Source organism: Arthrobacter sp. NPDC057009 (assembly GCF_042673905.1).
Lineage (GTDB): Bacteria > Actinomycetota > Actinomycetes > Actinomycetales > Micrococcaceae > Arthrobacter.
On the sequence record NZ_JBHUSB010000001.1, the window covers coordinates 350,646 to 463,591 of the forward strand.

104 protein-coding genes, 2 tRNA genes and 1 riboswitch (2 of these 107 cut by a window edge) are annotated in these 112,946 nt (G+C 67.7%); of the genes, 47 read left to right on the forward strand and 59 right to left on the reverse strand.

Going from position 1 to position 112,946, the window contains the following annotated elements; translation table 11 throughout:
* The 6 genes in view from ACFTR6_RS01620 to ACFTR6_RS01645 are tightly spaced (at most 56 nt apart) and all read left to right on the forward strand, a layout consistent with a single transcriptional unit that may run on beyond the window.
* On the forward strand, positions 1 to 424 hold the 3' portion of the coding sequence (locus tag ACFTR6_RS01620; RefSeq protein WP_377956643.1) for a hypothetical protein. It extends 614 nt beyond the left edge of the window; the window shows 424 of its 1,038 coding nt (coding positions 615–1,038); the start codon falls outside the window, past its left edge; its stop codon occupies positions 422 to 424.
* Complete coding sequence (locus ACFTR6_RS01625; protein ID WP_377956644.1) at positions 421 to 1,128, forward strand: DUF4129 domain-containing protein; 708 nt, start codon at positions 421 to 423, stop codon at positions 1,126 to 1,128. The genes ACFTR6_RS01620 and ACFTR6_RS01625 overlap by 4 nt, the downstream gene beginning before the upstream one ends.
* Positions 1,125 to 2,297, forward strand: coding sequence for a DUF4350 domain-containing protein (locus ACFTR6_RS01630; RefSeq protein ID WP_377956645.1), 1,173 nt, complete (start codon positions 1,125 to 1,127; stop codon positions 2,295 to 2,297). The genes ACFTR6_RS01625 and ACFTR6_RS01630 overlap by 4 nt, the downstream gene beginning before the upstream one ends.
* A 56-nt stretch (positions 2,298 to 2,353) precedes the next feature.
* Positions 2,354 to 3,334 carry an AAA family ATPase gene (locus ACFTR6_RS01635; protein ID WP_377956843.1) on the forward strand — a complete coding sequence of 327 codons (981 nt, stop codon included), beginning with the start codon at positions 2,354 to 2,356 and terminating at the stop codon, positions 3,332 to 3,334.
* A gap of 4 nt (positions 3,335 to 3,338) precedes the next feature.
* The gene (locus ACFTR6_RS01640) at positions 3,339 to 4,631 is read left to right on the forward strand and encodes a DUF58 domain-containing protein (protein WP_377956646.1); all 1,293 of its coding nucleotides are present in this window, start codon (positions 3,339 to 3,341) and stop codon (positions 4,629 to 4,631) included.
* On the forward strand, positions 4,631 to 5,350 hold the full coding sequence (locus ACFTR6_RS01645; RefSeq protein ID WP_377956647.1) for a DUF4166 domain-containing protein: 720 nt from the start codon (positions 4,631 to 4,633) through the stop codon (positions 5,348 to 5,350). Before ACFTR6_RS01640 ends, ACFTR6_RS01645 begins: the two co-directional genes overlap by 1 nt.
* 10 nt (positions 5,351 to 5,360) lie before the next feature.
* Here the strand turns inward: ACFTR6_RS01645 and ACFTR6_RS01650 are convergent, their stop codons facing one another.
* Positions 5,361 to 6,398, reverse strand: a complete 1,038-nt coding sequence (locus tag ACFTR6_RS01650; RefSeq protein ID WP_377956648.1) for a hypothetical protein — start codon at positions 6,396 to 6,398, stop codon at positions 5,361 to 5,363.
* A 3-nt stretch (positions 6,399 to 6,401) separates the two neighbouring features.
* Complete coding sequence (locus tag ACFTR6_RS01655; RefSeq protein WP_076801702.1) at positions 6,402 to 6,812, reverse strand: chorismate mutase; 411 nt, start codon at positions 6,810 to 6,812, stop codon at positions 6,402 to 6,404.
* Between the two features lie 96 nt (positions 6,813 to 6,908).
* Here ACFTR6_RS01655 and ACFTR6_RS01660 point away from each other — a divergent pair, with 96 nt between their 5' ends.
* Entirely contained in the window at positions 6,909 to 7,565 is a 657-nt protein-coding gene (locus ACFTR6_RS01660; RefSeq protein ID WP_076803801.1) for an NADPH-dependent F420 reductase, read from the forward strand.
* A gap of 52 nt (positions 7,566 to 7,617) precedes the next feature.
* Here the strand turns inward: ACFTR6_RS01660 and ACFTR6_RS01665 are convergent, their stop codons facing one another.
* The 5 genes from ACFTR6_RS01665 to mnmA form a co-directional block, all read right to left on the reverse strand.
* On the reverse strand, positions 7,618 to 9,333 hold the full coding sequence (locus ACFTR6_RS01665; protein WP_377956649.1) for an ABC transporter ATP-binding protein: 1,716 nt from the start codon (positions 9,331 to 9,333) through the stop codon (positions 7,618 to 7,620).
* Positions 9,330 to 10,352: an ABC transporter permease gene (locus ACFTR6_RS01670; RefSeq protein ID WP_377956650.1), complete on the reverse strand. Its 1,023-nt coding sequence runs from the start codon at positions 10,350 to 10,352 to the stop codon at positions 9,330 to 9,332. The genes ACFTR6_RS01665 and ACFTR6_RS01670 overlap by 4 nt, the downstream gene beginning before the upstream one ends.
* A gap of 1 nt (position 10,353) precedes the next feature.
* On the reverse strand, positions 10,354 to 11,445 hold the full coding sequence (locus tag ACFTR6_RS01675) for an ABC transporter permease (protein ID WP_076801694.1): 1,092 nt from the start codon (positions 11,443 to 11,445) through the stop codon (positions 10,354 to 10,356).
* Between the two features lie 112 nt (positions 11,446 to 11,557).
* Complete coding sequence (locus tag ACFTR6_RS01680; protein WP_076801691.1) at positions 11,558 to 13,189, reverse strand: ABC transporter substrate-binding protein; 1,632 nt, start codon at positions 13,187 to 13,189, stop codon at positions 11,558 to 11,560.
* 267 nt (positions 13,190 to 13,456) lie between these two features.
* A complete protein-coding gene (gene mnmA, locus ACFTR6_RS01685; protein WP_076801689.1) occupies positions 13,457 to 14,596 on the reverse strand; it encodes a tRNA 2-thiouridine(34) synthase MnmA in 1,140 nt (379 codons plus the stop codon).
* Between the two features lie 156 nt (positions 14,597 to 14,752).
* On the opposite strand from mnmA, the gene ACFTR6_RS01690 reads away from it, so the two are divergent.
* Positions 14,753 to 16,009 (forward strand): NAD(P)/FAD-dependent oxidoreductase, encoded by a 1,257-nt coding sequence (locus tag ACFTR6_RS01690; RefSeq protein WP_377956651.1) that lies wholly within the window; start codon positions 14,753 to 14,755, stop codon positions 16,007 to 16,009.
* Positions 16,010 to 16,035: 26 nt separating this feature from the next.
* Here the strand turns inward: ACFTR6_RS01690 and ACFTR6_RS01695 are convergent, their stop codons facing one another.
* Both ACFTR6_RS01695 and ACFTR6_RS01700 read right to left on the reverse strand, forming a co-directional pair.
* A complete protein-coding gene (locus ACFTR6_RS01695) occupies positions 16,036 to 17,265 on the reverse strand; it encodes a cysteine desulfurase family protein (protein ID WP_377956652.1) in 1,230 nt (409 codons plus the stop codon).
* A gap of 70 nt (positions 17,266 to 17,335) precedes the next feature.
* The gene (locus ACFTR6_RS01700; protein ID WP_377956653.1) at positions 17,336 to 18,025 is read right to left on the reverse strand and encodes a helix-turn-helix transcriptional regulator; all 690 of its coding nucleotides are present in this window, start codon (positions 18,023 to 18,025) and stop codon (positions 17,336 to 17,338) included.
* A 91-nt stretch (positions 18,026 to 18,116) separates the two neighbouring features.
* Between ACFTR6_RS01700 and ACFTR6_RS01705 the strand changes: the two genes are divergently transcribed.
* A complete protein-coding gene (locus ACFTR6_RS01705; RefSeq protein ID WP_377956654.1) occupies positions 18,117 to 18,563 on the forward strand; it encodes a hypothetical protein in 447 nt (148 codons plus the stop codon).
* Here the strand turns inward: ACFTR6_RS01705 and ACFTR6_RS01710 are convergent.
* Positions 18,533 to 19,228, reverse strand: a complete 696-nt coding sequence (locus tag ACFTR6_RS01710; protein ID WP_377956655.1) for a hypothetical protein — start codon at positions 19,226 to 19,228, stop codon at positions 18,533 to 18,535. The genes ACFTR6_RS01705 and ACFTR6_RS01710 overlap by 31 nt on opposite strands.
* A 149-nt stretch (positions 19,229 to 19,377) precedes the next feature.
* Here ACFTR6_RS01710 and ACFTR6_RS01715 point away from each other — a divergent pair, with 149 nt between their 5' ends.
* The 5 genes from ACFTR6_RS01715 (at position 19,378) to ACFTR6_RS01735 (ending at position 23,386) form a co-directional block, all read left to right on the forward strand.
* On the forward strand, positions 19,378 to 20,322 hold the full coding sequence (locus ACFTR6_RS01715; RefSeq protein ID WP_377956656.1) for a J domain-containing protein: 945 nt from the start codon (positions 19,378 to 19,380) through the stop codon (positions 20,320 to 20,322).
* Between the two features lie 69 nt (positions 20,323 to 20,391).
* Positions 20,392 to 20,859, forward strand: coding sequence for a tRNA (cytidine(34)-2'-O)-methyltransferase (locus tag ACFTR6_RS01720; RefSeq protein ID WP_076801676.1), 468 nt, complete (start codon positions 20,392 to 20,394; stop codon positions 20,857 to 20,859).
* A 216-nt stretch (positions 20,860 to 21,075) separates the two neighbouring features.
* On the forward strand, positions 21,076 to 21,681 hold the full coding sequence (locus ACFTR6_RS01725) for a sigma-70 family RNA polymerase sigma factor (RefSeq protein ID WP_076801674.1): 606 nt from the start codon (positions 21,076 to 21,078) through the stop codon (positions 21,679 to 21,681).
* Positions 21,682 to 21,683: 2 nt separating this feature from the next.
* Positions 21,684 to 22,526, forward strand: a complete 843-nt coding sequence (locus tag ACFTR6_RS01730) for an anti-sigma factor domain-containing protein (protein ID WP_377956657.1) — start codon at positions 21,684 to 21,686, stop codon at positions 22,524 to 22,526.
* Positions 22,527 to 22,612: 86 nt separating this feature from the next.
* On the forward strand, positions 22,613 to 23,386 hold the full coding sequence (locus ACFTR6_RS01735; protein WP_087874323.1) for a MerR family transcriptional regulator: 774 nt from the start codon (positions 22,613 to 22,615) through the stop codon (positions 23,384 to 23,386).
* 9 nt (positions 23,387 to 23,395) lie between these two features.
* Here ACFTR6_RS01735 and ACFTR6_RS01740 read toward each other — a convergent pair whose 3' ends face one another.
* From ACFTR6_RS01740 to ACFTR6_RS01755, 4 genes are all read right to left on the reverse strand, one after another.
* Positions 23,396 to 24,175 carry a PIG-L deacetylase family protein gene (locus tag ACFTR6_RS01740; protein WP_076801667.1) on the reverse strand — a complete coding sequence of 260 codons (780 nt, stop codon included), beginning with the start codon at positions 24,173 to 24,175 and terminating at the stop codon, positions 23,396 to 23,398.
* 4 nt (positions 24,176 to 24,179) lie between these two features.
* Complete coding sequence (locus tag ACFTR6_RS01745) at positions 24,180 to 25,133, reverse strand: electron transfer flavoprotein subunit alpha/FixB family protein (protein WP_087874324.1); 954 nt, start codon at positions 25,131 to 25,133, stop codon at positions 24,180 to 24,182.
* 15 nt (positions 25,134 to 25,148) lie between these two features.
* Positions 25,149 to 25,949, reverse strand: a complete 801-nt coding sequence (locus tag ACFTR6_RS01750) for an electron transfer flavoprotein subunit beta/FixA family protein (RefSeq protein WP_377956845.1) — start codon at positions 25,947 to 25,949, stop codon at positions 25,149 to 25,151.
* A 247-nt stretch (positions 25,950 to 26,196) separates the two neighbouring features.
* Entirely contained in the window at positions 26,197 to 27,819 is a 1,623-nt protein-coding gene (locus ACFTR6_RS01755; RefSeq protein ID WP_377956658.1) for a S1C family serine protease, read from the reverse strand.
* A 307-nt stretch (positions 27,820 to 28,126) separates the two neighbouring features.
* On the opposite strand from ACFTR6_RS01755, the gene ACFTR6_RS01760 reads away from it, so the two are divergent.
* From ACFTR6_RS01760 to ACFTR6_RS01770, 3 genes are all read left to right on the forward strand, one after another.
* Entirely contained in the window at positions 28,127 to 30,175 is a 2,049-nt protein-coding gene (locus ACFTR6_RS01760) for a TPM domain-containing protein (RefSeq protein ID WP_377956659.1), read from the forward strand.
* A 109-nt stretch (positions 30,176 to 30,284) separates the two neighbouring features.
* Positions 30,285 to 31,079, forward strand: coding sequence for a PspA/IM30 family protein (locus ACFTR6_RS01765; protein WP_076801654.1), 795 nt, complete (start codon positions 30,285 to 30,287; stop codon positions 31,077 to 31,079).
* Positions 31,080 to 31,195: 116 nt separating this feature from the next.
* Positions 31,196 to 32,620: a cryptochrome/photolyase family protein gene (locus ACFTR6_RS01770; protein WP_377956660.1), complete on the forward strand. Its 1,425-nt coding sequence runs from the start codon at positions 31,196 to 31,198 to the stop codon at positions 32,618 to 32,620.
* A gap of 28 nt (positions 32,621 to 32,648) precedes the next feature.
* On the opposite strand, the gene ACFTR6_RS01775 is transcribed toward ACFTR6_RS01770, so the two are convergent.
* Entirely contained in the window at positions 32,649 to 33,584 is a 936-nt protein-coding gene (locus ACFTR6_RS01775; RefSeq protein WP_377956661.1) for a cytochrome b/b6 domain-containing protein, read from the reverse strand.
* A gap of 165 nt (positions 33,585 to 33,749) precedes the next feature.
* Positions 33,750 to 33,826, reverse strand: a tRNA-Met gene (locus tag ACFTR6_RS01780).
* A gap of 247 nt (positions 33,827 to 34,073) precedes the next feature.
* Here ACFTR6_RS01780 and ACFTR6_RS01785 point away from each other — a divergent pair.
* A complete protein-coding gene (locus ACFTR6_RS01785; RefSeq protein ID WP_377956662.1) occupies positions 34,074 to 34,661 on the forward strand; it encodes a transposase in 588 nt (195 codons plus the stop codon).
* Positions 34,662 to 34,770: 109 nt separating this feature from the next.
* Here ACFTR6_RS01785 and ACFTR6_RS01790 read toward each other — a convergent pair.
* The 3 genes from ACFTR6_RS01790 to ACFTR6_RS01800 form a co-directional block, all read right to left on the reverse strand.
* A tRNA-Met gene (locus tag ACFTR6_RS01790) sits at positions 34,771 to 34,844 on the reverse strand.
* 180 nt (positions 34,845 to 35,024) lie between these two features.
* Positions 35,025 to 38,015: a UPF0182 family protein gene (locus ACFTR6_RS01795; RefSeq protein WP_076801648.1), complete on the reverse strand. Its 2,991-nt coding sequence runs from the start codon at positions 38,013 to 38,015 to the stop codon at positions 35,025 to 35,027.
* 133 nt (positions 38,016 to 38,148) lie between these two features.
* On the reverse strand, positions 38,149 to 39,306 hold the full coding sequence (locus ACFTR6_RS01800; RefSeq protein WP_087874331.1) for a PDZ domain-containing protein: 1,158 nt from the start codon (positions 39,304 to 39,306) through the stop codon (positions 38,149 to 38,151).
* Between the two features lie 221 nt (positions 39,307 to 39,527).
* Here ACFTR6_RS01800 and ACFTR6_RS01805 point away from each other — a divergent pair, with 221 nt between their 5' ends.
* Entirely contained in the window at positions 39,528 to 40,973 is a 1,446-nt protein-coding gene (locus tag ACFTR6_RS01805) for a zinc-dependent metalloprotease (RefSeq protein ID WP_377956663.1), read from the forward strand.
* A gap of 68 nt (positions 40,974 to 41,041) precedes the next feature.
* On the opposite strand, the gene ACFTR6_RS01810 is transcribed toward ACFTR6_RS01805, so the two are convergent.
* The 3 genes from ACFTR6_RS01810 to nudC form a co-directional block, all read right to left on the reverse strand.
* Entirely contained in the window at positions 41,042 to 41,644 is a 603-nt protein-coding gene (locus ACFTR6_RS01810; protein ID WP_377956664.1) for a M48 family metallopeptidase, read from the reverse strand.
* Positions 41,644 to 43,776 carry an ATP-dependent helicase gene (locus tag ACFTR6_RS01815; RefSeq protein ID WP_076801637.1) on the reverse strand — a complete coding sequence of 711 codons (2,133 nt, stop codon included), beginning with the start codon at positions 43,774 to 43,776 and terminating at the stop codon, positions 41,644 to 41,646. The genes ACFTR6_RS01810 and ACFTR6_RS01815 overlap by 1 nt, the downstream gene beginning before the upstream one ends.
* 85 nt (positions 43,777 to 43,861) lie before the next feature.
* Entirely contained in the window at positions 43,862 to 44,914 is a 1,053-nt protein-coding gene (nudC, locus tag ACFTR6_RS01820) for an NAD(+) diphosphatase (protein ID WP_377956665.1), read from the reverse strand.
* A 165-nt stretch (positions 44,915 to 45,079) separates the two neighbouring features.
* Here nudC and ACFTR6_RS01825 point away from each other — a divergent pair, with 165 nt between their 5' ends.
* A complete protein-coding gene (locus tag ACFTR6_RS01825) occupies positions 45,080 to 46,405 on the forward strand; it encodes a phosphotransferase (RefSeq protein ID WP_377956666.1) in 1,326 nt (441 codons plus the stop codon).
* A gap of 38 nt (positions 46,406 to 46,443) precedes the next feature.
* On the opposite strand, the gene ACFTR6_RS01830 is transcribed toward ACFTR6_RS01825, so the two are convergent.
* From ACFTR6_RS01830 to ACFTR6_RS01840, 3 genes are all read right to left on the reverse strand, one after another.
* The gene (locus ACFTR6_RS01830) at positions 46,444 to 49,911 is read right to left on the reverse strand and encodes an ATP-dependent helicase (RefSeq protein ID WP_377956667.1); all 3,468 of its coding nucleotides are present in this window, start codon (positions 49,909 to 49,911) and stop codon (positions 46,444 to 46,446) included.
* Positions 49,908 to 53,189, reverse strand: a complete 3,282-nt coding sequence (locus tag ACFTR6_RS01835; protein WP_377956846.1) for an ATP-dependent helicase — start codon at positions 53,187 to 53,189, stop codon at positions 49,908 to 49,910. Before ACFTR6_RS01835 ends, ACFTR6_RS01830 begins: the two co-directional genes overlap by 4 nt.
* A gap of 101 nt (positions 53,190 to 53,290) precedes the next feature.
* Positions 53,291 to 53,707: an MGMT family protein gene (locus ACFTR6_RS01840; RefSeq protein ID WP_377956668.1), complete on the reverse strand. Its 417-nt coding sequence runs from the start codon at positions 53,705 to 53,707 to the stop codon at positions 53,291 to 53,293.
* Between the two features lie 130 nt (positions 53,708 to 53,837).
* On the opposite strand from ACFTR6_RS01840, the gene ACFTR6_RS01845 reads away from it, so the two are divergent.
* The 4 genes from ACFTR6_RS01845 (at position 53,838) to ACFTR6_RS01860 (ending at position 57,525) form a co-directional block, all read left to right on the forward strand.
* Positions 53,838 to 54,548, forward strand: a complete 711-nt coding sequence (locus ACFTR6_RS01845) for a 3'-5' exonuclease (RefSeq protein ID WP_087874336.1) — start codon at positions 53,838 to 53,840, stop codon at positions 54,546 to 54,548.
* 296 nt (positions 54,549 to 54,844) lie between these two features.
* Positions 54,845 to 55,915 carry a methionine ABC transporter ATP-binding protein gene (locus ACFTR6_RS01850; RefSeq protein WP_076801621.1) on the forward strand — a complete coding sequence of 357 codons (1,071 nt, stop codon included), beginning with the start codon at positions 54,845 to 54,847 and terminating at the stop codon, positions 55,913 to 55,915.
* Positions 55,912 to 56,583 carry a methionine ABC transporter permease gene (locus ACFTR6_RS01855; protein WP_076801619.1) on the forward strand — a complete coding sequence of 224 codons (672 nt, stop codon included), beginning with the start codon at positions 55,912 to 55,914 and terminating at the stop codon, positions 56,581 to 56,583. The genes ACFTR6_RS01850 and ACFTR6_RS01855 overlap by 4 nt, the downstream gene beginning before the upstream one ends.
* Before the next feature lie 96 nt (positions 56,584 to 56,679).
* Entirely contained in the window at positions 56,680 to 57,525 is an 846-nt protein-coding gene (locus ACFTR6_RS01860; RefSeq protein ID WP_377956669.1) for a MetQ/NlpA family ABC transporter substrate-binding protein, read from the forward strand.
* A gap of 87 nt (positions 57,526 to 57,612) precedes the next feature.
* Here the strand turns inward: ACFTR6_RS01860 and hemL are convergent, their stop codons facing one another.
* The 10 genes from hemL to hemE form a co-directional block, all read right to left on the reverse strand.
* Positions 57,613 to 58,944, reverse strand: a complete 1,332-nt coding sequence (gene hemL, locus ACFTR6_RS01865) for a glutamate-1-semialdehyde 2,1-aminomutase (protein WP_076801614.1) — start codon at positions 58,942 to 58,944, stop codon at positions 57,613 to 57,615.
* A 13-nt stretch (positions 58,945 to 58,957) separates the two neighbouring features.
* Entirely contained in the window at positions 58,958 to 60,064 is a 1,107-nt protein-coding gene (locus tag ACFTR6_RS01870; protein ID WP_377956670.1) for an LLM class flavin-dependent oxidoreductase, read from the reverse strand.
* A complete protein-coding gene (gene hemB, locus ACFTR6_RS01875) occupies positions 60,064 to 61,044 on the reverse strand; it encodes a porphobilinogen synthase (RefSeq protein ID WP_377956671.1) in 981 nt (326 codons plus the stop codon). The genes ACFTR6_RS01870 and hemB overlap by 1 nt, the downstream gene beginning before the upstream one ends.
* 89 nt (positions 61,045 to 61,133) lie before the next feature.
* On the reverse strand, positions 61,134 to 61,949 hold the full coding sequence (locus tag ACFTR6_RS01880) for a uroporphyrinogen-III synthase (RefSeq protein ID WP_377956672.1): 816 nt from the start codon (positions 61,947 to 61,949) through the stop codon (positions 61,134 to 61,136).
* A gap of 80 nt (positions 61,950 to 62,029) precedes the next feature.
* Positions 62,030 to 63,028: a hydroxymethylbilane synthase gene (gene hemC, locus ACFTR6_RS01885; protein WP_076801602.1), complete on the reverse strand. Its 999-nt coding sequence runs from the start codon at positions 63,026 to 63,028 to the stop codon at positions 62,030 to 62,032.
* Positions 63,025 to 64,257: a ferrochelatase gene (locus tag ACFTR6_RS01890; RefSeq protein ID WP_377956673.1), complete on the reverse strand. Its 1,233-nt coding sequence runs from the start codon at positions 64,255 to 64,257 to the stop codon at positions 63,025 to 63,027. Before ACFTR6_RS01890 ends, hemC begins: the two co-directional genes overlap by 4 nt.
* A complete protein-coding gene (hemQ, locus tag ACFTR6_RS01895; RefSeq protein ID WP_076801597.1) occupies positions 64,254 to 64,955 on the reverse strand; it encodes a hydrogen peroxide-dependent heme synthase in 702 nt (233 codons plus the stop codon). Before hemQ ends, ACFTR6_RS01890 begins: the two co-directional genes overlap by 4 nt.
* 74 nt (positions 64,956 to 65,029) lie before the next feature.
* A complete protein-coding gene (locus ACFTR6_RS01900) occupies positions 65,030 to 66,232 on the reverse strand; it encodes a hypothetical protein (RefSeq protein ID WP_377956674.1) in 1,203 nt (400 codons plus the stop codon).
* 140 nt (positions 66,233 to 66,372) lie between these two features.
* The gene (hemG, locus tag ACFTR6_RS01905) at positions 66,373 to 67,878 is read right to left on the reverse strand and encodes a protoporphyrinogen oxidase (protein ID WP_377956676.1); all 1,506 of its coding nucleotides are present in this window, start codon (positions 67,876 to 67,878) and stop codon (positions 66,373 to 66,375) included.
* 5 nt (positions 67,879 to 67,883) lie between these two features.
* Positions 67,884 to 68,978 (reverse strand): uroporphyrinogen decarboxylase, encoded by a 1,095-nt coding sequence (gene hemE / locus ACFTR6_RS01910; RefSeq protein WP_076801587.1) that lies wholly within the window; start codon positions 68,976 to 68,978, stop codon positions 67,884 to 67,886.
* Positions 68,979 to 69,137: 159 nt separating this feature from the next.
* On the opposite strand from hemE, the gene ACFTR6_RS01915 reads away from it, so the two are divergent.
* Positions 69,138 to 70,493, forward strand: coding sequence for a glutamyl-tRNA reductase (locus ACFTR6_RS01915; RefSeq protein WP_236782994.1), 1,356 nt, complete (start codon positions 69,138 to 69,140; stop codon positions 70,491 to 70,493).
* Between the two features lie 110 nt (positions 70,494 to 70,603).
* On the forward strand, positions 70,604 to 71,287 hold the full coding sequence (locus ACFTR6_RS01920; protein WP_377956677.1) for a hypothetical protein: 684 nt from the start codon (positions 70,604 to 70,606) through the stop codon (positions 71,285 to 71,287).
* Positions 71,288 to 71,310: 23 nt separating this feature from the next.
* Here ACFTR6_RS01920 and moeB read toward each other — a convergent pair whose 3' ends face one another.
* On the reverse strand, positions 71,311 to 72,510 hold the full coding sequence (gene moeB / locus ACFTR6_RS01925) for a molybdopterin-synthase adenylyltransferase MoeB (protein ID WP_377956678.1): 1,200 nt from the start codon (positions 72,508 to 72,510) through the stop codon (positions 71,311 to 71,313).
* Between the two features lie 84 nt (positions 72,511 to 72,594).
* Here moeB and ACFTR6_RS01930 point away from each other — a divergent pair, with 84 nt between their 5' ends.
* From ACFTR6_RS01930 to ACFTR6_RS01940, 3 genes are read left to right on the forward strand one after another with little or no spacing between them, the layout of a single operon-like run.
* A complete protein-coding gene (locus ACFTR6_RS01930) occupies positions 72,595 to 73,263 on the forward strand; it encodes a TetR/AcrR family transcriptional regulator (RefSeq protein ID WP_377956679.1) in 669 nt (222 codons plus the stop codon).
* A 56-nt stretch (positions 73,264 to 73,319) separates the two neighbouring features.
* Positions 73,320 to 73,544 carry a DUF3107 domain-containing protein gene (locus ACFTR6_RS01935; protein ID WP_076801574.1) on the forward strand — a complete coding sequence of 75 codons (225 nt, stop codon included), beginning with the start codon at positions 73,320 to 73,322 and terminating at the stop codon, positions 73,542 to 73,544.
* Between the two features lie 8 nt (positions 73,545 to 73,552).
* Positions 73,553 to 73,855 (forward strand): hypothetical protein, encoded by a 303-nt coding sequence (locus ACFTR6_RS01940; RefSeq protein WP_377956680.1) that lies wholly within the window; start codon positions 73,553 to 73,555, stop codon positions 73,853 to 73,855.
* Here the strand turns inward: ACFTR6_RS01940 and ACFTR6_RS01945 are convergent.
* The 4 genes from ACFTR6_RS01945 to thiO all read right to left on the reverse strand — a co-directional run bounded on the left by ACFTR6_RS01945 (position 73,852) and on the right by thiO (position 76,992).
* The gene (locus ACFTR6_RS01945; RefSeq protein ID WP_377956681.1) at positions 73,852 to 74,553 is read right to left on the reverse strand and encodes a 4a-hydroxytetrahydrobiopterin dehydratase; all 702 of its coding nucleotides are present in this window, start codon (positions 74,551 to 74,553) and stop codon (positions 73,852 to 73,854) included. The two genes, ACFTR6_RS01940 and ACFTR6_RS01945, sit on opposite strands and share 4 nt — an antisense overlap.
* Before the next feature lie 63 nt (positions 74,554 to 74,616).
* Positions 74,617 to 75,414 (reverse strand): thiazole synthase, encoded by a 798-nt coding sequence (locus tag ACFTR6_RS01950; protein WP_377956682.1) that lies wholly within the window; start codon positions 75,412 to 75,414, stop codon positions 74,617 to 74,619.
* A gap of 5 nt (positions 75,415 to 75,419) precedes the next feature.
* The gene (thiS, locus tag ACFTR6_RS01955; RefSeq protein WP_087874351.1) at positions 75,420 to 75,656 is read right to left on the reverse strand and encodes a sulfur carrier protein ThiS; all 237 of its coding nucleotides are present in this window, start codon (positions 75,654 to 75,656) and stop codon (positions 75,420 to 75,422) included.
* Between the two features lie 34 nt (positions 75,657 to 75,690).
* Positions 75,691 to 76,992, reverse strand: a complete 1,302-nt coding sequence (thiO, locus tag ACFTR6_RS01960; protein ID WP_377956683.1) for a glycine oxidase ThiO — start codon at positions 76,990 to 76,992, stop codon at positions 75,691 to 75,693.
* Positions 76,983 to 77,104: riboswitch (TPP riboswitch) on the reverse strand. (Overlaps the previous gene by 10 nt.)
* 27 nt (positions 77,105 to 77,131) lie before the next feature.
* Between thiO and thiE the strand changes: the two genes are divergently transcribed.
* Positions 77,132 to 77,833: a thiamine phosphate synthase gene (gene thiE / locus ACFTR6_RS01965; protein ID WP_377956684.1), complete on the forward strand. Its 702-nt coding sequence runs from the start codon at positions 77,132 to 77,134 to the stop codon at positions 77,831 to 77,833.
* 15 nt (positions 77,834 to 77,848) lie between these two features.
* Here thiE and ACFTR6_RS01970 read toward each other — a convergent pair whose 3' ends face one another.
* Positions 77,849 to 78,535 (reverse strand): ferritin-like fold-containing protein, encoded by a 687-nt coding sequence (locus ACFTR6_RS01970; protein ID WP_076801563.1) that lies wholly within the window; start codon positions 78,533 to 78,535, stop codon positions 77,849 to 77,851.
* A 41-nt stretch (positions 78,536 to 78,576) separates the two neighbouring features.
* Between ACFTR6_RS01970 and ACFTR6_RS01975 the strand changes: the two genes are divergently transcribed.
* The 3 genes from ACFTR6_RS01975 (at position 78,577) to ACFTR6_RS01985 (ending at position 82,975) form a co-directional block, all read left to right on the forward strand.
* Positions 78,577 to 80,103 carry an RNB domain-containing ribonuclease gene (locus ACFTR6_RS01975; RefSeq protein ID WP_377956685.1) on the forward strand — a complete coding sequence of 509 codons (1,527 nt, stop codon included), beginning with the start codon at positions 78,577 to 78,579 and terminating at the stop codon, positions 80,101 to 80,103.
* A 314-nt stretch (positions 80,104 to 80,417) separates the two neighbouring features.
* Complete coding sequence (locus ACFTR6_RS01980) at positions 80,418 to 82,097, forward strand: DEAD/DEAH box helicase (RefSeq protein WP_076801558.1); 1,680 nt, start codon at positions 80,418 to 80,420, stop codon at positions 82,095 to 82,097.
* A 5-nt stretch (positions 82,098 to 82,102) separates the two neighbouring features.
* Complete coding sequence (locus ACFTR6_RS01985; RefSeq protein WP_377956686.1) at positions 82,103 to 82,975, forward strand: DNA-methyltransferase; 873 nt, start codon at positions 82,103 to 82,105, stop codon at positions 82,973 to 82,975.
* 89 nt (positions 82,976 to 83,064) lie between these two features.
* On the opposite strand, the gene ACFTR6_RS01990 is transcribed toward ACFTR6_RS01985, so the two are convergent.
* Entirely contained in the window at positions 83,065 to 83,910 is an 846-nt protein-coding gene (locus ACFTR6_RS01990; RefSeq protein WP_076801554.1) for a PHP domain-containing protein, read from the reverse strand.
* Positions 83,911 to 83,959: 49 nt separating this feature from the next.
* On the opposite strand from ACFTR6_RS01990, the gene ACFTR6_RS01995 reads away from it, so the two are divergent.
* Entirely contained in the window at positions 83,960 to 85,549 is a 1,590-nt protein-coding gene (locus ACFTR6_RS01995) for an aminopeptidase P family protein (RefSeq protein ID WP_377956687.1), read from the forward strand.
* 94 nt (positions 85,550 to 85,643) lie between these two features.
* Here ACFTR6_RS01995 and ACFTR6_RS02000 read toward each other — a convergent pair whose 3' ends face one another.
* Positions 85,644 to 86,666 carry a general stress protein gene (locus ACFTR6_RS02000; protein ID WP_377956688.1) on the reverse strand — a complete coding sequence of 341 codons (1,023 nt, stop codon included), beginning with the start codon at positions 86,664 to 86,666 and terminating at the stop codon, positions 85,644 to 85,646.
* A 77-nt stretch (positions 86,667 to 86,743) separates the two neighbouring features.
* On the opposite strand from ACFTR6_RS02000, the gene ACFTR6_RS02005 reads away from it, so the two are divergent.
* Genes ACFTR6_RS02005 through ACFTR6_RS02015 form a run of 3 tightly spaced genes read left to right on the forward strand, consistent with a single transcriptional unit; the run spans position 86,744 to position 89,868 of the window.
* The gene (locus ACFTR6_RS02005) at positions 86,744 to 88,027 is read left to right on the forward strand and encodes a magnesium transporter MgtE N-terminal domain-containing protein (protein WP_003805129.1); all 1,284 of its coding nucleotides are present in this window, start codon (positions 86,744 to 86,746) and stop codon (positions 88,025 to 88,027) included.
* A complete protein-coding gene (locus ACFTR6_RS02010) occupies positions 88,008 to 88,730 on the forward strand; it encodes a DUF1003 domain-containing protein (protein WP_377956689.1) in 723 nt (240 codons plus the stop codon). The genes ACFTR6_RS02005 and ACFTR6_RS02010 overlap by 20 nt, the downstream gene beginning before the upstream one ends.
* A gap of 10 nt (positions 88,731 to 88,740) precedes the next feature.
* On the forward strand, positions 88,741 to 89,868 hold the full coding sequence (locus ACFTR6_RS02015; protein WP_377956690.1) for an Mrp/NBP35 family ATP-binding protein: 1,128 nt from the start codon (positions 88,741 to 88,743) through the stop codon (positions 89,866 to 89,868).
* A 181-nt stretch (positions 89,869 to 90,049) separates the two neighbouring features.
* Here ACFTR6_RS02015 and ACFTR6_RS02020 read toward each other — a convergent pair whose 3' ends face one another.
* The 3 genes from ACFTR6_RS02020 to sigE form a co-directional block, all read right to left on the reverse strand.
* Positions 90,050 to 90,448 (reverse strand): Sec-independent protein translocase TatB, encoded by a 399-nt coding sequence (locus ACFTR6_RS02020; RefSeq protein ID WP_087874357.1) that lies wholly within the window; start codon positions 90,446 to 90,448, stop codon positions 90,050 to 90,052.
* A gap of 90 nt (positions 90,449 to 90,538) precedes the next feature.
* Complete coding sequence (locus tag ACFTR6_RS02025; protein ID WP_083706352.1) at positions 90,539 to 91,432, reverse strand: hypothetical protein; 894 nt, start codon at positions 91,430 to 91,432, stop codon at positions 90,539 to 90,541.
* Between the two features lie 56 nt (positions 91,433 to 91,488).
* On the reverse strand, positions 91,489 to 92,106 hold the full coding sequence (gene sigE / locus ACFTR6_RS02030) for an RNA polymerase sigma factor SigE (protein ID WP_076801540.1): 618 nt from the start codon (positions 92,104 to 92,106) through the stop codon (positions 91,489 to 91,491).
* A 317-nt stretch (positions 92,107 to 92,423) separates the two neighbouring features.
* On the opposite strand from sigE, the gene ACFTR6_RS02035 reads away from it, so the two are divergent.
* Complete coding sequence (locus tag ACFTR6_RS02035; RefSeq protein ID WP_076801538.1) at positions 92,424 to 93,056, forward strand: O-methyltransferase; 633 nt, start codon at positions 92,424 to 92,426, stop codon at positions 93,054 to 93,056.
* Positions 93,057 to 93,146: 90 nt separating this feature from the next.
* On the opposite strand, the gene ACFTR6_RS02040 is transcribed toward ACFTR6_RS02035, so the two are convergent.
* From ACFTR6_RS02040 to ACFTR6_RS02055, 4 genes are all read right to left on the reverse strand, one after another.
* Complete coding sequence (locus ACFTR6_RS02040; protein WP_009357720.1) at positions 93,147 to 93,314, reverse strand: DUF3117 domain-containing protein; 168 nt, start codon at positions 93,312 to 93,314, stop codon at positions 93,147 to 93,149.
* A 246-nt stretch (positions 93,315 to 93,560) separates the two neighbouring features.
* Complete coding sequence (locus ACFTR6_RS02045; protein WP_377956691.1) at positions 93,561 to 94,895, reverse strand: hypothetical protein; 1,335 nt, start codon at positions 94,893 to 94,895, stop codon at positions 93,561 to 93,563.
* Complete coding sequence (locus ACFTR6_RS02050; RefSeq protein WP_083706351.1) at positions 94,892 to 95,332, reverse strand: DivIVA domain-containing protein; 441 nt, start codon at positions 95,330 to 95,332, stop codon at positions 94,892 to 94,894. The genes ACFTR6_RS02045 and ACFTR6_RS02050 overlap by 4 nt, the downstream gene beginning before the upstream one ends.
* Before the next feature lie 57 nt (positions 95,333 to 95,389).
* Entirely contained in the window at positions 95,390 to 96,175 is a 786-nt protein-coding gene (locus tag ACFTR6_RS02055) for a TIGR00730 family Rossman fold protein (protein ID WP_076801535.1), read from the reverse strand.
* A gap of 105 nt (positions 96,176 to 96,280) precedes the next feature.
* Here ACFTR6_RS02055 and ACFTR6_RS02060 point away from each other — a divergent pair, with 105 nt between their 5' ends.
* The 4 genes from ACFTR6_RS02060 to ACFTR6_RS02075 all read left to right on the forward strand — a co-directional run bounded on the left by ACFTR6_RS02060 (position 96,281) and on the right by ACFTR6_RS02075 (position 99,595).
* The gene (locus tag ACFTR6_RS02060) at positions 96,281 to 97,036 is read left to right on the forward strand and encodes an amino acid ABC transporter ATP-binding protein (protein ID WP_076801533.1); all 756 of its coding nucleotides are present in this window, start codon (positions 96,281 to 96,283) and stop codon (positions 97,034 to 97,036) included.
* 85 nt (positions 97,037 to 97,121) lie between these two features.
* Complete coding sequence (locus tag ACFTR6_RS02065) at positions 97,122 to 98,009, forward strand: glutamate ABC transporter substrate-binding protein (protein WP_076801530.1); 888 nt, start codon at positions 97,122 to 97,124, stop codon at positions 98,007 to 98,009.
* A gap of 99 nt (positions 98,010 to 98,108) precedes the next feature.
* Positions 98,109 to 98,759 carry an amino acid ABC transporter permease gene (locus tag ACFTR6_RS02070; protein ID WP_076801528.1) on the forward strand — a complete coding sequence of 217 codons (651 nt, stop codon included), beginning with the start codon at positions 98,109 to 98,111 and terminating at the stop codon, positions 98,757 to 98,759.
* Complete coding sequence (locus ACFTR6_RS02075) at positions 98,756 to 99,595, forward strand: amino acid ABC transporter permease (RefSeq protein ID WP_377956692.1); 840 nt, start codon at positions 98,756 to 98,758, stop codon at positions 99,593 to 99,595. Before ACFTR6_RS02070 ends, ACFTR6_RS02075 begins: the two co-directional genes overlap by 4 nt.
* Positions 99,596 to 99,689: 94 nt before the next feature.
* Here ACFTR6_RS02075 and dapE read toward each other — a convergent pair whose 3' ends face one another.
* Positions 99,690 to 100,814, reverse strand: a complete 1,125-nt coding sequence (dapE, locus tag ACFTR6_RS02080) for a succinyl-diaminopimelate desuccinylase (protein ID WP_087874359.1) — start codon at positions 100,812 to 100,814, stop codon at positions 99,690 to 99,692.
* 139 nt (positions 100,815 to 100,953) lie between these two features.
* Here dapE and dapD point away from each other — a divergent pair, with 139 nt between their 5' ends.
* Both dapD and ACFTR6_RS02090 read left to right on the forward strand, forming a co-directional pair.
* Positions 100,954 to 101,982 carry a 2,3,4,5-tetrahydropyridine-2,6-dicarboxylate N-succinyltransferase gene (dapD, locus tag ACFTR6_RS02085; protein ID WP_076801524.1) on the forward strand — a complete coding sequence of 343 codons (1,029 nt, stop codon included), beginning with the start codon at positions 100,954 to 100,956 and terminating at the stop codon, positions 101,980 to 101,982.
* 86 nt (positions 101,983 to 102,068) lie between these two features.
* Entirely contained in the window at positions 102,069 to 102,920 is an 852-nt protein-coding gene (locus ACFTR6_RS02090) for a hypothetical protein (RefSeq protein ID WP_377956693.1), read from the forward strand.
* Positions 102,921 to 102,972: 52 nt separating this feature from the next.
* Here ACFTR6_RS02090 and ACFTR6_RS02095 read toward each other — a convergent pair whose 3' ends face one another.
* The 5 genes from ACFTR6_RS02095 to fdxA form a co-directional block, all read right to left on the reverse strand.
* Positions 102,973 to 103,584, reverse strand: a complete 612-nt coding sequence (locus tag ACFTR6_RS02095; RefSeq protein ID WP_076803792.1) for a hypothetical protein — start codon at positions 103,582 to 103,584, stop codon at positions 102,973 to 102,975.
* Between the two features lie 89 nt (positions 103,585 to 103,673).
* Complete coding sequence (locus ACFTR6_RS02100) at positions 103,674 to 104,309, reverse strand: TetR/AcrR family transcriptional regulator (RefSeq protein WP_377956694.1); 636 nt, start codon at positions 104,307 to 104,309, stop codon at positions 103,674 to 103,676.
* Between the two features lie 121 nt (positions 104,310 to 104,430).
* On the reverse strand, positions 104,431 to 105,732 hold the full coding sequence (locus ACFTR6_RS02105) for a citrate synthase (RefSeq protein ID WP_076801517.1): 1,302 nt from the start codon (positions 105,730 to 105,732) through the stop codon (positions 104,431 to 104,433).
* A gap of 308 nt (positions 105,733 to 106,040) precedes the next feature.
* On the reverse strand, positions 106,041 to 107,180 hold the full coding sequence (gene dapC, locus ACFTR6_RS02110) for a succinyldiaminopimelate transaminase (RefSeq protein ID WP_377956695.1): 1,140 nt from the start codon (positions 107,178 to 107,180) through the stop codon (positions 106,041 to 106,043).
* A gap of 12 nt (positions 107,181 to 107,192) precedes the next feature.
* Positions 107,193 to 107,519 carry a ferredoxin gene (gene fdxA, locus ACFTR6_RS02115; protein WP_026265673.1) on the reverse strand — a complete coding sequence of 109 codons (327 nt, stop codon included), beginning with the start codon at positions 107,517 to 107,519 and terminating at the stop codon, positions 107,193 to 107,195.
* Between the two features lie 152 nt (positions 107,520 to 107,671).
* Between fdxA and ACFTR6_RS02120 the strand changes: the two genes are divergently transcribed.
* Entirely contained in the window at positions 107,672 to 107,929 is a 258-nt protein-coding gene (locus ACFTR6_RS02120; protein ID WP_377956696.1) for a hypothetical protein, read from the forward strand.
* Between the two features lie 12 nt (positions 107,930 to 107,941).
* Here ACFTR6_RS02120 and ACFTR6_RS02125 read toward each other — a convergent pair whose 3' ends face one another.
* Positions 107,942 to 109,303: an MFS transporter gene (locus ACFTR6_RS02125; protein ID WP_377956697.1), complete on the reverse strand. Its 1,362-nt coding sequence runs from the start codon at positions 109,301 to 109,303 to the stop codon at positions 107,942 to 107,944.
* 63 nt (positions 109,304 to 109,366) lie between these two features.
* Between ACFTR6_RS02125 and ACFTR6_RS02130 the strand changes: the two genes are divergently transcribed.
* The gene (locus ACFTR6_RS02130; RefSeq protein WP_076801512.1) at positions 109,367 to 109,876 is read left to right on the forward strand and encodes a helix-turn-helix domain-containing protein; all 510 of its coding nucleotides are present in this window, start codon (positions 109,367 to 109,369) and stop codon (positions 109,874 to 109,876) included.
* A gap of 48 nt (positions 109,877 to 109,924) precedes the next feature.
* Here ACFTR6_RS02130 and ACFTR6_RS02135 read toward each other — a convergent pair whose 3' ends face one another.
* Both ACFTR6_RS02135 and typA read right to left on the reverse strand, forming a co-directional pair.
* Positions 109,925 to 110,293, reverse strand: a complete 369-nt coding sequence (locus ACFTR6_RS02135) for a hypothetical protein (protein ID WP_377956698.1) — start codon at positions 110,291 to 110,293, stop codon at positions 109,925 to 109,927.
* Positions 110,294 to 110,321: 28 nt separating this feature from the next.
* Positions 110,322 to 112,250: a translational GTPase TypA gene (typA, locus tag ACFTR6_RS02140; RefSeq protein ID WP_076801508.1), complete on the reverse strand. Its 1,929-nt coding sequence runs from the start codon at positions 112,248 to 112,250 to the stop codon at positions 110,322 to 110,324.
* A gap of 272 nt (positions 112,251 to 112,522) precedes the next feature.
* Here typA and ACFTR6_RS02145 point away from each other — a divergent pair, with 272 nt between their 5' ends.
* A protein-coding gene (locus ACFTR6_RS02145) for an SGNH/GDSL hydrolase family protein (protein ID WP_377956699.1) crosses the window boundary here: on the forward strand, positions 112,523 to 112,946 show its beginning. It continues 428 nt past the right edge of the window; the window shows 424 of its 852 coding nt (coding positions 1–424); the start codon lies at positions 112,523 to 112,525; its stop codon lies off the right edge, out of view.

Genomic DNA, 112,946 nt, shown 5'->3' on the forward strand with positions numbered 1-112,946 from the left:
TATCCGGCGTTCCTGGGCCGTTACGCGCGGCAACTGGTGGCGCGTCCTCGGCATCGTCCTCGCGGTGTCGCTTCTCATAGGCATCATTAGCCAGATCGTCCTCATCCCCGTCACCCTGCTCGCGGCGCTGCTCACCGCAGTCGCCAGCCCCCAGGACCTGGCGAGCCAGTCAACAGCCCTGCAGGTGGTGGGTGTTGTTGTCATGGCGGTGGTCTCCGCCGCCGTTGGCGCGGTGGCGTTCGCCTTCCAGACGTCGGTCATGGCATTGCTTTATATGGATTTGCGGATGCGCAACGAGGGACTGGACATCGCGCTGCTCCGGCTGCTGGAATCCGGAAACGACGACGGCGGGATCCCGGGCCGGGGCGTGCCGGTCTACGGCCCTGGCCGCTACAGCGCCGGCCCGCCCACGATGCCGGGATGAGCGCCGTCGGCTTCCTGCCGGCCCTGCAGCATGCCGCCGTGCTGCTGCAAAGCCCGTTGGAACCGCCGGTGCAGCCTGACCGGGAAGAAGCGCGCCGCTGGGCGGCGGAGGAACTCTCCAAACGCGAGTACCGGGAAGCGGCGCCCGGGTGGCTGGAAACGCTCTGGCGGCAGTTCCTGGACTGGCTGCAGTCCGTGACCGACGGCCAGTCCCTCGCCGGCGGACCTCCGGTGGCGCCCCTCATCGGCCTGGGCATCGCCCTCCTCGTGGCCGTGGCCATCATCCTCGCCCGGCCGCGGCTGAACGCCCGCCGCCGCGCATCGAAGGAGATCTTCGACGCCGAAGCAGCCACCACGGCAGCGGACTACCGGGCGCGCGCAAGTGCCGCCGCCGCGCGCGGCGACTGGGCGGCCGCCGTCGTCGAACAGTTCCGCGCAGTGGTGAGTTCCGCCGAGGACCGGGCGGTCCTGGACCCCCAGCCCGGCCGGACGGCCGACGAGGCCGCCGTCCAACTCACGCGGGCGTTCCCGGCAGCCGGCCACAAACTGGGCGCCGCGGCCCGCATGTTCGATGCCGTCCGCTACGGCCACGGGAGCGCGCAGGCATCCGACCATGCCGCGATGGTTGAGCTGGACTCGACCCTGGAACGGCTCACGCCGTCTTATGCAGAAGCTGCGCCTCGCGGACTGGCGGTGCCCAGATGACACACGTCTTTGTGGCGGCCCGGCGCAGGAAAACCGGCTGGGTCCGCAGGCACCGGGCGGGAATCCTCTTCGGCGTCGCCATGGCCGCTGCCCTTGCGGTGGTCCTCATACTGCAGTCCACGCAGCGGTCCGACAGCCAGGAGCTGTCCATCCACAACCCCGGCCCGTCGGGCGCCAGGGCGGCGGCCCAGATCCTGGCCGGACAGGGCGTCAGTGTTAACCAGACGGAGTCGTTCCAGGAAACCTTGGCCGCGGCGCGGGAGGCCGGCCGCAATGGGTCCGGCTCAACGGTCCTGGTCTATGACGAACGGGGGTTCCTTCCCCCCGAAAAGCTCCCCGCGCTTCTTGCCGGAACGGACCGGCTGGTGGTGGTTTCGCCGCGCCTGGCCACATTGACCGGCCTGGGCGGCACCATCCGCCAGGCCGGGGTGGTCCCCGGCTCGGAGCAGACCCTGCAGCCCGGATGCGCCGTCACCGACGGCGAGGCCGCCGGTGACATCAGCGCGGACGGGGGCTTCCTCTACACCGGCGGCACTGTGTGCTACGGCTCCGGCGCCACAGGACGGGGCCTGTACGCCTCGGCAGAGAACGGAAAACTCGTCGTGCTCGGCAGCACCGCCGTGCTCAGTAACCAGTTCCTGGCCGACCACGGCAACGCCGCCCTCACGCTCCGGACCCTGGGCAGTCAGGACCACCTCATCTGGTACCTGCCGGGTCCCGGGGACCTCGGCGCCAGCCCCGCACCCAAGACCCTCGCCGAGCTTGCACCGGCATGGTCGGCGTTCGTGGCCCCGTGGCTCATTGTGGTGGCGCTGTTCGCCGTGCTGTGGCGCGGACGCCGCCTCGGCCCGCTGGTCTTCGAACCCCTGCCGGTGGTGGTGAAGTCCGCCGAAACCGCAGAGGGCAGGGCACGGCTGTACCACGAGGCCCACGACATTGCCCGGGCAACAGACACGCTGCGGGCCGGCACCGTCGTGCGGCTTGCCGCCGACCTCCGGGTGGGGGCCGGGGCCGACACCGTGGACGTGGCGGCCGCGGCCGCCCGGCACCTGGACAGCACCCTCCCGGACATGCTCCGGATCCTGCAACACCGTCCCGGAACAGAGGCCGAGCTTGTCCGCTGGGCCCAGGACCTTGTCCGACTAGAGAAAGAGGTACAGGCCAGATGAGCCAGCAGCCAAACGGCCAGCAGCAGGGCACCTACGGTGAGGCGCCGGTGGGCACCATGGCCGCCCCGCGCAGCGCAGGCCATTCCCCGGACCCCGTCCGGCAGGCACTGCTTGACGTCCGGCATGAGGTGGCAAAGGCAGTTGTGGGCCAGGATTCCACCGTCACCGGCATGCTGATCGCGCTGCTGTCGCGCGGACACGTGCTGCTCGAAGGCGTGCCCGGCGTGGCCAAGACCCTTCTGGTCCGTGCCCTGTCCGCGGCCCTGAGCCTTGACACCAAGCGCGTCCAGTTCACCCCGGACCTGATGCCCGGCGACGTCACGGGGTCCCTCGTCTACGATGCCGCCAATTCCGAATTCAGCTTCCGTGAAGGCCCTGTCTTCACCAACATCCTCCTGGCTGACGAAATCAACAGGACGCCGCCCAAGACCCAGGCCTCGCTGCTGGAAGCCATGGAGGAACGCCAGGTGTCCGTGGACGGGGTATCGCGCCGGCTGCCGGTGCCTTTCATCGTGGCGGCCACGCAGAACCCCATCGAGTACGAGGGCACCTACCCGCTGCCCGAGGCCCAACTGGACCGTTTCCTCCTCAAACTGACCATGCCCCTTCCTGACCGTGCCGCAGAAATCGAGGTGGTCCGCAGGCACGCTGCCGGCTTCGATCCCCGCGACCTCGCCGGGGCCGGCGTCCGCCCGGTGGCGGGCGCCGACGAACTGGAGCGGGCGCGGCAGGCCGTGGCCGCCGTCGACGTGGCGCCCGAGGTGCAGGGCTACATCGTGGACCTGGTCCGGGCCACGCGTGCTGCCCCGTCCTTCCAGCTTGGCGTCTCGCCGCGTGGCGCCACCGCGCTGCTGAACACCTCCCGGGCCTGGGCGTGGCTGTCCGGCCGAAGCTTTGTCACCCCGGATGACGTCAAGGCACTGGCCCAGCCGTGCCTGCGGCACCGCGTGGCGCTCCGTCCGGAAGCCCTGATGGACGGTGTCCAGGTGGACGACGTGCTCGGCAGCATCCTCGCCTCCGTGCCGGTCCCCCGCTGATCCCGTGGCCATTTCCGGGCGTTTGGTTCTCCTCGCGGCAGCGGGGCTGGTTCCTGTGCTCCTCTTTCCCGGCTGGCTGACCGTGCTTGGCGTGCTCCTGGTCCTGGGCGCGCTGGCCGTGCTGGACGTGCTGCTGGCTGCGGCACTGCAGCAGGTTTCCGTGGAAAGGTCGGCGCCGGCCAACGTCACGCTCGGGGGCGTGGCGGACGCCGTGCTGACGGTTCGCAACAGCGGTCCGCGTCGGCTCCGTGCTGTGGTGCGTGATGCGTGGCAGCCCTCCGCCGGGGCGGAAAACCCGGTGCAGGAGGCAGAGGTTCCGGCGGGTGAAAGACGCCGCCTGAATGTCAGGCTCAGGCCGGTCCGGCGGGGTGACCTCAGTGCGCCCCACATTACCGTCCGCTCCTTTGGCCCGCTCCGGCTGGCCGCCCGGCAGAAAACGGTCCACGCCGCCGGATCACTGCGGGTAATGCCGCCTTTCAACTCCCGGCGGCACCTGCCGTCAAAACTGCGCCGGCTGCGGGACCTCGACGGCAAGGCCGCGGTGCAGATCCGCGGCGCCGGAACCGAGTTCGATTCGCTGCGCGATTATGTCCGGGGCGATGACGTGCGCTCCATCGACTGGCGCGCAACGGCGAGACGGTCCGCCGTCGTGGTGCGCACCTGGCGGCCGGAACGGGACCGGCGGGTGGTGATCATGCTGGACACCTCGCGCACCGCCGCCGCGCGCGTGAACGACGAACCCCGGCTGGACACCGGGATCGAGGCCGCACTGCTGCTGGGTGTCCTCGCCGAGCGCGGCGGTGACCGCGTGGACTTCTTCGCGTTCGACCGGAGGATGCGCGCCCGGGCGGGCACCACGGCGGGCGGCAACCTGCTGGGACAGCTTGTTCAGGCCGCGGCGCCCCTGCAGGCAGAACTCATCGAGCTGGACTGGGCACAGGTGCCCGCGCAGGTCCGTGCGGTGTCGGCGCACCGCTCGCTGGTGGTCCTGCTGACCTCGCTGGACAGCGGCGCACCCGAGGAAGGGCTCATTCCGCTGGCGGCGCGCCTGGCCCAGCAGCACGTGGTGGTGGTGGCGTCGGTCCGCGACCCCCTCCTTGGGGAGATGCTCCAGGACAGGACGACGGCGGCCAAGGTGTTCCGTGCGGCAGCCGCGGAGCGCGCCCTGCTCGAGCGGGAAGCCGTGACTGCCCAGCTGCGCCAGTTCGGCGTCGAGGTGGTGGACGCGGAACCGCACCAGCTGCCCCCGGCGTTGGCCGATGCCTATATACGGCTGAAGGCGGCAGGACGGCTGTGATGGATACCCCTATCTACCGGCAGGCCCTGGGCGCTGACTTCCGCCGGCTGCAGCCCGAACTGCAGGAGTACTTTTCGCTGGCCCCGGGGTCCGGCAGCTTTGGCGTCGGCGAAGGCGTTTTCGAGGTGGTGGGGTGCCGGCAGCGGTGGCTGCGGCCCGTACTTCGGCTGACCGCCGGAGAGCAAGCCTTCTTTCCGGAATACGGCGAGGGCGTGCCGTTCCGGATCGAAAACCACGCACACCTCGATCCCTTCGGCCGTTCCAGCCTGACCGCCCGGCGGGAGATTTTCTTCCCCGCCAGGACCAGGATCTTCCAGGACACCACGAGTGTTGAGGCCGGTGGCGCCGGCGGCCGCTCACGCCTTGTGGACTACGTGGGCCGGTACCGCCGGCTGGTCACCGACCTGAACCTTGGCGTGACCGCTGAGGGCCGGCTGCGCGGGGTCTCAGAAGTCTCGCGGCTGTTCCTGGGCCCGCTCCGGCTGCCGCTGCCGGCGGCCCTGGACGCCAAGGCCTATGCGGAGCAGTGGTGGGACCCGGCCGTGGGGGAAGCAGGACGGCACAGGATCCAGGTGAAGGTGATCCAGCCGCAGCTCGGCCTTGTCCTGGTCTATGCGGGCCACTTCGACTACCGGCTGGAACCCTATCCACCGGGTACTTCCTCTGCGGGGTTCCTTCCGGCGTACGCCAGGCCGGACCGCTGGGAGCGGCGAAGCTGAGTGAACCGGGCTAGCCCAGCGCCAGCTGGTTGAGGCCGTCGGCAACCTGGGTGAGGCGGGTCAGGACCTCCGTCGCGGCGGCCGGCGACTGCCTTTCCAGGCCGCCCGACGGCGTGACCCGCACCGTGCCGAGCGCCGCCAGCGGCAGTCCCAGCTGCTGCCACGGACGCCGGACAGCCTCAACAACTTCGGACGCCTTCGGCACGCCCGGCCCGTCGGACTGCAGGGCCCCTGCCCAGAGCCGCTTGCCGGCTTCGACCGCCCCCGCGAGCTGCTCCCATTGCCGGGTGGTCAGGGCCCGCAGCGGAACGGCGATGGCATCCGCCCCGGCAGTCATAATCCTGTCGAACGGCGCTTCGATTTCCGGCACCGCCACGGCCACCTCCGCCGCGCCTGCCTCCCGGAGGGCCTCGATTACCACGCGCCAGAGCTCCGTCACCTCTTGCCCCGGGACGGAGCGCAGCGTGCGGTAGCCGCTGGAGGTGCGAATGGTGCCGGCGAGCACCGGGGCGATGTCCGGCTCATCGAGCTGCACCACGAGCCTGGCCCCGGGAACCGCGGCGGACACCTTGGCCAGGTGTGCACCGACGCCCGCGGCGAGGGAGGCGGCGATGTCGCGGCGGGCGCCGTAGTCGATCAGCGCGCGCTCGCCGTTGTGCAGATGCAGTCCGGCGGCCAGGCTCAGGGGGCCGCGCAGCTGGATCTTCAGTTCGTCAGCGGTAGTGTCCTCTTCGCCGGCGATGTCGGCCAGGACGTTGATGTCGGTGGACAGGGCTGACCTGGCCCGCACCAGGTCCCGCCCGGGCCGGTCAACGATCCGCCAGCCGTGCGGCTGGATATCCACTGCCAGGTCCACCAGGAGCGATGCGGTGCGGCCAATGGCGTCAGCGCCGACGCCGCGGTCGGGCAGTTCGGCCAAAAAAGGCAGGTGCGGGCTGCCGAGCTCGCCCCGGATGATGCGGGTGGCTTCCACCGGGTCCTGGCCCGGCCACGGTCCCAGTGCGGTGGCAGTTGCCTGGGCGGGCCGCTGGAGGTCTGCGTCCGGCACGGCTTAGGCGGTAAGGGGTGCGGACGGGCTGGCCGTTCCGCCGGTGGCGTTGTGGTCCTCGGCGATCGCCTCGTGGTGGCGGATCACTTCGCCGATGATGAAGTTCAGGAACTTCTCCGCGAACGCGGGGTCCAGCTGGGCATCCTCGGCGAGCCGGCGCAGGCGTGCAATCTGCGCCGTTTCGCGGCCGGGGTCCCCCGCCGGAAGACGGTGGGCAGCCTTGAGGAAGCCCACCTTCTGGGTCGCCTTGAACCGCTCGGCCAGGAGGTAGACCAGGGTCGCATCGATGTTGTCGATGCTCGACCGGATTGACAGCAGTTCCGCCATCACCGCAGGATCCACATGCCCGGCCAGCGAGCTGGCGGCAGGGTCGTAGGAGTCGGTGTCAGGCAGATCATGGTTTAGCTCGGTCATGCTTCCAGTCTATGGGCACCGCCGGAGTCTCTGCCCGTGTTAAGGATGCGGGCAGAGAATGGAAGTGATCGCAGATACCGATGAGGGAGGATGCACGTGAAGATCGCAGTTCTTGGTACCGGCGTGGTGGGCAGGACCCTGGCGGGGAAACTCGTGGAGTCCGGGCACGACGTCGTTATGGGGTCACGGAGCGCCACCAACGAGGCGGCCGTGGGCTGGGCAGCGGGAGCAGGGCCGCGGGCCAGGGCCGGGACCTTCTTCGATGCCGCCGCGGAGGGCGAGGTGGTCATCAACGCAACTCCCGGCACTGTTTCGCTGGAGGTGCTGGCTGCTGCCAGCACGAAAAACCTCGCCGGCAAGGTGCTGATCGATGTGGCCAACCCGCTGGACCATACCGCCGGCTTCCCGCCGTCGCTCGCCATCTCGAACACCGACAGCCTCGCCGAGACCATCCAGCGGGCATTTCCCACCGCCCGGGTGGTGAAGGCCCTGAACACCATGCGCGCCGATGTCATGGTGGCACCGGACCGGTTAGCGGGCGGGGACCACGACGTGTTCATCGCCGGGGACGACGCCGAAGCAAAGGACGTGGTGGCCGGCCTCCTGCGTGAATTCGGCTGGCGGCCCGAACACATCCGGGATCTGGGCGGGCTCGACGCGGCGCGCGGGATGGAGATGTGGCTGCCGCTGTGGCTGCGGATTTTCCTGCAGCAGGGTGACCGCCTGTTCAACATTAAGGTTGTCTCCGGCTAGGACTGCGGACAGACAGTCGTCCCCGCCCTCAGGGAGGACGGGGACGCAAGTGCTAGATGCCCAGCAGGGCGCGGTGGTCCGCCCGGCGCTTGGCCTGTTCGGCAGGATCCGGCACAGGCAGCGAGGCGATCAGGCGCTTCGTGTAGTCGTGCTGCGGAGCACCCATGACCTGATGGCCGATCCCCTGCTCAACGAGCCGGCCCTTGTACAGCACGCCCACCCAGTGCGACAGCATGTCCACCACCGCAAGGTCGTGGCTGATGAAGAGCGCCGCAAAACCGAACTCCTGCTGGATTTCCCGGAAGAGCTCCAGGACCTTCGCCTGCACCGAAACATCCAGCGCCGACGTCGGCTCATCGGCGATGAGCAGCTTCGGGTTCAGGATCAGTGCGCGTGCCAGGGACGCCCGCTGGCGCTGCCCGCCGCTGAGCTCATGCGGAAAGCGGTCAGCGTACGACGCCGGCAACTGGACTGATTCCAGCAGCTCACCAACGCGCTTGCGCGCCTGGGCCGGTGAAGGGTTGGTGTGGATGACCAGCGGCTCGGCGATGCACTCACCGATGGTCAGCTGCGGGTTGAAGGACGCCGCCGGGTCCTGGAAGACGAACCCGATCTCCTTCCGGAGCGGCTTGAAACTCCGCTCCCTGAAGTTCAGCATCTCGTAGCCCAGCACGTTCAGGCTTCCGCCGGTGGTCCGGTTCAGGCCGGCGATGGCCCGGCCGATGGTCGTCTTCCCCGAGCCCGATTCACCGACGAGTCCGAACACCTCGCCCTCGGACACCGTGAAGCTGACGCCGTCCACTGCCTTGAAGGCGGGGCTGCCCAGCCTGCCGGGATATTCGATGGTGAGGCCCTTCGCCTCCACCAGCACCCTGCCGTCCTGGTGCGCCCGCTCGGTCATCCCTTTCGACGCCGAATGCCGGCCAAGGTGCGGCACGGCGGCCAGCAGCTTCCGGGTGTAGTCCTGCCGCGGCTCGGCGAAGAGGGACTGCGCCGCGGCCTCCTCGACGACGTCGCCCTGGTACATCACCACGACGCGGTCGGCGAGGTCGGCCACCACACCCATGTTGTGCGTGATCAGCACAATGGACGTCCCGTATTTGTCCCTCAGGTCCCGCAGGAGCTCCAAGATCTCCGCCTGCACGGTGACGTCCAGGGCGGTGGTGGGTTCGTCCGCCACGATCAGCCCGGGGTTCAGGGCGAGTGCGGCGGCGATGACCACGCGCTGCTTCTGGCCCCCGGAGAACTGATGGGGGTAGTAGTTGACCCGGGTTTCCGGGTCCGGGATGCCTACCTTGCGCAGGGCTTCGATGGCCCGGGCTTTGGCCTCCTTCGCGGTGACCCGCTTGCCGCCGCCCCGGCCCGCGTGGGCGAGGATCCCTTCGGCGATCTGCCAGCCGACGGTGAACACGGGATTCAGTGCCGTGGACGGCTCCTGGAAGACCATGGCCACGTCCCGTCCCCGGATCTGGCGGAGCCTGCCCGGGGTGACGCTGATGACGTTGCTGCCGTTGATTACCACCGCGCCGGAGCTGATGGCGGTTTCCGGCAGCAGTCCCAGGATGGTCTTGGCAGTCACCGTCTTGCCGGAGCCGGACTCGCCAACGATGGCGAGCACCTCCCCGGCCTTGACCTCAAGGCTCACATCCTTGACGGCGTGGACGTCCCCGGCATCAGTGGCGAACGTGACCTTGAGATGGTCGATGTCCAGCACCGGTCCGGTGCCGGCGGCGTGCCGGTCGGAAACGGATCCGATGTTGATGGTCATGAGCTTTTCCCATCTGCTGAAATGGCTGCCGCGGCCACCGCGGTTGAGGCCGGTCCGCCCCTCTTGCCGGCACGCTTCCGGCCGCGGAGGCGCGGGTCATTGAGGTCGTTGATGCTTTCCCCCACCAGCGTGAGGCCGAGGACTGTCCAGACGATGGCGAGGCCCGGGAACACGCCGGTCCACCAGATGCCTGACGTGGTGTCCGCCAGCGCCTTGTTGAGGTCGAAGCCCCATTCGGCGGCGGACGAGGGCTCGATGCCGAATCCCAGGAAGCCCAGGCCCGCGAGGGTGAGGATTGCCTCGGACGCGTTCAGGGTGAAGATCAGGGGCAGGGTGCGGGTGGCGTTCCGGTAGATGTGCCTGCCCATGATGCGGATGCTGGAGGCACCCACCACCTTCGCCGATTCGACGAAGGGTTCCGCTTTCAGCCTGATGGTCTCGGCCCTGATGACCCTGAAGTACTGCGGAATGAACACCACGGTGATGGAGATCGCCGCGGCAAGCACGCCGCCAAAAAGGCTGGACTCGCCGCCGCTGATCACGATGGCCATGACGATGGCCACCAGCAGTGACGGGAAGGCGTAAACAGCGTCAGCAACCACAACGAGCACGCGGTCGAGCCAGCCGCCGAGGTACCCGCTCACCAGGCCGAGGATGACGCCGGCGAAGATGGACAGCACCACGGCCACCAGGATCACGAGGATGGCGGTCTGGGAGCCCCAGATGACCCGGGACAGGACATCGTAGCCGCCCACCGTGGTGCCCAGCAGGTGCTTTCCGCCGGGCGGCTGCTGGGTGGGGAAGCTGCCGTCGGCGTCGGAAAGCTGCGCGTATCCGTAGGGGGCCAGGAGCGGCGCGAAAATGGCCGTCAGGAGGAAGGTGCCGGTCAGGAGGAGGCCCACAACGAGCATGCCCCGCTGGAGTCCGACGCTCTTATTGAAGTGGGAGATCACGGGCAGCCGCTTGAACAGCGGGGCCCTGCGGTCCACGGTGGCTTCCACCGGAGTTGCAGTGCTCATGTCAGTACCTCACGCGGGGATCGATCAGCGCGGCCACGATGTCCACGATGAAGTTGGTGACGGCCACAATCACGGCCAGGAGCACCACGATGCCCTGGACCGCCACAAAGTCACGGGCCGTCAGGTAGCTGGCCAGCTGGAAGCCCAGCCCTTTCCACTCGAAGGTGGTCTCGGTGAGCACGGCGCCGCCGAGCAGCACGGCGATCTGCAGGCCCATGACGGTGATGATGGGGATCAGGGCCGGCTTGTAGGCGTGTTTGGTGACCAGCCGGAATTCACTGACACCCCGCGAGCGCCCCGCCTCGATGTAGTCGCGGCCCAGGGTGCCGATGACGTTGGTGCGCACGAGCCGGAGGAAGATGCCGGCGGTCAGCAGCCCCAGGGCGACGGCGGGCAGGACGGCATGGGCCATCACGTCGCCGAAGGCGGCCATGTTGCCGCTTCTGAGCGCGTCGAGCCAATAGATTCCGGTAGGCGCCTGGAGTCCTGTGAGGGCCAGTTCGGTGGAGGTTTTGGCCCTGCCGGCGACGGGGAGCCAGCCAAGCCAGACGGAGAAAGTCAGCTTCAGCAGGAGCCCGGCAAAGAATACGGGGGTGGCGTAGCAGAGGATGGCGAAGACGCGGAGCACGGCGTCGGGGAGGTGGTCACGCCGGTGCGCGGCGATCATCCCGAACGGAATGCCCACCAGCAGCGCGACGATCAGCGCGTTGATGGTCAGTTCCAGCGTTGCTGAGCCGTAAGTCACCAGCATCTCGGTGACTTTGCGGTTGTCGGACAGCGTGGTTCCGAAATTGCCGGTGACCAGCTGGCCCAGATATTCGAAGTACTGCACGGGAAGCGGACGGTCATAGCCGGCCGCATGGATCCGTTCCTGCAGCTGGTCCGGGGGCAGCCGGCCGCCCAGCGCGGCCGTGATGGGATCGCCGGTGATCCTCATGAGGAAGAACACCATGGTCACCAGGATGAAGATCGTCGGAAAGATCAGGAGGAACCTGATCAGGAGGTATTGGCCCAGTCCCCCGCCGGACTTCTTTTTCTTGGTCGGCAAGAGGCCGTCGGCGTCGCTTGGCGGCGCCTCGATGAGAGTTGTCATTGCTGCCTGATTCTGTGTTTCCGGATCCCGCGGGGACCTGGAATCGGCTGTTCACTGGCCAGCAGGAAGGCGTCCCGCCTCCGTGGCTGGTCAGGACCGGATGGGGTGGAGCCTACTTCGAGATCACTCCGAGGCGAGTCTTGAACGAAGCGTCGAGGGTCTGCTCCACGCCCTTTACCTCTGCCCCGGCAACCATGAGCTGCGCGCCCTGCAGCAGCGGCAGGGTGGAGAGGTCCTTGGCGACCGCGGTCTGGGCCTCACCCAGCAGCTTCTCGCGTTCTGCCTTGTCCACCGTGGTGAGCTGCTTGTTCACCAGCTCTGTGACGGCGGGGTTCTCGTAGTGGTTCTTCAGGAAGTTGCCGGGGATGAAGAACGGCGTGAGGTAGTTGTCGGCGTCGGAGTAGTCCGGGAACCAGCCGAGCTGGTAGACCGGGTAGGCATCGGCCGTCCGGGCCTTCGAGTAGGTCACCCATTCGGTGGACTGGAGGTCCACCTTGAACAGGCCCGACTTCTCCAGCTGTTCCTTGACCATGGCGTACTCGTCACCCGAGGACTTGCCGTAGTGGTCGGGGTTGTACTGCAGCTTGATGTTGACGGTGCCGGTGACGCCGGCGTCAGCCAAAGCCTTCTTTGCCTTGTCCAGGCTGGGCTTGCCGTTGCCGTCGCCGTACATCTCCTTGAGCGGCTGGATGGCGCCGTTGAAGCCGTCCGGAACCACGGAGTAAGCGGGCAGGTAGGTGCCCTTGTAGACCTGGTTGGCGATCGCCTCGCGGTCCACGATGTTTGCGATGGCCTGGCGTACGGCGAGCGCCTTCTTGGCATCGGCGTCGGCGGTCTTCGCTCCGAACGGCATGGTGTCGAAGTTGAAGACGATGTAACGGAGTTCGCCGCCGGGGCCCTTGTGCACCTTGACCTTCGAGTCCTTTTCCAGGTCGGCTGCGTCCGTGGCCGTCAGGCTACGGCCGGCGACATCGATGTTGCCCTGCTGGACATCCAGCTTCAGGTTGTTGGAGTCTGCGTAGTACTTGATGTTGGCGCCGTCGTTGGCCGGCTTGCCCAGGAGCCCCTGGTAATCCGGGTTGGCCTTGAGGCTGACGAGCTCATTCTTCTTGTAGCTCTCAATCGTGTACGGACCGGCGAACGGCTTGCCCTTGACGATCTCGTCGTCGCTCAGCACCTTGTCCGCCGGGAAGACCTCTTCGTCGACAACCGGCCCGGAGTTGGCGGCCAGAACGCCGGGGAAGACCTGGTCATTGCCGGCCTTGAGGGTGAAGACCACGGTTGAGTCATCCCTGGCCTCCACGGACTTCAGGTTCGACAGCAGGGCGGCCGGACCGTTGGGATCGGCGATCTTGACCACACGGTCGATCGAGAACTTGACGTCGGAGGAGGTCAGCGCGTGGCCGTTGGCGAACTTGAGTCCCGGCTTGAGCTTCACTGTGTACTCAGTGGGGCTGGTAAAGGACGCGGACTCCGCAATGTCCGGAACAGCATCGGCGCTGCCGGGCTTGGAGTTCAGAAGGAACGGATAGACCTGGTTCATCACCATGAATGAGCCGGCGTCGTAGGAACCGGCGGGGTCCAGGGTGACAACCTTGTCCGTGGTCCCGTAGGTGATGGTGCCTCCGCCGGCGTCCCCGGTGGAAGTACCGCCTCCGGACGGACCGGTGCAGGCTGTGAGTGCGAAAGCGGAAACGCCTGCCAGCGCGATAGCGCTCCGCAAGGCCCTCTTATTCTGTGCCATCTATGAACTTTCTGTTCGGTGAGTACGCGCGGGGTGCCCGATCTGACTCGTGTGCGGGCAGCCCGCTGATGCCTCTGATTCAACCAGAAGGTTGCCCAGTGAAACATTGCATCGCGTGAGTTGAGACACAAAATTTATCAGAAGGGCTTGCGCACTGCTGACCGAACGGTCGGAAACCTCGAAAAAGGCAAGAAAAACGGCCGGCGGAACAAGTCCGCCGGCCGTTGTTGCTCCGCAAACCGGAGCACGACTGGAAAGTAGCGCCGCTTACAGTTCCGCCCGCTGCAGGGACCGCGCAGCATCGATGGTCGCCTGCCCAAGGACCCTGCTTCCCTGGTAGAGCACCACGGTCTGTCCGGGTGCGACGCCGCGCAGCGGATCCTTCAAAGTCACCACGAGGCTGTCCCGCTCGATCCCGGCGTCATCAGCAACCCGTTCGATGCGGGCAGTGGCGGGCACGGGGTCGCCGTGCGCTCGGACCTGCGCGTGGCAGTCAAAGTCGGCACCGGAGCCAACCTCGTCAATGGGCAGGCCGGCCCAGGAAACCTTGATGCCGCGGATTTCGTCGATGGCCAGCAGCGCTTCGGGCCCCACCACCACCTTGTTTTCCTTCGGCCGGATCTCCAGCACGAACCGCGGCTTGCCGTCCGCTGCCGGCCGGCCGAGCTTCAGTCCGCGCCGCTGGCCGACGGTGAATGCGTTGGCTCCGCCGTGTTCGCCCACCTTGGTGCCGGTCTCATCCACGATGTCGCCCGTGGCCATGTCGATCTTTTCCGCCAGCCAGCCGGCGGTGTCGCCGTCGGGAATGAAGCAGATGTCGTGGCTGTCCGGCTTGTTGGCCACGGACAGCCCGCGCCGTTCGGCTTCCGCACGCACCTCGGCCTTGGACGGGGTGTCCGCGAGCGGGAACATGGAATGCTTCAGCTGTTCATGGGTGAGCACGCCCAGGACGTAGCTCTGGTCCTTGGCCCAGTCGGCGGCGCGGTGCAGTTCGCGGTTTCCGTCCGCGTCCTCGATGACCTTGGCGTAGTGGCCGGTGCATACAGCATCGAAACCGAGGGCGATGGCCTTTTCGAGGAGCGCCGCAAACTTGATCCGCTCGTTGCAGCGCATGCAGGGATTGGGAGTGCGGCCTGCAGCGTACTCGTCGATGAAGTCCTGGACCACGTCCTCCTTGAACCGCTCGGAGAAGTCCCACACGTAGTAGGGAATCCCCAGGACGTCGCAGGCCCGCCAGGCATCGCGCGAATCTTCGATGGTGCAGCAGCCCCTGCTGCCGGTGCGCAGGGTGCCGGGCATCCTGGACAGCGCAAGGTGAACGCCGACGACGTCGTGCCCCGCCTCGACGGCGCGGGCGGCTGCAACGGCGGAGTCAACCCCGCCGCTCATGGCTGCTAGAACTCGCATTGTGGCTTTCTGTTGACAAGGGTTGCCGAACTATTCTACTGCCCGCCGGAATCACGGCCTAAATTCCCTTGACTGCTCCTGCCCGCGCTTCTAACGTCAAGAGTATCGTTTTTAGAAATGCGGGCTGCAGGCCTGCCGGGCGAATCGAGTAACGCCATGACCCCTGAAAACATCCTCATTGCCGGTGCCGGGCTGGCCGGCGCGACGGCGGCCCGCACCCTTCGCGCCGAAGGGTACGCCGGGAGCATCACCATCGCTGGAAGAGAGGCGCACCCTCCCTATCTCCGGCCGCCACTGTCCAAGGAATACCTGCTCGGCAAAGCCGGCGAGGACGCCGTGGAGGTGGCGCCTGAGGCCTGGTATGCGGAGAACAACGTCACCCTCCGGCTCAGCACCCCGGTGGTATCAGTTGATCCGGCAACCCGCACTGTCCGTTTCGCTGACGGCACGGTCCAGGACTACGGGGCGCTGCTGCTGGCACCGGGGGCAACGCCCCGGACGCTTCCCATCGACGGGATGGGGCTGGACGGCGTCACCAGTTTCCGCACCCTTGATGACAGCCGCCGGCTGCGGCAGCGGCTGGCTTCCGGTGGCCGGAAGGTTGTGCTCATCGGCTCCGGCTGGATCGGCATGGAGCTGGCCGCGGCGGCAAGCACCTACGGCAACCAGGTCACACTGCTCGGGCTTGAGGACATTCCGCTCGCTGCGGCCATCGGCCCGGAGCTTGGCAGTTTCTTCCGCACACTGCACGAGGACAACGGGGTCCGGTTCCGGCTTCCCGCCGCCGCCAAGGAGATCACCGGGGAAAACGGGAAGGTGACGGGTGTGGTGACCGACGCCGGCGAGCACCTTCCGGCGGATATTGTGGTCATCGCCGTGGGAGTGGTTCCGGAAACAGCGCTTGCCACCGCGGCCGGCCTGGAGGTCCGCAACGGTATCCTCACGGACGCCTCGCTGCGCACCAGCGACCCGGATATTTTCGCCGCCGGCGACGCCGCCAATGCCCTGCATCCGTTCACGGGCGAGCACCACCGGAGCGAGCACTGGCACAACGCACTCAACGGCGGCAAGGTTGCGGCCAAGGCGATGCTCGGCCACGATGCCGCCCTGGACATGGTTCCCTACTTTTATACGGACCAGTTCGACGTCAGCATGGAGTACTCGGGCTTCCCCTCCCTGGCGGCAAAGTCGGTTCCGGTCGTCCGCGGCTCGCTGGAGGGCAAGGAGTTCGTGGCTTTCTGGCAGCAGGCCGGGCGGGTGGTGGCCGGCATGAGCGTGAACTGGCCGCGTGCCGTCAAGCCAAGTGCCCAGAAGACCATCAAGGCGCTCATTTCCGCCCGGAGGGAGGTGCCTGCCGAGAAGCTCGCTGACGGGACCGTGCCCCTCGACAAGCTGGTGGCGGAGGCCAGCTGATACTGCAGGCCAACTGATGCCGGAGGTCAGCTAATGCCAGACCCCTGGCGGGCAACCGTGGCGGCCGTCTGGATGGAGGATTCGTGCCCGGCCATCCCCGCTTGCCGCGCCCGGGCATAAGCGCCGGGCAAGGCCGCGAGGAGTGCGTCCACGTCCGCCTCCGTCGACGGGTGTCCCAGGGTAAAGCGCTGCGCACCACGGGCCGTCTCCTCGTCCAGGCCCATGGCAAGGAGGACGTGCGACGGGCGGGGAACGCCTGCGGTGCAGGCCGAACCGGTTGACGATTCGACGCCCGCGAGGTCGAGGAGGAAAAGCAGGGAGTCGCCCTCGCACCCGGGGAACGTGAAGTGGGCGTTGCCGGGCAACCGCCCCTCCCCTTCCGGCCCGCGCAGCACCGCCGCCGGAACTGCGTTCCGGACCCCCGCGATGAGCCGGTCGCGCAGCGCTGAAATCCGCCCAGCCTCACTCGCAAGGTTCCTGGCGGCGGATTCAGCTGCGGCAGCGAAGGCCGCTATGGATGCCGTGTCGAGCGTCCCCGAACGGACGTCACGTTCCTGGCCGCCGCCATGCTGCACCGGCGTGAGCTTTACCGACCGCCCCAGAATGAGTGCGCCAACGCCGACAGGCCCTCCGATCTTGTGGCCCGAGATGGACATGGCATCCAGCCCGGAGGCCCGGAAATCCACGGCGACGGAGCCAAACGCCTGCACCGCGTCGGAATGCACCGGCACGCCGGCGGCGTGCGCTAGCTCCACAATCCGGTGGACGGGCTGGATGCTCCCCACCTCGTTGTTGGCCCACATGACCGTCACGAGGGCAATGGAGTCGGGATCGCGAGCCAGTTCCGCCTGCAGTGCGCCGAGATCCAGCACGCCGTCATGATCGACCGGCAGCCAAGAAACTTCCGCCCCCTCGTGGCGTTCCAGCCACTCCACCGTGTCCAGCACCGCGTGGTGCTCGACGGCGGAGCACAGGATCCGCCGTCGGCGCGGGTCTTCGGCCTGCCGGGACCAGTACATGCCCTTGACGGCCAGGTTGTCCGCTTCAGTGCCGCCCGAAGTGAAGATGACCTCCGAGGGATGGGCGCCCGCTGCGGCGGCAAGGGTTTCCCGCGCATCCTCCACGGAGCGCCTCGCCCGGCGTCCGGCACCGTGAAGGGACGAGGGGTTTCCGGTCCGGGACAGCTCGCGTGTCAGTGCAGCCAGGGCTTCCGCGGCGATGGGCGTGGTGGCGGCATGGTCCAGGTAAACAGGCACGCTTAAATTCTAGGCCCCATTAAATTGCAGACGCCGCTCGATTCCGGAGGCCGCCGGACTTCCGGAACCGTCAGGGCCTGATCCTGGCGCAGCAGCGCCCGGCCGTCCGGTCCCCCTCCACTTTCCCCTCCGGCACCCCACAGGCAGCGGCGGCACCGCTGAGAAATGCCCCGTTCATGGCACAGACCACCTCCCTGTGGCCGTCAGCCAGCCGGTGGAAGGGACAGTTCATGAGGATGATTCCACCCTCGCCGTCCCGCTCCGGCATGTACCCGACCCCGGCGAGCACCTCGGCCAGGGATGCGCCGTCACTGCCCAGTGCGCGGCCCCGTGAGTATGACGCTTCGGCCAGCGCCTTGTCGACCCCTCCCCCGCCGGTCATGGAGGTTTGAATCGCCGTGGCCATCAACTCCCCGGCCAGATCGTAGCTGCGGTCCGGAACCGACGCACCCACTTCCTCCAGCGCCGGCCGGTACAGCTTCGCCGGCCGGCCCGACCCCGGGCCGGCCTTTCCGCCGAGCTTGCGGAACTCGACGGCGAGCAACCCGTCCCGGACAAGCCTGTCCAAGTGAAAGGACGCCGTGGACCGGGGCATGTCCAGCGCAGCCGCCGCATCATCCCGACCCACCGCTGTCGGCTGCCCGGCGACGTACTCAAAAAGGCGGCGCCTTCCGGCGTCCCCCAGCGACGCCAGCGCGGCCAGGCGGCCGGTCCAGGAAAGAGCGGTCCCTGGTTCGCGGTCTTCAGCTATGCGGGTCATAAATCCAGCGTAACTCTAAAATCAAGATCCGTTGCTAAAGAAGGACCGGCAGTTCTAAAATCAAGGTATCCACTTTTAGAAGGAGGCGGTCATGAAGGCCACAACAATGAAGGAGTCCGCAAACGCCCAGGCGCTCACCTCGGATCCGGCGCGGCAGGCGTTCCTGCTCCTGCGCACCGTATTCACCGTGGCGCCCGTCCTGTTCGGCCTGGACAAGTTCACCAATCTGCTGACGGACTGGACCGGCTATCTCGCACCGATGGTTCCGGACACATTGCACCTGCCGGCCCAGACAGTGATGTATGCCGTCGGCGTCGTGGAAATAGTCGCCGGAATCCTGGTAGCCCTGCGGCCGCGGATCGGTTCGCTCGTGGTGGCTGCCTGGCTTTTGGGGATCATCGTGAACCTGATCATCCTCGGCGCCTTCTACGACGTCGCCCTGCGTGACTTTGGACTGTTCGTGGGTGCGCTGGCGCTCAACCGGCTGGCGGCCTCGGCCGCGGCCCATCAGCCGGGCGGAACCACCGTGAGCCACTGAGCGATGTCTGCCCTGGCGGCGGCGAGCGCCGCCGCCGTCGGGCAGGACACCGAAACGTAGACGGACGAGCCGGCCTTGCCGAATACCCGGGCCATCGCTGCGGTGGCCCGGCCGGCTTTTTGGCCGGCAGGCTTGGCAACCCGTTCCAGCGCCAGCACCTCAACCGCCGGCCCTGGTTTGCCCCGCTCACCGCCCCAGCGCAGTGACGCCGGCTTCAGGTAGGCGGGAAGGATCGTGGGGTCGAGGTAGGCAAACAGCCCGGCCGTCGATTCCCTGTCATCGGCCGCCACGAGGGGCCACTGGTTCTGGCGCACCTCGGCCGAAACCTGGCAGCCGTCGGATTTCTGGTAGCGGCTGGTGCCACTGGCCCCCCTGACCACCTGTTTCCAGTGCGGCGCTTCGGCCAGGTCCTCCGACAGCCCGACCGGCACACCATCTGCCAGGGCGGGCCCTGCCGAAAACGGCATGTCGCGCGCGGCCACCGCATCGGCGTCGTGGCCGGGGGTAATGGTGGGCGTGGCCGGCCCGCCGCTGACGGGCGGGCTGCTTGGGACGGCCGGATCCGGGACACCGACGCTGCAGCCGCCGAGAAGCGCAGCGGCTGTAACGGCTGCCGCCACCGCAAATGTACGGCGGGCACCACCGCGGTCTGTCCGGACTCCCATTCCGGAAAGTCTAGCCGTCCTGCGTTTGCCGCGCCGGGAACCGGCAACCCTGCTGCAGTCGTTGTTCCAGAAGACCGCCAAGACCGGCTTATATGCTTGGCACACCGGGCCGCGCAGGCAGGCCGGCAACAACGACCTAAGGACCGTGCTTGACCAAGGGCAGCAGTTCCCACTACGAAGTGCTCCGGGTGGCGGTGACCGCAACGGAGAGGGAGATCAAGGTGGCCTACCGCAAGGCTGCCCGTGCTTCGCATCCCGACCATGGAGGCGACGCCGCCATGTTCCGCCAGGTGACCCTTGCGTATGAGACGCTCATCGATCCCCAGCGGCGGGCCGCCTATGACCGCTCCTATGCGGCCGGCCCGCGCCGGAGCCGGCAGGACAACGGTGAAGCGCACTTCGACGCTCCGGCTGCCGGAAGCCACGCCTCCGCGACGATCCACAAGCCGGGCACGCCCCGCAACACGGCCGGCGACGCGCCTGTGTACGTGCCGCCCTTCGATACGCCCGGCGCTGTTCCGCTCGTCCCGCTGGAGCTGGCGAGCCAGCAGGTGCACGGCATGCCCAGGAAGCGGGGCATCTTCGGGGCTGAAGCCCGGATCCAGCGGGAGCTGCGCACGGTCCAGCTGATCAGCAGGCAGGTCCTTCCCGCGATTCCGGCGGCGCGCCTGATCAACGGGCTGCAGTCCCCGGCGGACAACAGCCACATTGACCACGCGCTGCTCTCGGGCTATCGCCTTGCGCTCGTCGGCTCGATGCTGCTGCCCAAGGGGGCCTACGCCTGGGACGGAAACACGCTGAACCACGGCGGCCGGTCGATCGCCCCGCCGCAGCTGGCCCAGGTTGTCAGGCGGATGCAGGACATATTTCCCGAGCTCAACGTGACGGGGTGGACCGTGATCCACAGCCCCGACGGCAACCTCCACGAACCCGTCATCGACCGCCACCGCCGCTCCCGCGGCGGCTCCGACATCGTCCAGGTGGTCAATGCCGCCGGCCTGGCCCGCGGGCTTAAGGATTTCCTCTCCTCCGGCCCCGCGCCGAACACCGTCAATGTTCCGGTGCTCGCACGGCTGCTGCGCGGCATGCACTGAGGTACCGTCCGAAGGCATGCCCAGCGCCTGCGCGGATGGCACCGGCAACGCCAGCGCTAGGATGGAAGCGTGTTCCGCATCCTCTTCCACACGCCTGAAATTCCCGGAAATACGGGCAACGCCATCCGCCTCGCCGCCATCACCGGCGCCGAACTCCACCTCGTAGAGCCTTTGGGCTTCGACTTCTCAGATGCGAAGCTCCGCCGCGCCGGCCTGGACTACCACGACCTGGCAGTGGTCACTGTCCATCCCAACATCGAGGCCGCCTGGCAGGCCCTGCAGCCGGAGCGTGTCTTCGCCTTCACCTCCGACGGCGAAGTTTCCTACACGGACATTGCCTACCGGCCGGGTGATGTCCTCATGTTCGGCCCCGAATCCGTGGGCCTGCCGGACCACCTGAAGCGCGATCCCCACGTCACGTCGCGGGTCCGGCTGCCCATGCTGCCGTCGCTCCGGTCACTGAACCTGGCAAATGCGGCATCCATCGCGGTCTACGAGGCGTGGCGGCAGCAGGGATTCACCGGCGCACAGCTCTGAGTGCAGCACATCCGCACGGCCACCCATCCACGGGGTGCACGGCACCGAATCCCTTCTGAGCACGTCGGGGGAACGTGCACTTCCATAGGGTGTAAGGAGCGGCAGGTGACAACACTAAGGCCGGGCAACACCGCGTTCCGTTTTACCCGGCACGATGCCGCCGTGGCAGGACACGGAGTGCCGCGCCCGCCAGCAGGCAACCTATGCTTGAGAGTGATGGAAACTCCCAACGCGCCAAACTATGACGCCGCAGCGCCGCCTGGCACCGCCGTCGACCTTAACCAGCAGCTGGCACGGCTGCTGCAGCGGACCGCCCAAGGCGATCAGGCGTCCTTCGCCGAGTTCTACCGGCTCACGTCGCGGCGGGTTTTCGGCATGGCGCGCCGGGTGCTGATCGATCCGGAGCTCAGCGAGGACACCACCCAGGAGGTCTTCCTGCAGGTCTGGCAAAATGCCGCCAGCTTCGACCCGGCAAGCGGAAGTCCCCTGGCCTGGCTCATGACCATCTCGCACCGGAGGGCCGTGGACAAGGTCCGCTCATCCCAGTCCGCGAGTGAGCGCGAAGCCCGGTACGGCGCCAACAGCCAGGACATCGACCATGACTCGGTGTCGGATGAGGTGGACACCCGGCTCGAGGCCGAAGCCGTGGTGCGGTGCCTGGAGACGCTGACCGAGACCCAGCAGGAATCCGTGCGGCTTGCTTACTACGGCGGCCTCACCTACCGCGAAGTCGCAGAAAAGCTGAACGCTGCCATTCCGACCATAAAGTCCCGCATCCGCGACGGACTGATCCGACTCAAGACCTGCCTGGGGGTGAGCTGACAATGACCGATTCAAATGATTCGCGCGGGCGCCAGCTGCCCCGGGCATTTGCCGCCGACATTCCCACCGACCTCGCGGCGGGACGGGCCGTCGAGCTCGCCGAGATATACGCCCTGGACGCCATCAGCGACGCGGAGCGGGAAGCCATCGACGCCTACCTCAGCGACGCTCCGGAAGCGGAGCGAGCGTCCTTCAACGAACGCGTCCGCCAGGCCCGGGAGACGCTGGCGATGTCCTTCACGGCCGAGGAGGAGCCGCCCGCGGACCTGTTCGGCCGGATTGTCTCGCAGCTTCCGGCACCGGCGGCGGTGCCGGCCGCCGCAGACGGTCTGGCGGAAGAGCCGGCGCCTGCCGCTGATGAACTGTCGGCTGCCCGCCAGCGGCGTGAAGCCCGACGGCGGACGGGCGGGCTCCGTAACTGGCTCATCGGCGTGGCGGCTGCTGCCGTGATCGCCCTGGGCGGCGTGGGGATCGGCGCCTACGTGGCCAACCAGAACGATCCCTTCCGGCAGGTCATCGAGGCGCAGGACGCGCGGCAGGCCACCGTGAACGTCATCGGCGGAGGCACCGCGACGGTTTCGATCTCGCCCTCCCATGACGCCCTGGTGGTGCGCATGAAGGATGTGCCGCCCCCGCCTGCGGGCAAGGTGTACCAGATGTGGCTGATTCCCAAGGACGGCTCCGCGCCGGTCTCCGAAGGCCTGATGGACGCGGATGCGCTCTCGAAGCCTGCCCTGGTCAAGGGCATCGGCTCCGCAGCGTCGCTCGGCATCACGGTAGAACCCGTGGGCGGATCAGCTACCCCGACCCTGCCCACAGTGGCCGCCGCCCCTCTCACCACCTGACACCTGCCCTGCCTGGCGGGTCACCTTCCTGGCTGGCGCCCTGCCTTGCTTGACCTTGACGCTGCGTCAACTTCTACGCTGGAGGCATGAAGCAGGAAGAACGCCGGAGCTGGTCCATCGCGGAACTGGCGAAGCTGAGCCGGGTCTCGTCCAGGACCCTCCGGCACTACCACCAAGTGGGGTTGCTGCCGCCTGCCTATACCGGGCAGAACGGCTACCGCTACTACACGCAGCCCGAACTGCTGCGCCTGCAGCGGATCCTGCTTCTCCGCGAACTTGGCCTGGGGCTGGAAACCATTGGCCAGGTCCTAAACGGCCAGGCCGACCAGGTGGATGCGCTGAGCGTACACCGCAAGTGGCTGCTGGCCGAGCGCGACCGCCTGGACCGGATGGCCAGGACCGTCGGGGCAACCATTTCGGCACTGCAGCAAGGAGACACCATGTCAGGCGAGGACATCTTTAGGGATTTTGATGCCAACCCCTACGAGGAGGAGGCACGCCAGCGGTGGGGCGACCGCGCGGTTGAAGACAGCAAGGCACGGCACGCCGCGCTGAGCGCTGACGACAAGCAGGCGTTCATGGCGGAGGCCGCGTCGGTCAACGAGGAGCTGGCCCGCTGCCTGGACGCCGGCCTGCCGGCGGACGACGCCCGGGTGCAGGCCGCCGTCGAGCGCCACTACCGGTGGGTCTGCGTCAGCTGGACGCCGGATGCGGACAGCTATGTGGGCCTGGGCCGGATGTACGTCGAGGATCCGCGGTTCACCGCCTTCTACGACAACAGCCGCGCAGGTCTCGCGTCCTACCTGCTGGAAGGAATCAAGGTCTACGCGGCTGCCCGGCTCAGTTCTGCCGCAGGCTAGGACAACAGGCTAGAAGCCGGCGATGGTCCCCGGGCCGTTGACCATGACCACGTGGAACGCCTCGGCGCTCCGTCCCGCGGGCAGGCCGGCACGTTCGGCATACTCCCGCATGCCGCGGCGTACCCTGGCCTCCATGGCCTCGGTATCCGGGTGCTGGCTGACGTGGACGTGGATCGCCTCTAGCTTGCTCTCCACGTGCTCCGTGACATCCACATAGTGGTTCTCGCGTTCCTCCGGCCCGGCAAAGAACCACAGCCACGGAACCTTGTAGGCCTCGAGGCCGGCCTCGGCGAGGTCGGGATAGGCGAAGGGGTTTTCCACGGCCGGGTAGATGGCGCGGGTCACGGCCTCCCCCACCGCCAGGTGGTCCGGATGGCTCTTCTGGATGCGCTTCCAGTTGCGTTCCGGATGCATGGAAAGCACGACGTCGGGACGGACTTCCCGGATCAGCTTCACCACCCCGCGCATCACCTCATGGTTCGGTTCAAGGTACCCATCCCGCTGGTGCAGGTAGTGGATGTCCTTGACGCCGACGAGGGCCGCGGCGCGTTCCTGCTCTGCGGCCCGGAGCGCGATGATCTCGGCGCGCTGGGCAGGGTCGAAGCCGCCGGCGTCGCCGTCAGTCATGATGCAGTAGCTGACCTCGACGCCGGCCTTCGTCCACGCGGCGATGGTGCCGGCGGCGCCGAAATCGATGTCGTCGGGGTGGGCTGAGAAACAGAGCACCCGCTCAATCCGGTGCTGTTCCGGATTGAACGGGCTCTGCGCTGGTGCAGCGTTTGCGGTCAAGGATTCAGCCCTTGCGCTTCTTGATCTCTTCAGTTGCCTGCGGGAGCACCTGGAAGAGGTCGCCGACGATGCCGAAGTCCGCGATTTCGAATACGGGCGATTCCGCGTCCTTGTTCACGGCGACGATCACCTTGGCGGTCTGCATGCCCGCCTTCTGCTGGATGGCGCCGGAAATGCCGGCGGAAATGTACAGCTGCGGGGAGACGGTCTTGCCGGTCTGGCCGACCTGTGCGTCGTGGCTGATCCAGCCGGCGTCCGTTGCCGCGCGGGAGGCACCGACAGCCGCGCCCAGTGCGTCCGCCAGTTCCTCCACGGGGCCGAAGTCGCCGTCGAGGCCGCGTCCGCCGGCCACCACGATGCGGGCATCGGTGAGGTCCGGGCGGCCGCTGGCGACCTTCTGTTCGCGGGAGGTGATGCGTGCTGCGGCGGCGGTTGCGTCGGCAGGAGCGTCCACGGTCACGGTTTCGGGCAGCCCGGGAGCCGTGGCGGGCTCCGGGTCCACGGTGTTGGCCTTCACGGACAGCACGGTGACGGGGGTGGTGGCCTTCGCCGTCGTGGTATACGAACCGGCCAGCACCGACTTGTGGGCGGTGCCGTCGGCGTCGACGGCGACGACGTCGGTGATGACGCCGGCGCTCAGCCGAATGCCGAGCCGCGCTGCGATTTCCTTGCCCTCGGGGGAGTTCTCGAGCAGGACGGTGGTGGCGCCGGACTTGTCCGCCACAGCAGTCAGGAAGGCGGCCTTCGGGGCGACGAGGTAATCGTCGAGGTCCGTCGCGGACGGGCGGAAGACGGTTGCTGCACCGTAGGCGCCCAGGGTGCCGGCGACGTCATCGGACAGTTCGCCGTTGACGGCTACGGCAGTTTCGCCGAGGGAGCGCGCGATGGTCAGCAGTTCCAGGCTGCTCTTCTTGAGAGCCTGCCCGGGGTTGTCAATGAATACCAGTACGTTTGCCATGTTTGTGGAGTCCTCTTAGAGCAGCTTCTGGGCGGCCAGGAAGTCAACCAGCTTGATGCCGGCGTCGCCTTCGTCCGTGATGATGGTGCCGGCAGTGCGCGGCGGGCGTTCCTCGGCCGCCGTCACGCGGGTCCAGGAGCCGGCGTGGCCCACCTGGGAGGAATCCACTCCGATGTCGGCCAGGGAAAGGGTGGTGATGCTCTTGCGCTTGGCCGCGATGATGCCCTTGAAGTTGGGGTAGCGCGGTTCGTTGATCTGGTCCGTCACGGAGACCACGGCCGGCAGGGGCGCCTCGACCGTCTCCGAGTGGGTGTCCGCATCACGGCGTGCGGTGACACGTCCGTCGTCGACCTCCAGGGATGAAGCGAAGGTGACCTGCGGCAGTCCCAGGCGCTCGGCGAGCTGTGCGGGCACCAGGGAGGTCTCGCCGTCGGTGGAAGCCATGCCGGTCAGCACCAGGTCCACGGGGGTGTCCGCGCCGAGGTGGCGGACAGCGGCCGCGAGCGCGAGGGAGGTGGCGGCTGCATCGGAGCCGGCGAGTGCGGCGTCGGTGAGGTGCACGCCTTCAGTGGCGCCAATCTGCAGGGACTTCTTGATGGCGTTGACGGCACCGGCCGGTCCCATGCTCAAAGCGATCACCTTGTTGCCGGCCTTGGCGCCGCCGCGGGCTTCGGCGAGCTGCAGCGCGGCCTCCAGGGCGTACTCATCCAGTTCAGACAGGATGCTCTCGTCGCGGTCCGTGGTGTGGCCCTCGCCGCTGAGGTGCCGGTCGAACTGGGCGTCCGGCACATGCTTGACCAGGACGACGATCTTCAATGTCTCTTCCACTGTATTTACAGCAGCCTTCCGTGCTTGTGGATAGCCAGCCGGGTGGGGTCATGGCCGTGGAACGCCCGGGATACGGGTAGCTCCTAGCTAACCATATTGGGTCTGTCATATGACGTCCCGTTAACGCCTGTGTCAAAGGAAGGGACAATGACGGCGGGCCGCCCCTGAAACTCAGGGAATGCGGCCCGCCGTGCTGCAGCGCGTGCGCTATTGTCTCTGTCTACTGTTCTGCGGCCTACTGTTCTGCGGCGGCACCCAGCGTCACGTCCAGCTGCTGCTCGCGGCCGTTGCGCAGAACCGTGATCTTCACCGAAGCGCCGGATGGCTGTTCACGGACGGCCGCGGTCAGCTGGTTGGGGTCACTGATAGCCCGGTCGTTGAAACGGGTCACCACATCGCCCACTTTGATCCCGGCCTTGGCTGCCGCCGAGCCCTGCTCCACCGAGGCCACGTCGGCTCCGGTCGAGAAGCCGGACGATGATGCTGATTTCTCCTGCACGCTCACGCCAAGCTGGCCGTGCGTGGCCTTGCCGTTGTCGATGATTTCGTTGGCCACGCGCTTGGCATGGTTGATCGGGATGCTGAAACCGACGCCGATGTTGCCTGTTCCGCCGGCTGCTGAGCTGCCGCCCGCGGAGGCGATTGCCACGTTGACGCCGATCACTTCGCCCTTGTTGTTGACCAGGGCGCCGCCGGAGTTGCCTGGGTTGATGGCAGCGTCCGTCTGGATGACGTTGATGGAAATCGAGCCCTTGTTCGCTGAGCTCTGGCCCTGCCCCTGGCCGGGAGGAGCGAACTCGAAGCCCTGGTCGCCGCCCTGGGAGTTATCGGCGCCGCCCTTGGGCGCAGCCGAGGACGCCACGCTGATGGTCCTGTTCAGGGTGGAGACAATGCCGTCCGTCACGGTGCCGGTGAGTCCGAGCGGTGAACCGATGGCCACAGCCGTGTCCCCGACGTTCAGCTTGCTGGAGTCACCAAGGGTTGCCGGCGTGAGGCCGTCGGGCTTGTCCACCTTGATGACGGCAAGGTCCGAAAGCGGGTCGGTGCCCACGATCTTGGCGCTGAGCACGCGGCCGTCGTTCGTGCGGATTTCGATCTCCGCATTGGCGGCGGTGCCGTCCAGCGTGACCACGTGGGTGTTGGTGAGGATATGGCCCTGGTCGTCGATGATGATGCCGGAGCCTGTGCCACCCTCGCCGCTGCTGGTGGCCTTGATGGTGACGACGCTCGGCGACGCCTTGACAGCGGCCGCCGTGATGGCGTTGACGGAGTCTTGGTTGTTGACGATGACCGTGCCGGGCTGGCTGCCGGAGCTGACGACGGGCGCTGTGCCGCCGCCGTCGAAAAGGTTACCGGCGCCGACGGTCGCGACTCCGCCGCCCACGAGGCCGGCGGCCAGGATGCTGGCCACCAGGGTGCCGACGCCGAACGTCGCCTTGCGCTTGGGCTGGCTGCGGTTGTCCTGGAAGGCGGAATGACTGCTGTGCTGGGAGTACGGGTTGTGCTGGGGACCTGTCGGCTGCCCGGCCGCTCCCGACTGCTGGCCGAAGAAGGGAGCGTGCTGCGGATACTCGGGATGCGGGCCGCCGGAACGTTGCTGCTGCTCCGTGTTGTGCGGCTGCTGCTCGGTGTTGTGCGTAAGCCGCTCAAGCGGCGTCGTGGGGTTGCTGCCGGAGTCAAGGCGCACCGTGGGGTTCTCGGAACCGCCGGCGGTGCGGTAATCGCCGTCCTGCGGCGAAGCCTCGTGGGCAGCAGGCTGGACACCCTCGCCGGGCCCAGGCCGAGGGGTCGGATCTACAGGGCGCCCTGAAGGATCCCGGTTCTCAGGTGCTGCGCCCGGTACTGGGTGCTCAGTCATTGGACTTCCTTTCATCCGCGTCTGTATTAACTATGGACGATCGGACTGAAACTAATTCGGACGTTTGCTGGGAGGTTCCTGAACGCCCTCCGTGATGACGCTATTGCCAGTCTTCAGGCCCGCCACCAGAGTCTTCAGCGCTTTTCGCTGGTGGCATATTCCCCGCCGTGGACGGTCCCTCTGGTGCACCATAGAATCAAGAAGGATTGCCACAGCGACCTGCGGCTTTACACCCGGCGTGGGGGCGCTGCTGCATTCTGTGACGGCTGTTCGTCCCGAACCAGCCGCGGCGTGCTGAAGGGTTGCCATGCGGTCAATGTTGAAACGTGTTCTCGCCGTGATCGGCCTGACAGGGATGCTGGCGGTTCCGGCCACAGCAGCCTGGGCTGAAGATCCGGTCACTATCCCCTCCGGTACAAACATCGTCGATGACGCCAATGTCCTCGGTGGCCGCAAGGGCGAGGTCCAGGAGTCCATCCAAAAGCTCCTCAAAGACCACAAGTACAACCTGTACGTGGTCACCGTTAAGTCATTCCAGAACCCCCCTGATCCCAAGTCCTGGGGACAGGCCGTGGCCGCCGAGAAGGGGATGGGCAGGGCGGATGTTCTGCTGGCTATCTCCACCGAGGGCAAGTATTACTTCGCTCCCAACTCGGCAAGCTCCATAGCGTCGAAGACCGGGAACATCACGCAGAACGCCATTGCGGCAAACCTCGGCGGCGGCAAGCGGGACTTTGCCCAGGCAGCAATTGACACCGCCGGAGCCATCGGTGACGCGGCAGGTGGCGGCAGCGGCAACGTCCCGTCCGGTGCCGGTGCCGGCACGGCCATTCTCGTGGGTGCCGGTGTGGTGGCTGCCGGTGGCGCGGGCACCTACCTTTACCTGCGCAACCGGCGCAAGAAGGCCGCTCAGGGCTCCGGCGCAGGCTATGGGCCGCAGGGGGCTGAACTCGATCCCCTGGCCGGCATGAGCATCGAGGACCTGCGCAGGAAGAGCGGCTCGCTGCTGATTGAGGCAGACGACGCCATCAAGTCGAGCGAGCAGGAACTTGGCTTCGCCGAGGCGCAGTACGGGGAAGCGGCCGTGCGCAATTTCACCAGGGCGCTCGAGGAGGCGAAGGCGCACATGTCCGAGTCGTTCAAGCTGCAGCAGCAGCTGGACGACCACATCCCCGACACCGAAGAACAGCAGCGCAGCTGGCTCGGCGAAATCATCCGGAGGTCGGAAGCCGCGCTCGCATCACTGCAGGAGCAGAAGGCGGACTTCGACTCGCTGCGCGAACTCGAGAAGAACGCGCCGCAGGCCCTCGCGGCGGTGGACACCGGCGCCGCGGCGGCGGACGCCAAGATCGCCCAGGCGGACCACACCCTGGCTGAACTGCGCGGCAAGTACGCCGAGACTGCCCTCGCGCAGGTCTCGGACAACATCACCCAGGCCAAGGAACGGCTGGCCTTCGTGCAGAACGCCAGCGCCACGGCGCGCGAAAAACTTGCCTCCGGAGAGGGCAGCCTCGCTGCGGTCGCCGTCCGCGCGGCGGAGGAGAGCCTGCATCAGACGAACGTGCTGCTGGACGCAATCTCCAAGGTGGCCGGAAACCTGGACTCGGCCCGCCAAGGACTCGAGTCCGCTGTTGTGGACACTTCCCAGGATCTTGCCCAGGCGCGCGCCATGATCCAGTCTGGCGCCCACCCGGAGCTCGAGGGGCCGGTGGCCGGCGTTGAAGCGGCCCTCGCCCGCGTGAAGGGCGAAATCCAGAGCGGCAAGATTGACCCCATCGCCACCTTGGAGAAGGTCGAATCGGCGCACCAGGCCCTCGACCAAGCACTGGGCGGGATCCGGGACCAGCAGGAGCAGGCGCGCAGGGCACAGGCGTCGCTGCAGCAAACCATCATGTCTGCCCAGGCACAGATCAGTGCCACCTCGGACTACATCACCGCCCGCCGCGGCGGCGTGGGAACTGAGGCCCGGACGCGGCTGGCAGAGGCCCAGCGCAACCTCGACTACGCCCTCTCTATCTCCCGCAACGACCCCGTGACCGCGCTGACTTACGCCCAGCAGGCCCATGCTCTGGCGGCCCAGGCCGCCCAGGTCGCCCAGTCCGACGTTGACAGCTTCGGTTACGCGAACCAGGGTTACGGCCGCGGCGGCATGTTCGGCGGCGGAGGGGGCGGCCTGGGCGGGGCCATCCTCGGCGGCATCCTCATCAACTCCATCCTCAACGGCGGCAGCGGCGTCGGCTGGGGCGGCGGACACAGCGACGGCGGTGGCTGGGGTGACGGCGGAGGCTGGGGCGGCGACGGCGGAGGGGACTTCGGCGGGGGCGACTTCGGCGGCGGTGACTCGGGCAGTTTCTAGCCCGAAAGACTAGGCGCCGGCCCGTAAAGCGGTGCCGGCGGGTAGAAGCGGTACATCAAGTGTTCACTGGAATCAGTGGCATATACGGAGCAGGACGAAAGGTAACACCATGGTTAAGCAGTCCATTTTCGGCCGCATGGCGCAGCTGGCGAAGGCAAACATCAACGCCTTGCTGGACCAGGCCGAAGATCCGCAGAAGATGCTGGACCAGATGGTCCGGGACTACACCAACAATATTGCCGAAGCCGAATCCGCGGTGGCCCAGACCATTGGTAACCTGCGCATGCTCCAGGACGACTACAACGAGGACATCAAGAACGCGCAGGACTGGGGGAACAAGGCCCTCGCAGCGTCCCGCAAGGCCGATGAATTCCGCAGTGCCGGCAACGCTGCCGACGCCCAGAAGTTCGACAACCTGGCCAAGGTGGCACTGCAGCGCCAGATTTCCTCGGAAAACGAAGCCCGCGCCGCCGAACCCAACATCGCTTCCCAGACCGAGGTGGTGGACCGCCTCAAGACCGGCCTGGACCAGATGAAGAACAAGCTGAACCAGCTGACCAGCAAGCGCAACGAACTGGTGGCCCGCTCCAAGACCGCAGCCGCGCAGTCCCAGGTCCACGACGCTCTGCGCAGCATCGACATCCTGGATCCCACCAGCGAGGTGGGCCGCTTCGAAGAGAAGATCCGGCGCGAAGAGGCCAAGGTCCGCGGCCAGCAGGAGCTCGCCGCTTCGAGCCTCGACGCCCAGTTCAACCAGCTGGAGGACCTCGGCGAGCAGACCGAGATCGAGGCCCGGCTTGCGGCACTCAAGTCAGGCAACGCCAAGCCCGCCATCGGGGCAGGCGGCACCGCGGGGTCCGCATCCTCAACCACCGTAGACGAGGCGGACTTCGACAAGCTGTAGGCACGCACCGAACCTGAGGCGCCTTTAGCCGCCACCGGCAGAGGCCGGGACCCGCGCGGGTCCCGGCCTCTGCCGTCTCCGGCATGTGCCTCCTGCCGGACGTGTAGCGTGAAACCATGGCCTCCACCATTGTCTGGCTCCGGGACGACCTGCGCCTCGACGACAACCCCGCCCTAGCCGCCGCGGCCGCCCTCCCGGACCCGCTGACGGTGGTCTACATCCTCGACGAGGTCTCCCCCGGCATCCGCCCTCTGGGTGCCGCAGCCAAGTGGTGGCTCCACCACTCGCTGTCCGCCCTCGCCGCCAGCCTCGAGGCGCACGGGTCACGCCTGCTGCTGCTCCGAGGCGCCGCCGCTGCCGTCATCAACGGCCTCGTCGCGGAGACCGGCGCCACGAGAGTGTTCTGGAACCGGCGCTATGGCCAGCCGGAGCGAAGCATCGACGCCGGCATCAAGGAATGGGCTGCCGGGCAGGGCATCGAGGCCGCGAGCTTCCAGGCAAACCTGCTCTTCGAGCCGTGGACGGTGCGCACGGGCTCGGGCGGACCGTACAAGGTGTTCACGCCGTTCTGGCGCTCCTGCCAGGCCGGAACCGAACCGCGGCTTCCGGCCGAGCCGCCGCGCCACCTGCCGCAGCGCGCAGCCGGCCCCTCCGGCCGCCCGCTGGCCGGCGACCACCTGGACGACTGGGGGCTCCTCCCCCGGCACCCGGACTGGAGCGGCGGCCTTGCCGCCACCTGGACTCCGGGCGAGGACGGCGCCCATGAACGGCTGGAAGAATTCCTGGACGGCCCCGTGGAAGATTACGCCAAGGGCCGGGACCTGCCGGGGGTGGAAGGCACCAGCCGCCTCTCCCCGCATCTCCGCTTCGGCGAGATCAGTCCCTTCCGGGTCTGGCATTCCCTCCGGGAGCGCTGCCCGCGGCACGCACCGGCCGACGTCGGGATCTTCCGGAGCGAGCTGGGCTGGCGCGAATTCTGCTGGCACCTGCTGTACGAAAACCCGGACCTGGCCACGCAAAACTACCGCCGGGAGTTCGACCACTTTGCCTGGCAAACGCCGTCGGACGCTGAACTGGAAGCCTGGCAGCAGGGTCGCACCGGCTATCCCCTGGTGGACGCCGGCATGCGGCAGCTGTGGCAGACCGGCTGGATGCACAACAGGGTCCGCATGGCAGCGGCCTCGTTCTTGGTCAAGAACATGCTGGCGGACTGGCGGGTGGGCGAGGCCTGGTTCTGGGACACCCTCGTGGACGCGGACGCGGCGAACAACCCGGCCAACTGGCAGTGGGTGGCGGGCTCTGGCGCGGACGCGTCGCCGTACTTCCGCATTTTCAACCCGGTGACGCAAAGCAAGAAGTTCGACTCCGGAGGCAGTTACCTTCGCGGATACCTGCCGGAACTGGCGGACCTGGACGACCGGAGCGTGCACGAGCCATGGAAGAACCCGGCGGCAGCTCCCGGCTACCCCGAGCCCCTGGTGGGCCTGCAGGAGTCCCGGGAACGGGCGCTGGAGACCTACCAGCGGCTCAAGGACGGCTGAGTGGCAACCTGGCCTAGGCCCCCGCGGGCTAGCGGCTGGTGACCTTGCCCATGAGGGACGCGATGGGGCGCAGGAACAGCGGCCGGGCCAGGAACCATGCTGCGACCATGACAGCCACTGACACCAGGAAGAACCAGAACCCGACCCAGCTGACGTCGTCGCGCACGCCGTACATGTGGTTGAGATTGCGGAGCGCCCCCGTGGCCAGAACCAGGAAGACGTGCACCACGATGAAGGCGACGAAGTAGATCATTACCGGGAAGTGCACGGCGCGGGCGGCCTCGATCGGGAAGGCCTTGTTCAGCCCGGCGGCCTTCTTGGGCCACGCGGCGGACATGCGCAGGCCCGTGATGAAGGCCAGCGGAGCCGCGATGAACACCGTGACGAAATAGGTCAGCAACTGGAGGGCGTTGTAGTTGACCCAGCCGTTCTCGGTGGGCCAGTTCAGCGAGGCGTACTGCAGGCCGGCAGACACCGCGTTCGGGAAAACATCCCAGGACGTGGGGACGATCCGCATCCATTGGCCGGTGGCGAAGAGCAGGATCACAAACACGAGCCCGTTCAGGATCCACAGCGCATCCAGGGTCAGGTGGAACCAGAGTTCCAGGCTGATCTTGGTGGGCGCCGTCCGGGTCTTGATGAGCCCCTTGTTGTTGCGGGTCCAGTAGCCGGCGGGACGGGTGGTGGTGCGGACTTGCCAGCCCGTACGGATGATGAGCAGCAGGAAGAACGCGTTCAGGAAATGCTGCCAGGCAAGCCACGCGGGGAAACCGACGGGGGCGCCCGCCGGAAGCTCGGAATGCCCCGGGTAGTCCGCAATGAAATCGCGGACGGCGGGCAGGCCGGTGATCCACTTTGCGAGGAGCACCACCAGCACCAGGGCCACGAGCGCCGCAGGCACTGCCCAGTACAGCCTGGCGCGCTTGCCCCTGGCAGTGCCGGACTTGTTCTTCGTTGTGGACATCGAGCTACACATTCCTCTCGAGAATGACTGACCAGTGTGGGCGCCCTGCGCCGGCCAGGAATTCCGGGCCCTGCGAATAGAGAATACTAGGAACCCCGAGCACATGAACAAATGCTCCGGTAATGCAGAAAGCCCCGACCACACTGTGATCAGGGCTTTCCCTTCTGGTTGCGGGGACAGGATTTGAACCTGTGACCTCTGGGTTATGAGCCCAGCGAGCTACCGAACTGCTCCACCCCGCGTCGCTCGGTTAACATTACCCTACTTTCCCGGCAGCTTTGACCACCGGGGTCCTCCGGGCCCGTGAACTGCCCCACGCAGCAAAGCCTCCCGGGCAGGCCCCAAAAAAGGGTTATAGGACAAAACGTGTGTATGGGATGGGGCTGCTTCCCAGTAACGGCGCGCGAATTCCGGGGTAGCTAAGCTTTTGGAGCTTAGGGTGGCTGGGGTGCTTGCATATCTCTGGAGTGTTTGATTTGTGGTCGGGGTTTGGTTCGGAACGGAAAAACGGCCGCGGGTAAGCAGCGCTACCGGTGCCTGGATTGCGGGGCGAGCCGTTCTGGTGAGCGCCCGGACGTAAGCCGGCGGGCTGAGCTGGACGCCTTTCTGGGCTGGCTGGTCGGCACCGGCAGCCAGCAAGGGGTTGCGTCGCTTGGCACCGCGCGGTCCTTCCGTCGGCGCACCGCCTGGTGCTGGAACATCACGCCGCAGATCCCGGTCACGGGCGAGGTCCATGACCAGATCCAAGTCGACGGGATCTACGTCGGGTCATGGTGCTGCCTGATCGCTGTCGCCGGGGACTACGTGCTCGGCTGGCAGTGGTGCGACACCGAAAAGAAAGCCGCGTGGGCGGCCTTGCTCGCCCGGTTCCCGGCCCCGACGGTGGTGATCACAGACGGCGGTTCAGGGATAGCAGCGGCCCTGTCCGAGTGCTGGAGTGAAACCGCCGTCCAACGCTGCCTCGTCCATGTCCAGCGCAACGTCCGCACCTACCTCACCGGCCGGCCCAGAACCGAGGCGGGCCGGGCCGCCGAAGAAGGCCTCTGGACCCGGAAAGGATGGGCAGGACGCACATGACACACCCGGGATTTACACACGTTTTGTCCTATAACCCAAAACCGGCACGAAAGAATCGGGAACAGCAAAAAACCCGGACCACCAAACGGTGATCCGGGTTTTTCCTCAGTTGCGGGGACAGGATTTGAACCTGTGACCTCTGGGTTATGAGCCCAGCGAGCTACCGAACTGCTCCACCCCGCGTCGCAAGAACTACTCTACCGGCCGGTGAACAGGAGGCCAAATCCAAACGACGTGATCTGCGTCTCCGGCCCCCGGACGTGTTGCCCGCATGCGAAAGGCCGGCCCTCCCCGTCGCGGGAGGGCCGGCCTTTCACTGCGCCAGTAAGGATCAGTTGCTGGGCGTGTCAGTTGCTGGGCATGTCAGCTGCTGGGCGTGGGCGTCGGTGTTGCTGACGGCGACGTCTGGCTGCTGGCCGTTCCGGTGCCGGCAATCCTTGCCTCTGCATCGAGCGCCTTCTTCAGCGCGTCTGACAGTTTCTTCTGCTGGTCGCCGTACGCAGCGAAGTCACCCTTCGCCAGAGCCTCCTGGCCGGCCTTGATTGCGGCGTTGGCTTCGTCCAGGGCTGCCTTCAGCGCTGCCCGGGCATCGGCCGTGCCGGTTGGCGGCGGCGTGGTCCCGCTGCCGCCCGGAGGCGCCGGCGTCTTGCCATTGGACGCGTCCCCCGCCTGAGCGCCAGACCGGCCGCCGAACAGCTGGTTGAGGGCCTCATCAAGAGTGGGCGCGAAGCCGATCTTGTCACCGAACGCCACGAGCACGCGCTGCAGCGTCGGGTAGGACGTCTCTCCCGTGGACCGGAGGTACACCGGCTGGATGTAGAGCATGCCGCGGCCGGCGGGAAGCGTCAGCAGGTTGCCGTTGAGCACATCCGAGGCACCCTGGCGCAGCAGGTTCAGGGCCTGGGAGACCGTGGGATCCGAGTTGAACTTGTTCTGCGCCTGGCCGGGGCCGGGCACCTGGGATTCCGGCGGGACCTGCAGGAGCCGCAGCTGTCCGTAGCTCTCCGCCTTCACGCCCTTCTTGGAACCCGCGTCGGAATCGGCGGCGAGGAATCCGTAGAGGACGTTCCGGGCATTGCCGTCCACGACCTGCGGAATGTAGGACGACGTCAGCTGGAACGCGGGAGCCTTCTGGTCGGGCATCTGCAGAGACATGTAGAACGGCGGCTGCTTGACCTCCTGCGAAACGGTGGGATCGTTCGGAACGCTCCACGCGTCGTCGTTCTTGTAGAAGCTCACGGGGTCCGTCACGTGGTAGCGGCCCAGGAGCTCACGCTGCACCTTGAACAGGTCCTCCGGATAGCGGACGTGGCTCATGACCGCGGCGGACATCTCGGAGTAGGGCTTCAGTGACGTCGGGAAGACCTTCTGCCAGGCCTTCAGCAGCGGATCCTGGTCGTCCCAGGCGTACAGCGTGACCGAGCCGTCGTAGGCATCAACGGTGGCTTTGACCGAGTTGCGGATGTAGTTCACGGAGCTGTTGGGCAGTGCCACGTTGCGTCCGGCGGTGGTCTGCGAGTCCGTGGTGGCCTCGGAGAGCTGCTCCTGCTGCGAGTACGGGTAGTACTGGCTGGTGGTGTAGCCGTCCACGATCCACTTGACCCGGCCGTCAACAACTGCCGGGTAGGCGTTGCCGTCGACCGTCAGGTAAGGGGCCACCTTCTGGACGCGTTCCCGCGGGTTGCGTTCGTACAGGATCTGGGAGGCCTCGTTCACACCGTCGGACAGCAGCAGGTCCGAGGACTGGAACTTGATCGAGTAGAGGACCTTGTTGAAGAAGCTGCCAACGTTCGGGCCGCCGTTGCCGGTGAACGTGTACTGCGTTTCACCGCCGCCTTCCGACGCCGGGCGGTCCTGTTCACGGTGCGGCGCACCTTCCGGGGCGCCCACAATCGAGTACTCCGGGGAATCCTCGCCGAAGTAAATCCGGGGTTCGTAGGTCTCGTCGTTGCCGAGGACGCCGGTGGTGGGGATGCCCGACTGGAGGAATTCCGGCTTTCCGTCGGCCGTGAACTTGTTGCCCTTCGCGGCCACAACACCGTACCCGTGTGTGTAGACAATGTGGCGGTTCAGCCAGGACTGCTGGTCAGCGCTGAGGCCGTCCGGGTTCAGCTCCCGCACCGCGATGACGGTGTCCTGCACCTTGCCGTCCACCATGTACCGGTCAACGTTGAGGGCCTTGGGGAACTGGTAGTAGGGGCGGAACTGCTCCAGCTGGGAGAAGGCGTCCGAGATCAGGTTCGGATCCAGGAGGCGGATGTTGGCAGTGGTCTGCGCGTCCGGGGCCAGGGCGCCGGCGGTCGTGGTGGTGGTGGCGTTGTACCGCTCCACCTTGACCTGGTCCAGGCCGTAGGCTGCGCGGGTCATGCCGATGTTGCGCTCGATGTACTTCCGCTCCAGGGTCTGCTCCGACGGACGGACCTGGAACTGCTGGATGACCCACGGGTAGACGCCGCCGGCCAGAATGGAGGTAATGACCAGCATCGCGGTGCCGATGACCGGAAGCCGCCACTTGCCGATGACGGCCGCGACGATGAAAAGGATGGCGACGAGGGCCGCCGCCACAGCCAGGATCGCCTTCGTGGGAATGACGGCGTTGACGTCGGTGTACAGCGCGCCGGCCCAGCGGCCCCCGCTGTTCTGCAGCGCGGAGTAGCGGTCCAGCCAGAAGTTGATGCCCAGCAGGATCAGGAACGAGGCGCCGGTGACGGCGAGGTGGATCTGTGCGGCGCGGCTGGTGAAAATGCCCCGTTCCATGATCCTGATGCTGCCGTAGAGGTAGTGCGTGAGGATGCCCGCGATGCCGGCGACGATTGCCACGCTGATCAGGAAACCGGTGACAAAGCCGAGGAACGGCAGCGTCATGAGGTAGAAGCCGATGTCGAGTCCGAACTCGGGATCGTTCTGGCCGAAGGACTCCTGGTTGAAGAACAGCATCACCTTCTGCCACTGGCTGGAGGCGGCGCTGCCTGCGAAGAGTCCGAACAGCACGGGCAGCCCGATCATGACTACCCGCCGCACCGGTTCCAGCTGAGCCTGGTAGCGGTTGAGGTTATCCCGGATTTCCGAGTCCGGCGCGTAGACCGGCCGGGCGCGGTAGGCGATGCGGATCGCATAGAACACGGCCGCGAACATGATGAGGAAGCCGGCGGCAAAAATGCCGATCCGTGCCAGGTTCTCGGTCAGGAACACCTCGAAGTAACCAAGCTGCTGGTACCACAGGACGTCCGTCCACACGTTGGCGAAGAAGATGAACCCGACAACAACCAGGGCAACGACAATGAGCGTGGGCGTCAAAGCACCGCGCCTTGTCTGGAGTTTTCCGGGCGGGGTGGGGCTGGCAGGACGGGACAAACTCGTACCTCATAGCTTTTGGTCAGTTGCTGGTATTTAAATTTTAAGTTTTCAGTGGAGGGCAGGCATAGCGCCGGCACCGGCTGTCAATTAGTGCCACGAGCAGACCGGAGCCTTAGTTCCTGCATTTAGTCTAGTTGTTGGTGCACGCCGGAAGTCCCGACGTGTCGCCGCCCTTGGCGGCCAGTTCCACGGCGGACTTCGCCTCGTCCAGGTTCTCCACTTTCACCACCTGCAGTCCGTCCGGGATGTGGCCCACCACCTCGGCACAGTTGGCAGCCGGGGCCAGGAACATCGTGGCGCCCTCGGCCCGGGCACCGTGCATCTTCACCGCGATGCCGCCAATCGGGCCCACCACGCCGTCCGGGCTGATGGTCCCGGTTCCGGCGATGTGTTTTCCGCCAGTGAGGTCGCCGGGGGTCAGGGTGTCCATGATCCCGAGCGCAAACATCATTCCGGCGCTCGGGCCGCCCACCTTGTCCAGGGAAATCTTCGTCTCGAACGGGAACGTGAAGCGGTACTGCAGCAGGACGCCCAGGATGTACCGTCCGGACGGGTTCTTGGCCGGCGTCACCGTTTCGGTCACCTGCTTGCCGTCACGGCTTACGACGACGACGGCGGGCTTGCCCTTTCCGGCGGCCAGTTCGTCCTGGATCACCTGCAGTGACGTGACGGGTTTGGCGTTGATCGAGGTGAAGACGTCACCTTTCTGCAGCTTCCCCTGCGCGGCCGAGCCCTCGGACAGGTCCGCCACTTCGAGTTTTTGCCCGAAGGGAATCTCGAGCCCCTTCAGTGCCGCCGCCACGGCGTTTTCCTGCGACGTGGCCATGGCCACGGCGCTCTCCTGCTGCGACTCCTCCCTGGTCACGCCGGTCGGGAAGATCAGCTCCTCCGGGTAGACCGCCTTCGACCCGTCAAGCCACGCCGAGAACGCCTCAAAGACGCTGACGGGACCGTTGGGGCCGCCGTCGACATACACCGTGGTGAGATCCAGGTTCCCCTTGGCCGGGAATGTCTCGCGGCCGGAAATGCTGATGACGGGCTTCGAGTTTTCCGTGCCCAGCGTGTTGAACGTGGGGCCGGGCGATTCCACCACGTAGGGGACGGGCAGGACAGCGGCCGTCACGCCCAGCCCGAGCGCGAGGAGCCCGGACAGCGTCATGGCGGAAATGCGCGGATCCCGGCCCCGGGCACGCCGGGACCTGCGGGCCTCTCCGGTTCCATCGGGATTCCCGCCGCCGGCGGCCGCCGGGGATTCCTCTGCGGGCTGGCCGCCCTTGGTAATCGTCACTGAAGGACCTCTCCGCACCGCGTCGTTCAGCGCTGCACCGCGGCCGCAGCCCCGGCGGATAGCCGGGCGCAGCCTTCATTCGTTCCGACTTCCAACACTACGCGTCCCGGCCTGCCGTTAGCTCTTTGCCTACAGCGAAAGTGCCTGCTTTCGGCAGACAGCCCCTTCCGCACGGGGTAGCGTGAAGTTGATTAATAGTCACACCGACGATCGGCGGGATCATGACCTCCAATCCACTCAATCCGTCCAACGGCGACGAAAATCCGAAGGATCCGCTGGCGGAGATGCTGCAAAACCTCATGGGCGGCAAGGGCCTGGGCGACATCGACCCCGCAGAACTGGCCAAGGCCGCCGGGCTCCCGAACGATCCCAACCTGCTCGCCCAGATGTTCTCCCAGGTCCAGGCCATGATGAGCGCGCCCTCCGAGGGCCCCGTCAACTGGAAGCTCGCCCATGACAACGCCCGCCGCGTCGCCGCCGGCAGCGCCGACCCCTCGGTCACGTCCGCGCAGTCACGCGAAGTGGACGAAGCCCTGCGGCTTGCCGAACTGTGGCTTGACCAGGTCACGGACCTGCCGGCCACCGGACTCATCGGCAAGGCCTGGTCCCGGGCCGAATGGGTGGAGGAGACCCTCGGCACCTGGAAGCGGCTGACGGAACCGGTGGCCAACAGTGTGGCCAATGCCCTGTCCACCGCCATGACGGAACAGATGCCGGAGGAGATGAAGTCCATGATGGGCGGTGCCTCGTCCATGCTGCAGAACGTGGGCGGCGCCATCTTCGGCATGCAGCTGGGCCAGGCCATCGGCGCACTCTCCACCGATGTGGTCAGCTCCACGGACATCGGTGTTCCGCTGGCCGATCTGGAGATGGCGCTTCTTCCCAGCAATGTGGCGAAGTTCGGTGAGGGGCTCAGCCTGCCCGAAAACGACATCCGGCTCTTCCTCGCAGTCCGCGAGGCCGCGCATGCCCGCCTGTTCGTCCAGGTGCCGTGGCTGCGCGGGCACCTGCTGGGTGCCATTGAGGCCTATGCCCGGGGCATCCACATTGACACGTCGCGGATTGAGGAACTGGCCCGCGACCTTGACCCCAGCAATCCGGAGGGAATCCAGGAGGCCCTGCAGCAGGGTGTCTTCATGCCGCAGCGCACGCCTGAACAGGACCTCGCCCTGCAGAAGCTGGAAACCGCGCTGGCCCTGGTCGAGGGCTGGGTGGACGAGCTCACCGCTGCCGCAACGGAGAAGGTCCTCCCTTCCGCCGCCGCGCTCCGCGAAACCGTCCGCCGCCGCCGGGCCACCGGCGGTCCTGCGGAACACGCGTTCGCTTCCCTGGTCGGGCTGGAGCTGCGCCCCCGCCGCCTCCGTGAAGCCGCCACGCTGTGGGCATCGCTCAAGGCAGAACGCGGCATCGACGGCAGGGACGCCATCTGGAAGCATCCGGACCTGCTTCCCACCGCCGAAGATCTTGACGATCCCAAGGGGTTCAGCGAACGCCGCAAGCTGGCCGAGGCCAGTGACAGCGAAGTGGACGACGCCCTCCAGAAGCTGCTGAACGGCGGCTTCGACATCCCGGCCGACAGCGGCGCAGACGGCGAGGGCGACGGCGCTAAGAAGGACGGCGACGACGCTAAGAACGACGGCGACGAGGGCGGGGCTCCGAAGAGCTGACGGCACAGATCCGCCGGAGTTGGAGGCCGACGTCGAAAGGCAACTGCCCGGCGTCGGCCTCTTCTGTTTCAGTCGGCGTCTTCTGATTCACCCGCTTCGCCGGCCGTCATGCCGCGCGAGGTGGCAAACGAGACGCCCTCCAGGAAAGCCTTGGCACGTTCCGTTTCGGGGTATGCCTCCAGCAGTTTCCAGAACGCCGCGTTGTGCCCGGCCACCAGCAGGTGCGCCAGTTCATGCAGCAGCACATAGTCGATAACCCACTGCGGCATGGGGCGGAGTTTGTCGGAAAGCCGGATGGAGCCGTCGGCGGGGGTGGCCGAACCCCAGCGGGAGTTCTGGTTGCTGACCCAGCGGACCGACGTAGGGGCAGACCTCCCGCCAAGGTACCTGGCCGAGAGCTGTGCGGCGTGCGTGGCCAGCGCCGCGTCCGAGGCAGGCCGGCGCGCCGCACCGCTGGACCGCTTCTCCCCCTGGGTCCGGAGCTTCTCCAGCATCCGGCGAACCCAGTCCGCTTCCTGGGCCCGGGTGAAGTGCGCGGGGATGGCGACGACGGCGGTTCCGTTCTCCCAGAAGGCAGCGACTGTACGGCGGCGGCGGGCCGAGCGCCGGACCTCGACGGGAGCCCCGTCACGCGTGGTCAAGGGCGTGCTGGTCTCTTGTTTTCCGGGCATTAGACAGCGCTGCTTTCCGTCAGCACCGCGAGGACTGCTTCGCCGTACCGCTCCAGTTTGGACGGGCCGACGCCGGCGAGCCGGGCAAGTTCCTCAAGGGAGGACGGCCGCGCTTCGGCGATGGCGGTGAGGGTTGCGTCGGTGAAAACCACGAAGGCCGGGACGTCGGCGGACTGCGCGACCTCCTTGCGCCATTCACGGAGGGCGTTGAACGTCTGCTCTTCGTAGCTTGGCGGACACTGGCTGCAGCGGCCCACCTTCCGCTCGGCGCCGCTGGCCAGCATGCTGCCGCAGACCCGGCACGAAGCGGGGGCGGCCGCCTTGCGGCGCGGCGTGGCTCCCCTCCCCCGGGCGGCTGAACTGGCCACCGAGTCCGGGCGCAGACCGTCGAGGAAGCGGGACGGCTTCCGGTTGGCACGCCCACCGGGAGTCCTTGCCGTGGACCATGACAGGGACAGGTGCTCACGGGCGCGCGTGATGCCCACATAGAGCAGCCGCCGTTCCTCGTCAACGGCGGCAGGAGTGTCTGCGAAGGAGATGGGCATGAGCCCTTCGCTGAGCCCCACGAGGAATACAGCGTCCCACTCGAGGCCTTTCGCCGCGTGCAGGGACGCCAGCGTCACCCCCTGGACGGTCGGTGCGTGCTGGGCCACAGAGCGCTCCTGGAGCTCGTTGACGAAGTCCGCGAGGCCGAACTGCGGCCCGCGGTTCTGCGCGAGTTCGTCCGCCAGAGCCACCAGCGCGGCCAGGGATTCCCAGCGCTCCCGCAGGGCACCGCCGCTGTGCGGCGCGGCGTCCGTATAACCCAGTGATGCAACGATGTCGCGCACCAGCTGGCCCAGCGGCTGGGGTTCGGACTCGGATACGGCGCGGGTGGCAGCACGGAGCTGGAGGATCGCGTCGCGGACCTCCTTGCGCGCGAAGAACCGCTCACCGCCGCGGAGCTGGTAGCCGATGCCGGCCGATGCAAGAGCCTGCTCATAGGCCTCGGACTGGCCGTTGGTACGGAACAGGACGGCGATTTCGCTGGCCGGAACGCCGTCGTCGAGAAGGGTACGGATCTTGCCGGCCACCGTGGCAGCCTCGGCTTCGTCGTCCGTGCATTCTGTGAACTGCGGGTGCGGGCCCGGGTTCCGCTGGGCCACGAGCTGCAGCGGCGCGGCCCAGGCAGCATCGGCCGCAGGTCCGCCGCTCCGCCGCGAGGCCAGCAGGTCGTTGGCCAGCTTGACCACCTGGGGAGTGGATCGGTAGTCCCGGACCAGCTTGACCACGTTCGCGTCCGGGTACTGGGCCTTGAATCCGAGGAGGTGCTTCGGGGAGGCTCCCGTGAACGAATAGATGGTCTGGCTGGCGTCACCCACCACGCACAGCTCGTTGCGGCCGCCAAGCCAGAGCTCCAGAAGGCGCTGCTGCAGCGGGGAAACGTCCTGGTATTCATCCACCACGAAGTGCCGGTACTGTTCCCGGACCGTTGCTGCCACCTTCGGATCCTCCTGCAGAATGCCGACGGTGATCAGGAGGACGTCCTCGAAGTCGATGACGTTGCGGTCGGTCTTGACGTCCTCGTAGGCCTGGAAGACCCGGGCGACGGCCGTGAGGTCGAAGCCTCCCGGGGCGCCCCTGTCCTGGGCGTTCTCGAGGTAGTTGGCCGGCGTGAGCATGGACACCTTGGCCCACTCGATTTCGGACGCCAGGTCCCTGATGGAGGCGCGGTCGGTGCTCAGCCGAAGCCGGCGTGCGGCCTCGGCGATCATCTGCGCCTTGTGGTCCAGCAGGTTGGGCAGGGCCCCGCCCACCGCCTGCGGCCAGAAAAACTGCAGCTGCCGCAGCGCGGCCGCGTGGAAGGTCCTGGCCTGGACATTCCCGGCTCCAAGATCGCGGAGCCGGCTGCGCATTTCCGCTGCGGCGCGCGCCGTGAACGTGACTGCCAGCAGCCGCTGCGGGCTGTAAACACCCGAGTGCACGCCGTAGGCGATCCTGTGGGTGATGGCACGCGTCTTGCCGGTCCCGGCTCCGGCGAGCACGCAGAGCGGGCCGGTCAGGGTGGTGGCCACTTCCCGCTGCTCCGCGTCGAGGCCGCCAAGGATCCGGTCCTCGAGGGAGGAATTGCCATCAGGAATTTCTGTCGTCACTTCTTGCTGCTTGCTGTGCGTGGGTGGATGGGCCGCTCCGCCGTGGCGGCGTCGACGGCAGGTATGTGGCCGGCCTGCGTGCCGGCTAATCGTCGGCCGGACGGTCCTGGATCACGCCGCCGTACCAGTGTTCGATGAGGGACCGTGCGATGGAGAGCCGGGTGGAGATGACAATCTCGCCGCTGAGCACGGCTTCCTGGAGTTCCTCCCGGCTGAACCAGCGCGCCCTTGTGACCTCGACGCCGTCGGGCTTTGCCTCTGTGTCCTCGGTGACGGCAGTAAAGCCGAGCATGAGGGATGCCGGGAACGGCCACGACTGGGAGCCGAGGTACTGGCAGGCCTTGACCCGGACGCCCACCTCCTCGTGGATCTCCCGGACCACGGCCTGTTCGAGCGACTCTCCGGGCTCGACGAATCCGGCCAGGGTGGAGTAGTTCTTGGCATCCAGCGGACCGCCGCCGCCGAGCAGGATGCGGCCGTCCGGGCCAACCACCGTGACAATGATGGCCGGGTCCGTGCGCGGGTAATGTTCGGAATTGTCAGCCGGACACCGCCGGACCCATCCGCCGGCCTCCACGTTGGTGACGGTGCCGCACCGGGGACAGTGGGTGTGGGTGGCGTGCCAGTTGGCAATGGCACTGGCTTCAACGAACAGCGCCGTGTGCGTCGGATCCAGCTGCGCGGCGACGTCCCGGAAGCCTTCCCAGGTGGCCTGGGCAGGCAGGCCGGCCGGCCCTGGCTCCACCGGCTCCGGCAGGATGAAGAGCAGGAGCCTGGTCCCGACGGGAAGATCGTCGGAGCCGAGTGCCGTGCCGAGATAGATGATGTGTGCCGGGGCGGAAGCCAAACCCTCGAGCCGCTCCAGCAACGGGGTGGCCTCTGCCAGGACCAGGGCGTCCCCGTCCACCAGCGCATGCCGGCCGGACAGGATCATCGCCTTGGCGGTTCCGGCGGCCAGGAACTCCTGTACCAGGCCCGGCCGCATCCGCTCGACAGACTCCCTGTTGACCATGGCGGGCCGGACCGGGAGCACGGTGTCGAACAGATGGTTGGCGGGCAGCTCTCCTGCCCGCACGCGATTTTCCGGGATCGTGCCCGCCGTTTGACCAGCCGGCGCAGCGGCCTCCGCATGACTCATGTATCCACCGTACTGATTCGCACTGACAATTTACATTTCGGCAGGGTGGCCGGCAGGCCCGGAGAGGGCGGCGCCTCCGGCTTCCCGGCGCCCATATTTGGTCGGATCTGGAGACTCGCCGCGACACATCGTTGTCTTGGACGCCGCTCAATCTACCGTGGAACCGTGAGAAGAGAACCAATCGAACTGGCAGCTGTGGCCACCGCGGCAGTCCCCGGACTGAGCCCGACCGCTGTGAGCTCTGCCCCGGATGACCCGGCTGACTTTGATTCGGCTCTCCTCCTCGATGCCGAAGGAAAGCGCTGGCGCGTCCGCTCACCCCGGCACGCCGAAGCCAGCACCAGGCTGGAGACTGAGTTCCTGGTCCTGCGGGCCTTCGCACCGGCCATCCGGGCCGAACTGCCGTTTCTCATGCCGACTGTGGCCGGCACCGTCCGGCAGCAGAACCTGACCACCTTCGTGTATTCCCACCTGCATGGCGCCACGCGCACCGTGGAAGAGCTGACAGCCGGCCCGCAGGAATTGGCGAAGGAGATCGGCACGGCCCTGGCGGCCATCCACGACCTGCCCCGCACGCTGGTGAGCAACGCTGACCTGCCCACCTACACGCCCAACGAGTTCCGCCAGCGCAGGCTCAACGAACTCGACATGGCCGCCACCACAGGCAAGATTCCGGCCCTCCTGCTTCGCCGGTGGGAGCACGCCATGGAAGACGTCTCGCTGTGGCGCTTCAACCCCTGCGTGGTGCACGGTGACCTGCACGAGGACAACCTGCTGGTCGAGGATGACCGCGTCACGGCCGTCACCGGCTGGACCGACCTGCGCATTGGCGACCCCGCCGACGACCTCGCCTGGCTCGTGGCATCCAATGAGCACGAATTCGTCGACGCCGTGGTGAAGCACTACACCGCAAAACGCCGGGACGCCCCCGACACCCACCTGCTGCGGCGCGCCGCGCTCTCGGCCGAATTCGCCCTGGCGCAGTACCTCGTTAAGGGCATCGCGGCAGCCGACGCGGAGATGATCGCCGAGGCGGAAGGGATGCTCTCCACACTGGCGGCCGATATCGCCGAGTACGGAGGACAGCCCATCAGCGTCGAGCCGCTGCCACCCGCCAAGCCCGAATCCCCGCCAACCAGCCATGCACCGGCAGCACCCGGCCTTGTGGATGCCCCGGCAGCCACCGATATCTCCGAGGCCATGCCCGCCGTCCACGTCACACCCATCCCCGTTGAAGCGGCGCCGCTCCCGGTGGAGATCACGCCCATCCCCGCTGACGAAACCGGAGGCGGAGAGGACACGGACAAGCCGGCAGACCGGCCGGTACGCCCCGGCACTCCTCCTGAAGCCGCGGAGGCAGGGACATCAGGCGAAGCTGAGGCCGCCCGGGCGGAGGCCCCCCACGCGGAGGAAGACGCACAGGGTTCGAAGCCGTCAGGCGCGGACACGTCCACAGTTGCCCTCACCGTGGTTGACGCCAAGACGCCCTGACGGGCGGGCTCAGTGGCGCTTACTAGCCGGGCCGTTTACTAACCCGCCAGGGCGGCGGCCACGATTCCTTCGAGTTCGGCTGCTGAGGCGAGGTCGTGGGGGCGCACCACATGGTTGTCCGCCACGTAGAAGAATGCTGCCCGCACCTCTTCCAGCGGCACGCCCTTGAGCCGTGCCCAGGCCAGCCGGTAGACAGCCAGCTGCACACCCTTGGTCTTCAGCTGTGCGGCGGACGGCCGGCGGCCGGTCTTCCAGTCCACCAGATCCCAGCCGCCGTCGGCGTCCCGGAACACGGCGTCGATGCGGCCGCGGACCACCACGTCGCCGATCCGGGTCTCCACGGGGACTTCCACGAACGCCGGCGAGCGGTGCGCCCACCGGGAGTCCTTGAAGGTAGCCACCATGTCGTCGAGGCCGTAGGCCTCGTCAATGTGGTTGTCAGAGCCCGGCGCTTCACCGAGATCCAGCATTCCTGCCGTTCCGAAGTATTCCTCCACCCAGGCATGGAAGGCCGTGCCTTTGCGAGCGGACATGCCAGGTTCGCGCGGGACCGGCCGCCTGAGCCGCTGGACCACAGCCTCGGCGTCCTCCCCCAGGTCCACCAGGGTGGACGCCGAGATGTGCCCTGGCAGGTGCACGTCGCGGCTCCGGGCGCGCCTGGCACGGCGTTCCAGCAGGAGGTCAGCCTCGCGTCCCCAGCCTGCCGCCAGGGGACGGAGACCCTGCCCCTCCGGAAGCCCCGGCGCACCGGCCTCAACAGCGGCGATCTCGGCAAGCAGCCGGTCTGCGGCGCGGTCCATGGCCGCCCGCCGGCCCGGCACCAGCCGGAGCCGGTTCCCGCTGCGGGGATCCACAGGACCTTCCAGCGGATCATACGGCCAGGCGGCCACCTCCAGCTCCCGGGTCAGGGGGCTTTCCGTGGGCAGGGATTGCTCGTCCACAGAGGCGGGGTGGATTTCCGCAGTATCCGCTTCCGCCAGTGGCGCCAGCTCGGCAAGGAACGGCGACATCTCCGCCATCGCGCCGCGCCCGCCGACCCAGGCCCCGCTGGAGACCCAGAGCACGTGCTTGGCGCGGGTGTAGGCAACGTAGGCCAGCCTGCGCTCCTCCGCCTCCCCATGGGCCTGCACGTCTCCCTTGAACACCTTCTCGGCGTCCAGCCACCCCTTCTGGTCCGGCTGGTCGAGGTCCCACTGCGGAAGATCGGCACGGTCACCCCGCAGCGGCCAGGGCAGGGCCGCGGAACCGCTGCTCCATCTCGAGTCGCGGCTGCTGGGGAACGCGCCCGAGTTGAGGCCGGGAACGAATACGACGTCCCATTCCAGCCCCTTGGAGGCATGCACCGTCAGCAGCTGCACTGCCTCGTGGTTGACGTCCGCGGGCGGAACGTCCAGGCCGCCCTCTTCCGATGCCGCAGCTTCCAGCCATGACAGGAAGGCCAGGACGTCCACCCGGTGGGATGTCTGCAGGAACCCTGCTGCCGCGTCCTGGAAGGCATCCAGGTTCCGCCGCGCCTGGTGGATGCTGTAACCGGGCCTCGCGGCAACCTCGATGTCCAGCAGCATGGCCCGTTCCACCTCGCCCAGCAGGGTGGTCAGGTCCTCCCCCATCAGCGCCCGAAGCTGCCGCAGCTCTGTGCCGAGGCGCTGCAGCCGTTCCCGGGCAGGCGGCGTCAGGCTGCGGCCGTGCGCGGACGTCCAGCCCTCGTTGGGCAGCCAGTCCAGGGCTTCGACGAGGCTGGCGGCGTCGGTGATGTCGCCCTCGATGACGACGTCGTCGGCTTCCGGATTCCTTTCGCCCCCGCCTGACGGGCCGTTGCCGCCGGCTCCGCGGCCGTCGTCGACCAAGCCGCGGCGGCGGGCCAGAAACGCGGACCAGTCCCGGAACGCCATGAGGTCGGCGGGGCCGATCCGCCAGCGGGCACCGGCCAGCAGCCGCATCAGTGAATCGGACCGGCCGGGGTCGGCCAGGACCCGGAGCGTCGAAACCAGGTCCACGATTTCGGGAGTGTCCAGCAGCCCGCCGAGGCCAACGATTTCGTACGGGATGCCGGTGGCCTCAAACTCCTTGCGGAGGCATTCCATCTGCGCGCGCCTGCGGCACAGGACTGCCATGGCCGGCTGGACGCCCGGCGCCGAGGAGGATCCGTCGAAGTCCGTGGCCCGGAACTTCAGGAGATCCTTGGCGATGGCCGCTGCTTCATCCTCATCCGTGGCGAAACGCCCGATCAGCACCCGGCCCTGGACTGCCGCCGGGCTGGGCCGCAGCGCCGGGACCTCCACCGCCGCGGCGGAGGTCCGCTGCCCCGCCGGCCCGGCCTGCGCGGCGGCCGCACTGAGCGGGGCGGAGATGAGGTTGGCCGCGGCGAGGATGTTGCGGCCGTTCCGCCAGGCGGTGGTCAGGTAAGAAACGGGAGCGGGACGCCGGGACACGGTTCCTGACTGGCCATCCCCGACGCTGACGGGAAACTCGTTGACAAAGTGGAACAGCTGGCCGGCGGATGCCCCGCGGAAGCCGTAGATGGACTGGTTCGGATCGCCGACGGCCGTGACGGCGTGGCCGTCCCCGAAGAGCCGGGAGAACAGCACCAGCTGGGCGTGCGAGGTGTCCTGGAACTCGTCCAGCAGCACCACTTTGTAGCGCTGGCGCTCCATCTGGGCGGCCAGGGGCACCTCCCGGGCGACGCGTGCCGCGAGCGCCACGAGGTCGCCGAAGTCCAGCGCGCCGCGTGCCCGTTTGGCTTCCGCGTACCGCCCCACGAGCTCTGCCACACTGGCCCTCGTCCGGAGCACCGCTCCCAGCTCGCCCGCGGCCTGGGTCGGGTTCTTCTTGGCCCCGGCCACATACGGCAGGGCCTCGAACTCGGCGAGCCGCTGCATCAGCCAGCTTTGGACACCGTCCGGATCCTGGAGGTGCTCCGCGCACTCCCCCGCCAGCTGGATGACGGCTTTGACGAGGGTGGACTTGGCCACCCGGAAATGGGAGTACTCGCCGTCGAAGGCCTCAACAACCTCGCTGGCCAGCTGCCAGGCCTGGGCGCCGCCCAGCAGCACGACGTCCCTCTCGATTCCGAGCCGCAGACCGTAGTCGGAGACGATGCCGCTGGCAAACGAGTGGTAGGTGGAGACCTTGGGCTCCAGGGCGTCGGCGCTGAGCAGGCCCCCTGGCATGGCGTCACCGGCGTTGCCGCCGTTGCCGGTGGCCGACCGCTGCAGCGCGCCGAGCTTGGCGCGGATGCGGCTGGCCAGTTCGCCGGCGGCCTTTCTCGTGAAGGTGACACCGAGGACTTCCTCCGGCTTGACCCAGCCGTTGGCGACCAGCCAGACGACACGGTCGGCCATGGTGGCGGTCTTGCCCGAACCGGCGCCGGCAATGACCAGCCGGGGCGCAAGGGGCGAGGAAATGATGGCCGATTGTTCCGCCGTCGGCAGGTTTTTCTCACCCAGCAACGCGGACAATTCCTCGGGGCTGAATCGGGGCTCGGGCAGCTCCGGCGTCCGGCTCATTCGGTAACCTGCTTTCCCCGCGCACACAGCGGACATACCTCCGGAAGCCGGCAGCCGGAGCCGCCGAAACCGGCCTTGGCGGGATCGTGCCGTGCCTCGAACTCGTGGCCGGACATCACCGCGGCTGCGTCATTGACCATCTCCATCGCCCAGTTGTCCCCCGGATCGAGCGGATCCTGGTGCTGGATGCCCGGGCTCTTGGTGGTGGTGCCCAGCTGGGCAAGCACGGCACCGCCGGGCTGGGCACCAGTGGTCTGGGCACCTGTGGTCTGGGCACCGGCGTCGGAAACCGCGGAAGCGCCAAAGCCGCCGGCCAGAACGGCCGCCTGGTAGGCGCCCAGCTGCGGGTGCCTGCCCAGCTCTGCCTTGCCCGGCTGCCGCTTGCCCGTCTTGAGGTCAACGATCACCAGGCGCCCCTCGGCGTCGATCTCCAGCCGGTCCACCTGTCCCCGCAGCACGGCTGACCGGGCCCCCTCATCGGTGGGAACGTCCGTCCGGGGGACGGCGACCGGTTCCGGCAGGATCACCTCGAAGTCCTGCTCGACCCCCGCAAGGCGCCGGCCCTCGCTGCGCATGACGAGGATGTACTGTGCCAGTTTCCGGACCATGGCTTCCGCCCTGCGGAAGTCCAGCTTCCCTTCCCAGTTGTCCTTCATTCCCAGGGCGGGCCACCGCTTGACCAGCTCGGCGAGGTATTCCGTTCCGCTGGCGTCGGGGAGGTCCTGGGCGATGGCATGCACCAGGGTGCCGAGGCTGCGGGCGAAGTCCGTCGCGGCCTCCCCGCCGGCGGCCTGGATGAACCAGTCCAGCGGTGATTTCTGCACTGACTCCACCTTGGACGGCGAAACATAGACGGTGCCGCCGGGCGGCACGACGCGGTCCACGGATGTCAGCGGGGCAAGCCCCCACCAGGTGTCGGGATGGGCTCCGGGAACGGCAGGCTCCGCGGTGGCAAGGCGGGCCAGGACGCGCACCGCCTCATCCGCCTCGGCGGCGAATCTGCCGTCCAGCTGGGCGTACTGGCGGAGTTCGGCTACGAGCGCACGCAGCGTCAGGGGCCGTTCCACCGGGGTGTAGCCGCGCCCGTCCTGGTCGGGCAGCAGCGGCGCGACGTAGTCCAGGAAGGAGGACGGCTGTTCGTCCTCCGAAGATACGGCGGTGCACAGCAGCACGTCTTTGGCCCGGGACACCGCCGTGGAAAAGCTGCGGAGTTCGTCGTAGCGGATCTCCCGCAGCCGGCTCAGCGGGCCGAGCTGGAGCGCGTACTCCACACCGTGTTCGACGGCGTCCGCGAACAGTGTGCTGCCGAGCAGTTCGCCGCGGAGGCGCGTGTTGGGCCAGACGCCTTCCTGGAGGCCAGCAACGATAACGAAGGGCCATTCCCGGCCGGCGGCGCTGGCGGGCGTCATGAGCTCCACGGCGTCGTCAACCTGGGCTCGCGCCGCCAGGGTGTCCATGGGCAGCTCCTGGTTCAGCAGGTACTCCAGGAACTGTTCCGGCCCGGATCCGGGCATCTGGTCCACGTAGCGTTCGGCGGTGTGGAACAGCGCCATCATGGCGTCGAGGTCCCGGTCGGCGCGGGACCCTACGAGTCCGCCGGCCAGGGCCGCGGCAGTCCAGGCTCCCGAGAGCCCGGTGGAGTGCCAGAGGGCCCACAGCACCGTCTCCGCGTTGGCGCCGGGTTCGGCAACGGCCTTCCGGCCGGCCTGGATCATCCGCGCCACCCTGCGCGCCGACCTGCCTTCGATGCCGAGGGAGCCGAGGGCGCCGGGTTCAAGGAGTGCCTCCACGAGCAGCGAATCGCTGGAACGGCCGCCGCCGCCCAGCAGCTCCTCCCGCCGGAGCGACTGGCGGAGCCGGCGCAGCTCCAGGGATGTGGCCCCGCCGATCCGGGAGGTCAGGAGCGAGACGGCGGATTCGGGCGTGAGGACCGCCGGGTCCAGTGCCGCCGCGTAGGCATCGAGCAGCGGACGGACGGCCACCTCATCCCGCACGGCCGACTCGGCCACGGGAATCCGTACGGGAATGCCCTGGCCGGAGAGATAACGCTGCAGCTGGCTCAGCTGGCCGCCGTTGCGGACGATGACGGCGATGTCCTCGAGCGGGCGCCCGTCCCTGAGGTGCGCCTCGAGGATTCTTTGGGCGACGTACCGCAGCTCGTGCACCGCTGAAGGAAGGAGGTGCGCTTCCACGGTGCCGCCTGCGCCGCCTGCAGCTTCATCAGGGCCGGCGCCAACCGGGTCCAGGCGCCGGGCGAGCTGGCCGCCGGCCCGGAGTGAAATCCGGTCCGCGACCCCCAGCCAGGCCTGGGCCACCGCCGGCTGATGGCGGTGGGCATGGACCAGCGGCTTCTCAATGACAGTCCGCTCCCCGCCGCCCAGAAGCCCGGGCAGCTCGGACACGAGATCCGGCCGCGCACCACGGAACCCCTGCACCACGGTGTCCGGGGCGGACGTAACATAGACGTCCTTGCCCGCGGCCACATCGGCCAGGAGTTCGAAGACGGCCGGATTGGCCTCCTGGATATCGTCCACAAGAATCAGCTGGAGCCGGTCGCGTTCGGCCGCCAGGAAGTCCGGAAAGTCCTGAAAGAGCTGGCGGGCCGCAGTGATGATGCCCGCGGGGTCGAAAGCCTCCGGCATGCGCAGGTCGAGGACATCCCGGTACTCGGCGTACAGTGCCGCAGCGGCAATCCAGTCCGGCCGCCCGCAGGCCCGGCCCAGGCTGGCGAGGTCATCGGCGGTGCGGCCTGCCTCTGTAATCCGGTCGAACAACTGGCGGACCTCGTGCCGGAACCCGCGCGTGGGCAGGGCTGCCGTGAGGTCGTCGGGCCAGGGCAGACCGAGGCCCGGCATGGCGTGCCCGTCCAGCAGTTCCTTGATGATGAGGTCTTGCTCGGGACCGGACAGCAGCCGCGGGGCCTTGGACAGCGGAAGGAGCCCTTCGGCTTTGGCACGGCGGATGAGGTCAAAGGCATATGCCGCCCACGTGCGGGCCGGCGTAGTGCTCAGGCTCCGGTTCAGCCTGGCGGTGAACCGGTCACGGAGGGTATCGGCAGCGAGCCGTCCGGGAGCGAGAATGAGGATCCGTTCCGGGTCCACCCCGTCCGCCTCAACCCGGCGGATTACCGCTTCGATGAGCACGGTGGACTTTCCGGTGCCGGGCGCGCCCGGGACCAGTACGGGCCCGGCACCGCGGGGCACTTCGACGGCGGCCAGCTGGTCCGGGGTGAGGACCGGGACGCGGGAGTGCACCTGGCGAGGAGGCAGCAAACGCAGGCCGGTGGCAGGGAACGGTGCGGCGGACGGGGAGTCCGCGTGGCCCTGTTCAGCGGCCTGGCCGAATATTGTCTGAGCGTCGGTCTGATCGAGTGTTGCGGTCACACGGACATTCCATCATCGGGGACTGACAATTTTCGCAGCGACGCTTCCAGCCGCTCAGCAATCCTGTCCAGGGCGTCGAAATCTGCGTCGGACGGCTCCCACCGGGCAGCGGCCAGATCCACCCGCCAGCGTCCCCCGCCCGTCCTGGCGTACTCGCGATAGTCCCCGCGCAGGGGCGTGCCTTCCTGCAGGTAGCAGCTGAGGGCCTCGGACTCATGGCCGTCCGGCGCCAGTCCGCTGGCCCGCAGTACCCGCCACCACGGAACGCTGCTGCCGTAATGGCTCAGGACGGACCCCACCTGCCGCGGCCCTCCCGAGCCAAGAAGTTCAGCGACGTCCCCGTATGCCAGCACCGAACCAGCCGGGATGAGGCCGACTACCGCCAACACCGCCTCCACGTACTCCTCCCGCATGTCCCCCAGACTATCGGCCGGCACGCATCATCAGCCGCCGGCAGGGGCTTCGTGTGCCTCTTCCCACACCTGACCGGACACGCGGGCGGCAAGCACCGTGACTGTCAGTGGCTCCGGGTAATTTTGAGCCATGAGCACTTGGAACACTCTCCCCCGGGCCGCGTTCGATCTCGAAACCACGGGGCGCAATTCCCGTGCCGCCCGGATCGTGACGGCTTCCGTCACGGTGGTGGACAGTTCCGGAAACGTGGTGCGGGAGCATGAGTGGCTGGCAGACCCCGGGGTTGAGATCCCGGCGGAGGCCAGCGACGTCCACGGGATTACCACCGAACACGCCCGCACCCACGGCAGGCCGGCTGCCGATGTCACCAGGGAAGTCGCTGCCGTGCTCCAGGGGCTGTTCGACGACGACGTGCCCGTAATCGCGTTCAACGCCAGTTACGACTTCACCGTCCTGGCCGCCGAATCCGCCCGCTACGGCGTGCCGCAGCTGAGCCGATTCCCCGTGCTGGACCCCTACATCATGAACAAGCAGGTGGACCGGTACCGCAAGGGAAAAAGGACGCTGACCGCGCTGTGCGAGGAGTACGGCGTGGAGCTTGAAAACGCGCACACATCCGCCGCGGACGCCCTGGCCACCCTGCGCATGCTCGACGCCATGGCCGGGAAATTCCCCAAGCTGAACATGCCCGCCAGCCAACTGCACCAGCTGCAGGTGGACTGGGCTGTCAGCCAGGCAGCCGACTTCCAGCAGTACCTCCGCAAGACCAAGCCCGCCGCCGTCATTGAGGGCGACTGGCCGGTCCTGCCGCCGGAGGATGCCAGCCGCGGCGGCTTCTAGGGCCAGGCCCGCCAGAGCGGGGAGACACTCCTGGGGCAAAACGGAAGGCGCTGGGACGAAGATCACAACCTCCGGCCAAAGCCCCGCAGGTGCCCTGCCGCCCCCGCGATTCAGAAAGACCCCCGGCTGCCGCCAATCACGCAGGTGCGCACCGGCGCCAGCAGTCAAAAAGGCGGCGTTTCCCCTAAATGACCGAATGATCTTCGGAAGTGGCTGGCGTTTCCCTGCGCTGACATAATTTAGTGCAGTGCCGCGCTTGTGCTATGCCCTGCCCAAGTCCTACCTCCTGAGGATAAATGATCACAGTCACCGACCTGCGCAAGGTCTACCGTCAGGGGAAAAAGGAAGTGGTGGCCCTTGACGGGGTTTCGCTTTCTGTCCCCAAAGGCTCCATCCACGGCATCATCGGCCACTCCGGAGCGGGCAAGTCCACCCTGGTGCGCTGCCTGACACTCCTGGACCGCCCGACGTCGGGGTCGGTCAACATCGACGGTACCGAACTAAGCTCTGTCCGTGACTCTGAAATCCGCGCCGCCCGCCGCCGTATCGGCATGGTCTTCCAGCACGCGAACCTCATGGATTCGCGCACGGCTGCCGGAAATGTGGCCCATCCCCTGGAACTGGTGAAGGCGCCGAAGGACAAGACCCGCGCAAAAGTCGCCGAACTGCTCAAACTCGTGGGCCTCGAGGGCTTCGAGAACGCGTACCCCTCCCAGCTTTCCGGCGGACAGCGCCAGCGTGTTGGCATCGCCCGCGCCCTGGCCTCGGATCCGGACGTCCTGCTCTGCGACGAGCCCACGTCCGCGCTGGACCCGGCCACCACCGATGAAATCCTCGACCTGATCCAGGACCTGACCCGCCGCCTGCAGCTCACGGTGCTCATCATCACCCATGAAATGCACGTGGTGAAGCGCGTCTGCGGGTCGGTGTCCCTGCTGTCCAAGGGCCGGGTGATCGAGTCCGGCGCCCTCGCCGAAGTCGCCTCGGACCTCGACAGCAAGCTGGCGCGCGCACTTCTGCCGCTGCCGGCAGCAGAGCCGATCAAGGGTGCGCTCCAGGCCGGACCTGTCCTGGAAATCCTCTTCTCCGGCGAAGGCGCCAAGGAACCCGTGCTCACGGGTGTGGCACGCCATTTTGACATTGACCTGAACGTTCTGGCCGGCAGCGTCGAAACCCTCGGCGGCCAGCAGTTCGGCCACTTGCGGGTCCAGCTGGCCAATAACGCCGACTACGACGCCGTCCTGCGCTACCTCCGCGACCGCGGCATCAGCGCGAAACTGGCGGGGCCCGCCGCCGATGACGCGGAACTGGCCGAATTCGCCCCGGCGGACACCGGTTTCGCCGCCGAGACGGGAGACGTCAAGTGAACGAGATCTTCAGCAATCCTGTCCTGGCCAAGGCACTGCCGGAAGCCATCGTCGAGACGCTCCAGATGGTGGGAATCTCGGCCTTCTTCACCGTGCTGGTCGGACTGCCGCTGGGCGTCTTCCTGCACGTCACCGCTCCCGGCGGGCTGCGGCCCATGCCCGTGCTCAACCGGATCGTCAGCGACATCGTCGTTAACATCACCCGCTCCATCCCCTTCGCGATCCTGATGGTGGCCCTGATCCCGCTCGCCCGGCTTCTCGTCGGGACCAGCCTCGGCCCCGTGGCTGCCTCCGTTTCACTCTCCATCGGAACCATCCCGTTCTTCGCGCGCCTGGTGGAGGCCTGCCTCCGCGACGTCCACCACGGCAAGATCGATGCTGCGCAGGTGATGGGCTCCACCCGGATGCAGGTCATCAGCAAGGTGATGCTGCCCGAGTCCCTGCCCGCCCTCGTTGCCGCGGCGACCACCACGGTTGTCACCCTGGTGGGGTACAGCGCCATGGCCGGCCTCGTCGGCGGCGGCGGACTCGGAAAACTCGCCTACAACTATGGCTTCCAGCGCTTCGACGTCACGGTCATGATCGTCACCATCGTGCTGATTATTGTGCTCGTCCAGCTCATCCAGCTCACGGGTGAATGGATCTCCCGGAGCCTGGACCACCGCTAAAAATCTTCACCGCAGCGGGTAGCCGCTCACTGCACCTGATTAGGATCTCCCCGGCGCCGCCGTCGGGATCCAGGCTATTTCGAAAGGACGCATCCCATGCGTAAATCACTCACCCTCCTCGCCACCGGCATCGCCGCGGCCCTGGCGCTCACCGGGTGCGGCGGTTCCACCGCGCCCAGCGCCGAATCCACCCAGGCCCTTGACCCGGCCAAGCCCGTCACCATCACCGTCGGTGCCAGCCCCGTCCCGCAGGCGAAGATCCTTGAATTCCTCAACCAGGACCTCGCCCCGAAGGCAGGCCTCAAGCTGGACATCAAGGAAATTGAGGACTACCAGACGCCGAACACCGCTCTGAGCGACGGCTCGCTGGACGCCAACTACTACCAGCACCTGCCGTGGTTCGAGGACCAGGTCAAGACCAAGGGCTACAAGTTCGGCCACGGCGAAGGCGTCCACATTGAGCCGTACGCCGCCTTCTCCGAGAAGGTCAAGGACATCAGCGAGATCAAGGACGGCGCCAAGATCGCCATCACCAACGATCCCTCCAACCAGGTCCGGGCGCTGCGGGTGCTGGAAAAGGCCGGCCTCGTCAAGGACATCAAGGATGACTCCTCCGTCATCGGCCTGACCGATGCCCAGAACCCGAAGAAGCTGAAGTTCTCCGAGAACCAGCCTGAACTGCTGATCAACGACCTCAAGGATCCCTCCGTGGACCTGGCCCTGATCAACGGCAACTTCATCCTCAAGGCCGGGCTCAGCACCACGGATGCGCTGGCCGTGGAGTCCACCGAGAACAACCCCTACGCCAACTTCCTGGCCTGGCGCGAGGAGTCCAAGGACGACCCGCGCATCAAGAAGCTGGACGAACTCCTGCACTCCCCCGAGGTCAAGGCCTTCATCCAGAAGGAATGGCCCAACGGTGACGTGACCGTAGCCTTCTAGGCAGGCTTTCCGGCAAGCCGGAACAGAACAAAAAACTCTGGCACCCGCCGCGGCGGGTGCCAGAGTTTTTTTATGCCCGACGGCGTATCAGGCCTTTGCGGCGGCGGCCGCCTCCGCTGCGGCGGGCAGTGCCTCGAAGATCCGGTTCATGGCGGCGTCGTCGTGCGCCGCGGACAGGAACCAGGCCTCAAAGACGGACGGCGGCAGGTAGACGCCCGAATCCAGCATCGAGTGGAAGAAGGGCGCGTAGCGGAACGCCTCCTGCTTCAGCGCGTCGCTGTAGTTGTGGACCCCGTGCTCGGACGTGCCGAAGGCCACCGAGAAGAGGTTCCCGGCCCGCTGGATGGAGTGGTCCACGCCGGCCGCGTCGAGGGCGGCGGACAGGGCGCCGGACAGTTCCAGCGACCGGGCGTCCACGAACGAGTACACGTCCCGGGTGGCGTGGGTCAGGGTGGCCACGCCGGCCGCCATGGCCACCGGATTGCCGGACAGCGTGCCTGCCTGGTAGACGGGACCGAGCGGCGCAAGGTAGTCCATGACATCGGCACGGCCGCCGAGGGCCGCCGTCGGCATGCCTCCGCCGATGACCTTGCCGAAGGTCAGCAGGTCGGGGGTCCACTTCTCCGTGGCGTCGGCGGCGCCGCCGGTAAGTCCCCAGTACCCCGAGTAGCCGGTGCGGAAGCCGGTCAGGACCTCGTCGACGATCAGCAGGGCCCCGTGGGCGGCGGTGATCCGTGACAGGCCGGCGTTGAAGCCCTCACCGGGGGTGACCACGCCCATGTTGGCGGGCGCAGCCTCGGTGATGACGGCGGCGATGTTCGGCCCGTGCTCGGCGAAGGCGGCCTCGACGGCGCCGAGGTCGTTGTACGGCAGCACCAGGGTCTCGGCGGCGGTGGCAGCCGTGACGCCCGCGGAACCGGGCAGCGCCAGGGTGGCCACGCCGGAGCCTGCGGAAGCGAGCAGCCCGTCGAGGTGGCCGTGGTAGCAGCCGGCGAACTTGATGACCAGGTTGCGGCCGGTGAAGCCCCTGGCCAGCCTGATCGCCGTCATGGTGGCTTCGGTGCCGGTGGAGACCATGCGCAGCCGTTCGACGGCGGGAACGCGTTCCTTGACGATCGCCGCAAGGTTGGCCTCATCGGGGGTCGAGGCGCCGAAGGAGAGCCCGCGGTCGACGGCGGCGTGCACGGCGTCGAGGACCGCCGGGTGGGCGTGCCCCAGCAGGGCCGGGCCCCAGGAGCAGACCAGGTCCACGTAGTCGTTGCCGTCGGCATCCGTCAGGTAGGGGCCCTTGGCCGCCACCATGAAGCGGGGCGTGCCGCCGACGGAACCGAAGGCGCGGACAGGCGAGTTGACGCCGCCGGGCATCAGCTGGCGGGCGCGGTCGAAAAGTTCCTCGTTGCGAGGGGTACTGGAAGTCATGGTTCCCATTCTTTCAGTCTGCGGGAGTGTCACCGGACAGGAGTTCGGCCACCCGCGGTGCCACCACGGTGCCGAAGAGTTCGATGCAGCGCATCATGGATTCGTGCGGCAGCGTGCCGTTGCCGTACTTGAGGTCGAAGCGGTCGACGGCGAGGTTCCGTTTGAGCAGTGCGATCTTCCGCGCCACCGTTTCCGGGGAGCCGACGTACAGAGCGCCCTCGGGGCCGCACATCGCATCAAATTCGCGCCGGTTTCCCGGGCCCCAGCCGCGCTCGGCGCCGATCCTGTTCCGTTGCGCAAGCCAGTGCGGAAACAGCTCCTCGCGGGCCGCCTCATCGGTTTCGGCGATGTGCCCGGGCGAGTGGGTGGCGATCTGCTGCATGGGCTGGCCGTACTTGTCCATCGCCTCGCGGTACAGGTCCACCAGCGGGGCGAAGGCGCGGGGCTGGCCGCCGATGATGGCAAAGATGATCGGGTAGCCGTACTGCGCGCACCGCAGCACGGACTCCGGGGTGCCGCCCACGCCGATCCAGGCCGGCAGCAGGTGGTGCTCCAGCGGCGGGTAGACGCTCAGGCCGGCCAGGGCCGGACGGGTGCGGCCTTCCCAGTGGACCGGCTTCTGCGCCCGCACCCTGTCGAAGAGCTCGAGCTTCTCCTCGAACAGCACCTCGTAGTCCGCCAGGTCCAGGCCGAACAGCGGAAAGGACTCGATGAACGAGCCGCGGCCCAGCATGACCTCGGCGCGGCCGCCGGACAGGGCGTCCACCGTGGAGAAACGCTGGAAGACACGGATGGGGTCGTCGGAGCTCAGGACGGTGACGGCCGAACCGAGCCGGATGTTGCTGGTCCGGGCCGCGGCCGCCGCCAGGAACACCTCGGGGGCTGACACCGCGAAGTCGCGGCGGTGGTGTTCCCCCACGCCGAAGGCGTGGAGTCCGACGGCGTCAGCGAGTACCGCCTGATCCAGCAGCTCCCGCAGCACCCGGGCGTGCGGCTTCGGCTCGCCGGCGCCGTCCACGCCGACGTCGCCGAACGTGTTCAGGCCCAGCAGGATCTGCCCGGGTCCGACCGGCTGGATGGGTCCTACGGGTTGGCTGGGATCTGTGGCTGGCTCCGGCATCAGGATTCCCTGAGCCAGCCGGCGATTTCACTGGCCCAGTACGTGAGGACCATATCGGCCCCGGCCCGCCGGATGCCCAGGACGGATTCAGTGATGGCGGCGCGGCGGTCAATCCAGCCGTTGGCGGCCGCGGCCTCGATCATGGCGTACTCCCCGGAGATCTGGTAGGCGGCGACCGGCACCGGGCTGAGGTCTGCGACGTCGGCCAGGATGTCGAGGTAGCTCATCGCAGGTTTGACCATCACCATGTCTGCGCCCTCGGCAAGGTCCAGTTCCACCTCCTGGACGGCCTCGCGCCGGTTGGCGGCGTCCATCTGGTAGGTCCTGCGGTCGCCCTTGAGCTGCGAATCCACTGCTTCCCGGAATGGGCCGTAGAAGGCCGACGCATACTTCGCGGCGTAGGCCAGCACGGCGGTATTCACGTGCCCGGCCCGCTCGAGGGCCTCGCGGATCACGCCGATCTGGCCGTCCATCATGCCCGAAGGACCCAGCACGTGGGCGCCGGCGTCGGCCTGGGCCACGGCCATCCTGGCGTAGATTTTCAGCGTGGCGTCGTTATCCACGTAGCCGTCGCTGTCTAGGACGCCGCAGTGCCCGTGGTCGGTGAATTCATCCAGGCACACGTCGCTCATCACCACAAGGCTGTCCCCCACCTCGGCCCGGACGTCCCGGATGGCCTTGTTGAGCACGCCGTCCGGGTCGAGCGACGCCGTTCCCTCTGCGTCCCGGGTCTCGGGGATGCCAAACAGCATGATGCCGCCGACGCCCAGTTCCACGGCCTCAGCCGCCGCCCGCTTGAGGGTGTCCGTGGTGTGCTGCACGACGCCCGGCATGGAGGCGATCGGGTTGGGCTCGGACAGGCCCTCGCGAATGAACGCGGGAAGGATCAGGTCTGCCGGTGCAAGCCGGTGTTCGGCCGTGAGCCTGCGCATGGCCGGGGTGGTGCGGAGCCGCCGGGGGCGGTGGTGCGGAAAGCTCATGTCCTGTCCTTCACTGTTTTGCCTGCTGTTGGTGACTGCTGTTGCTGACTGCTGATGATGGTGGCCGGTGCTTAGGGGGCGTCAACTGCTCAAGGAGCGCCAATGGCCCGGACGACGGCGGCGACGAGCCCTTCGGGAGTGGCCTCCCGCGCCGTGGCGGCCACAGAGAGCCCGTGGGTTTCCGCCTCTGCGGCGGTGGCGGGGCCGATGGCCACGAGGCGGCAGGAGCCGAGCGGCGCCAGTGCCGCGGCGATCCGCCGCACGGCGCTGGGTGAGGCGGCGACGACGGCGGCCAGGACGCCGTCGTCGACCTCTGCTTTTGCTTCGGCGGGCGTGAGCAGCGGCAGCGCCGCAGCGGTGCCCCCATCTCCGGCCCCGCCGGGGATTTTTGCCCCAAGGTGCCGCCCGGGCTCGGCCGGGAAATCCACCGTGGCATAGGCAACCACTGTGTGCACCCGGGCACCCTTCGCCTCCAGCCCCCGGGCCAGGGCCGGGGCCGCGATATCGGCCTGCGGCAACAGCACGGCGGCGGAACCGCCGGGCCATCCGTCCACGATCCCTGCGGCCGAGTGTTCACGCTGCGGCTCGAAATGCACGGCAATCCCCGCAGCCTCGAGCGCCTTCCGGCTGGCCGGCCCCACCGCCGCAACGCGGGTTCCGGCCGGAAGCCAGTTCCGCAGTTGCACGCCGTGTTCGGCCGCCTGCTCCTGCAGGGCGAGGACGGTGGTGGCGCTGCTGACCACGAGCCACTCGAAGCGGCCCGCGCCCAGCGCCTCAAACGCCTCGCCAAATGCGTCCTGGTCCGGGGCGCGTTCCGCGGCCGTGAGCGGCAGCAGCAGGGGAACGGCGCCGGCCAGCCGCAGCGCCTCCGCGAGGGGTCCGGAGCGCTCGGGGCTTCGCGTCACCAGGACGCGGCACCCTTCCAGCGGGCGCCCGCCCGCCGGGTTCTTCCCGCTCGTCGTTCGCATACGGTGGCCGGCTGCGGTCAGGAAGCCGTCAGGTCCGCGATGTCCGCAGCTCCGGCTGCCAGCAGGACCTCGGCCAGTTCGATGCCCAGCAACGTGGCGCCGACTTCGGTGAGTCCGTCGGTGGCCCGCTTGTCCCGCACCGAGGCGGTGCCGTCCACGGCGCAGACCACGGCTTCCAGGTGGAGCATGCTGCCCTTGCGGTACGCGTAGGCGCCCACGGGGGCGGCGCAGCCTGCCTCAAGCCGGGCGAGCAGTGCCCGCTCGGCTGTGACCGCAAGCCTGGTGTCGGCGTCGTCAAGGGCGGCCAGCGCCTGGGCGAGCACGCCCTGGGATCCGTCGAGGGACCCGGCCCGGCGCGGCGCCTCGGCGGTGCGGCATTCGATGGCCAGCGATCCCTGTCCGGCTGCCGGGAGCATGATGTCCGTCTCCAGGTATTCGGTGACGGTGTCCAGGCGGCCGATCCGCTCCAGCCCTGCGGCGGCGAGGATGACGGCGTCCAGGTCGCAGGACTTCCCGTCAACCACTGCCTCGGTGGCGTTGCCCGGCAGCCCGGGCACCCGGCCCAGCCGCGTGTCCACGTTGCCGCGGATGTCCACGATGTCCAGGTCGGGGCGGACAGCTCGCAGCTGCGCCGCCCGGCGCGGAGAGCCGGTGCCGACGCGGGCGCCCTTGGGCAGGTCTGCCAGCTTGAGTCCGTCGCGTGCGCAGAGGACGTCGCGGACGTCCACCCGCGGCGGGGTTGCGGCCAGCGTCAGGCCCGGGGCGGAGCCGGTGGGCAGGTCCTTCAGGGAGTGGACGGCCACGTCGCACTCGTTCCTCAGCAGCGCGTCACGCAGCGCGGCCACGAAAACGCCGGTGCCGCCCATCTGCGACAGCGAGCCGGTGAGGACGTCGCCGTCGGTCCTGACATGGACGAGCTCGACGTCGAAGCCCCCGACGGCGGCCAGCCGGTCGGCCGTCTGCTGGGTCTGGGTCAGGGCGAGCTTGCTCGCCCGGGTGCCGATCCGTACTGTCACTTCGCGTCCTGCCCGGCCGGGTAGGGGTCGTGCCCCTGGCCGACGGTGGTGTCGGCGCCGGCGATGGTGGGCTTTTCGCCGCGGAAGTTTTCGCAGCAGCCGGGACGGCAAACGTCGTACCAGGGGCCGAGGCCGGTAACGGCCTGGCGGTCGGCAACGTTGTTGGCCACCGTGCGTTCGCAGATCAGTTCCACGAGCCCCTCCACAAAGCGGCGGTGCGTTCCCGGCGTGGGCACGCGGGTGGCGGCGATGCCCAGCTCCTTGCAGGTCTGCAGCGCTTCGGTGTCGAGGTCCCAGACGACCTCCATGTGGTCGCTGACGAAGCCCAGCGGCACGATGACAATGCCCGCCACGCCCTGCTTGGCGAGGTCCTCAATGGCGTCGTTGATGTCCGGCTCAAGCCACGGGATGTGCGGAGCGCCAGAGCGCGACTGGTACACGAGGGACCAGGGGGCGGACAGGCCGGAATCGGCTTCCACCCGGCGGATGATTTCCGCTCCGTTGGCGAGGTGCTGGGCCACGTAGGCGGAATCCTCGGCGAACTCACGGGGCTCGTCCCCGGACCGGCCGGCGGCCACGGCATCCCGGGTGGGGATGGAGTGGGTGGCGAAGAGAACGTGGATGGGGGCGTCGGGCTTGCCGGCGGCGGCCAGCTGCGCGCGCACCTCAGCGACTCCCCCGGCAGTGCCTTCAATGAAGGGTTCCACGAAGCCGGGGTGGTCGAAGTACTGGCGGACCTTGTCCACTTCCAGCCTGCCGTCGAGCCCGGTTTCGGTCAGGGCCATGCCGATGTCCTCGCGGTACTGGCGGCAGCTGGAGTAGCAGGAGTACGCACTGGTGGTGAGCATGAGCAGGCGGCGGTGGCCGGCGTCGTACGCGTCCTGGAGGGTCTGCGGGATGTAGGGGTCCCAGTTCCGGTTGCCCCACAGCACGGGCAGCTCGATGCCCCGCGCCGCAAGCTCGGCTTCGAGGGCCGCCTTCAGTTCCCGGTTCTGCTGGTTGATCGGGCTGATGCCGCCGTTGGCGCGGTAGTGGTGGGACACCTCTTCGAGACGCTCGTCGGGGATCCCCCGGCCGCGGGTGACGTTGCGCAGGAACGGGATCACGTCGTCCTGGCCCTCGGGGCCGCCGAAGGACGCGAGGAGGATGCCGTCGTATTCCTTGGGAGCCATCCTGCCTGCCTCGGTGACAGGATTCACGGCGGCTTCCTGGGGATCGAGCGGGCTCATGCCAGGACCTCGGCGATCTCGCCGGACGAGATCCTGCGGCCGGTGTAGAACGGGATCTCTTCGCGGACGTGGTTGCGCGCTTCGGTGGCACGCAGGTGGCGCATCAGGTCCACGAGGTCAACGAGCTCGGGCGCCTCCAGGCCGAGGATCCATTCCCAGTCGCCGAGGGCGAACGAGGAGACGGTGTTGGAAATGACCTGCGGGAAGTCGCGGCCCAGCAGGCCGTGGTCGCGCAGCATCTTGCCGCGCTCGTCCTCCGGCAGCAGGTACCACTCGTAGGAGCGGACGAACGGGTAGACGCACAGCCATTGAGCCGGTTCCACGCCGCGGGAGAACGCCGGGGTGTGGTTCTTTGCGAACTCGGCCTCACGGTGCACGCCCATGGCGGACCAGACAAGCTCCGTTCCGGCGAACAGCTTGCTGCGGCGGATGTCACGGATGGCCTGCTGCAGCGCCTCGGGCCTGGGGCCGTGGAGCCAGACCATGACGTCGGCGTCGGCGCGCATGGCGGAAACGTCGTAGCTTCCGCGGTGGACTACCCCTGCCTCGGCCAGGCGCGCCACCAGGGCGTCGAAATCCTCGGCGGCATCGGCGCTGCGGAGGACCTCGGCGGAGCGCTTGAACACGGTCCAGAGGGTGAAGAACTGCTCGGCTGATTCTTCGGTTTTGGTGACAGATTCGGCAGGAGTGTGGCTCATGGTTACTATCCTGCCCCTTCCATGCGGCCTAAGTCGAAAAACTCAACTTCTACATTGCGTAGAAGTGGCTAAGTTCACAGCGACCGGCGGATCCGGACGGCGGCCACTCCGGCCGCTCCGGCGAGGGCCAGCAGCCCGGCCCCCCACCACACCTGCGGAGCAATGGTCCCGTTTTGTGACACGCCCAGGACCGCGCTTTCTGCCGGTCCCTGCATGTACGGCGAGCTGATCGTGGCCATGTTGTTGGGGCCGGCGAGCTGCGCCGAGCCCCAGACTCCGGCCGAGCGTCCCCTGAGGCCTGCGCCGCCGGACAGGCCCATGATCGCCTTGAACGGGTTGGCCTCGGCAGTGGCGGTTTCGGTGGTCGCCGCGGAGTCACCCGTGGCTGGCGCCGGGGCTCCGGCAGTTCCGGATCCTGAAGCTCCCGGCGCTCCGGCCGGAGCCTGGCGTGCCGGGGAGCCACCGGTTTCCGCCGGCGATCCCGACCAGCTGCCCGACGGCCCCGTCCAGCTGCCCGGCTCCGACGGCGTTCCCGACGGCGACGACGTTGAGGTGCCCGATGAGGACGGCGTCCCGGAGGTCTGTGTTTCGGCAGGCGCAGGGGCTTCAGGAGAGCCTGACGGCCTCGACGGCCGGGAAGGCGCTACCGTCTCCGGAGAAGTGGGCTCTGACGAGGGCGCCGGCTCGGTATCACCGGGATCGGACGGCGCCGGAGCCGGCTCCGTGGGCGTTGCCGAGGCCGTGATCGACGGGTCCGGCGTCGGGCTGGCCGTGAGCGTTACGGAGGGAACCGGCGAGGGAACCAGCGGCGCCAGCGACGGCGGCAGCGATTCGGACGGCGAAGGCCCGTCCGTGGGAGAGGGCTCGGAAGGCTGGGCTGATCCGCCGTCCGACGTACCTGCGTCCGACGTACTTGCATCCGATGTGCCGCCGTTCGACGCGTCTTCGTCCGACTTAACGCCGTCGCGGTTCGACTTGCCCTCGCCCTTGCCGTGGTTCGACAGTGCGGCATTCGACAGTGCGGCCGCGGCCCAGGCTTCGAGGCCAGCGGCGTCGACGGTGGCCTCCAGAGCCGTTCCGTCAGCTGTGCCGGACTGCTCCGAATCCCCCAGCAGGCCGGACGCAGGCACCTCGGCCGCGGCAGCGGTGGATGCAGGAACACCTGCGGACAAGACCAGTACCGCTCCGAACGCAGCTGCTGCTGTGCCGCGCCGAAGCCCCCCATGGAAACCAGTCAGCGAACGAAAACCATCGGACTTCTGATTGACCATAGTCATCGACCCTAAACACAATTTCGCGCCAGGGAAAACTTGCGGGCGGCCCCTGCGGGCAGGTATCGCGGGCGCCAGGGAAGCTGCCTCCAGGGACGCTCCGGGCTGCCCCGGAGGCCTTCGCTTCAGCCCCGGAGACCCTCGCTTCAGCCCCGCGTCAGGAAGCCGGCGAGCTGCTTCTTGGTGTCGGCCACTACGGCCGCCAACCCGTTGCCGGCCAGCCAGCCGCCGACCATCAGCAGTCCGTCAATACCCGCGCAGACCTGCCGCACCTCGGCGACCCGCTGGCGGTGCCCCACAGCCGCAAAGGGCAGTGCCCCGGCCCAGCTGACGACGTCCCAGTCCACCAGGGCCTCCCGTGTGACGGGCACCGTCAGCAGCGCTGACGCATCCTGCAAAGCCATGTCAAGCAGTTCCTCGTCCCCTGCCGGCTCCGGTCCCGTCCCGGTGTCCACGGACTCAGCCGGCGCACCCTCGCTGCGTCCGTAGGACAGGCGCACCACGTGCCGTCCGCGTCCGGCCGCTTCCGCTACCCAGTCCCACTTGCCGGTGGCGTGGGTGAGGGCCTTCGCCCTGATGCCTTCCGTTTGCGGCGCCACCAGAATTCCGGTGCCACGCGGACGCCGGTCGAGCGCGGGGAGATCAACAACGAGTGTCACGAGCTTGACCAGAGGTCCCGGTCCGGGCTGATGGGCGGCCAGGGCCGGGACCGCTGCACCGAGGAGCTGTATTGCCGACGGCCCGTCCAGGGCGACCACCAATACATCGCCCGTATAGCTGCCCTCCCCCGCCGTTACCTTCCAGCCGTCCGGGGTCCGCGCAACTGCCGTTGCTGCCGTCCCGGGCAGCAGCTGCACGCCGCGCGCCCGGAGGTCGGCCACCAGCTCCGTGACGAGGGTGTGCATGCCGCCCTTCAGCCCGGCGACGGCGGAGCCCGCCTTGGCGGGCTTGCCGGACGTTGCCGCGGGTTGCGTTGGGGAACCCTGTGCCGGGCCGTCCGAGGTTCCTGTTCCCTTGCGCTGGGCGGCGACGGCCGCTGCCAGCGAGCCGTGCCGGGTGATCCCGGCCCGGAGGCCCGGGGCCACCATGTCGACGTCGAGCAGCCCGGGGTCGGCGGAATGCACGCCGCCCACCACCGGCTCGACGAGCCGCTCGAGGACGCGGCGGCCCATCCGTGCCCGCACCAGCGCCGAGACGCTGGAAACTTCGCCCCTGGTTCCCACGGAGGCGGGCAGCAGTTTGTCCAGCGAGGCACGCAGGGAGCCGCCCAGTCCCAGGGAGCGGCGGACTTCCGGGTCCCAGGGATTGGCCGGGATGCCCAGCACACCGGTCTTGGGAAGTTCCCGGGCTCCGCCAGGCAGCTGCACCCAGGCGCCGCCAGGGCGCGGGGCAACGATGTGGCCGCCCAGTCCCAGTTCAGCGGCCAGGTCGGCCACGGCGGTGGAGCGGGTGGCAAACGACTCGGCCCCGCTGTCCAGGGTCAGCCCGGCCACATCGTGCCGGCCTACGCAGCCTCCCCACGCATCGGCCGCTTCCAGCACTGTGGCGCTGAGGCCGGCGCGGGCGAGTTCCCGGGCGGCCAGGAGCCCGGAGATGCCGCCGCCGACCACCAGTGCCGTACGTCCGGCCAGCGAAGGACTGCCTGCAGCCACTGCCCTTACTCCGGGGAGATGGAGTGGATGAGTTCCACGACGCGCGTCAGGACATCCGGGTCCGTCTCCGGCGGTACGCCGTGGCCAAGGTTCAGTACATGGCCGGGGGCCGCCGCGCCGGATGCGATCACTTCGCGGACGTGCGCCTCAAGGACCTCCCACGGGGCGGACAGCAGGGCAGGATCGATGTTGCCCTGCAGCGGGACGGTGCCGCCCAGCCTGCGGTTGGCCTCCTCCAGCGGCAGCCGGTAGTCCACACCCACCACGTCAACACCGACGTCGCGCATGGCCACCAGAAGCTCCGAGGTTCCGGTGCCGAAGTGGACCAGCGGCGCGCCCAGGTCACGGACGTGGTCCAGGGCGCGGGACGAGGCTGCGGCAACGAAGCGGCTGTAGTCGGCCAGGCCCAGGGAACCGGCCCAGGAATCAAACAGCTGGCCTGCGGAGGCGCCGGCCTCCAGCTGGGCGCGCAGGAACAGGCCGGAGGCGTCCGCGGCCCAGTTGGCCAGCGCCGTCCACGTCTCGGGGTCGGCGTGCATCATGGTGCGGGGACCAAGGTGGTCGCGGGAGGGACGGCCCTCCACCATGTAGGCCGCCAGCGTGAAGGGCGCGCCGGCGAAACCGATCAGGGGGGTCTTGCCGAGCTGCTCCACGGTGAGCCGGACGGCTTCCCGGATGGGTTCCAGGGACTCCTCGGTCAGGCGGGGCAGGGCCGCCACATCGGCGGCGGTCCGCACGGGCTTGTCCAGGACCGGCCCCACGCCCGGGACGATGTCAACGCCGACGCCGGCCAGCTTGAGCGGAATGACGATGTCGGAGAAGAAGATGCCGGCGTCCACGTCGTGGCGGCGCACCGGCTGCAGGGTGATTTCGGAGGCAAGCTCGGGCCGCAGGCAGGAGTCCAGCATGGCGACGCCTTCGCGGACCTTCAGGTACTCCGGCAGGGAACGGCCCGCCTGGCGCATGAACCACACGGGGCGGCGGCTCGGCTTGCCGCCGCGGTAAGCCGTAATCAGCGGAGAGTCTGCAGTGCGTCCGTCGCGAAGCGGATGGCCTGCGTCGAGTCCGGTACCGGCGGGGGTTACAGCGCTAGAAGTCATGCCTTTGATTGTGCCCAAAATAGTCCCCAAAAGATAACGACAGCTTGTCGCCCGGCAGCAGCATCCTCCGGTGCGTGTCAGGAATCACAGGGATGGAAAGCTCCTATCCGTTTGAAGGGTTGTTCTACGCCTTTGCGAAAAAGCTATGATGGTCCTGCTGTGGTTCTTTTCTCATTGGTGGCTACACACGCCGACATCGACCTCGAAACCGTTGCTCAGCTGAGCAACGGTTCTTCCGGCATTGCCACGTCCGCCCTCGCCGGTTCCCCGGCGGTCAAGGGCGCGGTGGTCCTTGCCACCTGCAACCGCTACGAAATCTACGGCGAGGCACCGCACGCCGACGACGTAGAGGCCGCACGCGCCGCCCTGGTGGGCCAGATCAGCGAAACCAGCGGACTCAGCGAGCAGCTCGTGTCCCGGTCCTTCAGCACCCACACCGGGCCCGAGGTCACCCAGCACCTCTTTGCCGTGAGCTCCGGGCTCGACTCCGCAGTGGTTGGCGAACGCGAGATCGCCGGGCAGGTGCGCCGGGCCCTGATCACCGCCCAGCACGAGGGCACGGCCAGCGCCGGGCTGGTCCGTCTGTTCCAGGCTGCCTCCAAGACCGCCAAGGACGTCGGGGCGCAGACCGCCCTCGGCTCCCGCGGCCTGTCCATCGTCTCCGTCGCACTCGACCTCGCCACCGACCTTTCGGAAGAGCCCGACTGGTCGAAGAAGAAGGTCGTGGTGTTCGGCACCGGCGCCTACGCCGGGGCCACCATGGCGCTGCTGCGCGAACGCGGCTGCCGCGATATCTCGGTGTTCTCATCATCGGGCCGCGCCGCCACCTTCGTGGCAACCAGGGGCGGAACCGCCCTCGACGGCGACACCCTGCACGCTGCTGTCGCCGCCGCCGACGTCATGATCGGCTGCAGCGGCTCGGACACCCGGGTGGAAGCTGCCGAGCTCGCCCAGGTCCGTGCCGGATCCACCCAGCCGCTGATCGCCATCGACCTGGCGCTCACCCACGATTTCGATCCCGCCGTCGGAGAGCTCGACGGCGTGGAGCTGCTCACGCTGGAGTCTGTACGGCTCGCTGCACCCCAGGAGCAGGCGGAGTCGCTCGCCCAGGCCAGCAGCATTGTTTCCGGCGCCGCCCAGGCGTTTGAACAGGAGCGCGAGGCACGGTCCGTGGACTCGGCAATTGTGGCCCTCCGCCGCCACACCATGAGCGTGCTCGACGCGGAGATGGAAAAGGTGCGCGCCCGGCACGGGTGCACCGCCGCGGCCGAGGAGGTGGAGTTCGCATTGCGCCGGATGGTCAAGCAGCTGCTCCATGTCCCCACCGTCCGGGCCCGCGAACTCGCGTCCAACGGCCAGCAGGACGACTACGTCGCAGCCCTGGAAACCCTGTACGGCATCACGGTGGAGCAGCCCGCAGCGGCGGCCAAGGCCGAGTGCCCCGTTGACCACACTGCGCTCGGCGTCGGAACGTCAGCCGCTGCGCAGGACGGCGAACGCCGCAATTCCGCCTAGCGTCTTTTCCGAACACACCGTATGTTCTGACAAACAGGACCCCACAAGCTTTCCATAGGCTGCCCGGGGAGCATGGATGTTGCCCGTGAAAACCATATTGGGGAGCAGCCATGAATTTTCCGTCACCGGCCCCTGCCGTCCCGCCCCTGAGCCGCCGGCAATTCGGACTGATCGTGGGAGGCGGAGCGCTCCTGCTGGTGGGCGGCGGAACCTACGGCGTGGTCTCCCGCAGCCGGCCGGGCAGCGGAAAGGGCCTAGACACACCCTTCGGAACCCTCTCACTGGTCGACGCCGGCCGCCTCGCCAGGCTCGATGCCCTGGGCCAGCCTGCCGCCACGCCGCTCGCCGCGGCAATCTCGCAGGTCACCGACGGTGCCCGCCGGGCCGCCGCCACGGGCCAGCCCGGAATCCAGCGCATCTCCAGCCGCCAGGCCACCGGAGGGGACGGCCACCACGGTGCTCCCCTCCTGGACTCCGGCTGGCCCCAACCGGGAAACTTCACCTGGGGCGACGTCGTCGTGCTGGAAGTGGCGATCACGAATGTCCGCCCCGAGCCGGTCCTGTTCAGCCCCGGACAGCTGCGCCTCAAGCTGCTGCCCTCCGGCATCACCGTGGCCCCGCAGGACGCCGACCGGGGCCCGGGAACGATTGCCGCCGGCGCCACAGAGCAGGTCTGGATCAGCTACCTGGCCCCGCACGATTCCCTGGCCATGGAAGTGGAGTACACGGGGCTGGACGACGAGGCCCGGAGCCTTGCCCTGCCGCTGCTGACGCTCGCGAGGGTGTCGTCATAGTCCGCGGGCAGCCCCGCAGCTGTTCAGTAGACGGGCTTCTGGGGCTCCACGTCCCGCACCCAGGCGAGGATGCCGCCGTCGAGATGGCTGACGCGCTGGTAGCCGGCCTTCCGGGCGGCGGCCAGCACGGCGGCCGAGCGCGTCCCGGCCTTGCAGTGGAACACGATGTCCTTGTCCTGCGGCAGCTCGCCCCACGCCTCGCCGGAGAGGATGCGCCCCTGCGGGATCAGCACCGAACCGTCAATCCGCACAATGTCGTACTCCCCCGCCTCGCGCACGTCCACGAGGTCGAAGTCCTTCAGTCCGGCCTGCCGCGAGGCCAGCATCGTAGCCAGCTGGGTTGCCGTCACGGTGTGTTCGGTGTCGGTGGTTTCCGCCGGTGCGATGCCGCAGAACGCCTCGTAGTCGGTCAGCTCGGTGATCCGGGGGGCGTCGGGGTCCTTGGCCACCCTGATCTCGCGCCAGCTGCCGCCCAGGGCGTCGTACAGCGCCACCCGGCCCAGCAGGGAACGCCCGACGCCGGTAATCAGCTTGACGGCCTCGGTCACCATGAGCGATCCGACCGCCGCGCACAGCATCCCGAAGACGCCGCCCTCGCCGCACGAGGGCACTTCACCGGCCGGCGGCGCTTCCGGATAGAGGTCCCGGTAGGTGGGCCCGTGCTGCTCCCAGAAGACGCTGACCTGCCCGTCGAAGCGGAAGATCGATCCCCACACGTAGGGCTTGCCGAGGATGGCGGCGGCGTCGTTCACGAGGTAACGCGTGGCGAAGTTGTCCGCCCCGTCCAGGATGAGGTCGTAGCCGGCGAAAAGCTCCAGCGCGTTGGAAGCATCCAGCCTGGTGTTGTGCAGGCGGACGTCCACCAGCGGGTTCAGTTCCGCGATGGCGTCCCGGGCGGACTCGATCTTGGGCCGGCCGACGTCCCGCGTGCCGTGGATGATCTGCCGCTGCAGGTTGCTCAGGTCCACCGAGTCGTCATCGATGATCCCGATGGTTCCCACACCGGCGGCGGCAAGGTAGAGCAGCGCCGGCGAGCCCAGGCCGCCCGCGCCGATGACCAGTACGCGCGCATTCTTCAGCCGTCTTTGGCCGACAGCGCCGATTTCGGGAATGATGAGGTGCCGGGAATACCGCTCCACCTCTTCGGTGGAAAGCGCAGGCCCGGGATCAACGAGGGGACCCGGGAGCGTGCGGACTGTATTTGCGGTGGACGGAGAAGCCATACTTCAATGTATGCCTGAAGATACCGCGCGGTCATATTACCCCCGGGTAAAGTGAAGTTAACTGCAAAGGAAAGAAGGCCAACAGTGGTTCATCATGCACCGGTTGATCGAACTCAGGCCGCGCAATCCAATGCCGGCCAGGCCCGCCCCGCCGGCCAGCGTTCCGCCAGGCTGCCGCGCGATGAACGCCGGGCCCAGCTGCTGGCCGCCGCCCAGGAGGTTTTCGTCGCCAATGGCTACCACGGTGCCGCGATGGACGAGATCGCGGAGACGGCCCACGTCAGCAAGCCTGTGCTCTACCAGCACTTCCCGTCGAAGCGGGAGCTTTACCTTGCCCTGCTGGACAGCCACCTCGAGGCGCTGACCGCGCTGATGCTCGGGGCCATGAACTCCACCACGGACAACAAAGAGCGCGTGAAGGCCGTCATGCGCGCCTACTTCAGCTTCATAGACAGCGACGACCAGGCCCACCGGCTGGTGTTCGAATCCGACCTCATCAACGACGCCGACGTCAGCTCGCGCCTGGAGACCTTCAACAAGACCTTCGCTGAAGCCATTGCCCGGGTCATCGCCGAGGACACCAAGCTGCCGCTGCTGGAGGCCCAGCTGCTGGGACGCGGCCTTGCAGGCATGGCCCAGGTCAGCGCCCGCTACTGGCTCGAAACCGACGGGAACCTGAACATCGATGTGGCCAGCGACCTGATTTACCGTTTAGCTTGGCGCGGAATCTCTCGCTTCCCCAAAGAGACCTAGACTACAACTGAAACTACCTTTGAAATTTCAACCTTGACTGGCTGGGAGGCCCCGCTGTGGAAGTAAAGATCGGCATTCAGAACGTCGGCCGTGAAATTGTGCTGGAATCGGCTCAGGATGCTGACGCTGTGGCCAAAGTCGTGGCCGAAGCCATTGCCAAGGGCAGCGAGCTCCGCCTGAACGACGAGAAGGGCCGCCAGATCATCGTCCCGGCCAATGTCCTCGGCTACGTCGAAATCGGCGCAGAGGAAGTCCGCCGGGTCGGTTTCGGCGCCCTGTAGGCCCCGCCGTGCTGTCCCTCGCGATCGTGGTCCTGGTGACTGCCGCAACCGGCTTCATCGTCTGGGCCAACGACAGGCGCCACACCAAGTACGGCATCCTCCTGCCGGCGGGTACGGCCGTGGCGGTGGGCATGCTCGCCTGGATCATCTGCATCTGGGCGGGCCTGGGCTACCAGCCCGGGCTGACGTGGATGCCGTGGGTGGTTCCCATGGTGGCCGGGGCCGCCGCCGCCCTGGCAGTGGCAGCCTTTCTCGGCCGTGAGCGCGCCAAGCAGGATACCCGGCGGCTGACGGCAGCGCTGAAAATCTAGCCGCCGCTTTCAGATCCGGCAGGCTCTGCCTCACCCAGGTCCGGCCCCTGTCCTTCCTCGGTGCACAGGCAAAGCCGGTTCCCCTGGGCATCAGTGACCACCACCCAACCGGGTGCGTGGTCACTGTTCATTAAGGCCCCGGTTGCTGCCGTCTTGTCCAGGACGGGTGCCGACTCCGCCTTCGAGCGGTGGACGTCCAGGTGCAGGCGGTTGTCGTTGGGGGTCCGGGTCTCCTGGAACCACACGCCGGGGCCGCGGCCGTACGGGTCCACCAGGTCCCCGAAGCGTCCCTTCCGGTAACCGAGCGCGACGCGCCAGACCTCGGAGATCTCCGCCGCGTCAGCCGTGTCGATGCCGATGTCCACCGACCGGTACAGGCCCGGCTGGGCCTCGGCGCCCGCCGCCGCCGCGGCAGCGCTGACCGAGGCGGCAGCTCCGGTATCCCGCGGGGTTACTTCGCCCCCGGCGTCGTGGGAGCTGAACCGGATGAACACGCGGTTGTACCGCCAGTCCAGGTCCGGATGGTGGTCCATATCCTCCGCCACACGCCCGACGGCAGAGATCAGCTCAAGCGCGGCGGCCGACGTCGGCGTTTTATAGACGGTGACCAGGCCGCCCAGCCGGTAACGCCAGTCCGGCAGGCCGGCGAGCGCTTCGTCGATCTGGGGTCGGGTGAGGATGTCGTCCCTGGCGGCCACGGCTGGCTCCTTGGAAGTGCCTGTTGAGCCTGCCGCGCGTCCGCCGGGAAAGAGTGGCGGGGCTTAGAGGAACTCCGCCCGGCCCTCCATGGCCGACGACGCCAGGGCATGCTCACGGCGCGGGATCCGCCCGCCCGCACGCGCCAGCCTACCGGCGATGACGGCGTGTTTGAAGGCCTCGGCCATCACCGCGGGGTTCTGTGCACGGGTGACGGCGGTGGCCAGCAGGACGGCGTCGCAGCCGAGTTCCATCGCCAGTGCCGCGTCCGAGGCCGTGCCGATCCCTGCGTCCAGGACCACGGGAACGGATGCCCGGGACACGATCAGCTCGATGTTGTGCGGGTTGAGGATGCCCAGGCCGGTACCGATCGGGGCTCCCAGCGGCATGACCGCCGAGGCTCCCAGGTTTTCGAGCCGGAGCGCGAGGACGGGGTCGTCGTTGGTGTAGGCGAAGACCTTGAAGCCGCGGTTGACCAGCTGCTCGGTGGCCTCCACGAGCTCCACCGCGTCCGGCAGCAGCGTGTGCTCGTCCGCAATGACCTCGAGCTTGACCCAGTCGGTCTCCAGCGCTTCGCGTGCCAGCTCGGCCGTCATGACGGCGTCGCGGGCCGTGAAGCAGCCGGCCGTGTTGGGGAGGACGCGGATGTCGTGGTCCACCAGCAGCTGGAAGAGCGAGCCGGTCTCGGCCGGCGAATACCGCCGCATCGCAACCGTGGTCAGCTGGGTGCCGGAGGCCACCAGCGCCGTGCCCAGACCGTCCAGGCTCGGAGCGCCGCCGGTGCCCATGATGAGCCGGGAGGTCAGCTCCACCCCGTCAATGACCAGGCTGTCTGCTGCTGTTTCAGTCAATGTTTCTGCCATCGTGCTCATCCTCCTTGGACTGCCGTGACGAGTTCGATCTCGTCGCCCTCGGCGAGGGCGGTGCTGTGCCACTGGCTGCGCGGCACCACGGCCGAGTTGCGGGCCACCGCAACGCCCAGCCGCTGCCCGTCGGCGGCCTGCCCGGTGGCGGACAGGCGGCGACCTGTGACCTGGCTGACGAGTGTGGTGACCGAGGCGCCCTCGCCTACTTCCTGTTCAATACCGTTCAAAGTGATGTTCATGCTGATTCCTTATTCGGGTCAAATGTGACGTGCGTCATGCGGGAGTGTGGCAATGGGTGAAAGCTCCCAGCGGGGCAGCAACTCCCAGCGGGTCGGGGAGCCCGGGGGAAAACCGGGCCGGCCGGAACGCGGCCCAGCGCCGATCGGTAATGCCGTCCATGAGCTGGCGGCAGATCGCCGCGGCGGCCGGGGTCAGCAGGACCCCGTGGCGGAAGAAGCCGGTGGCAACGATGAGGCCCGCCACGTCCGTACCGGCATCCCGCCCGCCTGCGGGGCCGCATGCCGGTACGCGGCCCAGCAGGGGTGCGTTGTCAGGTGTGCCGGGCCGTGCCCGGGCGGTGGCCTCGAGCAGCTCCAGCTCGGCGACGGCGGGAAGCAGGGCCTGCGCGTCACGCAGCAGCTGGTAGACGCCGCCGGCGCTGGTGCCCGGCACGCCGTCCTCGCGCTGGGTGGCGCCGATCACCACCGTGCCGTCCTGGCGGGGCACGATGTACACCGGAACGCCCCGCACCATGCCCCTGACTGTTGCGGTGAGCAGGGGCTGCAGGTGCGCCGGGACCCGAAGCCTGAGGATGTCTCCGTGGACGGGCCGCAGCGGCAGATGGAGGCCTTCCGGCAGGTTCTGCAGCTGTGCGGCGGCAAGGCCGTTGGCCACCACCGTCTCGGCCGCCCTGACAGAGCCGCCGCCCGCCAGCCGGACGCCGCAGACGCGTCCACCATCCCAGAGCAGGCCAGTGGCCTGCTCCCACACGGCGAATCCCTGTGCTGCCGCAATCCCCTGGCCCGCAATCTCCTGGTCTTGGCTGGCCAGCTCTGCGGCCAGGGCCCTGACCAGCTTGCGCGGGTCCACCTGGTGGTCTGCCGGGATATCAAGGGCGCAGGAAATTCCGGGGCTGAGCAGCGGCTCGCGGGAACGCGCTTCGCGGATGGTCAGCGGTTCCACTTCCAGGCCGTGCGCCCGCTGCACGTCCCGCAGGTCCATCAGCGCGCGCCGGTCGGCGGGATCCGCACCCAGCGCAAGGGTCGGCGTCGTGAGATAACCGGCGTCCTCGCCGGTGGTGAGGGTGGCGGCAAACTCCGGCCATCTGGCCGAGGACTCCAGCATCAGCTCCAGGAGCCCTTCCTCCTGGTAATGCAGTTCACTGACCGGGGCGAGCATGCCGGCCGCCGCCCAGCTGGCGCCGCTGCCGGGGGCTTCATCGATGAGCACCACCGACCGGCCGGAACGCCGCGCCTCCCAGGCGATTCCGTGGCCCACCACGCCCCCGCCAATGACGGCCACGTCTGCCTCGAGACGCGTCGCGGCACAATCCTTGCCGCTGGTTTCGGGATTCATGTTTTCCTTCCCTACGCCGGTACTAACCGGATCAGGTCAAGCGGTCGGCTCTGACGCCCTCTCAGCCCTGCGCCTTTTATGACATCGGCAACGGGCTCCCGCGGTACCTGCCCAGTTTAGAGGAACTAAGGTGGTTGCCATGACCGAGCACTCTGCCCACACCGCCGCCCGCCTCTACCTCTGCACCGATGCCCGCAAGGACCGCGGGGACTTTGCGGACTTCGTGGACGCGGCGTTTGCCGGCGGCGTTGACATCATCCAGCTGCGGGACAAGAGCATTGAGGCGGCCGAGGAGCTCGAGCTGCTGGAAATCGTCCACGCCGCCGCCCGCCGGCACGGCCGGCTCTGGGCCGTGAACGACCGCGCCGACATCGCATCCATCGCCGGCGCCCCGGTGTTCCACATCGGCCAGAAGGACCTGCCGCTGCGCGCTGCCCGGAAGCTGCTGCACGATGCAACCGTGATCGGGCTCTCCACCCACAGCACGGAGCAGGTGGATGCCGCCATCGTCGCCGCCCACGGACGCGGCGGCCTGGACTATTTCTGCGTGGGCCCGCTCTGGGCCACCCCCACCAAACCCGGGCGCGCCGCCGTCGGGCTCGATCTGGTGAGCTACGCGGCGAAGGCTGTCCGCACCGTGAACGAGGAAATTGTGGGGGGACTGCTGCTGCCCTGGTTCGCGATCGGCGGGATCGACCGCACGAACGTGGAGCAGGTCCTGGCGGCCGGAGCCAGCAGAATTGTCGTCGTCCGTGCCATCACCGAGGCGCCGGACCCGGCGGCCGCAGCGGCGGAACTGCTCGACGCCCTCGAAGCGACGTCCCCCGCAGCCGTCATCTAGCGGTAACCCGGCAAGCTACCCGCTCAGGCCCAGCTGGACCATCCGGCGGGAATGGTTTTCCGCGACTTCGGCCGTGATGCCCCGCACCTGTTCGCGGGCGCTGGCGTCCGTGGCGCCGGGTTCCGCCTCGACGAACAGTTCGCTGAGGAAGGCGTGCTCGTGGCCCACACGCTGGGCCTGGGTGATGGCTTCGCCGAGCAGGCGGCGGCCCCACAGCGCCAGCCTGGATGCCAGCCGGGGATCATCGGCCAGGGCTCCCCTGAGCCGCTCCCGGAGCACCGCCGTGGCCTCCTCGGACGACTGGATCTGCTGGATCACCTCACGGGTTCCGGCGTCCACGAACCGCGCCACGGCCTGGTAGAAATCAGCGGAAACGGTGTCCACCACGTACGCCTTCATCAGGGACTCGTACCAGTCCGCCGGGCGGGTCCGTTCGTGGAAGTGGTCCACGGCGGACTGGAACGGCAGCATCGCATGTTCGACGTCGACGCCCATCTCCGCCAGCTTGGCGCTCACCAGCTCGTAATGCTGGAATTCAATGACGGCGATCCGGCCGAGCACGGCCCTGTCGTGGAGCGTGGGCGAGTAACGGGCGTCGGAGGACAGCCGTTCAAACGCGGACAGTTCGCCGTACGCCATCACACCGAACAGGTCCGCGACGAAGCGGTCGTAGCGAGCGGTGCCAGCCGAGGATGTGCCCATAATCCAAGACTAACGGCGCAATTCGGGCTAACCTGATTTTCGTGTCACATCATCGGCTGTCGCCCAGCGTCCACGAGCAGACCAACGCGCTCGCCGATGCCCTGAGCGCGCTGCGGACGGAACTCGAGCTCCCGGGCGAATTCCCCGAGGACGTGCTCAAGGAGGCCGAAGCCGCCGTCGCCGACCGCGAATTCCCGGCCCTGGACCTGACCGGCGTGGAGTTCCTGACCATCGACCCGCCGTCGTCCACCGACCTTGACCAGGCGCTCTTCATCGAACGGCTAGGTGACGGCTACCGGATCCTTTACGCCATCGCCGACGTTCCGTCCTTCGTGCAGCCCGGCGGCGCGCTCGACGCCGAGACCCGGCGCCGCGGGCAGACGTTCTATGCGCCGGACGGCCGGATCCCGCTGCATCCGGAGGTCATCAGCGAGAACGCGGGCAGCCTGTTGGCCGGGCAGCTGTGCTCCGCCTTCGTCTGGGAGTTCGAGCTCGACGCCGCCGCTGAGGTGGTGTCCGTGCTGGTGCGCCGGGCTGCCGTGCGGAGCCGGGCCAAACTCAATTACAGGGCAGTCCAGGCGGAACTGGACGCCGGGACTGCTTCGCCCATGCTGCAGCTTCTGCGCGAGGTGGGGCGCAAGCGTGTGGACCTGGAGCGGGCCCGCGGCGGCGCCAGCCTGAACATGCCCGAACAGGAGATCGTCCAGCTTAGTGACGGCGGCTACCAGATCGTGGCGGTGCCGCAGCTGCCGGTGGAGGACTGGAACGCCCAGATTTCGCTCATGACCGGAATGGCCGCAGCCTCCCTGATGCTTGAGGGAAAAGTGGGGATCCTGCGCACCATGCCTGCCCCGGACGAGCGCTCACTCAGCCACTTCAAACGCCAGACAGCCGCGCTGGGCAAACCGTGGGACGGGCAGGAAAGCTACGGCGAATACCTGCGCACCCTCGACCCCACCGACCACCGGCAACTGGCCATCCTCCATTCGGCCGGCATGCTCTTCCGCGGGGCCGCGTACACGCATTTCGACGGAACCGTCCCGGAGGACGCCGTCCAGTCAGCCATCGGCACGGCGTACGCCCACACCACGGCCCCGCTGCGCCGCCTCGTGGACCGGTTTGTGCTGGTCATCTGCGAGGCACTGAGCAACAACCGCCCCGTGCCTGCCTGGGCCCGCGAGGCGCTGCCCTCACTGCCCGAGATCATGGCGTACTCGGACCAGCTGGCGGGGCGGATGGAACGCCTTGCCCTGGACACCGTGGAAGCCGCGCTGCTGATCAACCACATCGGGCAGGAGTTCGACGCGGTGGTGATCTCCGGATCGAAGCCGGCCAAAAACGGCAACGGCAACGGCGCAGGGAACAGCAACGGGGCCGGCAACGGGAACGGGAACGGTGCCAACGGCAAGGGGGCCAACGGGTCCGGCCCCTCCGGGGTGGTCCAGATCGCGGAACCGGCGGTGACGGCCAGGTGTGAAGGGGAAATGGAGCCCGGCACCAGGGTCCGCGTCCGGCTCATCTCCTCCGACATCGCAACACGGGAGGTCCGCCTCGAGCTCGTTGGCTGATGAGCCCCGGACGGCAGTTCCCGCGGCCGCAACGGGCGCCTGCGGCGGCCTGAGTCAGGGAAACCACGGATTTGCCAGTAGACTGGGTGGGTAGTAATGGATGCCCGGTCGTTGATTTCCTTGATTTGAATTCAACAAGCCCGCCCCTACGCGATCTTGAGTCACACCCGCCGGTCCCCAGTGCCGGCAATTAGATAGCCCGCGATCGGCTTCCACTGGAATTGCTTGCGCGCCTGAGCGTGCTCCGGAACGGCCCCGTGCCCGCCCCGTTGAGCAGGCGGCGCCAATGCCTAAATGAATAAGGAAACTCCCCTGTGAGTGAATTGCATACCCACCAGCTGCTCTCCGATGACACCGGCACCGAGACCATCGAGCCGGAAGAGACCATCATCTCGGACGAGAAGCCGCACGAGATAGCCGAAAAGACGTTTGCCGACTTCGATGTCCGTCCCGACATCGTCGAGTCCCTGGCGGACGCCGGCATCACGCACCCCTTCCCGATCCAGGCCATGACGCTGCCGGTGGCCCTGACCGGCCACGACATCATCGGCCAGGCCAAGACCGGCACCGGCAAGACGCTCGGCTTCGGTATCCCCGTCCTGCAGCGCGTGCTGGGCCGGGACGACGCCGGCTTCGACAAGCTCCCCTCCCCCGGCGCTCCGCAGGCCATGGTGATCGTTCCCACCCGCGAACTTGCCGTCCAGGTGGCCAACGACCTTCAGACGGCCTCCCGCAAGCGCAACGTGCGGATCGCCACGATCTACGGCGGCCGCGCCTACGAACCGCAGATCGAGGCCCTGCAGAAGGGCGTGGAAGTGGTCGTCGGCACCCCGGGCCGCCTCATCGACCTCTTCAAGCAGCGCCACCTGGTGCTCAAGAACGTCAAGATCGTGGTCCTGGACGAGGCCGACGAGATGCTCGACCTCGGCTTCCTGCCCGACGTCGAAACCCTCATCGCCGGCACCCCCGCGGTCCGCCAGACCCTGCTGTTCTCCGCCACCATGCCCGGCCCCGTCATTGCGATGGCCCGCCGCTACATGACGCAGCCCACGCACATCCGCGCCGCCGACCCCAACGATGAGGGGCTCACCAAGCGCGATATCCGCCAGCTGATCTACCGCGCCCACAGCCTGGACAAGACCGAGGTGGTCTCCCGGATCCTGCAGGCCCGCGAGCGGGGCCGCACCATCATCTTTACCAAGACCAAGCGGACTGCCGCGAAGGTGGCCGAGGAACTGGTGGACCGCGGTTTTGCCGCCGCCGCCATCCACGGCGACCTCGGACAGGGCGCCCGCGAGCAGGCCCTGCGGGCGTTCCGCAACAACAAGGTGGACGTCCTGGTGGCCACCGACGTTGCCGCCCGCGGCATCGACGTCGACGACGTCACCCACGTCATCAACTACCAGTGCGTTGAAGACGAGAAGATCTACCTGCACCGGGTGGGCCGCACCGGCCGCGCCGGCAACAAAGGCACGGCCGTGACGTTCGTCGACTGGGACGACATGCCGCGCTGGGGGCTGGTGAACAAGGCGCTGGGGCTGAACGTCCCCGAGCCCGTCGAGACCTACTCGTCCTCGCCGCACCTGTACACCGACCTGGACATTCCGGAGGGCACCAAGGGCCGGCTGCCGCGCAGCAAGCGCACCCTCGCCGGCGTCGACGCCGAGGTCCTGGAGGACCTGGGCGAGACGGGCAAGAAGAACAGCCGCTCCCGCAAGCGCGACTCCGGCCGCTCCGGGGGCAGGGACGGCAGCCGCCGCGGCGGCGAGTCCGCCAACCGCTCGGGCGAGCGCCGCCGTCGTTCATCAGACACCCGCGCTTCAGACACCGGTGCAGAAGCTGCAACCGGTTCCGCCGCCACGGCAACCGCTGAAGGCGAGCAGCCGGCACGTGCGCGCCGCACCCGCACCCGCACGCGCCGCCGCAACGGCGAAGTGGTCTCCGGCGGGGAATCCGCAGCCACCGGCCAGCAGCCCGGCACCGAGGCCCCATAGCCTCAATGACTGAAACTGTCTGGGCGCCGGACGGCAGCAACCTGGTGGTGCACGCGGATAACGCGGACTTCCTCCCCACGCTGCCGGACGGCGCCTTCACACTGATATACGTGGATCCGCCCTTCAACACGGGACGGGCCCAGCAGCGCCAGGAAACCAAGATGGTGCTCAACGCCGACGGCGACGGCGACCGGGTGGGTTTCAAGGGCCGCTCGTACGACACCATCAAGGGTGCCCTGCACCGGTACGACGACGCGTTCAGCGACTACTGGTCGTTCCTCGAGCCGCGCCTGGTGGAGGCCTGGCGGCTCCTGTCCGACGACGGCACCCTGTACCTGCACCTTGACTACCGCGAGGTGCACTACGCCAAGGTGATGCTGGACGCCATCTTTGGCCGGGCCTGCTTCCTCAACGAGATCATCTGGGCCTACGACTACGGTGCGCGCGCCAAAAACCGCTGGCCCACCAAGCACGACAACATCCTCGTCTACGTCAAAAACCCGGCGAAGTACCATTTCAACAGCGCCGAGGTGGACCGGGAACCCTACATGGCGCCGGGGCTCGTGACTCCGGCCAAGCGGGAGCTGGGCAAGCTGCCCACGGACGTCTGGTGGCACACGATCGTCTCCCCCACGGGCAAGGAAAAAACGGGCTACCCCACACAGAAGCCCGAGGGCCTGGTGCGCCGCGTCGTGGCAGCGTCCAGCCGCCCGGGTGATTGGTGCCTGGATTTCTTCGCCGGTTCCGGCACGCTCGGCGCCGTCGCGGCCAAAATGGGGCGCAGGTTCGTCTGCGTGGACCAGAACCAGCCAGCCATCGACGTCATGGCCAAGCGGCTCGGGGCGCATGCCGAGATCGCGTCCTACCCGCCCAACTAGCTCGCAATAGTTGTCGTTTTGAGGGCCCAAAACGACAACTACTGCCAGTCAGTTGGGCCAGCGCACCGTTGGGTCAGCGCACTCTTGGATCAGCGGACGACGTCGGTGCCCGTCCCCAGCTCCTCGATCCGTTCGAACACGTCCGGCGCAGTCAGGTTCTCGCCGAGGCGGTTCGGTTTGCCCAGGCCGTGGTAGTCCGAGGACCCCGTCACCAGGAGCCCGTGCCGGGCAGCCAGCTTCCGGAGGAATTCCCGGCCCTCCGCGGGGTTGTCCCGGTGGTTGACCTCCAGGCCGGACAGGCCGGCGTCGATCATGTCGTGGTACGTGCTTTCGCCCACGACGCGCCCGCGCGCGGACGCCACCGGGTGCGCAAAAACGGGAACCCCGCCCGCGGCGCGGACCAGTTCGACGGCGAGCGCCGGCTCGGGCGCGTAGTGCTGCACGAAGTAGCGCGAGTGCGAGGTAAGGATCGAGGTGAAGGCCTCGGACCGGTCCGCCACCACTCCGGCCGCCACCAGGGCGTCGGCGATGTGCGGCCGGCCCAGCGTGGCTCCCGGTGCCACATGGTGGATGACGTCGTCCCAGCTCAGGGGGTAGTCCTCGGCCAGCAAAGTGACCATGCGTTCGGCGCGGGTGAGGCGGGCGTCCCGGGCCTTCGTGATTTCTTCGAGCAGGCCGGGGTGCGTGGGGTCGTGCAGGTAGCTCAGGAGGTGGACGCTGATCCCCTGGTCCGTGCGGCACGAAATCTCCATGCCGGGCACCAGGGCCACGCCGTTGTCGACCGCAGCCCGCGACGCTTCCGCCCAGCCGTCCGTGGAGTCATGGTCAGTCAGCGCGATAACGTTCAGCCCGGCCGCCGCCGCGGCAGCCATGACCTCGGCCGGTGTCTCCGTGCCGTCGGAAACATTCGAGTGGGCGTGCAGATCAATCCTCACCTGCCCAGCCTAGTAGATGGCGCGCGCAGACGGGTGAGACTATGGGACCGTGAACGATGCAGATAACACCCACAACGGTGAAACCACAGCTTCCCAGCCCCTGGAAGAGCGCGTTAACAACCGCTCCCAGCGGCCCACTTCCGCGGCCTTCAAGGCCTTCATGGCCAGCAACTGGGCGCCCGCCCCGCAGGAGACCCCTCAGCGGGACGCCGTCGCCAGCCACGCCGCGAGGAGGCGACGGGCCATCTCCGACCAGTTCAAGGGCGAGCGCCTGGTGCTTCCGGCCGGGCCCCTGAAGGTCCGGTCCAACGACTGCGATTACCGCTTCCGGCCGCACTCCGGATTCGCGCACCTCACCGGCCTCGGGCTGGACCATGAGCCCGACGCCGTGCTCATCTTCGAACCTGTCGGGGAAGGAAAGGGCGACGACGGCGGCAGCCACCGCGCCACGCTCTACTTCCGGCCGCTGGCCGGCCGGGATACGGAACAGTTCTACGCCGACGCGCGGTCGGGTGAATTCTGGATCGGCCCGCGGCCCACACTGGCGGAGTTTGAGGCCCGGCTCGGCATCCCCACCGCCCACATCGACGAACTTGAAGTGGCCGTCACCAAGAACGTCGGCGCCCCCGAAATCGGCGGCATCTCCATCCGGCTGGTGCGCAAGGTGGACGAAAACATCGACGCGCTCGTGGATACCGCCCGTTACAACACAGCCAAGGACCCCGACAACCTGGACCTTGGTGTTCTGGACGCCCTCGATGAGAAGCTGTCCGAAGCGCTCTCCGAACTGCGCCTGACCAAGGACGAGTGGGAAATCGAACAGATGCAGACCGCGGTGGCCGCCACCGTGGAAGGCTTCACCGAAGTGGTCAAGGCCCTGCCCCGCGCCCTGACGCATGCCCGCGGCGAGCGCGTGGTGGAAGGCGCCTTCTTTGCCCGTGCCCGGGAGGCAGGCAATGAACTGGGCTACGACACCATTGCCGCCTCCGGAAACAACGCCACGGTGCTGCACTGGACCCGCAACACCGGCAAGGTCAACGCCGGGGAACTCATCCTGCTGGACGCCGGCGTTGAGGCCGATTCGCTCTACACCGCGGACATCACGCGCACGCTCCCGGCCACGGGCAAGTTCTCGGACATCCAGCGCAAGATTTACGAGGCCGTCCTGGACGCCGCCGACGCCGGCTTCGCGGCCGCCCAGATCGGCGTGAAGTTCCGCGACGTCCACACCGCCGCAACCACTGTCCTCGCGGAACGGCTGGCCGAATGGGGCCTGCTCCCGGTCTCCGTCGAGGAGGCCCTCAGTGAAGACGGGCAGCAGCACCGGCGCTGGATGCCGCACGGCACCAGCCACCACCTCGGCCTCGACGTCCACGACTGCGCCCAGGCCAAGCGGGAACTCTACCTGGACGGCGTGCTGCGGGAGGGGATGGTCTTCACCATCGAGCCCGGCCTGTACTTCAAGCAGGAAGACCTGGCCATTCCCGAGGAGTACCGCGGCATCGGCGTGCGCATCGAGGACGACATCCTGATGACCGCCGCGGGCCCGGTGAACCTCAGCGCGGCGCTCCCCCGAACGGCGGACGACGTCGAGGCCTGGATGGCGGGCATCTATCAGGAGATCGACGCCAAGGCATAGGGGTTCATGCACAAAGGGAAGGCCACCGGATGATCCGGTGGCCTTCCCTTTGCACTGGCTCTTGTTTTGTGCTGGCCCTTGTTGCTGTCCGGGGCTACTGCTGCTGGCCGTCCCGGCCCTGCTCGGGCTGGTTCGGGTCCACCCGCACGCCGTACTGCGGCCGGCCGTCCGGCAGGTCCGGGTAACGGATGGACGACGCCGGGCGCTGGCCCGTTGCCGGCGTGGGCTCTGCGGCCTGGTCGTGCTGGTGGGCGCCGTCCTGCTGGCCGGCACCGTACTGCTCGTTGGCGCCGTACGGCTGCTGTGCGCCATATTGCTGGCCCTGCTGGCCTGCACCGTATTGCTGGTTTGGGCCGTATTGCTGGTTAGGGTCCTGAGGCTGCCCTGCACCATGCTGCTGGCCTGTGCCGTATTGCTGACCTGTGCCGTACTGCTGGTTAGCGTCCTGGCCGCGCTGGCCGTAGGGGTCGTTCCAGCTGGCCGGCCGCTGGGGTGCCTGCCCGTGGGAGGCGCCCGGAGGCGGGCCCTGGTGCCGGCCATGCTGCTGGTACGGCTGGTTCTGGTAGTCGTGTTGGGTATAGGGCGCCGTGTGCGCACCCGCAGAGGCGTCCGAGGGCGTCATGGGGAGCTGCTGCAGCAGCCGGCGCGCCTCATGGGCCGCCTCGAAGGCCACGATGACGTCGTAGTTGGTGGCAACCACCTGGCTGGTGGAGGTGAAGTCGCGCTTGCCGCGCTGCATGGCGTAGGTGACGATCCCGAACAGCATGAAGAACGCCGCGCCCATCAGGACTGAGCTGATGATGGAAAACGTTCCGCCGGCGGGCGTGAAGAAGGACAGCATGACGCCGACGAACAGGCCGAACCACATGCCGCTCAGGGCACCGGAGAGTGCCACCCGGGGGTAGCTGAGCCGGCCCGTCACCCGTTCCACCATCTTCAGGTCGTTCCCGACGATGGACACCATGTGCACGGGGAACTGCTGGTCGGCGAGGTAGTCCACGGCCTTTTGGGCGTCCAGGTAGGAGTTATATGAGCCGACGGTATCCCCGGTGGGGACAGTCTTCGATTCATCCGACCCGTTGGGCGCAGCCTTCGGAGCACCAAAAATGTTTGCCATAACCCCATTCTTGCCCATAAGGATGGGTGAACGCTGAAAATTCAGCTAAAAGAGAGCAGACTCGGTAGCCTGTAGAGGTGAGCACGAATCCTACCCGCGTCTTTGTTGCGCGCCTCCTGGGACTGGACGTCTTCGACCCTTTGGGCGACCGTCTGGGGCGGCTGCGCGACGTCGTGGTGCTCTCCCGCGGAACCCGGGGCGCCCCGCACGTGGTGGGCATCGTCGTCGAAGTCCCCGGCAAAAAGCGCGTCTTCGTTCCCATGACCCGCATTACCTCCATCGACCAGACGCAGGTGATCTGCACCGGCCTGGTCAACCTCCGCCGCTTTGAGCAGCGCGGCGCCGAGACCCTGGTGGTGGCGGAAATGTTCGACCGCCGGGTCACCCTCACCGATGGCAGCGGCGACGCCACTATCGAGGACATCGCCATGGACCAGCACCGTTCGGGCGACTGGTTCGTGAGCAAGCTGTTCGTCCGGCGCGGGCATTCCCTGGCTCCCCTGAGCAGGCTGCGCCGCAACGAGACCATGATCATCGACTGGGCCGACGCGCACCAGGGCGCCAAAACCGAGCCCCAGGCCGCCACGCAGTTCGTGGCCAACCACGAGGACCTCAAGCCCGCGGACTTCGCCGAAGCGCTGCAGGAAATGAGCGACAAGCGGCGCTTCGAGGTGGCCAGCGAACTCCAGGACGAGCGGCTCGCCGACGTCCTCCAGGAACTGCCCGAGGACGACCAGGTGGAAATCCTCTCCGCCCTCGACGTCCAGCGCGCCGCCGACGTCCTCGAGGAGATGGACCCTGACGATGCCGCCGACCTCCTCGGCGAGCTCCCGTCCGCACAGGCCGAGGAACTCCTTCAGCTGATGGAGCCCGAGGGTGCCGAGGACGTCCGGCGCCTCCTCGAGTACGACGAGGACACCGCCGGCGGCCTCATGACCCCCGTGCCGGTCATCCTGCCGCCCGAGGCCACGGTGGCCGAGGCCCTCGCCCACGTCCGGCGCGAGGAACTCTCCCCCGCCCTCGCCTCCTCCATCTTCATCGCCCGTCCGCCGCTGGAGACCCCCACCGGCCGGTTCCTCGGCGTGGTCCATATCCAGCAGCTGCTGCGCTTCCCGCCGTTCGAGTCTCTCGGCAACCTCGTGGACAAGAACCTCGAGCCGCTCTCGGACCTGGCGCACATCAGCGAAGTGGCCCGCACGCTCGCCACGTACAACCTGAACTCGCTGCCCGTGGTCAACCAGGCCGGCCGGCTGGTGGGCGCAGTGACAGTGGACGACGTCCTGGACCATCTGCTGCCCGATGACTGGCGGGCGAATGACGGCGAGGCTCCGGTCAGGAAGCTTGGTGGCCGCATTGGCTGAAAACACGTCAAAGGGAGCCCGCCAGGGCGGCAAGCAGGGTGCGCAGGGCAGCCTGGACACGCCGCTGAGCGGCCGCCAGCGCATCCTGCCGAAGCTCTCGCCCAACCCTGATGCGTTCGGCCATGCCACCGAGGGCTTCGCCCGCTTCATGGGCACGCCGCAGTTCCTGCTTTACATGACCGTGTTTTGTGCGTTCTGGCTGGCCTGGAACACATTCGCGCCCAGGGATTGGCAGTTCGACAAGGTCGAACTCGGATTTACGCTCCTGACACTCATGCTGTCCCTGCAGGCCTCCTATGCCGCACCGCTGCTGCTGCTCGCACAAAACCGCCAGGACGACCGCGACCGCGTGTCGCTCCAGCAGGACAGGCAGCGGGCCGAGCGCAACCTGTCGGACACTGAGTACCTCACGAGGGAACTGGCCGCGCTGCGGATCGCGCTGCGTGAAGTGGCCACCCGCGACTACGTCCGGGCGGAACTGCGCAGCCTGCTCGAAGACCTGCTGGAAGCCCAGGAGGAGCTCCGCTCCCACGAACCGTCCGGGCCCGGAAGCCATGAATCGCCGCGCGAACTGGTCCGGGAAAAGCTGAAGGAGAAGCGGGAGAGGCAGCGCAATCCCCGCACCCAGCAAATCCCCAAGGTCAAGTCTGAAAATATGCGGCAGGGCCGGCCAGCCCACCGACCCACCCCTCCCGAAAGCTGAGCATTACGGCATGAGCACCACCCTCGTTCAGGCAGTCAACGCTGCCCTGGCAACCGTCATCGACCCGGAACTCCGCCGCCCCATCACGGAACTGGGCATGGTTGATTCCGTGGAGATCTCCGACGACGGGACCGTCCGGCTGGCGGTGCTGCTCACCATTGCCGGCTGCCCGCTGCGCGACACCATCACCAGGGACTCCGAGGCGGCGCTCCTGGACGTTCCCGGCGTCACCGGCGTCGAGGTTGACCTGAAGGTCATGACCCAGGCGCAGCGCGACGCACTGAAGGAGCAGCTGCGCGGCCCCGGCGGCCAGCGCGGAATCCCGTTCAACCAGGCAGGGTCCCTCACCAAGGTCTTTGCAGTGGCCAGCGGCAAGGGCGGAGTGGGCAAGTCCTCCGTGACCGTCAACCTCGCCTGCTCACTCGCGGCACAGGGGCTGCGCGTGGGCATCGTGGACGCGGACGTGTACGGCTTCTCGGTGCCGGCCCTGATGGGGATCAGCCAGGCCCCCACCCGAGTTGACGACATGATCCTCCCGCCGGTGGCCTACGGCGTGAAAGTCATTTCCATCGGCATGTTCGTCACCGGCAACCAGCCTGTGGCCTGGCGCGGGCCCATGCTGCACCGGGCCCTCGAGCAGTTCCTCACCGACGTCTACTTCGGCGACCTCGACGCACTCTTCCTGGATCTTCCGCCGGGCACCGGGGACATCGCCATCTCGGTGGCGCAGCTGCTGCCCAAGGCCGAGATCCTGGTGGTCACCACGCCGCAGGCCGCCGCAGCCGACGTCGCGGAGCGTGCCGGTGCCATCGCCACCCAGACCGGGCAGACAGTGGCAGGAGTCATCGAGAACATGTCCTTCCTGGAAATGCCCGATGGCGGGCGGATGGACCTGTTCGGCACCGGCGGCGGAGAGGTGCTCGCCGAGAGGCTGAGCGCGTCGACCGGGACCGATGTGCCGCTGCTGGGCCAGATCCCGCTGGACATTCTCCTGCGCGAGGGCGGCGATTCCGGCAAGCCCATCGTGCTGGGCGGCCCGGACACGCCGGCCGCAGCGGCGCTGTCCGGCATCGCGGAGAAACTCGCGGCCCGGCCGCGCGGCCTGGCCGGGATGAAGCTGGACGTCCAGCCCCGCTGATGGAGCCGGGGGCGGGGCCCACGCCGGGTTCCTTGGCCGGGGCCCACGCCGGCGAGGGGCCCGGCCTGAGCTTGCGAAGGCGGGGAGCCGGTGGGGACTTGCGAAGGCTGGGAGCCGGTGGCGGGGCCCACGCCGGCGAGGGGCCCGGCCTGAGCTTGCGAAGGCTGGGAGCCGGTGGGGACTACGTGGCCTCTGAATCGAAGGGGGCCGCTTCGCCGTAGGGCAGCTGCTCGATGATGCGCTCCGGCCGCGCCTCGGAGTGGGTGGCGGCGGCCGACGCGGCTGCGGCTACCGCCGCCGGGCCGCCGGCACTGACCGGCTTGGTGTCGTCCTCGAGGAGTGCTTCCTTGATGATGCGCCGCGGGTCGTACTGCCGGGGGTCATACTTCTTCCAGTCGACTTCATCGATGTCGATGCCGACTTCTTCCTTGATCTGTTCCCGGGCGCCGGAGGCCATCCGCCGCACTTCACGGACCAGGTTTGCCAGTTTTTGGGTGTATTCGGGCAGCCTCTGGGGGCCGATCACCAGGATGCCGATGAGCAGCAGAAGAAGAAACTCCGGGCCGTTGATTCCAAACACTTTAGGAAGATTACCCTCTCCGGGGAGGCAGTGACGATTTCGACCCCGAGCGCGCCTGGCGGGGGCATCCTGCAGCGACGGGGAAGCGTCTCAAAGCCCCAACTGGCGGGCCATCTTGCGCAGGCCGCGCTCGACCCGTTCGACGGCAGTTTCCGGCACCGGCCCCTCGGTGGCCGCCGCGCCGCCGGCCGCGTCCGCCCCGGCGGCGAGGCCAGGTCCGGCCATGTTTCCGGGCCCGGCGAGCATCGCCACGGCGTCGTCAGCCGCGGCGGCAGGCAGGTCCGACACATAGGTGAACGTGCTTCCCGATGTCTGGTAAATCGCGCTCCACGGCGACCCTGCCTTGACCCAGACCCGGCCGTCCGCCGCCCCGGGCATGTCCACGGGAACGTAACCGTCGATTCCCGCCGGATGGCCGGTCAGCGGGTTGACTGGCCAGGGATCCGCCAGGGATCCCTGGTGCTGTTCCAGAATCCGTGCTGTGTGCTGCCCATCGGTGAGGCGCAGTTCAACCGTGGGCTGGCCCGCCAGGACTGTTGTGCTGGCGGACACAAGACGGAAGCCCATCGCGCGCAGTTCGGGGCAGGTCCAGCCGGAGGAGCGCAGCGCGGCGAGGCGGCTGTCCGTTCCCGGCGAGTGCCCGGACTGGCCGTAGAGCGAGGCCGCGCCCGCGGCATACTGCCTCGGTTCACCAGCGGCGGCGTAAGCTCCGGCGGCGACCGCCCCGGCTGCCACCACGGCCACCCCGCCGGCCAGCCCGGCCAGCCTCATCCGGCTGGGCCGGGTAACGGGGGCAGGCGCCATAGCCAACTGCTGGGTGCGGAGCAGCAGCCTGGCTGTCAGTTCCTCACTGGCCGCCGGTACCTCGGCCGTACGGAGCCGCTCAATGTACTGGCGCTGCCGGTGCAGGGCGCTGGCGCATTCGGCACACGCGCGGATATGGTCCGTTGTCTGCGGGTGCCGCGCGCCGCCAAGCGTCGGCAACCCTGTCTTCTTCCTCAGCCCCTCCAGCAAGCGATGTAGCTGACGCATGTCGCCGATCAGAGAATGCCGGCGATGCGGGGCATCTTCAGCCGCGGCTTGCGCGCCTGCTGCGGGCGCGGATCCCGGTGGGCAAGCTTTTCGCGCAGCATGGTCCGGCCGCGGTGGATGCGTGACCGCACCGTGCCCAGCTTCACACCGAGGGCCTCGGCGACTTCGTCGTACGACAGTCCCTCAAGGTCGCACAGGACGACGGCGGCACGGAAGTCCGGCGGGAGTTCCTCGAGGGCGGCCTGGACGTCCAGGTCAAGGTTATTGAGTTCAAAGCTTTGCTCGGGACCGGGTTCCCGGCCGGGCAGCCGTGACTCGGCGTCCTCGGCCAGCGCGTCAAAGCGGATCCGGCTCTTGCGGCGGGCCTGGTCCAGGAAGAGGTTGGTAGTGATGCGGTGCAGCCAGCCGTCCAGGGTTCCCGGCTTGAAGTTCTCCAGGGAACGGAAGACACGGACGAACACCTCCTGGGTGAGGTCCTCGGCGTCGTACTTGTTGCCGGTAAGCCGGTAGGCGAGCCGATACACCTTGGCGGAGTGGTTGGTGACCACTTCTTCCCATGTGGGCACGGCCCATTCGGCGGCTGGCTCTTCAGTTGCAGGGACAGGTGCCGCAACGGATGCTGACATCGTCCACTCCCCTCGTGGATGTAATAACGCCTGACGTGCTTTACATCATTGGTTCGGCGCCGATCACCACTTGGATGAGCGGATTATTATCATGTCAAAGTTGGCTGGGAATTTCCTGACTGCGGAGCCCCTCTTTGCTAAAAGCGCAACTCCGGATCGGGAATTCCTGCCTCTTTTGGAGGAATTCACCTCCCCTCAGCCCGGCGGCGGGACAGTATTCGCCATCACAGGCGCCCTTACTGTCACTTGCCGCTTGGGCGCCGTCCAACCAAGTACGCTGTAAGAACATGCCCCCTGCCGCCCAGAAAGCGAAACCCATGAGCGCCGACAAGTCCACGAGCTGGTCCTATGCAGAAGATCTGCCTGCCGAGGATGAGGTCTTGCTGCGCGCGCGGGAGCGTTCGTTCGAACTTGGCGTCACACCCATCGGCCGCGGCGTTGGCGCCGTGCTGACTGTCCTGGCGGCGGCTTCCAAGGCGCAGACCGCCGTCGAGATTGGCACCGGTGCCGGCGTCTCGGGCGTCTGCCTGCTCCGCGGTCTCGGCCCGCAGGCCGTGCTCACCACCATCGACGTGGACGTCGAGCACCTGAAGGCCGCGCGGGAGGCGTTCCAGGAAGCAGGCAGCCCGGCGAACCGCACCCGCACCATCTCCGGCCGCGCCGGCGATGTCCTGCCGAGGCTCACCGACGCCGCGTATGACCTCGTTTTCATCGACGGGGACAAGCCCAACTTTCCCCGCTACGTCGAGCAGGCCATACGCCTGCTCAAGACCGGTGGCCTGCTGATCGTCAATGACGCCCTGGACAAGGACCGGGTGTCCAACCCTGCGGCCCGTGACGCCACCACCGTTGTGCTGCGCCAGGTGGGCAAGGCCGTGCGCGACGACGACCGGCTGGCTTCCGCGATGCTCCCCACCGGTGACGGGCTGCTGGTAGCCGTCAAGAAATAGGCCGGTCGGACAGGACTGTCCAAACGGCCAAAAAGGGCCAGGAAAAAGGCAGGGCCCGCAGCCTTCCGGCTGCGGGCCCTGCCTCAATTCTTATTCGGTGACGCCGACGAGGCATTCCTTCAGGTTGGCCGCCTCTGCGGCATTAAGTTCAACCACGAGCCGGCCGCCGCCTTCGAGCGGCACACGCATGATCAGGCTGCGGCCCTCCTTGGTTACTTCCATAGGGCCGTCGCCGGTGCGTGGTTTCATAGCCGCCATGAGGAAAATCCCCTCCAGTAGTCCCAGGACCGAGCAGCCCGGCCGGGCTGAGTCCGCGTGGTCAAAACAAAGCCGCTCTGGCGGTCCTTTCGGCAGCCGCCATGGCTGAACAATCCGAATGCTATCTGTCCTTGCTTAGTACCTATTATCCTGTAATTACCCGTCTGTAGCTAATCGATGGACAATTCGTCCGCGGCCGGATTCCTGCGCCCTTCTGCGGTCTGAGCTGGGGAAACCCCGGACGTGTCACGGCGGATAGTCGCCTCCGCCAGGCAGTTGCGCCCACGCCCACAGCCAGACGATCCACACGATCTGCAGCAGGATGAACATCGTGATGACGGCCCCCCGGTAGGCGCGCGACCGGGAAACGAGCGCGGCGGCCAGGGCAAGCGGAAACAGCGGCAGCAGCATGCGGAAGGTGCTGGTCTGCGGGTGCAGGAACATCACGAGGTATCCCATGTAGCACACGCACCACAGCCGGAGTTCCGGCCCCAGCCGGCGCACCGGCGGGGACGCCATGAAGAGTCCGAACACCGCCACGAAGACGAACGGCGCCACGAGTCCCAGCACGGGCCCGAACAGTTGGATGCCGGTGTCGAACCAGGGCTTGAACGGCACGAGGTCGTGCCCGCGCCATACGGTTTCGGTCTTGGTGTAGGCAGCGATGTCCCCGGTGGTCGCCCAGGCGATGGCAGGCCAGGCGAGGGCCCCTGCGCAGCTGACGGCAGTGAGCACTGCGAGGGACCACAGATCATTCCTGCTGTGGACCCGGCGCCGTGTGCCGGGCCGTCCGCTGGTTCCAAAATCCCTGTTTCGCGCCTCGAGCCACGCTTCCCACGCCCGGTACAGGAACAGGATCCCGACGGCCGCCGCAAACGGCACGCCGGTGGGCCGGGAGAGGCACATGGCCAGAACCACCGGAATGGCCCAGAGGTAGTGCCGCCGGATTACCAGCAGCAGCGCAGTGGCCAGCAGCAGGAGGTTCAGGGATTCCGCGTAGGGAACCTGCAGCACCGGCGAAACGGGGAACGTGGAGAAGAACGCGGTGCCCCACAGGGCCGGCCAGTGGGCCGCCTTGGTGCGGAACAGCCGATAGACCACCAGCGAGGCCGCCAGCCCGGCGAACATGGCGATCAGGATGAGCGCAGCGGCGGGGCTCATGCCCGTGGCAGCAGACAGCATCCGCCCCAGCGTCGGAAACAGCGGATAGAAGGCCCAGGTGTTCTCCTGGACGTTCCCGGCCGCGTCCACCGGCAGTTCCGACGGGTACCCGCCGGTCATGACGGACTCGTACCACCGCGCGTCCCAGATGTTGATGAAGTTCCAGTAGTCGGGCTTGGCCGGGAACCAGGGGTTCAATCCCTGGTGCAGTGCCGCCGACATGAAGATGCAGGCGCTGACCAGCCGGGCGGCCACGTAGACCGCCGCCACCTGCGCCCACCACGGCCAACGGACCAGACGGCCGCCGATCCGTTCCGCGGCGCCGCGGAACACCGCATCCAGGCGCGTCCCGGAATTCGACGGCGGGGGTTCGGCTGTTGCAGGCGGCACCGGGCCCGGAGACGGCATGGGCGAACTCACGCCCGTTCCTCGGCGGCCGGCTGTCCAGTTGCTCGCTGATCAGTGGCCAACTGTTCCATTGCCGGCTGTTCGGTGGCCGGCAACTGTCCGGCATAGGCGAGCAGTTGCCCCCGGAGACGTTCAATTTCGGCGTTCTTGGCGGCCAGCTGGTCGCGCAGGTCGTCCAGCACCTGGTCCACCTGGTCCATCCGATAACCCCGGAGCCCCAGCGCAAACCGGACATGGTCGACGTCGGCCGGCGTGGCGTCGTCGGGAAGCAGCACCGGCGGCAGGGATGCCACGGGCTCATCGAACCCGTCTTTGAACCCGTCCCCCGCGAGGGGCACACGGGCGCGTTTCCTCCGCAATATGCCCGCCCCGATGTCAGTCCCGATGAGGGCGGTGGCTCCAATCAGGACGATGGCGAGGAAAACGAGGAAGAAACTCACATCACCCATCGTGCCAGACGCAGCCCCGCCCGCCCCTGCGGCCCGCGCATCTGCCGGCCGGAGCCGCTACTCGGGGCGCTGGTCGCCGTTCGTGGAGGGCGCCCGAACATGGCCGTGGAGGACCAGATTCACGGCTTCCTCCGGGCTGTCCACCACCTGGATAAGGTCCAGGTCCTTTTCCGAGACCATGCCCTCCGCCACCAGCGTGCCCTTGATCCAATCGATCATCGGTCCCCAGAACTGCGCCCCCAGCAGGACGATCGGGAACGAGGTCACCTTCTGCGTCTGGACGAGGACCATGGCTTCAAAGAGCTCATCCAGAGTGCCGAGGCCGCCGGGAAGAACGATGAAGCCCTGGGCGTACTTCACGAACATGGTCTTCCGGGCGAAGAAGTAGCGGAAGTTGATGCCGAGGTCCACCCACTGGTTCAGGCCCTGCTCGAACGGCAGTTCGATGCCGAGGCCCACAGATACTCCGTTGCCCTCCACGGCTCCCCTGTTGGCCGCTTCCATCGAGCCAGGCCCGCCGCCGGTGATGACGGCCACGCCGGCTTCAGCCAGTTTGCGTCCCACCTCGACGCCCATGTCGTAGAACGCGCTGCCGGGCTTGGTGCGCGCGGAGCCGAACACGCTGACCGCCTGGCCCAGGTCGGAAAGCGCACCAAAGCCTTCCACGAACTCGCTCTGGATCCGCATGACCCGCCACGGGTCGGTGTGGATGAAGTGGCCGGGTCCCTTGGTGTCGAGCAGCCGCTGATCCGACATTTCCACGGCCGCCTGCTTGCGGCGCAGTTCTAGGGGCCCTTTCCGGCGGGGCTGTACTGATTTTGACGGATCTGCGTTGATGCTCATCCCCCAAGGCTAACCTGCTGACCTGCAGGTATCTCTTGAATTACGATCAGCGGAAGTTGGGGTGATTCCGGTCATAACCGGACAATGTTCGCTAGATTCATTCCTATGACTACTCAACTGCCCGGCGACGCACTCGTCTCCCTGAATGCCGTCAACAAGCATTACGGTCAGCTGCACGTTCTGAAGGACATCAATCTCCAGGTCCGCAAGGGCGAGGTGGTTGTGGTCATTGGCCCGTCAGGTTCGGGAAAATCCACGCTATGCCGGGCCATCAACCGGCTTGAGACCATCGACGACGGCGACATCGCCATCGACGGCAAGCGCCTGCCCGAGGAGGGCAAGGAGCTTGCCCGGCTCCGCGCCGACGTCGGCATGGTGTTCCAGTCCTTCAACCTGTTCGCGCACAAGACCATCCTGGAAAACGTGACCCTGGGCCCCATCAAGGTCAAGGGCATGTCCAAGGCCGAAGCGGACAAGGAGGCCATGGCCCTGCTGGAGCGCGTGGGCGTGGGCCACCAGGCACCCAAGCTGCCGGCGCAGCTCTCCGGCGGCCAGCAGCAGCGCGTGGCCATCGCCCGCGCCCTCGCCATGAAGCCCAAAGTCATGCTGTTCGACGAGCCCACCTCGGCGCTCGACCCGGAAATGATCAACGAGGTCCTGGACGTCATGATCCAGCTGGCCAAGGAGGGCATGACCATGATCGTGGTGACCCACGAGATGGGCTTCGCCCGCAAGGCCGCCGACCGCGTGGTGTTCATGGCCGACGGACAGATCGTGGAGGACGCCACTCCCGAGGAGTTCTTCACGAACCCCCAGAGCAGCCGCGCCAAGGACTTCCTGTCCAAGCTGCTCACGCACTGACAACCAATTCCGCAGTCCCCAGCTTCAAGACCACCCGATTTTGCACCCAGGCCGTCATCGGCGGCCGCCCAATGAAAGGAATGTCATGAAGGCATTTTTGACCCGAAGGAAATCCCTTCTGGCAGCAGCATCCGCGGCCATCGCTCTCACACTGAGCGCTTGCGGCGGCGGCGGCACCGGGACCGGCTCCAACCCCTCGCCGGTCGAGAAGCCCAGCTTCGCTGCAGGAACCACCATGGAAAAGCTCGCGTCCGCGGGCAAGATCACCATTGGTACCAAGTTCGACCAGCCCCTGTTCGGCCAGAAGGGCCTGGACGGCAAGCCGGTCGGTTTCGACGTCGAAATCGGCAAGCTGCTCGCCGCCAAGCTGGGCATCCCGGCGGACAAGATCGAATGGGTCGAAACCGTCTCGGCCAACCGTGAGCAGTTCATCAAGCAGGGCAAGGTGGACATGATCGTGGCCACCTACACCATCAACGACAAGCGCAAGACCGAAGTTGACTTCGCCGGCCCGTACTACGAAGCCGGCCAGGCCCTCATGGTGAACAAGGACAACACTTCGATCACCAAGCCCGAAGATGTCAAGGGCAAGAACGTCTGCTCCGTGACGGGCTCCACCCCGGCCTCCACCATCGTGGAGAAGTACGGCGCGGTCCTGGTTCCGGCCGCCACCTACTCGGGCTGCCTCGAACCGCTGCGCAACAAGCAGGTGGAAGCTGTGACCACCGACAACGTCATCCTGGCAGGCTTCGTGAACAAGGAGCCCGACGCGTTCAAGCTGGCATCTGACGAGACCTTCACCAAGGAGCCTTACGGCATCGGCCTTAAGAAGGGCGACACCGAGTTCCGCACCTGGATCAATGACCAGCTGGAAAGCTTCTCCAAGGACGGCTCCTACAAGAAGGCCTGGGAGGACACGGCAGGCGCGGTCATCAAGACGGCTCCGGAACTTCCGGCCATCGACCGCTACTAGGACGATCGTGGCGGTTACCGGCGGCTGTGCTTCCATGGCCTGCCGGTAACCGCCGCTTCCGTTTTCCGCACATTCCCCTGAACGCAGCTAAAGGATCCTATGGACGTCATTATTGAAAGCCTCCCGCAATACTGGGACGGTTTTCTCAGAACCCTGTTCCTGGCCGCCGTTTCCGGCATCATCGCGCTGATTGCCGGCACCTTGCTGGCCGCCGCCCGGGTCTCCCCCGTGGCTGCCCTCCGCGGCTTCAGCATGTTCTACGTTGAGGTGGTGCGCAACACCCCGCTCACCATCGCCTTCTTCTTCGCGGCAGTGGTCCTCCCCCGGCTCGGCGTGACCTTCCAGCAGTTTGAGGTCGCCGCCATCATCGCCCTGAGCGCCTACACGGCCGCGTTCATCGCCGAGGCCGTGCGTTCGGGCGTCAACAGCGTTCCCGTGGGCCAGGCCGAGGCTGCCCGCAGCATCGGCATGAAGTTCGGCCAGGTGCTGTCGCTGATCATCCTGCCGCAGGCGCTCCGCACCGTGATTCCGCCGATGATCAACATCCTCATCGCGCTCGTCAAGAACTCCTCCGTGGCCGGTGCCTTCTATGTGCTGGAACTGTTCGGCTACGGCAAGCAGCTCGCCAACGACCATGGCGACGCCGTCATGTGGGTCCTCGCGGGCGTTGCCTTCTTCTATCTCCTGATCACCGTGCCGCTGGGCTACCTCGCCCACCAGGTTGAACGAAAGGTGGCGATCGCCCGATGAGTTCGGTTCTCTACGACATCCCCGGCCCCAAGGCCCGCCGCATCTCACTGATCGGGTCCGTGATCGGCGTCGTGCTGATCGCCGCCCTGCTGGCCTGGGCCATCATGACCCTCGCCCAGCAGGGGATCTTCCAGGCGCAGCGCTGGGCGATCTTCAGCCAGGCGGATGTCTGGACGCTGATCTTCAACGGCATCGGTGCGACGCTGAGCGCGGCGGCCATCGCAGCAGTCATCGCCTTTCCGCTGGGACTCCTGCTGTGCCTGATGCGCATTTCCGACGTCGCCTGGATCCGGGTCCCCACCAGGATCGTGCTGGAGTTCCTGCGCGGCATGCCGGTGGTCCTGATGATGCTGTTCGTGCTGCTGGTCTTCGCCACCAGTTCGTTCATCGCCGTAGTGGCCGGCCTGGTCCTTTACAACGCCGCGATCTTCGCCGAGATCATCCGCGCAGGTATCCAGTCCCTCCCCCGGGGCCAGCGCGAAGCGGGTTTGGCGATCGGCCTGACGAGCTTCCAGTCCCGGCTGACCATCGAACTGCCGCAGGCAATCCGCCGCATGCTGCCGTCCCTCGTGGCGCAGCTGGTGGTCCTGCTGAAGGACACGTCGCTGGGCTACATCGTCGCTTACGCCGAACTGCTGCGCGCAGTGCAGGTGATGGCGGACTTCCTGGGCCCGCAGTTCCTGTTCCCGGTGTTCTTCGTGGCCGCGGCCATCTACATCGCCATCAACCTTGCAGTGTCCCGGCTGGCCATCTGGATCGAGCGGCACGGGTCCAAGAAGGCCGCAGGCGGAGTGGCGAAGGCCCCCACCGCCGGCGTTTCCACCGTCGTGAAATAAAACCGGTGAAGTAAGGCAGGCATTCACAACGAAGGGTCCGCGGCCATCCGGCTGCGGACCCTCCGTGCTTAACGTCCGTTTGGATTGCCGGCTCTCAGGACAGCCATGTCTGCAGGGCGCGGAGGCAGGTGCGGATGGCTTCGGCCTCCACGTGCTCGTTGTCCTTGTGCGCCAGGAGCGCATCCCCGGGCCCGAAGTTCACGGCGGGGATGCCCAGTTCGCTGAAGCGCGCGACGTCGGTCCAGCCGTATTTGGGTTTCGGCTCACCGCCCACGGCGGCCACGAAGGACGCGGCGGCAGGGTGGTTCAGCCCCGGCCGCGCGCCGGCGGCGCTGTCCGTACGGACCACGTTGAACCCGTCCAGCAGCGTCCGCACGTGCTCTTCGGCCTGGTCCGGGGTCTTGTCCGGGGCGAAGCGGTAGTTGATCTCCACGGTGCAGCGGTCCGGGATGACGTTGCCCGCGGTGCCCCCGTTGATCTTCACCGCGTTCAGGCTTTCGCGGTAGTCCAGGCCATCCACAGTCACGGTCTGCGGGCTGTAGGCCGCGAGCCGTTCCAGGATGGGCGCGGCGGCATGGATGGCGTTGCGGCCCATCCAGGCCCGGGCGGAGTGTGCGGCTTCGCCGGAAGTGGTGGCGTGGAAGCGCATGGTGCCGTTGCAGCCGCCCTCCACGGTGCCGTCGGTCGGCTCGAGGAGGATGGCGAAATCACCGCCGAGGAGCCCGCCGTGGTTCCGGACCAGCCGGCCCAGCCCGCTCTTGACGGCTTCCACCTCCTCATGGTCGTAGAACACAAAGGTGACGTCCTTGCTCGGTTCCGCCCCGCCGTCGAACATTGAGGCTGCCAGTGCAAGCTGGACCGCCACACCGCCCTTCATGTCCGTGGCGCCGCGGCCGTACAGGACGCCGTCGCCGGGAACCCCGGACGGCCAGCTGGACGGCACCGTTCCGAGCGACCCCTCGGTGATGGGCAGCGGCACGGTGTCCAGGTGGCCTGCCAGAATGACCCGCTCGCTCCGGCCGAGGTTGGTCCGGGCGATGATCGAGTCGCCGTCACGGACCAGGTGGAGGCCGGGCAGTTGGCGGAGCGCCTCCTCGACGGCGTCCGCAAGCTGGCGCTCGTTGCCGGAGACGCTGTTGATGTCGATGAGCGCTGAGGTCAGCAGTGCCACGTCCTGGCGCAGGTCAAGGGTTACGGGGGCTGTTTCGGCAATCACCATCCCACTGTATCCCGCGCCTGCCGGTCCCCACCGGGCACCAGCCCGGCGGCCCGCCCGGCGCCCGGCAGGCCGACAAATGCGGTTCAGAGAGGTGAATACCGGTTTCGGTGCGTCCACGTCGTCTCGATAGACTTGGCGCATGACTGAAACCGCTTCTTCCGCCGTGCCCGCTGCCCAGACACTGTCCGACGAATCCCGTTCGGCTTATGGCTTCGGCGTAGCCACCATCGCCACGCGGAACGGCGAAGCCACTGTGCTGGACGCATGGTTCCCCGCCCCCGCCCTGGGTGTGGCCGCCGAAAGCCTCCGCGCCGTGGAAAACGCCGATGAAACCCTGACGGACATCGCGGCTGCCGGCACCGACGCCGACCGCGGCACCGAACAGAAGGTGGTGTTTGTCCAGATCAACCTGGACGAGGCCCCGGCCGACACCGCCGACGCCTACCTGCGCCTGCACCTGCTCTCGCACCGCCTGGTCCAGCCCAACAGCATCAACCTGGACGGCATCTTCGCCAAGCTCCCGAACGTCGTCTGGACCAACTTCGGCCCGTGCGCCGTGGACGGGTTCGAGCTGACCCGCGCCAAGCTGCGCAAGCGCGGCGCTGTCACCGTCTACGGCGTGGACAAGTTCCCCCGCATGGTGGACTACGTCGTTCCCGCCGGCGTGCGCATCGCCGACGCCGACCGGGTGCGCCTGGGCGCCCACCTCGCCGCAGGCACCACCGTCATGCATGAAGGCTTCGTGAACTTCAACGCCGGCACCCTGGGCACCTCCATGGTTGAGGGCCGCATTTCCGCCGGCGTGGTGGCCGGCGACGGCACCGACGTCGGCGGCGGCGCCTCGATCATGGGCACGCTCTCCGGCGGCGGCAAGGAGAAGGTGTCCCTGGGCCAGCGGGTCCTGCTGGGCGCCAACTCCGGCGTCGGCATCAGCATCGGGGACGACTCCGTGGTGGAAGCCGGGCTGTATGTCACGGCAGGCACCCGCGTGCGCATTGCCGGCCCCAAGGACGCCGACGGCGAGGACACCAGCAAGATCGTCAAGGCCGTGGAGCTGTCCGGCGTCCCGAACCTGCTCTTCCGCCGCAACTCCACCACCGGTGAGGTCGAAGCCCTGCCCCGCAAGGGCCAGACCGTGGAGCTGAACGACGCCCTGCACGCCAACTGACCGCACGCGAACCCACCGGACGAACCGACCGGACATAGCCGGCACGCCCCTGCACGGGCGTGCCGGCAGATTGCTGGAGTAACCACGTGACACCCAGACGCAGGCTGCGCCGGGCTGTGATCATCGGCCTCTTCCTGGTCCTGGTCGGCGGCGGCATCTATACCGCAGCCACCTTGGTGCAGCGTTCCGAGAAGCTGATCACCGAGGAATGCACTGCCGCCGTGGGCACGCAGCGGTCCCAGCTCGCCACCGACCAGGCAGCGAACGCCGCGCTGATCACCGCTGTCTCAGTGCGCCGCGGGCTTCCTCCGCGCGCAGCGAGCATTGCCCTGGCCACCGCGATGCAGGAATCCAAGCTCCGGAACATTAGCCACGGAGACCTTGCAGGCCCGGATTCCAGAGGGCTCTTCCAGCAGCGGCCGTCGCAGGGCTGGGGCACCCAGGAACAGGTCATGGACCCCGTCTACGCCGCAAACGCCTTCTACGACGCCCTCGTGAAGGTGCCCGGCTATGCCACCCTTGAAATCACCGATGCCGCACAGCGGGTCCAGCGCTCCGCCTACCCCACCGCATACGCCGAGCACGAAAGCATGGGACGCGCTTTTGCCTCGGCGCTGACGGGTGAGACGCCCGCAGCCCTGAACTGCACCCTCCGGTCTCCCGAAGCCGCCGGTGACCCCGCCGTCCTGCTCAGCGAACTGGGAGCCGCCTACGGCAACATCCCCGCGGCGGCTACCGGCCAGACCGTGAAGGTCGAGGTCGCCGACAGCTATGCCTGGTCCGTGGCCCACTGGGCAGTGGCCAACGCCAAGGAGCTTTCGGTGGAACGGGTGGACGTGGGCAACAAGCGGTGGGACAGGAAAGCCCGCGACGGGTGGCAGGATGCTCCCGACGCCGGCGGCGGGGTGGCCATCACGCTGGCCGCCGCAGGGTCCTGAACCAGCCGGCCCCTGAACCAGCCAGAGCCTGAACCACCCGGGTCCCGAACAGCTAGACGAGCATCTCCACAACCGGCTGCACGTAGCTGCGGAACACCTCAGGCTGCGACAGCAGTTCGCGGCTCATGATGATCTTGTCCGGTTCCAGGTACCATGCCCGCTGCTCGTCCAGCGGCAGCTCGATGATGGATAGCGCAAAGTCCCGGGAATCCCGGCCCACCTCCAGGAGCCTGTCCTCCACGATGTCCTCGAGCAGATGTGCTGAGCCTGCGGCCACCCGCTCGGCCTCCAGCTCGGCGTACTCCGCGCGCCGTTCCCGGGCCCACGTGAGGGCTGCGCCGAAGTGGGCCTGCAGGACCTTGCGCAGCGCCGGGGAGTTGCCGAAGGCCCGGAAGCCTGGCGGTGACAGTTCGGGGGACATCTGCGGATGGGCCTTCAGGAGCTGCTCCCACCAGGCTTCCCACTCGGTTTTCAGGGCGCTTTTGCCGCCGACGTCGGCCGTGAGGTGGGCGTGGTCCACGTGGCGGACCTTCGGTGCGGCATGCGACAGCGCCGGGAAACCCGCGCCGTCGAGCCCGGCAACGTCACGTATGTAGAGGGCAATGAGCATGGGCCCTGACGTGTCCATTGTGATGTCCCAGCCTGGACCGCCCGTGTGCTGCATGCGCATGCCTCCTTGCATCTTGATGCCCGCCCAGTCTTTGCCGGCAACCCCGTCTCCGGCTCCCAGTCTATTCCCCCGGACCGGAGACGTTAATGGCTGGCGCCGACCCTCCTGCGGAGTCCGTCAATATGGGTTTCGAGCACGTCCCGGCACATTTCCGGGGACATCCAGCCCGGCTGGAGCAGGGCGTGCATGGCCAGCCCGTCCAGGGTGGCCAGCAGGTGTTCGGCCGCCGTCACCAGCTGCGGCCCGGCACCGCCTCCGGAGGCGGCCTCCTCGCCCAGAAGCCGGGTGATCACCTGGCCGACGACGGCGGCCACCGCGCGGTGGCTCCTGTCCGCCTCGGCAGCCAGGAAGGGCCGGCTCCGCGCAGCGTTCCGGAAGGCCAGCCAGGCGCACGCGTCCAGGGCACGGTCCTCGTCCAGGGGCAGGAATTCGCCCAGCAGTGTTAATACCGCCCGGCCCTGGTCCGCTTCAGCGGCTGCCACCAGCCCGGTGAGCGCGGCGTTGAGACGCGCCAGGATCCGGTCCGATACGGCGGCGAAGGCGAAGGCCAGCAGGTCATCACTGCTGTCGAAGTAGTGCCGGACCGATCCCACGGCGAGGCCTGCCTCGTCTGCCACCTCGCGCAGGGATGCCCGTTCCAGGCCGTCCGTGGCAATGATCCTGCACACGGCGGCAACGATCTCCTGCCGCCGCTGCGCGGCGTCCACGATTTTCGGCACCCTTGTTTCTAGCACGGCTGTGCGGTGAAAAGGCGGCGGCGCTCCGGAGGGAGCAAGTGCTTTAAAAGACGACGGCGGCCGCCCACCGGAAAGGTGGACGACCGCCGTCGTCTGGAAACTGCTAGCGGGCGGGGTACTGCCGCTCGGGCTCTCCTGTGTAGAGCTGCCGCGGACGGCCGATCTTGGTGTTGGGATCGTTGATCATTTCGCGCCACTGGGCAATCCAGCCGGGAAGCCGGCCGATGGCGAACAGCACGGTGAACATCTTCTCGGGGAAGCCCATGGCCTTGTAGATCAGGCCGGTGTAGAAGTCCACGTTCGGGTACAGCTTGCGCTGGATGAAGTAGTCGTCGCCGAGGGCCTTCTCCTCGAGGCGCATGGCGATGTCCAGAAGCTCGTCGTGGCCGCCGAGCTTGCTGAGGACCTCGTGGGCGGTTGCCTTGATGATCTTGGCCCGGGGGTCGTAGTTCTTGTACACCCGGTGGCCGAAGCCCATGAGGCGGACGCCGTCTTCCTTGTTCTTGACCTTCTCCATGTAGTCCTCGGGCTTGACGCCGTCGGCCTGGATCTGGCGGAGCATCTTCAGGACGGCCTCGTTGGCGCCGCCGTGGGCCGGGCCGAACAGGGCGTTGATGCCGGCGGACACGGACGCGAAGAGGTTGGCGTTGGAGGAGCCCACCAGGCGCACCGTGGAGGTGGAGCAGTTCTGCTCGTGGTCCGCGTGCAGGATGAGGAGCAGGTCCAGGGCCTTGACCACAACCGGGTCCAGCTCGTACTGCTCGGCCGGCAGGCCGAAGCTCAGGCGCAGGAAGTTCTCCACGAGGTTCATGGAGTTGTCCGGGTACAGCATCGGCTGCCCGATCGACTTCTTGTGCGCGTAGGCCGCAATGACCGGCAGCTTCGCCATCAGGCGGATGGTGGAAACCTCCACCTGCTCGTCGTTGAACGGGTCCAGCGAGTCCTGGTAGAAGGTGGACAGCGCGGACACGGCCGAGGACAGCACGGGCATCGGGTGCGCGTCGCGGGGGAAGCCGCCGAAGAAGCCCTTGAGCTCCTCGTGCAGCAGCGTGTGGCGGCGGATCTTCTGGTCGAATTCGTCCAGTTCCGTCGGGGTCGGGAGGTTGCCGTAGATCAGCAGGTACGAAACCTCCAGGAAGCTGGAGTGCTGGGCAAGCTGCTCGATCGGGTAACCGCGGTACCGCAGGATGCCTGCGTCGCCGTCGATGTAGGTGATGGCCGACGTCGTGGCGGCCGTGTTCATGAAGCCGGGGTCAAAGGCAACGGCGCCGGTCTGCTTCAGTAGCTTGGAAACGTCGTAGCCTTCGTTTCCCTCAACAACTTTGATGCGCGGGAGTTCGAGTTCGCCGCCTGCGTGGCGCAAGATCGCACTGGTGGTCTCAGTTGCGCTGGTGGTCTCAGTCATGGAGTCCCCTTCATGAGGCCTCTTGGCCTCTCTAGAAAGCTTGATCCAACATCAGGTGAGCCGCGCGGCTATCCCGCACGGCGGGACGTCCAACGGCCGTGCTGCCTTCTTGTAGAAAGCCACCATTGATAGTCAGTTAAAAACTACCGCCACTTGCGGGCTGCCACTAATCCGGGAGCGCCGGATTGTCCCTAAAACGGGCCCGTTGTGGCGCGAGTCACACCATTGTTACGGCGTCCGGAGCCGCAAAAGTCGGCGGCCTGGCGGGCCGGCGCGCCACGGAACCGCCGGAACCGTGGGGCAAGGTGCTAGGCCAGGCGAGCCACCGCGGCGTCGATCCGTTCGTCGGCGCCGGTGAGTGCCACACGCACGTAGCCGTGTCCGGCGTCGCCGTAGAACACGCCCGGGCCCACCACGATCCCGCGCTCCGCGAGGCGTGCCACCGTATCCCACGTGGCTTCGCCCGCCGTGCACCACAGGTACAGGCCGGCGGCGGACTCATGCAGCGTCAGGCCGAAGGCCTCGAGTGCGGGCAGGAGCCGCTCCCGGCGCCCGCGGTACAGGTCCTTCTGCGCCAGGACGTGTGCGTCGTCGCCCAGGGCCACGCGCATTGCTTCCTGCACCGGGTACGGCACGATCATGCCGGCGTGCTTGCGGCTGTTGACGAGGTTGGCCATGAGGGCGGCATCACCGGCAACAAAAGCGGCCCGGTAACCGGCCAGGTTGGACTGCTTGCTCAGCGAGTACACGGCAAGGAGCCCGTCGTGGGATGGGCCGGCCACGCGAGGATCGAGGATGCTGGGAACAGCCTGCCCTCCGCGCTGCAGGTCCCACTCCCCCCAGCCCAGCTCGGCATAGCATTCGTCGGACGCCACCAGCGCGCCGATTTCACGGGCATGGTCCACGATCTTCTTCAGTGACGCGGCGTCCCGGACGCTGCCGGTGGGGTTGCCCGGGGAGTTGACCCAGACCAAACGGACCCGGGCCCGGGTGGCTGCGTCCAGCTCGTCCAGGTCGTCGGCTGCCACTGCCGTGGCACCGGCGAATGTGGCCCCGATGTCGTAGGTCGGGTAGGCCACCGTGGGCCGCACAACGACGTCGCCAGGCTTGAGGCCGAGCAGGAACGGCAGCCACGCCACGAGTTCCTTGGAACCCACGGTCGGCATGACGGCGCGGGGGTCGAGCCCTTCCACGCCGCGGCGGCGCGCGAACCATGCGGCGATGGCCTCACGGAGCGCCGGCGTGCCGTGGACGGTGGGGTAACCCGGCGCGTCCGCGGCTGCCTTCAGGGCGTCCTGGATGACCGGCGGCGTGGGGTCCACGGGCGTGCCGATGGACAGGTTGACCGCACCGCCGGGGTGCTCAGCCGCTTTGGCGAGGTACGGCGCCATCGCTTCCCACGGATAGTCGGGCAGGCTCAGGCCGAAACTGCGCACAGCTGTAGTCACGAAAGGTCCGCCTCAGTGGTCCTGGTTCTGCGGCGGGAGCGCTGCAATCATCGGGTGGTCCTTGCCGGTGTTGCCCACCTTGGCGGCTCCACCCGGAGAGCCGAGGTCGTCAAAGAACTCGACGTTTGCCTTGTAGTAGTCGGCCCATTCCTCGGGGGTGTCGTCCTCGTAGTAGATGGCTTCCACCGGGCAGACGGGCTCGCAGGCACCGCAGTCGACGCACTCATCGGGATGGATATAGAGGGAGCGTTCGCCTTCGTAGATGCAATCGACGGGGCACTCCTCAATGCATGCCTTGTCCTTAACATCCACACACGGCTGCGCGATTACGTACGTCACGTCCCTTGCCTCTCCACGTTGATTCCCGGCGACTGGCCGGTGCTGCATCCGGCCTGCATGCCGGGCTGTCCTTATCAGAGCCTATTATCTCCCACGCCTGTACCGCCAACGAAGCGGCGCGTCATACTCCGGGCAGGTCATACGATGGACCGGTGAGTCCCACGACACCAACGCCCCGGCAGTTCCTGGCCACTGCCCCTGCCGGAACGCGCGTAGTGGTCCGGTACAGGATCGACGGCGGCTTTACGGACGCGCTGGGAGACCTCCTTGCGTGCGGCGAAACTGAATGCACCGTGCGGACCCGGAGGTCCGACGTCGGCATCCCCCTTGATCTGGTGGTGGCCGCCAAGCAGGTGCCGCCGGCACCTCCGCGGCGGGGTGCACGGCCGACGCCGCCCGGAACCGGCTGACAGCAGCCGCGCCTATCCCCTGCCGCCGGCTGCGCCTCCTTCCGGCGCATCGTCTTCCAGCAGGTCGCCCTCCGGCACCTCATCCGGGAGTGCCTCATCCGGAAGCACTTCGTCCGGAAGGGTGCGCATCGTGCGCAGGGGCGAGAACAGGACCGGCGCGGTGGCGAGCAGGCTGCCCGCCGCTCCGATCATCATGGTGGGCACCAGGCCAAGGTGCCCGCCCAGGTAGCCCGAAGCCAGGGCCGCCAGCGGCATCACGCCCCACACCGCAAACCGGATGGACGCATTCATGCGGCCAAGCAGCCGTGGCGGGCAGACCCGCTGGCGCATGGTGAGCTGCAGGACGTTGTAAACCAGGACGCTGAAGCCGAACCCGAGTTCGGAGACCAGCAGCAGCACCAGTGAGGCTGCGGGCTCGGAAACCATCCCCGCAAGCGGCACCAGCAGCAGGAAGACCGAGCTGACCATGGCACAGACAGGTATGGCCGTACCCTCGCCGATCCGGGCGGCGACCCGTGGCGCCTTGACGGCGCCCAACAGTCCGCCGACGGCGCCCACAGTCATGATCAGCCCCATGCCCTGGGGCCCCAGCCCTAGGTTTCGCAGCACCAGCACCGGCATCAGCGTATAAATCAGCATGCCGGAAAAGTTCATCCCGCCGGTGCAGGCCGCGATGCGGCTGATAAGCGGGTGCCGGACAACAAAGGAGAGCCCCTCCCCGATTTCGACCGGAAGGGGGCGCCGCGCGGCCGCCGGCACCCGCACCTCCCAGTCGCGGGTGCGGGCCAGGAAGACTGCGGAGAGCAGGTAGCCCGCGGCTTCCCCCACGAACAGCACGGGAGCCGACACGACCGCGAGCAGCCCGCCACCGGCAGCGGGTCCGCCGATGCGGGCTATCTGGGCCGTCGCCTCAAGCTTTGAGTTGGCCTCCCGCAGATGCGGGGACGGCACCAGGACCGGAACGTAGCTCTGGTAGGCGACGTCGAAGAACACCGTGGCCGTCCCCACGATCGCCGCCACGGCATACAGGTGCCAGATTTCCAGGCTGCCGCTCCACCACAAGAGAGGCACCACGGCCATCGCGGCCATCCGCAGCAGGTCCGCGGTGATCATGGTCCTGCGTTTCAGCCAGCGGTCCACCCAGGCCCCGGCCGGCAGCCCGACAGCCAGGAACGCGGCTAGACCTGCGGCGTTCAGCACGCCCACCTCGAATTCGGAGGCGTGGAGCAGGGTGACGGCCAGGACGGGGAACGCCAGCTGTCCCAGCTGCGCACCGAACTGGCCCAGAGCCTGTCCGGCCCAGAAAGTGGTGAAGTTGCGGTCCCGCCACAGCGATGTTTTTGCGGGATCCGCCGCTGTCGGTTCGGCAGTCACGGCTTCAGTCTTGACGGGCGATTGACATATGTCAATCAGTTATTGCTCGTTACACTTGCGTCTATGGAACTCCCGCAGGACAGCGGCGATGCAGACCTCGTGGCCAAGGGCCGCGCCCTGAGCTCGCCGCTGCGGCTGAGGATCCTCCGGCTATGCCTGCACCAGTCACGGACCAACAAGGAGATCGCCGAACTGCTCGGGCTGAATCCCGCGTCCAGCCTGCATCACGTCCGGACTCTGGTGCGCACCGGATTCCTGCTGCCGGAGGAGCGGCGGAAGGGCCGGCGCGGAGCCACGGAAGTGCCCTACATCGCCAGCCGCAAGTCCTGGAGCACCCCTATGGACAATGTGGCGCCCGTGCTCATCGAGACATTCCTCCAGGAAACCCGGGACCTGCCGCCCGAAGACATCGAGGTGTGGCGGCTCGGGGTCAAGTTCAACGCCGCCCGGCGGGAGGAAATGCTGGGCAAGCTGCGCGCCGTCGTCGAGGAATACACGGCTCTTCCCGCGGACGACGACGGCGAGGCCACCTCGCTGATGATTGCCCACCACCGGGACCCGACGGCGGATTAGCGGCGGCACCGCTGCCGCTGGGAGCGCTCCCGCTGGCAGCGCTGCCGGCTAGCGGCGGTACCGCCGGCACCACACCAGCATCACGACCGTCACGGCCACAGTCCCGTACACCCAGATCATCCCGGCCAGGTCCCCCGCGATCAGCCGCTTGCCGGGCTCCATCCCGGACCACCAGCCGGCCAGGACGTAACAGCCGGCGCCGCACACCGCCGTCGGAATCAGCGTCCGGAACGCCGCCCCGAGGAACAACTGGAGTGACGCCAGGAGCAGCAGCGCCGCCACGGCGCCCAGCGGCAGGGCAGCGCCGGTGGCCGGAAGCTCCTGGCGGTGCAGCGCGGTTCCGGCGAGGGCAGCAAAAAGAGCTGCCGGCAGGGCGGCGGCCAGGCCGCCTGCCCTGCCGGCAGCTCCTCTGTTCATGGTTCCGGGTCCCTGCAGGAGGGAACCGTTACGCCTTCGCGCGGGCGCGGTTGGCCTTGGCCCGCTCGTTCGAGTCCAGGATCACCTTGCGGATGCGGATGTCGTCCGGCGTGACCTCGACGCACTCGTCCTCGCGGGCGAATTCGAGGGACTCCTCGAGGGTCAGTTCCCGCGGCGGGGTCAGGTTCTCGAAGCTGTCGGAGGAAGCTGCACGCATGTTGGTGAGCTTCTTTTCCTTGGTGATGTTCACGTCCATGTCGTCGGCGCGGGAGTTCTCGCCCACGATCATGCCTTCGTAGACCTCCGAGGTCGGCTTGACGAAGAAGGAGCCGCGTTCCTGCAGGTTGATCATGGCGAACGGGGTCACCACGCCGGCGCGGTCGGCCACCATGGAACCGTTGGTGCGGTATTCGATCGGGCCTGCCCAGGGCTCGTAGCCCTCGGAGATCGACGCCGCGATGCCGGCGCCGCGGGTGTCCGTCAGGAACTTGGTACGGAAGCCGATCAGGCCGCGGGCGGGAACAATGAATTCCATCCGGACCCAGCCCGTGCCGTGGTTGGCCATGTTGGTCATGCGGCCCTTGCGGGCGGCCATCAGCTGGGTGACGGCGCCGAGGTATTCTTCGGGCACGTCGATGGTCATGTGCTCCATCGGCTCGTGCACCTTGCCGTCGATGGTCTTGGTCACAACCTGCGGCTTGCCCACGGTGAGTTCGAAGCCTTCACGGCGCATCTGCTCCACGAGGATGGCCAGCGCGAGCTCGCCACGGCCCTGGACTTCCCAGGCATCCGGACGCTCGGTGGGCAGCACCTTGATGGAGACGTTACCGATCAGTTCCTTGTCCAGGCGGTCCTTCACCTGGCGGGCAGTCACCTTGGCACCCTTGACCTTGCCGGCGAGCGGCGAGGTGTTGATACCGATGGTCATGGAGATTGCGGGATCATCCACGGTGATGAGCGGCAGCGGCTGCGGGTTTTCGACGTCGGTCAGGGTCTCACCGATGGTGATGTCCTCGATGCCGGCGACGGCGACGATCTCGCCGGGGCCGGCGGACTCGGCGGGAACGCGCTCAAGGGCCTTGGTGGCCAGGAGCTCGGTGATCTTCACAGTCTTCAGCTCGCCGTTCTGGCGGGCCCAGGCCACCTGCTGGCCCTTGCGCAGGGTGCCGTTGTAGACGCGCAGCAGGGCGAGGCGGCCAAGGAACGGCGAGGCGTCCAGGTTGGTCACGTGGGCCTGCAGCACGCCCTCGGGGTTGTAGGTCGGGGCGGGGATGTGCTCGATGATGGTCTTGAACAGCGGCTCAAGGTCCTCGTTCTCCGGGGCGGCGCCGTCGGCCGGCTGCTCCAGGGACGCACGGCCAACCTTGGCGGCGGCGTACACGACCGGAACGTTGAGGATTTCGTCCAGGTCGAGGTCCGGCACCTCGTCCGCGAGGTCCGATGCCAGGCCGAGCAGGAGGTCCATCGACTCGTGGACAACCTCTTCGATGCGGGCGTCAGGGCGGTCCGTCTTGTTCACCAGCAGGACGACCGGCAGGTGCGCGGCCAGGGCCTTGCGCAGAACGAAGCGGGTCTGCGGCAGCGGGCCCTCGGAGGCGTCCACGAGCAGGACGACGCCGTCCACCATGGACAGGCCGCGCTCCACCTCGCCGCCGAAGTCGGCGTGGCCGGGGGTGTCGATGACGTTGATGGTGATGGTCTCACCGTTGGAGGAGGGGCCGTTGTACGCAACGGTGGTGTTCTTCGCCAGGATGGTGATGCCCTTTTCGCGCTCCAGGTCACCGGAGTCCATGACGCGGTCCTCGACCTCTCCGTGCGAGGCGAAGGAGTTGGTCTGCTTGAGCATGGCGTCCACAAGGGTGGTCTTGCCGTGGTCAACGTGGGCCACAATCGCGACGTTGCGCAGGTCACTGCGGGATGCAATGTTTGCGGCAGTTTGGGTGGTGGTTTCAGACATGCGTGATGGCTCGATTCAGTGGTGAAGTCAGCTGTTGTATCGCGCCATTTCCTACCGGAACGCACGACGGATCAGACCCTTAACACAGGGCACCTACTGCCAGTCTAAACGCTGTGCCATTTATTGGCCTAAATCACGGACCCTCCCCCGCCTGCGGACCCGTTACCAAATCGTGAATCCCGCAGGCGGCCCCGTGAGCAAAATCACTGGATTTTCCGTAACTGATCCACCACTATTGCTAGACCACTTACGAACAGGCCAGGAGTCCACGGATGTTTCAAGCCTCGACGCGGGCCCTCCTGATTGGTCCGGTCATTGCCGCCAGCGTATTTTTGGCGGGCTGCGGCGCAGCACAGGAACCGGCGTCCGACGCCGGAACGGCAGCCCCGGCGGCTGCGGGTGCCGCCGCGCCGGTGGCCGCCCCGGGTGAAGCCGTTGCTGCCGGCTCCGCCGTCGTGAGCGACCTGGGGGCCGCCGTCGACCCCGCCACCCTTCCTGCCGGTGCCCTCTACCGCAACCCGGTTAACGGGCGGGACGAGGTGATCGTGGGCAACATCGCCACCACCGCGCTGCTGATCGGCGATTCGCAGTCCGAACCGCAGGGCAGCTGGCCGCGCCGGGCCCTGGCCGGGCTGGGCTATGAAGTGTTCTTCTGCGGCAAGGGCGGCACCGGCTTCGTCGCCTCCAACGGCAGTA

Coding starts and splice junctions, on each gene's coding strand:
- ACFTR6_RS01760 (WP_377956659.1), top strand. CDS start 28,127: ATGCGGTCAATGTTGAAACGTGTTCTCGCCGTGATCGGCCTGACAGGG.
- moeB (WP_377956678.1), bottom strand. CDS start 72,510: ATGGCTTCTCCGTCCACCGCAAATACAGTCCGCACGCTCCCGGGTCCC.
- ACFTR6_RS01810 (WP_377956664.1), bottom strand. CDS start 41,644: ATGCCCGGAAAACAAGAGACCAGCACGCCCTTGACCACGCGTGACGGG.
- hemQ (WP_076801597.1), bottom strand. CDS start 64,955: ATGAGCCACACTCCTGCCGAATCTGTCACCAAAACCGAAGAATCAGCC.
- ACFTR6_RS01845 (WP_087874336.1), top strand. CDS start 53,838: ATGAGCACTTGGAACACTCTCCCCCGGGCCGCGTTCGATCTCGAAACC.
- ACFTR6_RS01860 (WP_377956669.1), top strand. CDS start 56,680: ATGCGTAAATCACTCACCCTCCTCGCCACCGGCATCGCCGCGGCCCTG.
- ACFTR6_RS02105 (WP_076801517.1), bottom strand. CDS start 105,732: ATGACTGAGACCACCAGCGCAACTGAGACCACCAGTGCGATCTTGCGC.
- dapE (WP_087874359.1), bottom strand. CDS start 100,814: ATGGTGATTGCCGAAACAGCCCCCGTAACCCTTGACCTGCGCCAGGAC.
- ACFTR6_RS01850 (WP_076801621.1), top strand. CDS start 54,845: ATGATCACAGTCACCGACCTGCGCAAGGTCTACCGTCAGGGGAAAAAG.
- thiS (WP_087874351.1), bottom strand. CDS start 75,656: ATGAACATCACTTTGAACGGTATTGAACAGGAAGTAGGCGAGGGCGCC.
- ACFTR6_RS02135 (WP_377956698.1), bottom strand. CDS start 110,293: ATGAACAGAGGAGCTGCCGGCAGGGCAGGCGGCCTGGCCGCCGCCCTG.
- ACFTR6_RS01805 (WP_377956663.1), top strand. CDS start 39,528: ATGACCTCCAATCCACTCAATCCGTCCAACGGCGACGAAAATCCGAAG.
- ACFTR6_RS02060 (WP_076801533.1), top strand. CDS start 96,281: ATGACTACTCAACTGCCCGGCGACGCACTCGTCTCCCTGAATGCCGTC.
- nudC (WP_377956665.1), bottom strand. CDS start 44,914: ATGAGTCATGCGGAGGCCGCTGCGCCGGCTGGTCAAACGGCGGGCACG.
- ACFTR6_RS01985 (WP_377956686.1), top strand. CDS start 82,103: ATGACTGAAACTGTCTGGGCGCCGGACGGCAGCAACCTGGTGGTGCAC.
- ACFTR6_RS01625 (WP_377956644.1), top strand. CDS start 421: ATGAGCGCCGTCGGCTTCCTGCCGGCCCTGCAGCATGCCGCCGTGCTG.
- ACFTR6_RS02065 (WP_076801530.1), top strand. CDS start 97,122: ATGAAGGCATTTTTGACCCGAAGGAAATCCCTTCTGGCAGCAGCATCC.
- ACFTR6_RS02070 (WP_076801528.1), top strand. CDS start 98,109: ATGGACGTCATTATTGAAAGCCTCCCGCAATACTGGGACGGTTTTCTC.
- ACFTR6_RS02055 (WP_076801535.1), bottom strand. CDS start 96,175: ATGAGCATCAACGCAGATCCGTCAAAATCAGTACAGCCCCGCCGGAAA.
- mnmA (WP_076801689.1), bottom strand. CDS start 14,596: ATGCGAGTTCTAGCAGCCATGAGCGGCGGGGTTGACTCCGCCGTTGCA.
- ACFTR6_RS01705 (WP_377956654.1), top strand. CDS start 18,117: ATGAAGGCCACAACAATGAAGGAGTCCGCAAACGCCCAGGCGCTCACC.
- ACFTR6_RS01690 (WP_377956651.1), top strand. CDS start 14,753: ATGACCCCTGAAAACATCCTCATTGCCGGTGCCGGGCTGGCCGGCGCG.
- ACFTR6_RS01700 (WP_377956653.1), bottom strand. CDS start 18,025: ATGACCCGCATAGCTGAAGACCGCGAACCAGGGACCGCTCTTTCCTGG.
- ACFTR6_RS01840 (WP_377956668.1), bottom strand. CDS start 53,707: ATGCGGGAGGAGTACGTGGAGGCGGTGTTGGCGGTAGTCGGCCTCATC.
- ACFTR6_RS01670 (WP_377956650.1), bottom strand. CDS start 10,352: ATGAGCACTGCAACTCCGGTGGAAGCCACCGTGGACCGCAGGGCCCCG.
- hemB (WP_377956671.1), bottom strand. CDS start 61,044: ATGAGCTTTCCGCACCACCGCCCCCGGCGGCTCCGCACCACCCCGGCC.
- ACFTR6_RS02015 (WP_377956690.1), top strand. CDS start 88,741: ATGAGCACCACCCTCGTTCAGGCAGTCAACGCTGCCCTGGCAACCGTC.
- ACFTR6_RS02035 (WP_076801538.1), top strand. CDS start 92,424: ATGAGCGCCGACAAGTCCACGAGCTGGTCCTATGCAGAAGATCTGCCT.
- ACFTR6_RS02130 (WP_076801512.1), top strand. CDS start 109,367: ATGGAACTCCCGCAGGACAGCGGCGATGCAGACCTCGTGGCCAAGGGC.
- ACFTR6_RS01680 (WP_076801691.1), bottom strand. CDS start 13,189: ATGGCACAGAATAAGAGGGCCTTGCGGAGCGCTATCGCGCTGGCAGGC.
- ACFTR6_RS01655 (WP_076801702.1), bottom strand. CDS start 6,812: ATGACCGAGCTAAACCATGATCTGCCTGACACCGACTCCTACGACCCT.
- ACFTR6_RS01770 (WP_377956660.1), top strand. CDS start 31,196: ATGGCCTCCACCATTGTCTGGCTCCGGGACGACCTGCGCCTCGACGAC.
- ACFTR6_RS01775 (WP_377956661.1), bottom strand. CDS start 33,584: ATGTCCACAACGAAGAACAAGTCCGGCACTGCCAGGGGCAAGCGCGCC.
- ACFTR6_RS01725 (WP_076801674.1), top strand. CDS start 21,076: ATGGAAACTCCCAACGCGCCAAACTATGACGCCGCAGCGCCGCCTGGC.
- ACFTR6_RS01710 (WP_377956655.1), bottom strand. CDS start 19,228: ATGGGAGTCCGGACAGACCGCGGTGGTGCCCGCCGTACATTTGCGGTG.
- ACFTR6_RS01675 (WP_076801694.1), bottom strand. CDS start 11,445: ATGACAACTCTCATCGAGGCGCCGCCAAGCGACGCCGACGGCCTCTTG.
- dapD (WP_076801524.1), top strand. CDS start 100,954: ATGACTGAAACCGCTTCTTCCGCCGTGCCCGCTGCCCAGACACTGTCC.
- ACFTR6_RS01630 (WP_377956645.1), top strand. CDS start 1,125: ATGACACACGTCTTTGTGGCGGCCCGGCGCAGGAAAACCGGCTGGGTC.
- ACFTR6_RS02050 (WP_083706351.1), bottom strand. CDS start 95,332: ATGGGTGATGTGAGTTTCTTCCTCGTTTTCCTCGCCATCGTCCTGATT.
- ACFTR6_RS01635 (WP_377956843.1), top strand. CDS start 2,354: ATGGCCGCCCCGCGCAGCGCAGGCCATTCCCCGGACCCCGTCCGGCAG.
- ACFTR6_RS01665 (WP_377956649.1), bottom strand. CDS start 9,333: ATGACCATCAACATCGGATCCGTTTCCGACCGGCACGCCGCCGGCACC.
- thiE (WP_377956684.1), top strand. CDS start 77,132: ATGACCGAGCACTCTGCCCACACCGCCGCCCGCCTCTACCTCTGCACC.
- ACFTR6_RS01890 (WP_377956673.1), bottom strand. CDS start 64,257: ATGAGCCCGCTCGATCCCCAGGAAGCCGCCGTGAATCCTGTCACCGAG.
- hemE (WP_076801587.1), bottom strand. CDS start 68,978: ATGACTTCTAGCGCTGTAACCCCCGCCGGTACCGGACTCGACGCAGGC.
- ACFTR6_RS01645 (WP_377956647.1), top strand. CDS start 4,631: ATGGATACCCCTATCTACCGGCAGGCCCTGGGCGCTGACTTCCGCCGG.
- sigE (WP_076801540.1), bottom strand. CDS start 92,106: ATGTCAGCATCCGTTGCGGCACCTGTCCCTGCAACTGAAGAGCCAGCC.
- ACFTR6_RS02075 (WP_377956692.1), top strand. CDS start 98,756: ATGAGTTCGGTTCTCTACGACATCCCCGGCCCCAAGGCCCGCCGCATC.
- hemL (WP_076801614.1), bottom strand. CDS start 58,944: ATGACTTCCAGTACCCCTCGCAACGAGGAACTTTTCGACCGCGCCCGC.
- ACFTR6_RS01735 (WP_087874323.1), top strand. CDS start 22,613: ATGAAGCAGGAAGAACGCCGGAGCTGGTCCATCGCGGAACTGGCGAAG.
- ACFTR6_RS01870 (WP_377956670.1), bottom strand. CDS start 60,064: ATGCCGGAGCCAGCCACAGATCCCAGCCAACCCGTAGGACCCATCCAG.
- ACFTR6_RS01900 (WP_377956674.1), bottom strand. CDS start 66,232: ATGACTATGGTCAATCAGAAGTCCGATGGTTTTCGTTCGCTGACTGGT.
- ACFTR6_RS01920 (WP_377956677.1), top strand. CDS start 70,604: ATGAATTTTCCGTCACCGGCCCCTGCCGTCCCGCCCCTGAGCCGCCGG.
- typA (WP_076801508.1), bottom strand. CDS start 112,250: ATGTCTGAAACCACCACCCAAACTGCCGCAAACATTGCATCCCGCAGT.
- ACFTR6_RS01830 (WP_377956667.1), bottom strand. CDS start 49,911: ATGAGCCGGACGCCGGAGCTGCCCGAGCCCCGATTCAGCCCCGAGGAA.
- ACFTR6_RS02040 (WP_009357720.1), bottom strand. CDS start 93,314: ATGGCGGCTATGAAACCACGCACCGGCGACGGCCCTATGGAAGTAACC.
- ACFTR6_RS01950 (WP_377956682.1), bottom strand. CDS start 75,414: ATGGCAGAAACATTGACTGAAACAGCAGCAGACAGCCTGGTCATTGAC.
- ACFTR6_RS02000 (WP_377956688.1), bottom strand. CDS start 86,666: ATGGCAAACATTTTTGGTGCTCCGAAGGCTGCGCCCAACGGGTCGGAT.
- ACFTR6_RS01730 (WP_377956657.1), top strand. CDS start 21,684: ATGACCGATTCAAATGATTCGCGCGGGCGCCAGCTGCCCCGGGCATTT.
- ACFTR6_RS01765 (WP_076801654.1), top strand. CDS start 30,285: ATGGTTAAGCAGTCCATTTTCGGCCGCATGGCGCAGCTGGCGAAGGCA.
- thiO (WP_377956683.1), bottom strand. CDS start 76,992: ATGAATCCCGAAACCAGCGGCAAGGATTGTGCCGCGACGCGTCTCGAG.
- ACFTR6_RS01745 (WP_087874324.1), bottom strand. CDS start 25,133: ATGGCAAACGTACTGGTATTCATTGACAACCCCGGGCAGGCTCTCAAG.
- ACFTR6_RS01755 (WP_377956658.1), bottom strand. CDS start 27,819: ATGACTGAGCACCCAGTACCGGGCGCAGCACCTGAGAACCGGGATCCT.
- ACFTR6_RS02095 (WP_076803792.1), bottom strand. CDS start 103,584: ATGCAGCACACGGGCGGTCCAGGCTGGGACATCACAATGGACACGTCA.
- ACFTR6_RS01970 (WP_076801563.1), bottom strand. CDS start 78,535: ATGGGCACATCCTCGGCTGGCACCGCTCGCTACGACCGCTTCGTCGCG.